Origin of the sequence: Roseococcus sp. SYP-B2431, from assembly GCF_004336745.1 — a bacterium.
Classification (GTDB): Bacteria; Pseudomonadota; Alphaproteobacteria; order Acetobacterales; family Acetobacteraceae; genus Roseococcus.
The window spans coordinates 1-113,201 of record NZ_SJXD01000027.1; the positions used below are offsets into that span (position 1 = coordinate 1).

Sequence of the window (113,201 nt, forward strand, 5' to 3'; positions counted from 1 at the left end):
CAGCACCAACAATGCCCAAATCCACCCAAGCCAAACACACAGCCAACACCAACCCCAGTCGCCCAAGGCAGCGCCAACCACGCATCCATGCCCAAGAAATCCGGCCATCATCAATCACCAAACATGGCAATCAATCAAACGCGCACATCTTCTGCATCAACAGATTTAACTGTGAAACAACGAACCCCGTCCTGCCGGAAGCCGGCCGGATTGGGCATACCCTCTCTTTCGAGTGGGACGCGGAGTCGGCCGCGAAGGACGTGGACCCTATCCGTTTCCGCCAGGGCCGTCAAGTTCTTCGTGGGTCGAAACCCGCTCCGCAAGGTCAGTGCCCTGCGGTGAGGCGGTATTTATGGCCCCGACGCCGAACTGTAAAGGCCCTGTCAGCAAAATGACTGCATGATCGGCATGCGTCGGGCACGGCTTGCGCGAATCGCGCTCCGCCGCGGGTGCCTCAGCTGTCCACGCGGATGTTGTTGTCGGTGATCACCCGCGCCCACTTGGCGATCTCGGCCTCGATGAAGCGCCCGCATTCCTGCGGCGTGCTGGCGACGATGTCGCAGCCCTGCTCCTCGATCTTCGACTTCACCGCCGGCTCGTTCAGCACCTGCACCATGGCCTCGTTCATCTGGCGCACGAGCGGCGCCGGCGTTCCCGCACGGCCCAGCAGCGCCCACCAGGTCGGCGCCGCGAAGCTGCCGAAGCCCTGCGAGGCGAAGGTCGGGCAGCCCGGCACGTGCCGGCTCTCGGTGGCCGTGGTCACGCCGAGCGCCCGCAGGGTGCCGGCCCGGATGTGCTGGCTCACGATCACGACATTGGTCATGAACAGCGGCACATGCCCGGCCACCACGTCCTGCACGGCCGGCCCGCCGCCGCGATAGGGCACGTGCACCAGGCGGAAGCCCCCCTGCTGCTGCAGCAGCGTCGTCGCGACATGCGCGAGCCCGCCCACCCCCGAGGTCGCGTAGTTCAGCGTGTCAGGCGCCTGCTTCGCCGCATCCACAACCTGCTGGAAGCTGTGGTACGGTGATGTATGGTGCGCGACCATCGCCAGCGGCCCCGAAGCCGCGTGGCAGACGGGCACGAAGGCCTCCATGGTCCTGAACGGCAGGCGCATCACGGTCTCGTTGGTCGCCTGCGTGTCGTAGACGAAGGTCCAGGTGCTCCCATCGGCCGGCGCCCGCGCCGCCTCCATCGCACCGGTGGCGCCCGAGGCGCCGCCGCGATTGTCGATCACTACGGCACGACCCAGCACCTCGGCCAGGCGTGGCTGGAACAGGCGGGCGATTGTGTCGGTGGAGCCGCCGGGGGCCCAGGGCACGATCAGCCGGAGCGGTCGATCCGGAAAGCCGGCCCCCAGCCCCTGGGCGCGGAGGACGGACGGCGCCGCCAGCAGACTGCCCGCGAAGCCGAGGAATACGCGACGATCCATGCCTTGGACCTCCTTCTTTGTTGTCTGGACGTGGTGATTCACTTGCCGGGCGTCGCCGGGGCTGGCAAGCCCGTTCTCAGCTTTCCGCGCGGATGTTGTTGGCCCGGATCACCTCGCCCCATTTGGCGATTTCGTTGCGGATGAAGGTCTCGGTCTCCGCCGGCGAGCTCGCCACGATGTCGGCCCCCTGATCCGCCATCCGCGCCTGGACGGGCGCCTCGGAGAGCACCTGCTTCAACGCCTGCTGGAAGCGCTCGTTGATCGCCGCCGGAATGCCGGCGGGACCGACCATCACCCAGTAGGTCAGCGCCTCGAAGCCCGGGAAGCCCTGCGAGGCGAAGGTCGGCACGTTCGGCAGGAAGCGGCTCGGCGCGGCGCTGGAGACGCCCAGCGGCATCAGCCGCCCCTCGCGGATATGCTGCAGGATGATCACGATGTTCGACATGAACAGCGGCACGTGCCCCGCCAGCGCGTCCTGCAGGGCGGGGCCGCCGCCGCGATAGGGCACGTGGCTCAGCTTGAAGCCGCCGCGCTGCTGCAGCAGCACCGTCGCGATATGCGCGAGCGAGCCCACGCCGGTGGTGGCGTAGCTCAGGGTGTCCGGCGCGGCCTTCGCGGCCTCGATCATCTGGGCCAGGGTGCGGAAGGGCGTCGAGGGATGCGCGGTGAGCGCATAGGGGCAGGTGCCCAGCAGCGAGCAGAAGGTGAAGGCCTCCATCACCCGGTAGGGCAGGCTCATCAGCGTGTCGTTGCTGGCGAGCGTGTCGTTCGCCAGCAGCCAGGTGTGGCCGTCGGGCAGCGCGCGGGCGGTCTCGCCGGAGCCGACCGATCCCGAGGCGCCGGCACGGTTGTCCACGACCACCGGCTTGCCCAGGATCTCCTGCAGCCGCGGCTGGACGATGCGCGCGACCGTGTCGTTCGAGCCGCCCGGCGGATAGGGCACGATGATGCGCACCGGCCGCTCGGGCCAGGACGATTGCGCATAGGCCGGCGCGGAAAGCGCGGATACGGCGAGCATGGAACCCAGGGCGGTGCGGCGGTCCATTCCGGTGTTTCTCCCTCGTTGTGGGCGGCACCAGAACACGCGGCGGGCCCCAGGCTCAAGGGGCCTCTAAAGGGGCCTGCTCAAGACGCCTGCGCGAAGCCTTGCCGGATCGCCTCGGCCAGCGCCGCGCCGCCGGCCGACAGCGGCAACGCGCCGGTCGACAGCATGATGCCCATCTCGGTGAGCGGCGGCAGTCCCTCGGCCTCGCCGAGCCAGGTCAGGCCCGATGGAAGGCGCGTCGGCGTCGAGATGGTCAGCGCCAGCCCGGCGAGGGCGACGGCGAAGCATCCGGATTGCGTGGAGCTGTTGTAGGTGACGCGAACCCGCCGGCCCTCGCGTCCCAGCGCCTCCAGCGCGGCGCGGCGCCAGGTGCAGCCGGGATGGGCGGTCGCCAGGGGCAGCGGATCGCGCTTGTGAAGCGCGCTGCCCTGCGGCCCGACCCAGCGCAGCGGCCCGCGCCAGACCTCCTCGCCGCCGGTGCCGTTCCCCTCGGTCAGCAGCGCCATGTCGAGATGGCCGTGGGCCAGGCGCCGGGCGAGTTCCTCCGAGCTCATGCAGAGCACGTCCACCTCGATCCCCGGATAAGCCTCGCCGAAGCGGGCCAGGATGCCGGGCAGCCATTGCAGCGCGTAGTCATCCGGGCTGCCGAGGCGTACCTGGCCGGTGATGGGCGGAGCACGGAAGGTGGTGATGATCTCCTCGTTGAGCGCGAGCAGGGTGCGGGCCCGCTCCAGCAGCCAGGCGCCCTTGTAGGTGGGCTCGAGCCCGCGCGGGCCGCGGCGCAGCAAGGGTTCGCCGAGCACCTCCTCCAACCGGCGCATCTGCATGGAGACGGCGGACTGGGTGCGGCCCACGCGCTCGGCCGCGCGCGTGACGCTCTGGCCCTCGGCGATGAGGACGAAGCTGCGCAGCAGTTCTGGATCGAGGCCGGCGGGGAGCATCGGGCAGAGCATCACAAAAACTGATGAAGGACGTCAAGATTAGTCGTTTGAGTGATGATTCCGGCAGTGCGACTATTTCCTCGCGCATCGGAGCTGATGCGCGGAAATCCAGAAGGAATGCGTCATGTCTGCCGCCCGTCTCCTCTCCCCCTCAGCGTTCAGGCCCCATGCCGCGCTCGATGGCCAGAAGGATGGCTTCTTGTGGCTGGAGCACCTCACGCGATTCTGGCGCGCCTACGAATCGCGCCAGCATCTCGTGGAACTGGACGGGCACATGCTGCGAGACATCGGCGTCACCCCGGCCGAGGCGCGCCACGAGGCGATGCGCAAACCCTGGGACGTCCAGGGCTGCTGACCGCGCTTAATCCACGCTGGCGAGGCGGAAGGCGGGCAAAGCCCCCATCCGTCTTGCCTCGTCCATCGCCTCGCGGATGTCGAGGATGAAGACCTGGCGGCGATCGCCCTCGGCGAAGCCGGCCAGGTCGACCCCGGTCATCATGGCGAGGACGGTGGCATGTCCAGGGTGGGGCAGCGCCGTGGTCAGGCCCATCACCTGCCCGTCGCGGTCCACGACCGGGCCGCCGGAAAATCCCATCAGGGCGCCGAGGCGGGCCGTGAAGCCCGGCCCGAAGCCGCGCAGCTGAATCCAAGGCCGTGCCACGCGCCCCGTGGCGAGCGAGCGGCCGAGCCCCTCCGGGCCCAGGGCCCAGATCGCCTGGCCCTGGACGGGGAGGTCGGGCGCGAGGCTGGCGGGGCGCAGGAAGCCCTCGGGCATGCGGAGCACCGCGAGATCCATGCGCGGCGAGGTGCCGACGAGGGTCGCCTGGGCTTCCGCGCCGCCATCGGCGCGGCGGACGCTCACATGGCCCCCGGCCTGGCGCACCACATGGGCATTGGTGAGGAGATGTCGGCCATCCACGGCGATCCCGGCACCGACGGAGACCCCGCCCGCCTGCAGGCTGGCCAGGCTCTCGCGCGCGACGCGCTCGGCAGGCGTGCCTTCGGCCTGGATGACCGGCAAAGGGGCGCAGGCGGCGAGGAAGGCCAGGACAAGCACCATCATGGGCGCCAGCCGCGAGGAAGAACTCATCGAACTGTGCCTCCTTTGGGGGATCAGGGGCAGAGTGATGGGGAGAGGTTAAGAAAGCCCTTCTCCGGGCTGATTCGCCTGGGATTTCGCGGAAGGTTTTTACGAGCCTCGCCGCGCGCGCCCAAAGGCTTGACCAGGCAGGGCCAGAATACTAGAACATTTAGAGAACATTCATCGCAACCCACATGCCCCCCCAAGCCACCCTCACCCAACCGACCGAGCCCGATCCGACCGACCGGGCGGCCCTCCTGGCTGGGCTGCGGGCCCGGATCGCGCGGCTCGATCCCGGGTTGGCGAGCTTCGGCGCCCCCCGCGCTGCTCTGCCGCTCTCACCCGAGCTCGACGCGCATCTGCCCTGGAACGGCCTCCCCCTGGCGGGGTTGCACGAGGTGCTCTCGGCCGAGCCGGGGGCCGCCATGGGCTTCTCCGCGCTGCTGCTGGCGCGTGCCCAGGCCGCCCTGCCCGGCCGCTCCGTTCTCTGGATCGCGCCCGAGCCCGATGCCTATCCAGCCGGCCTCGCGCGCCTCGGCCTCTCGGCGGCCAGCCTGATCCTGGTCCGTACCCCGCGCCCGGCCGACGCGCTCTGGGCTGCCGAGGAGGGGCTGCGCTGCCCGGCCATCGGCGCCGTGCTGACCTTCGGCGAGACGCCCGACCTCACCGCCGCCCGACGCCTCCAGCTCGCCGCCGAGACGGGGGGCGGCATCGGCCTGCTGCTGCGACCTGACGACGAAAGCCCGGGCCCGACCGCGGCGCTGACCCGCTGGCGGCTCTCCGCCCGGCCCTCGCCCGAGGCCGGCCCGCACCATCTGGGCGAGCCCGGCTGGGAGATCGCCCTGCTGCGCGCCCGTGGCGGACGGCCGGGCGCCTGGGTCGGGGAATGGGACGCGGCGCGCGGAGAGCTGCGGATGCTGGCGCCCGCACAGGCCGGGGCGGCGAAGCGGAGACGGGCGTGATCCAACGAGGGGCTGCGCTCCCCGTCAGGGCTCTTGGCGCTGGGCCTGGAGGCTCCTGATGGGTAGCCGCCGCTTCGCCCGCACGCCGAACCTGCCGCTCTTCGAGGGCGGGCTGCCCTGCACGGCGCCCCCCCTGCTCCCGGCGCAGGCTGGTACGCCCCTCGGCGAGCGGCGCTTTCTCATGCTCCACGGCGAAAAGCTCGCCGCAGAGCGTCCGGCCGTCTGGGCGTTGCGCTTCTCGCCGCTGGTGGGGATCTGGCGGGATGAGGGCCTCCTCATCGAGACCACCGGCCTGCCGGATCGCGAGCCCGAGCTGCTGCGCCGCGTGCGGGGCGCCTTCGCCGCGGCCGGGGCGCCGGCGCGAGGGCTCCTGGGATGCGCCCCCGCCGCGCTCGCCGCGCTGCTGCGTGCCGGCGCGCGGCCGCAAGTGCTGACGCCGGACCAGGAGGCAGCCGCGCTGCCCCGCCTGCCCGTCACCGCCCTCGCTTTGCCGGAGGAGATGATCCCCGCCCTGCACCGGCTGGGCCTGCGCGACGTCGCAGCCCTGGAGGCGCAGCCGCGCGGGCCCCTCGCCCGCCGCTTCGGCCCCGCCATCGCCGAGGGGCTGGCGGCGCTGCGCGGCCGGATCGCGCCCTTCACCCCCGTCCGACCGCCGCCGCGTCATGTCCAGGCGCAGGAATACCTCTCGCCGCTCTGCACCGCGCCGGCCCTGGAGCGGGCGATCGGCACGCTGGCCGACCAGCTCTGCACGGGACTGCTGGAATCCGGCGAGGGCGCGCGGGCGCTGCGGCTGCTCGCCTTCCGCGGCGACGGCTCCTGGCAGGAGCTGCGCCAGGGGCTCGGCCAGGCGAGCCGCGACCCCGGCCATCTGCGCCGCCTGCTGGACCGCCGCATCGAGGAGCTGCGGCCGGAGCTCGGCTTCGAGAAGCTGATCCTCGCCGCCGAGGTGACCGAGGCGCTACACGCCCGACAGGCCGGCCTGCCAGGCGAGGAGACGCCGCAGGAAGCTTTGTCCGAATTGCTCGATCGCCTCGCCCAGCGCGTGAGGATCTGGCGGCTGGAGCCGCGGGAATCGCACTGGCCCGAGCGCGCGGTCCGGCGGGCCAGCGCCTTCGAACCGGTGGTGGAAGCGGCGCCCGCGCCCAGGCCTTTGCGGCTGCTGCGGCGGCCCATCCCGATCACCGTGAGCGCCCTCGTGCCGGATCATCCGCCCTTCCAGATCATGATCGGCAAGCGCGTGGAACGCGTGGTCTCCGCGGAGGGACCGGAGCGCATCGAGCCCGAATGGTGGCGCCCCCCCGAGGACCGCCCGGCGCGCGACTATTATTGCGTGCAACTCGCCTCGGGAGCGCGCTGGTGGGTCTGCCGGCGCGGCGCCATGGGCGATGAGGAAAAGTGGTTCGTCCACGGATTCCTGCCGTGACGGTGCTGCCGCTGCCCCCGCGGAAGCGCGCCGGCCGCGCGGAGCCGGCCCAGGCCATGTTCGGCGAGCTTGGAGCGCTGTCCAACTTCACCTTCCTGGAGGGCGCCTCGCACCCGCACGAGCTCGCCATGACGGCTGCGCTGCACGGCCATCGCGTGCTCGGCTTCGCCGACCGCAATTCCATGGCGGGGGTGGTGCGCGGCTGGGTGGATTGCCAGCGGGCCGTCAAGGAATTGAAGGAGGAAAAGGGCATCGAGACGGAGCTGCGCTTCCTGGCGGGGGTGCGGCTCTGCCTGACCGACGGCAGCGAATACCTGGCCTGGCCGACGGACCGTGCCGCCTGGGGCCGGCTGTGCCGCCTGCTTTCGACGGCGCGCATGGAGGCGCCCAAGGGCGAATGCCCGATCACGCCCGAGCAGATGTACGCGGCGATGGAGGGGCAGGTCCTGGCGCGGATGGCGTCGGACGCGCCAGACCGGGCCTTCGCCTCCCGCCACGCGCGCGAGGCGCGGATGCTGCGCGAGCGACTGGCGATGCCGCTGCTGCTCGCCGCGCAGACCCGGGCCCGCGGCGCCGACCGGCACCGGCTGGACATGTTGGCGCAGATTCCCGAAGCGCGGCTGATCGCGGCCGGCGGCGTGCGCTACCATGTCCCGGACCGCCGGCGGCTGGCGGACGTGCTGAGCGCCATCCGCCTCGGCCGCACCGTGGACGCGCTGGGCTTCGCGGCCGAGCCGAATGGCGAGGCCTGCCTCAAGCCGGAGGCGGAGATGCGCCGGCTCTTCGAGGGGCATGAGGAGGCCGTGGACCGCGTGGCCGAGGTGGAGGCGGCCTGCCGCTTCCGGATGGACGATCTCCTCTACGAATATCCGGAGGAAATCCTCGACCCCGGACGCACACCGCAGGAGACGCTGGAGGCGCGCGTCGCGGAGGCCGCGCCAAGGATGTGGCCCAATGGGGTGCCCAAGGATGTGCAGGCGCAGCTCGACAAGGAACTCGGGATCATCGGGAAGCTGAAATACGCATCCTACTTCCTCACGGTGAGCGAGATCGTCCGATACGCGAGGAACAATGACATCCTCTGCCAGGGACGCGGCTCCGCGGCCAACTCTGCCGTCTGCTACGCACTGGGCGTCACCTCGCTCAATCCGAAGACGTACAGTCTCCTCTTCGAACGCTTCATCAGCGAGGAGCGTGGCGAGCCGCCCGATATCGACGTCGATTTCGAGCATGAGAAGCGCGAGCAGGTCATCCAGCACATCTACGAGCATTACGGCCGCCATCGCGCCGCCATCGCCGCCACCGTGATCCGTTATCGCAGCCGCAGCGCCATCCGCGAGGTGGGCAAGGCGCTCGGGATCGAGGAGGAGGCGACGGCCTTCATGGCCAAGGCCGCAGGGTCTCCGGGCAATGATTCGAGCTGGGAGGAGATCGCCGAGGCGCGTGGGCTGGACCTGGCCAACCCCTGCGTGCGGCTGGCCTGCGAGCTGGCGGAGGAGATCCGGAATTTTCCCCGGCATCTCGCCACGCATGTCGGCGGCTTCGTCCTCACGCGCGGGCCGCTCACCGAATTCTGCGTCGTCACCCGCGCGGCCATGAAGGACCGCCACACCATCGAATGGGACAAGGACGACATCGATGCGATGAAGATGCTGAAGGTCGATGTGCTCGGCCTAGGCATGCTGAGCTGCATCCGCCGCGCGCTGGACCTGACGGGCATGACGGCGATGACGGACATCCCGCAGGAGAACAAGGCGACCTACGAAATGCTGTGCCGCGGCCAGAGCCTCGGCGTCTTCCAGGTGGAGAGCCGCGCGCAGATGAACATGCTGCCGCGCCTCAAGCCGCGCGAGCTGTACGATCTCGTGGTGGAGGTCGCGATCGTGCGGCCCGGCCCCATCCAGGGCGATATGGTGCATCCCTACCTGCGCCGTCGGAACGGCGAGGAAGAGATCGATATTCCGGAGGGCCTCGAGCACGTCCTGGAGAAGACCAAGGGCGTGCCCCTCTTCCAGGAGCAGGCTATGCGGATCGCCATCGACGGCGCCGGGTTTTCGCCTGCGCGCGCGGATCAGCTGCGCCGCGCCATGGCCACCTTCAAGCACACAGGTGACATGCCGAAGTTCAGGGCCGACTTCATCGCGGGGATGCTCAAGAAGGGCCATAATGAGGAATTTGCCGAACGCTGCTTCAAGCAGTTGGAGGGTTTCAGCTCCTATGGCTTCCCGGAATCCCATGCGGCCAGTTTCGCGCTGTTGGTCTATCTTTCCGCCTGGCTGAAATGCCATCGTCTTACGGCCTTCACCTGCGCGCTGCTGAACAGCCAGCCCATGGGCTTCTATGCCCCAGCGCAGATTGTCCGCGAGGCACGCGATCACGGCGTTCAGGTGCGGCCCATCGATGTGACGATCAGCGACTGGGATTCCACGCAGGAGGACATTCCCGGGTCGAGCCGCCTCCCTGGGCACAAGCTGCGCCACGCTCTCCGACTCGGCCTCCGCCTCGTCAGCGGACTTTCCAAGGAAGCAGCCGAACGCATCATCGCCGCCCGCCCCTTCACCAGCCTCCGCGACATGATCCTCCGCGCTCGCCTCGACCGCCGCAGCGTGGAGCGTCTCGCCGAGGCGGACGCGCTGCGCGGTCTCGGCCTCGATCGCCGCGCCGCCATGTGGGAGGCCGCCGCCGTCGAGCGCGAAGTCCCGCTCGAAGCGCCCGTCGCCGAGCCCGCCGCGCGGCTGCCCCGCGCCACGGCCGGCGAGCAGGTGGTGCTGGACTACACCGGCACCGGACTCAGCCTCCGCGAGCATCCGCTGACCCTGCTGCGCCCGGAGCTGCAACGCCTGAAAGCCGTCAGCACGGCCGAGTTCGCCGCGGCCCCCGCCGGGGCCTGGCTGCGCGTGGCGGGCCTCGTCCTGGTGCGCCAGCACCCCGGCAGCGCCAAGGGCGTGATCTTCTTCACCATCGAGGACGAGAAGGGCGTGGCCAATCTCGTGCTCTTCAAGCACGTCTCGCAGCGCTACCGCGCCGAGGTGGTGGGCGCGCGCCTCGTCATCGCCGAGGGGCGAATGGAGCGGGGGCCGGGCCATGTGCCCATCCTGCACCTCGTCGTCCGCAAGCTGGAGGACCATTCCCACCTCCTCCACTCCCTGCACGAGCTGGACCTCGATCCCTGGAACAAGGTCGTCTCGCCGCGGGACGAGATCCTGCACGGCGGCCCTCCTCCGAAGCCCGGCAGACAGGTCCTTCGCCAGCGCAGCCGGGATTTTCATTGAGGCCTTCGATATAGATTTGCGAGTCATTCGCAATTGCACTAGCGTCTCCGGACATCGGAGGTATTCCCATGGCGACTCGCGGCCTGCCCGCCTGGCCCCATCTCGGCCAGGATTCAGAAGCTCTGCCCGAGGCGGAGCGCCTGCTGCTCGACGCCGCGCGGGCCTGGGCGGCCGAGGGACCGGCCGGCCCCATGGCCGAGGCGGCGATCGTCCTGGCCGCCAGCGGCATCGAGGGCGCGGCGCTGATGCTCGATCCGCTGCTGCGCGTCCTGCCGACGCTGCATCTGGCCGGCCCGCTCTGCCCCCAGATCACCGAGAGCGAATCCGCGCTGCTGCTCGCCATCAGCGCGGCGCAGCAGGGCTCGCGCAGCCTGGCGCTCGGGCTGCTGCACCGGCTGGCGCCGCCGCTCACCGCCTATCGCGCCATGCCGCTGCTGATGGGCCTCGCCTGCGCGCTCAAGCGCGGCGGGCACGTGCTCGCCGCAGCCTTCGAGCCCTCGCGCCTGCCGCGCGGGCTATGACGCAAGCTATGCCCCCTTGGGCCCCCAGACGCCGGGCCGCACCGCCACCGCCGCCAGCACCCCATAGGCCGTGACGCCGAGCGCCACCGCCACGAACTGCCCGTCCATGCCGAAGCCGAGCACGTCGCCCAGCAGCCAGCCGCCGCCCACCGCGATGCCGAGGCGCGAGAGGCCGGCCGCCACCGGATAGCCCATCCGCCCCGCGCCCATCGCCGCGAAATACATGGCCATGCCCAGGCCGAAGCCGCCGAAGGCCGGGCCGATGAAGGCCAGCGCCCGCGCGGCGATTGCCGCCACCTCGGCATCCGAGGCGAAGAGATTCGCGAAGGTCAGCGGAAACAGCGCCACCGTGATACCCACCGAGGAGCAGACGCCGAGCGCCATCAGCCCGCCGACCCAGGCGGTGCGCCGCGCCGTCTCCCAGTCGCCCTGCCCGACCGCGCGCCCGACCAGCGCCGTCAGCGCCGAGCCGACGCCGAAGGCCAGCGGGATCATCATGAATTCCAGCCGCGCCGAGACGCCGTAGGCGGCGACCGCGACGGGCCCATAGGAGGCGAGCCGCGCCGTCACCAGGATCGTCGCCAGATTCGCCACCAAAGCGAGGCAGCAGGCGACCGCGCCGACAGCCAGGATGCGCCGGAAGAGCGGCCAGCGCAGCGTCACCCGCAGGTCCAGCCGGAAGCCCGCGGCACCGGAGAAGACCACCCTCGACATCACGAAGGCCGCCACCCAGAAGACCACCGCGAAGCCCATGCCGATCCCCACCAGGCCGAAGCCCAGGACCTCGGCGAAGACAAAGGCGAGGACGGGATAGAAGATCCAGGCGAAGTTCAGCACCCTCGCCGCCAGCGCATGCTTGCCCGCGCCGCGCAGGACGGAGGCGAGAGTATTGGCCAGCCAGGCCGGCACCGCGCCCAGCCCGAAGAGCACCATCGCATAAGGTGTGGCCGCCGCCGCCGCCTCGGGCCCGCCGATCAGCGGCAGCACCACGCCCGGGAGGACGGCCAGCACGAGGACGAACATCGCCGCGAAGCCGAGCGCGATCAGCAGCGCATGCACCGCGAGCTGCGAGGCCTCCTCCTCCTTCTTCGCGCCCAATGCGCGGGCGATCGCGGAGACCACGCCGCCCCCCATGGCGCCCGCGGACATCTGGCCGAGCAGCAGCGAGAAGGGCAGCACCACCGCCCAGCCGGCCAGCGCGGCACGGCCGAGGCGGGCCGCGATCACGGTCTCGATGAGCAGCGCCGCGACCTGGAGCACGGAGACCAGCGTCGTTGGCGCGGCCAGCGCCAGGATGCGCCGCGCGAGCTCACCGCCGCTGGGCCGCAGGGCGGCACTCACCGCCTCGGACGTGCTCATGCGAAACGCTCCACGCCGAAGGGCGTCAGGTCGGTGTTGGGCGCCGGCCCCAGCATGGCGGCGGCGAGGAGCGCGCCGGTCGGCGCCGAGCCGGTCAGGCCGAGGTGCCCATGCCCGAAGGCGCACCACAGTCCCGGCCAGGCGCGCACCGGGCCGATGACCGGCAGGCTGTCGGGCAGGCAGGGGCGATGCCCCATCCAGTGCGGGCGCTGCTCGCGCGTGTCGGCCTGGGGATAGACCTTGGCGAGGTCCTCCAGCAGCAGCGCCGAGCGCGCGGGGCTCGGCGGCGCCTCGGTGCCGCCGAACTCCACGGAGCCGGCGACGCGCAGCCCCTCCTCCATCGGCGTGAGGAAGACCTTGCGGTCGGCCGGGATGATCGGGCGGCGGGGCATGACGCCGGGGGACGGCAGCATCACGTGATAGCCGCGCTGGCTCTCCATCGGCACCCTGATGCCGAGCGGCGCGAGCAGCTTCGCCGACCAGGCGCCGGCCGCGAGCACGACGTGGTCCGCCTTGAAGGGCGCGCGATCGATCATGGCGCCCGTCACGCGATGCTCCTCCGTAACGAGCGCGGTGACGGTGCCGCGCCGCAGCGTGCCGCCCATCCGCTCCACGCCGCCAGCCACGACGCGCGACTGGCGCAACGGATTCACCGAATGACTTTGCCCCGGCAGGAAGACGCCGGTGCCGTAGGCCTCCGAAATCTCGGGCTCCAGCTCCAACAGCTCGCTGCGGCTGAGGACGCGCATGTCGAGCCCATGCCGCCGACGCAGCTCCCAGGCCGCGTCGTCCTTCGCGAGATGCGCGCGGTCCCGGTAGAGGTAGAGCTGGCCCTGGTGGGAGATGACGTCGGCCGCCTCCTCGGCCTCGAGGATCTCCAGGTGCCGGTCCTCGGCGCCGCGCAGCAGCGAGGCCAGCGCCTGGGCGATCGCCTGCACGCGCTCCGGCCGCGCCGAGAGCACGAATTTCCACAGCCAGGGAAAGGCCGCCGGCCAGTACCGCGTGGGGATGGTCAGCGCGCCCTTCCGGTCCAGCAGCATCTTCGGCACGTCGCGCAGCACGCCCGGCATCGCGAGGGGCGCGACCGAGCCTGCGGAGATGGCGCCGGCATTGCCCGAGGAGGTGCCCTCGCCCGGCCCCGCACGATCCACGACCGTGACCTCGGCACCCGCGCGCGCAAGGTACCAGGCCGTGCAGAGGCCGACGATTCCGGCCCCGATGACCAGCACCCTGGGTCTGTGATCCATGGCTCAGCAACTTCCGTAAGTTGACTATACAACACGCCGACGCGATCATCTCGTCAACCGAGGGACACGGACCATGCGGATCGCACCGAACGACAGCGGGCTGGGCGCGCGCGTGCTCGATATCGATCTTTCCCGGCCGCTGTCGGCCGAGGATTTCCGCGGCGTGCTGCGCGCGCTCGGCGATTACGGGGTGCTGTGCTTCCCCGGCCAGGATCTCGATGCGCCGCAGCTGGCGGCTTATGGGAACCGCTTCGGCGACCTCGAGGTGAACGTGGCGAACCTGTTCCACGCGCCGGGCCTGCCCGAGGTGATGATCCTCTCCAACAAGCGCGACGCGGCGGGGAAGCCGATCGGCCTCAACGATGCCGGCCAGGGCTGGCACACGGATATGAGCTATTCGCACGACATCGCGCTCGCCAATGTGCTGCATGCGAAGGAGGTGCCGCTGCGCGAAGGCCGCCCGCTCGGCGACACGCAGTTCCGCAACCAGCGCGCCGCCTATGACGATCTGCCCGTTGAGGTGAAGGAGCGGCTGGAAGGCAGGGTCGCCATCCACGATTTCCAGAAGTTCTGGGACATGATGCGCATCCGCCCCGGCTCGATCCGCGGCCCGCTGACGTCGGAGCAGCGCGCGAAGAAGCCGCCCGTGCGCCAGCCGGTCTTCCGCGAGCATCCGATCACCGGGAAGCGCGTCCTCTACTGCAATCCCGGCTACGCCATGTTCATCGAGGGCTTGGAGAAAGACGAGAGCGACGCGATGCTCGACTATCTCTTCCGCCACCAGTCGCAGGCGAAGTATCTGCACAGCCACGCCTGGACGCCGGGCGACGTGCTGATGTGGGACAATATCGGCACCACCCACAATGCCATGGCCGATTACGGGCCCGACGAGCATCGCTTCATCCTGCGCGTGCAGGTGATGGCGAGCCTGGACTACGCGGCGCTCGCGGCATGAGGCTCGCGACGCTGAAGGACGGCCGCCTCGCCGGCGTGCTGGAGAATGCGCTCGTGCCGCTGGCGGCCGCGCTGGATGCGGCCGGCGGGAATGGCGCGGCCCTCCCCCGAGGCATGATCGCGCTGCTGGCGAACGAAGCCGCCATGACCGAGGCCGCGCGGGCCGTGGCCTTCGCCACGCGTCCGGAGCACGCGAAGCTGCGCCTGCCGCTGGACGAGGCGCTTCTCGACGCGCCGCTGCGTCCCGGCAAGATCATCGGCGTCGGCCGCAACTACGGCGCCCATGCGAGCGAGGTGGGCGGGCCGAAGCTGGAGGCACCCAAGCTCTTCCTGAAGCCGACCTCCACCATCTGCGGCCCCGGCGCCGAGGTCGCGATCCCGCGCGCGGTGACGAAGCCCGACTGGGAGGTGGAGCTCGCCGTCGTCATCGGCGCCCCCGCCTTCGAGGTGGAGGAGCGGCGCGCGCTGGAGCATGTCGCCGGCTACACCATCCTCAACGACGTCTCGGCGCGCGAGTTCCAGTTCGACGTGCCGCTGGCCATGACGAGCTTCGCCAAGGGACTGCAGGATTTCTGCCCCATCGGCCCCTGGATCGTCACGGCCGACGCGCTGGGCGAGCCCTGGGCGCTGGACATCGCCTGCACCCTCAACGGCGAGGAGGTGCAGCACGGCAACACGCGCGAGCTCATCTTCTCCGTGCCCGCGCTGATCGCCTACATCTCGCGCTTCATGCGGCTCGACACGGGCGACGTCATCGCGACCGGCACGCCTTCCGGCTCCGGCCATTTCCGCAGCCCGCCGCGCTACCTGAAGAGCGGGGACCAGCTGGCGCTGACGGTGGAGCGCATCGGCACGCTGCGGCACGGGATCGCCTGATCGAAACTTCGCAAACCAAAAACACGGGGAGGCCAATATGCTTCGATGGATCGCGCTGCTCCTGCTCATCGCGGGCCCGGCGGCGGCGCAGCCGCGCGCACCCGGCACGGATTATCCCAGCCGCCCCGTGCGCGTGGTGGTCGCCCTGGCGCCGGGCGGCAATGCCGATATCAACGCGCGGCTCGTCTCCGGCGCGCTCTCGCAGCAGATCGGGCAGCAGTTCGTGGTCGAGAACCGGCCGTCGGGCGGCGGCACGGTGGCGATGGAGACGGTCGGCCGCGCCGCGCCCGACGGCTACACGCTGCTGGTCGGCGCACTCGGCTCGCATGCGCTGAATGTGGGCCTCTACCGCAGCCTGCCTGTCCATCCGCTGACCGGGCTGGATCACATCACCATCAGCTCGGAGAGCGCGATCGTGGTCACGGTGCATCCCTCCACGGGCTGGCGGAACGTCGCAGAGATGCGCGCGGCGCTGCTGGAGCGGCCGGGCCACTATGTCTTCGGCAGTTCCGGGAACGGCACGACGGGCCATATCGCCGCGGCGCTGCTGCTGCAGCAGATGGGCGCCGCCGCGCAGCACGTGCCCTATCGCGGCTCCGCCGCCTCCTTCGCCGATCTCTCGGCCGGGCGCATCCAGATCCAGGCGGACACCATCTCCTTCCTGGAGCAGCATATCCGCGCCGGCACCGTGACGGGCCTCGTCATCGGCACGAACCAGCGGTCCCCCATGACGCCGGGCGTGCCGACGGCCGCCGAGGCCGGCGTCCCCGGCTTCCAGGCGACAACCTGGACGCCCTGGTCCAGCGCCATCGGCACGCCCGCGCCGATCCTGGAATTCCTCCAGCGGCAGGTGGCGCAGTCGCTGGCGGCGGGGCCGGTGCGCGAGCGCATCCTCGCCCTCGGAAACACCATTCCGGAGGGGATGACGCCGGTGCGCACCCGTGCCTTCATCGCGGCCGAGATCGACAAATGGGTGCCGATCGTCCGCGCCACCGGCGCGACGGTGGATTGAGACTTCGAGGAAACGATGAACGCGACGCATGAATCCGTGAGGGCCCAGATCCTCGCCATCCTGACGGCCTGGGGCAGCCCGGAGCGCAATGCCGCGACCACCGCCGATGTCATGGTCGAGACCGACCTGATGGGCGTCGACAGCCACGGCATCTCGATGCTCATGAGCTACGAGGAGATGCTGAAGCTCGGCCAGCTCCGCATCGCGGGCGAGCCCCGCGTCATCCGCGACTTCGCCGCGACCGGGCTGGTGGACGGCGCGGACGGGCTCGGCCATCCGGCGGCGGTCATGGCCATGAAGCTCGCCGTCGAGAAGGCCAGGATTTTCGGCGTGGGCGCGGTGGGCGTGGTGAACAGCCATCATTTCGGCGCGGCCGGCGTCTATTCCCGCATCGCATCCGAAGCCGGGCTGATCGGCCTCGTGACCTCCTCCGCACGGGGCATCCTGATGGTGCCGACGCGCGCCTCCGTCCCGGTGCTGGGCACCAATCCCATCTCCTTCGCCGCCCCGGCCGGGCCGGAGCACGAGGATGTCGTGCTGGACATGGCGACCACGACGGTCGCGGGCAACAAGGTCAAGGTCTACCACCTCAACGACAAGCCGATCCCGGAGGGCTGGGTGCAGGACGAGGCGGGCCAGCCCGTGACGGACTCGCACGTCGCCATGGACTACGTGTTCAAGCGCAAGGAGGGCGGCATCACGCCCGTGGGCGGCCCGGAGACGCTGGGCGGCCACAAGGGCTACGGGCTGGCGCTGATGGCGCATATCCTGGGCGGGACGCTGGTGGGGGCGAGCTTCTCGCCGATCCGCAACCTCAGCCAGAAGAAGGACGAGCCGAACAACATCGGCCATTTCATGCTGGCGGTGGACCCCCGCGCCTTCCGCGACATGGAGGAGTACACCACCGACCTCGACGCGGTGATCGACGTGCTGCACGGCACGGAGCCGGCGGATCCCGCGAAGCCCGTGCTGCTCCCGGGCGAGCCGGAGAAGTTCGCCCGCGAGAAGCGGCTGAAGGATGGCATCCCGATCCCGGCGAGCCTGGAGGCGCTGATCCGGGGGATCGCGGAGCGGGCGGGTGTGCCCTATGTGCTGACGGAATCCGCGGCCTAGGCAGCCCTTGTTTGGCGCGCGACTCAGATTTCGGCGCCTTCGCGCCCTCGATCACCGCGCTTCAATAGCCCGCCGCCCGGTCCACCACGGCCAGCAGCGGCTTCCCCTCGAGGAAGCGCCGCAGGTTCTCGACGAAGAGTCGCGCCACGGCCTTGTCGCGCTCGGCATGCATGCCGCCGACATGCGGGATCACCTTGATGTTCCTCGTCGTCCAGAAGGGGTGGCTGGCCGGCAGCGGCTCCTGGCGGAACACGTCGAGCAGCGCGCCCGCGATCCTTCCGCCCTCGACGGCGGCGACGAGGTCCGCATCCACGATGGCCGAGCCCCGGCCGAAATTCAGCAGCCAGGCGCCGGGCTTCATCCTCGCCAGGCGGCCGGCATCGATGAAGTTCTCCGTCTCCGCCGTGGACGGCAGCAGCAGGACCACGAAGTCGGAGCGCGCCAGCACCTCGTCCGTGCGCTCCGGCGGCAGCACCTCGGACACGCCCTCGGCCGGCGCCGGGTTCCGCCGCGTGCCGATGACCTGCATGCGCAGGGCGGTCGCGATCTTCGCCAGCTCCTGCCCGATGGCGCCGAGGCCGAGGATGCCCAGGGTCTTCCCGTTCAGCGACACGGGAACGCGCCGTTCCCAGCGGCTCTCCTTCTGCGCCTCGGCGGCCGCGGCATAGGGCTTGGTCAGGTGGAACAGCGCGCCGAGGATGTTCTCCGGCATGGAATCGCCATGCGTGCCGCGCGCGCTGGTGAGGAGGAGGTCCGCCGGCAGGTCGGGCAGCGCCAGCCATCCCTCGACGCCGGCCATCAGCGCCTGCGCCCAGCGCAGTTTTCCCATGCGCGGCAGCACGCCCGCCGGCACGACCCAGCCGAGCAGGATCTCCGTCTCGGCGAGCTGCGCCTCGCTCGGCGCCTGTGCGCGCGGCAGCGTCTCGACCTGGACGCGGGGCGCGAGGCCCGCGGCCTCGATCGCGGCGACATAATCCTTCGGCGTGTCCGTCCAGAGGAGCACGCGGGCGCGGTTGGTCATGGAGGCTCTCCCGTTTGCGGCGAGACTATCGCCGCGAGGGGAGGCCTCCAAGCCGGGGTCACTTCACGTCGGTGTGAAAGCTCTTGCTGACAATCTTCCAGCCCTCGCCGGTCTTCAGCAGCAGCAGGTAGTCGGTGAAGTAGCGCGGCGGGATGCAGCAGTTCACCTTCACGCAGGCCGCGTCCTCGCCGGCCATGTCGATGGCCAGCACGCGGTCCTCGCGCTGGAAGCCCATCTCGCTCGGCTTCTGGCGCGCGGCCATCCACTCCAGCCATTGCGCGCGCGGCAGGTCGGCCACCGTGCCGTCCTTCGCCACGCTGTAGAGATGCGCAACGGGGTGGAAGGCGGCGGAAATCTTCGCGCCGTCGCCCTCGTAGAGGCCGTCGAGATAGGTGCGCACCACCGCCTCGATGGCAGCGAGCGCGGGCAGGCTCATGGAACCCTCGGGCATCAGGCGTTCTCCTCTCGATGGGGGACGATCGGGCGGCGGAAGATTCCGCGGGTGTCGATGATGCGGCGGCCCGCCAGGGCGGCGGGCGGAAGGCGCGCGAAGACGCGGTGATCCGTCAATACCAGCAACGTCCCCGGCAATTCCAGCGCGGCGTCGAGTGACAGGAGCGGCGCCTCCAGCCCGGCCGGCGGCGCGTCCAGATGCGGCTCCACCGCCACCACGAGGCCCGGATGGCGTTGGGCCAGCGCGGCGGCGATCGCGAGCGCGGGGCTCTCGCGCAGGTCGTCCACGTCGCCCTTGAAGGCGAGGCCGAGGCAGATCACGCGCTCGCCGGCCGCGCAGAGCGCCGAGGCCTGCTCCAGCACGGCGGCGCGCTTGGCCGCGTCCACCGCGCGGGCCGCCGGGATGAGCCGCGCGGCCTCCGGCGCGCCATGGGCGAGGAACCAGGGGTCCACCGCGATGCAATGGCCGCCGACGCCAGGGCCCGGCTTCAGGATGTTCACCCGCGGATGCCGGTTGGCGAGCTCGATCACCCGCCAGACATCGAGTTCGTGCCGTCCGGCGATGAGGGACAGCTCGTTGGCGAAGGCGATGTTCACGTCCCGGAAGGCGTTTTCGGAGAGCTTCACCATTTCCGCCGTCGCCGCATCCGTGGCGTGGACCTCGCCGCGCACGAAGAGCCGGTAGAAGGCCACGGCGCGCCGGGTCGCCTCGGGGGTGAGGCCGCCCGCCACCCGGTCGTTCTCCACCAGCTCCGCGAGGATGCGGCCAGGCAGCACGCGCTCCGGCCCATAGGCGACATGCACCTCCCCCAGCTCCGGCCGCAGCCCGCGCAGCAGCTCCGCAATCCGCGCCGTGGTGCCGATCGGGCTCGTGCTCTCCAGCAGCACGAGGTCGCCGGACCTCAGTGCCGGCGCCAGCGCCCGCGCCGCGTCCAGCACATGGCCCAGCATCGGCGCATGGCCGGGGCCAAGCGGCGTCGGAACCGCGATGACGAAGACATCGGCCGGCGGCGGCTCCGCGTGCAGGGTGAAGAGCCCGGCCCGCAGCGCCCGTTCCAGCAGCGCCTCGACATCGGCCTCGGCGATGTGGCTGCGCCCGGCCGCCAGCGTGGCCCGCACCGCGGCGCTGGTGTCCACCCCGTGCACGCGAAGGCCGCGGCTGGCCAGCAGCGCCGCGGTGGGCAGGCCCACATAGCCCAGGCCGAGGACGGTGACGCTCGTTGTCATGCCGGGAAGCTTGCCATGGAAGCGGGGCTTCCGCATCGGCCCAAGCCGCGCGAAGCTGCCGCCAAACGAGGAAACCGACATGATCCGCAGACGCGCCATCCTGGCCGCCCCAGCCCTGCTGCCGGGGCTCGCTTCCGCCCAGCCCGCCTGGCCGCAGCGTCCCGTGCGCGTGATCGTCCCCTACGCCTCCGGCGGCGGGACCGACATCCTGGCCCGCGCGATCGGCGATGCCATGCGTCCGCACATGTCCCAGCCCATCGTCATCGAGAACCGCGCCGGCGCCTCCGGCGTTATCGGCAGCGAGGTCGTCGTCCGCTCGGAGCCGGACGGGCATACGCTCATGGCCGTGGTCTCCGCCCATGTGATGAACAAGCATGTGCTGCCGAGCCTGCCCTTCGACCCCGTCCGCGACGTGTCCCCCGTCGCCATGCTGACGCGCAGCACCATGGTGCTCGCGGCCTCGCACAGCCTGCCCTTCAACGACATCCGGGGCCTGGCGGCCTTCGCCCGCGCCAACCCCACGCGGCTCTCCACCGGCAGCACGGAGTCGCTTTCGCAATTCATCGGCCAGGAGATGGCGCGGCGCATCGGCGCCGAGATCCCCGACGTGCAGTATCGCGCCGGCAGCCAGCTGATGACCGACATCGTGGCCGGCCACCTGCCGCTGGGCTGGACCAGCAGCGCCAGCGCGATGCCCTTTATGGCGGGCGGCCGCGCCAAGATCATCGCCGTCAGCACCGCCACGCGCACGCCCTTCTTCCCGGACGTGCCCACCATGCAGGAGCAGGGCATCCCCGATTTCGACCTGCCCGGCTGGGTCGCGCTGCTCGGGCCCGCCGGCATCCCCGCCCCGATCATGGCCCGCATCGGCGGCCTGCTGCGGACGGCCTATGACGACCCGGCGCTGCGTGCCCGCTTCACCTCCATGGGTATCGAGCCCGACCTGCGCGCTCCGCCGGCCACGCTGGCGGCGATGCAGCGCGAGGACGCCCTCTGGGCCGCGGCCGCCGCCGCCGGCCGCCTGACCAAAGCCTAGGAAACCGAAATGGCGAATCCCACCCTCAAGGCCTGTTTCGACGCGAAGAAGTTCGTCGTCGCGCCCGGCATCTTCGACATGATCAGCGCCAAGGTCGCGGACGGGATGGGCTTCGACTGCCTCTACGTCACCGGCTTCGGCACGGTCGCCTCCTCGCTCGGCGTCGCCGATGCCGGCATCGCGACCTATACCGACATGATCTCGCGCATCGGCCGCTTCGCGCAGATGTCGAAGACGCCGGTCATCGCCGATGCCGATACGGGCTATGGCGGGCTGCTGAACGTCCGCCACACGGTGATGGGCTACGAGGCCGCCGGCGTCACGGGCATCCAGCTCGAGGACCAGGAGGTCCCGAAGAAGTGCGGCCACACGCCGGGCCGGCGCGTCATTCCCGCCGAGGAGATGGTGCTCAAGATCAAGGTCGCCGCCGAGGCCCGGCGGGATCCCAACTTCCTCATCGTCGCGCGCACCGATGCGCGCACGGGCCTCGGCCTCGAGGAGGCGATCCGTCGCGGCCGGATGTATGGCGATGCCGGCGCCGACATCGTCTTCATCGAGAGCCCCGAGAGCGAGGAGGAGATGGTCGCCATCGGCAAGGCCATCACCGACAGGCCGCTGCTCGCCAACAACGTGGAGGGCGGCCGCACGCCGATTCTCTCCAAGGCGCGGCTGAGCGAGATCGGCTATGGCATCGCCATCTATCCGGCCGTGGGCTTCCTCGCGGTCGCGGCGGCGCTGGAGCGTGTCTATGCCGAGCTGAAGCAGACCGGCGACAGCAACGGCCTGCCCGCCCAGGAGAGCTACGGCTTCGGCCGCATCTGCGAGCTGATGGGCTTCCCCGAGGTCTGGGAATTCGACAGGCGCTGGGCGGAAGCCGCCGCCAGGGAGGCCGCGAAGTGAGCCAGGTCAAAGCCCTCGTCTTCGACGTCTTCGGGACCGTCGTGGACTGGCGCACGGGCGTCGCGCGCGAATTCGCCGCCTTCCTGCCGGCCTTCGGCCGCGCCGACCTCGATCCCTTCGCGCTCGCCGATTCCTGGCGCGCCCTCTACCAGCCCGGCATGGAGGAATGCCGCTCCGGGCGTCGCGAATGGACGCGGCTGGACGTGCTGCACCGGGAGAGCCTGGAGAAGGTGCTCGCCGCCAACGGCATCACCGGCGCGAGCGAGGGCGACCTCGATCACCTGAACCGCGCCTGGCACCGGCTGGATCCCTGGCCGGACGTGGTGCTCGGCCTCACGCGGATGAGCCGGAAGTATTTTCTCGGCACGCTGTCCAACGGCAACATCGCGCTCATGGCCAACATGGCCAAGCGCGCCGGCCTGCCCTGGGACGCCATCCTCGGCGCGGAGCCCACGCGGGCCTATAAGCCGCAGCCCGAGGCCTATCTGCGCACGGCGGAGATCCTGGCGATGAGGCCGGAGGAGGTCTGCCTCGTCGCGGCCCATAACGGCGACCTGCGCGCCGCCCGCAAGGCCGGGCTCAGGACGGCCTTCGTGCCGCGCCCGAGCGAACATGGCGAGGGCCAGACCAAGGATCTTGGCGCCGAGGATCCCTGGGACTGGGTGGGCGCGGATTTCGTGGATCTCGCCGCGAAGATGGGCTGCGCGTAGAGGCTTTCAGGCGTCGTCGAACACCGCGCGCCATTCGTGGTCGCGGCGTTCCAGGCGGCTCGCCTCGCGCGTGGCGAGCCAGAGCATGAAGGCCTCCTGCTCGGCCCGCTCGCCTTCCAGCGCGAGGACATGTGGCGCCGCCGTGGGCGGGGGCAGCGGCGGCCCCGCGAAGCGCAGGGTGACCGCGACCTCGCCCTCCGCGTGGCGCGCCTGGACCTGGGCGGCGGAGAGGCCCCGCGCCGCCAGCACCTCGCCCATCTCGATCCAGAAATGCTCCACCTTCTCCATCGTGCCGCGCCTGGCGCCCCAGGCGCCGCCGAGCCGCAGCGCCTCGTCCTCGGCGACGCGCGGGAGCGAGGCGTCGAGAGGCAGGACGAAGCTCGCCTGCCGGACCATGAAGGGGGCCGTGGCGAAGTGCAGCAGGAAGCCGGTCAGCGCGCCGAAGGTCAGCGGCGAGGCCAGCGCGGGCAGGTGCTCGGCGAAGAGCCGCGGCGCCACCACCACCGCCAGCCCCATCACGAGCCCGAGCCCCACGACCAGGCTGCGCCGGACGTCGAGCATGCGTGACGTGATGAGCTGGCAGCCGGTGGCGATGATGAAGCAGACCGCATAGAGCACCATCGCCGCCTTCACCGCCCCCGGCATGGCCACGAAGAGCGCCACCAGCTTGGGCGAGAAGGCCAGCGCGGCCATCATCGCGGCGCCCACCAGGGCGATGCCGGTCGCCAGCGTGCGGTTCGCGATGGAGAGCCCCACGCAGGCCGCCGAGGCCGAGGGCGCCATGCCGCCGAACAGGCCCGAGGCCGCCAGGGTCGCGGCATTCGCCAGCAGCCCGCGCCGCAGCGGTCCGCCGTCCGGCTTGCGCCACCCCGCATCGGCGGCGCGCTGCAGGGCCAGTAGATTCCCCAGCAGCACCGCCTTGGCCGGCACGAGCGCGAAGGCGAAGCCCAGCACGAGCGCGATCGGCAAGCCGTCGAAGCGCGGCAGGATGGGCGCGGGCCAGGCCAGCCAGGGATTGGCCGCGAGGATCGCCGCCAGGCCTGAATCGCCCGGCAGCAGCGCCGCCACGCCCCAGCCGGACACGGCGCCGACCAGCACGCCATAGGGCGCCAGCCGCGTGCGCGAGAGCGCGATGCCCACCATCACGAGGAAGGCGGCGAGGCAGACGGCCACGTCGCCGACATGCCCCATCCCGACCGGGGGGGCGCGCAGCCGCAGCTCGTCCAGCATCACCGGCACCAACGAGACGCCGAGCAGCACGACCACGAGGCCCGCCAGCTCCGCCGGCACCAGCGCCTGCGGCCGCCGGATCAGCAGGCTCGCGGCGATCGCCACGGCGCCGGCGATGACGAGGAGAGCCCCCGTCCGGTCCGGCGTCAGCCCCGCCCCCGCGCAGAGCAGGTAGACGCCGACGAAGACCGGCGAGGGAATGGCCGGAACCTGGTAGCCGGCGCCCAGCGGCCCCTTCCGCAGCCCCTGTAGCGCCGCGAAGAGCGCCATGGCCAGCATCGAGAGGCAAAGGAAGTTCGTCGCGCCGCGCGGGTCCATCCCGAAGTCGGCCGCGATCGCCGCCGGCAGGACGAGGAAGATCGCCTGGACGGCGAGGTGCTGGAAGGCCAGTCCGGCGGCGGTGGGAAGGGGCACCCGGTCGTCCAGGCCGAAGACGGCCTCGGCCGGGCGCTGCAGCTTGCGGTCGGCGGCTCGCGGAGCGAAGCCCGGCGCCATCAGTCCTCGCCGAACAAGGCCCGCATGGCCTCCGCATGGCTGGCGGCATCCGGCGCGCAGACCAGGCCGCCCGCGTGCTTGCGGGGCGAATAGGGCGTGCCGTCGAACTGCGCGGAATGGCCGCCCGCCTCCGCATGGATGAGCACGCCGGCGGCGTGATCCCAGGGCATCAGCCTGTTGTAGACGAGCAGCTGCGTCCCGCCCGTCGCCGCCAGCCGGTACTCGTGCGCGGCGCAGCGGAAATTCAGCGTCCCGGCGAGCCGGGCGAGACGCGGCAGGATGCGCGCCTTCCGCTCCGGCGGCATATAGCCCCAGGAGACGGCGCCCACCATCGACGAGACCGGGCCGGGCGCCGCGACGCGGCAGTCGTGCCGCCCGCCACCGGGCGACTGCACCCAGGCGCCCTCGCCGCGCAGGCCGATCACCGTGTCGTCGCCCATCGGGTCGTGGATCCAGCCGGCGATGGTCTCGCCATTGCGCACCGCGGCGACCATGACGCCGAACAGCGGCACGCCGGCCGCGAAATTCGCCGTTCCATCCACCGGATCGATGACGAAGCAAAGCTCCGCCCCGGCCATCGCGGCGAGAAGCGAGGGATCGACCGCGGCTGCCTCCTCGCCCAGGATCATGGCCTCGGGGAAGCGCGCCGAGAGCTCGGCCGTGATGCGCCGCTCCGCCGCCTCGTCCGCCTCGGTCACCAGGTCGAGCGGGCCGGATTTCGCGCGAATGTCGCCGGCGGCGAGGCGCCGGAAGCGCGGCAGGATCTCCGCCCGGGCCGCATCCCGCAGCATCGCCGCGACGTCACTGGCCTGGCCGGGCGTGATCCTCATGAGAGCTGGGCGTAGCGCGCCCTGTCGGCCGGCGACAGCCGCACGGTGACCTGGACCAGCCCATCGGCCTCGCTCCGCTCGATCACCTCGCCGTGGCGGTACAGCCAGGCGAGGCGCGCGCCGTCCTCAGGTGGCAGCTCGAAGCGCTCCGTCAGCATGCTGGCGGAGAGGCGCTCGTCCAGCACCTCGCGCAGTTCGTCGAGACCCTCCCCCGTGAGCGCGGAGACGGCGAGGCCGCCCTGCGCCAGCGGCGCGAGGGCCTGGGTGCCGCCGAGCAGGTCGGCCTTGTTCAGCACCTCGATGCTGCGCGCCCGCCAGCCCTCGTCCAGCGGGGCGTCGGGGCCCTCGGTCATCTCGTCCAGCACGCCGGCCACGTCGTTGCGCTGGGCCACGCTGTCGGGATGCGCCACGTCGCGCACGTGCAGGATGATGTCGGCGGCCGCGACCTCCTCCAGCGTGGCCCGGAAGGCCTCGATGAGCTGGGTCGGCAGCTCGCTGATGAAGCCCACGGTGTCGGACAGGATGGCGTGCCGACCGGAGGGCAGCGTGATCTGCCGCATGGTCGGGTCCAGCGTCGCGAAGAGCTGGTCCTGCGCGTAGACGGCGGCACCCGTCAGGGCGTTGAACAGCGTCGACTTGCCGGCATTGGTGTAGCCGACCAGCGCGATGACGGGATAGGGCACGCGCTCGCGCGCCTTGCGGTGCAGGCCGCGCGTGCGGCGCACCTGCTCCAGCTCGCGCTTGAGCTTCACGATCCGCTCGCCGATCAGCCGGCGGTCGATCTCGATCTGCGATTCGCCGGGGCCGCCCAGGAAGCCGAAGCCGCCGCGCTGCCGCTCGAGATGGGTCCAGGACCGCACGAGTCGCGTGCGCTGGTATTCCAGATGCGCGAGCTCGACCTGCAGCGTGCCCTCGCGGGTCCGCGCCCGGTCGCCGAAGATCTCCAGGATGAGGCCCGTGCGGTCGATGACCTTGGCGCCCCACTCCCGCTCCAGGTTGCGCTGCTGGACGGGCGTCAGGGCCGCGTCGACGACGACCAGCGTCGCCTCCTGCTCCTCCAGCGCCTGCTTCACCATGGCCACCTGCCCCTCGCCCATCAGGGTCGAGGGGCGGCGCTGGCGCAGCGGGTGGATGGCCGAATGGACGATGGTCACGCCGATCGACGCGGCGAGGCCTACCGCCTCGGCGAGGCGCGCCTCGGCCGCGCGCGGCAAGGCGCCGGCGGGCGCGAATTCCAGGACGTTGGAACGTTGCGCCCGCTCATAGGGCAGGATGACCGCGGCGCGGGTCGGGGCGGACGCGGCCTCTTCACTCTTCTCGGGCAGTGGCTGGCTCCCGTGATCCGATGGTCAGGGTTGTCTCCCGTGCAGGAGCGGCCGGGCTGGCTGCCGCCTGGGCCGCACCTTGGGCCGGCGCCGCGGCGCCCGCGGCCTGCGGGTCGAACAGCATAATGGGCGCGCCCGGCATGACGGTGCTGATCGCATGCTTATAGACGAGCTGAGTGTGCCCGTCGCGGCGCAGCAGCACCGAAAAATTGTCGAACCAGGTGATGATGCCCTGGAGCTTGACGCCGTTCACGAGGAACACCGTCACCGGAGTTTTGCTTTTCCGAACGTGATTCAGGAACACATCCTGCACGTTCTGGGATTTCTCGGCCATGAAGGCCTCCTTCTTGTTCTTGCGGTCGGATTTTGAGCGGCGGTCGGGCCCCCGCTCATGAAGGGCGGAATGTCGGGCCTCTAGCCCCCCTTGTCCAGGGCCCGGAGCCAGCGCGCCAGCGCCTCCCCATCGGCGAAATGCAGGTCTGGATCGAGGGCCGCGACGCCGCCGTCATGCGCTGCATCGCCCAGCAGCACTGGCTTACAGCCGGCCGCCCGCGCCGCCTGCATGTCGACCCCGGTGTCGCCGACGTACCAGATGTCAGGCCCGGCGCGCAGGCCCATGCGCGTGAGACAGAGCTCCAGCGGCAGGCCGGAAGGCTTGTCGGCCTGGGCGTCGCCTGCCCCGATCAGGGCGCGGAATCGGGCGCCCCAGCCCAGATGGGCCGCCTCCTCGCGAAGCAGCGGGCCCTGCTTGTTGGAGACGACGCCGAGCGGCAGCCGGGCCGCCGCGTCCAGCATCAGGAGAGTGCCGGGCAGCGGGGCGATGACCTGCAGATGCGTGGCGCGAACGGCCTCGTAGAAGATGTCGCGGGCGCGCTCCCATTGGTCGCCGAAGTGCTCCGGAAAGCTGTCGCGCAAGGACTTCCGGACATTGGCCAACACCTGCTCGCGCGACCAGGGCGGCTTGCCGAAGGCCGCGAAAGCCGCGTTGAGCCCGGACTGGATCGCGGCCCAGCCGTCGATCAGCGTGTTGTCCCAGTCGAAGAGGATCGCAGCCGGGGGGTTGCTGCGCGGCATGTTCACCCCTTCGGGCTCCGCCCTCCGGTCATCGGAGGCGGGGCTGCACGGCCGATTCAGACCTCCGGGCTGCGCCCTCCGGTTATCGGACACGGGGCTGCGCGGCCGATTCAAACCTTCGGGCTCCGCCCTCCGGTCATCGGACACGGTCACGCCACGTTGCCCGCGCTGGCCTTCACGTGACGCGTAAAGATCTCGAAGAGCCGGCGGGTCACGGGGCCGACCTTGCCGTCCGCGACGTTCGTCCCGTCGATCCGCGTGATCGGCTTCACGAAGCCCGTCGCCGAGGTGAGGAAGGTCTCGCGCGCGGCCCGCATCTCGTCGAGGCTGAATTCCTCCAGGCTATAGGCGATACCGGCCGCCTCCAGCTCGGCGATCAGCGCCCCGCGCGTGCAGCCGGGCAGGATGGCGTGGTCCAGGTGGCGCGTGCGCAGCGTGCCGCCGGCGTCGACGATCCAGAAGGAGGTGGCGGCGCATTCCGTCACCATGCCGGTCGCCTCGTCGTAAAGGATTGCCTCGGCGGCGCCCGCCTCGCGCGCGGCCTGGCGGGCGAGCACGTTGGGCAGCAGGTTGATGGTCTTGATGTCGCAGCGGGCCCAGCGCAGGTCGGGATGGGTCACGGCGGCGATGGCCGTGGCGTCGAGGTTCGTCGGATAGGCCGGGATGCGCTTGGCCGTCACCACCAGTGAGACCGGCACCGGCACCTTGGGAAAGGCGTGGTCGCGCGGCGCCACGCCGCGCGAGACCTGCATATAGACCAGTCCGTCCGCCGCGATCCGGTTCCGCCGCAGCACCTCCAGCAGCACCAGGCGCAAGGCGGCGCGGGGCATCGGCATGGGGAGCCGGATCTCCTTCAGCGAGCGCTCCAGCCGGCCGAGATGCCGGTCCTCGTCGATGAAGCGGCCGCGATGGACGTGGACCACCTCATAGATGCCGTCGCCGAACTGGTAGCCGCGATCCTCTATGTTCACGGCGGCTTCGCGCTGGGGGAGATAGGCCCCGTTCACATAGGCGATCTTCGACATGCCGGCCTTACCTGCTGGAAACAGGCGCGAAGGTTACGCCGTCCCCGAGGCCCTGTCTTCCGCCTGCACGCCCAGGAACTTCAGCTTGCGGTGCAGCGCGCTGCGCTCCATGCCGACGAAGTTCGCCGTGCGGCTGATATTGCCGCCGAAGCGCAGCAGCTGCGCCTCCAGATACTGCCGCTCGAACATCTCGCGCGCCTCGCGCAGGGGCAGGGTCATGATCTCGCTGGAACGGTCCAGCCGCAGCATCGAGGGCGCGGCCGAGACGATCTCGGGCGGCAGGGCCTCGGCACGGATGGGCTGGCCGGCCTCGCCCGGCGCCATGATGAGCAGCCAGTCGATGAGATTCCGCAGCTGGCGGACATTGCCCGGCCATTCATAGGTCTGCAGCGCCGCGATCGTGTCCTCGGCGAGTCCGCGCGGCGAGAGTCCCGAGGTCTCGATGGAGCGGGCCATGAAGTGCCGCGCCAGCGCCGGCACGTCCTCGCGCCGCTCGCGCAGGGCGGGCATGCGCAGCGGCACGACGGAGAGGCGGTAGAAGAGATCCTCGCGGAAGCGCCCGGCGGTGATCTCCGCCTGGAGGTCCCGGTTGGTGGTGGCGATGACGCGGACGTCCACCTTCACCCGCGTCGCGCCGCCAATGCGCTCGAAGCCCTGCTCCTGCAGCGCGCGGACGATCTTGCCCTGGGTCTCCATGGGCATGTCGGCGACTTCGTCGAGCAGCAGGGTGCCGCCATGGGCGCGCTCCAGCGTGCCGGCGCGGCGCGGCTGGTCGCCATGCGGCTCCACGCCGAAGAGCTCCTCCTCGATCCGGGCTGGGTTCAGCGTGGCGCAGTTCAGCGCGATGAAGGGGCCGTCGGCGCGGCGCGAGCGGGCGTGCAGCATGCGCGCGGCCACTTCCTTGCCCGTGCCCGCCGGCCCGCTGATGAGCACGCGCGAATTGGTGGGTGCCACGCGCTCGATGGCCGCGCGCATCTGGGCCATGGCCTGCGAGACGCCGACCAGTTCCATCTCGGAGCCGGCGCGCAGCCGCAGGTCGCTGATCTCGCGCCGCAGCTTCGCCGCCTCCAGCGCGCGCGCCACGATGAGCAGCAGCCGGTCGCTTTTGAAGGGCTTCTCGATGAAGTCGTAGGCGCCCTGCTGGATGGCCTGCACCGCCGTCTCGATATTGCCGTGGCCCGAGATCATGACGCAGGGGACATGCGGCTCCTCGCGATGCAGTGCATCGAGAATGCCGAGCCCGTCGAGCCGCGAATTGGCCAGCCAGATGTCGAGAATCACCAGCGAGGGCCGTCGGGCGCGGAAATGGGCGATCGCGGTATCGGAATTATGCGCCTGACGGGTCTCGTAGCCCTCGTCCGAAAGGATGCCGTCGATGAGCGAGCGGATATCCGGCTCGTCGTCGACAATCAGGATGTCATGCGCCATGGCCGCGCTCCATCAGGTCACCTTCCAGAACCTCGGCCTCCCGTGCTGGGAGGAACAGCTCGGCGCGGACGCCGCGTCCCAGGCCCTGTCCCCCAACTTGAACCTCGCTCGCGTCGCTCAGTACGATGCGCCCGCGATGGTCCTCCATGATCTTCTTCACGATGGCAAGACCAAGGCCTGTCCCCTTTGCCTTGTGCGTCACATAGGGCTCGGTGAGACGATCGACCTCGACGCCTTCCGGCAACCCGATTCCATCATCCTCCACCGCAATGACGAGCATGTCGCCATCGGGTTGCAGACTGACGCGAATATGACCGAGCGGACGCGGCCGCTCCTTGCCCTCATCCTCGTCCCGCTGCACGCGCATGGCAATGGCGTCGGCGGCGTTGTTCAGCAGGTTGATGAGCGCCTGGTTGATCAGCCGCCGGTCGCAGGCGCCATAGACGGAATGCTCCGGCAGGTCGGTGATCCACTCGATCTCCGGCCGGGAATTCTGTTGCAGGATCAACGCCTCGCGCACGATCTTGCCCATCTCCTCGGTGCGGATGACCGGCTGCGGCATGCGGGCGAAGGCGCTGAACTCGTCCACCATCCGGCCGATGTCGCCGACCTGGCGGACGATGGTGTCGGTGCAGGCGGTGAAGGTCTCGGGATCGTCGTGGATCTGCTTCAGGTATCGCCGCTTCAGGCGCTCGGCGCTGAGCTGGATGGGGGTCAGCGGATTCTTGATCTCATGGGCGATTCGCCGGGCCACATCGGCCCAGGCCGCCTGCCGCTGCGCGGTCAGCAGCGCCGAGATGTCGTCGAAGGTGAGCACATGGCCCTGCTGCTCCATCTCCGGTGAGAGGCGGGCCAGCAGCGTGCGCCGGGCATTGTGAGGGCCGATGCGGATCTCCGCCGTGCGCGTCGTGCCCGGATTCGCGAGCAGCGCCGCGAATTCCGGCGCGATCTCGGCCATGGGGCGGCCGATCTCGCGCTCCAGGTCGATGCCGAGCAGCTGGCTCGCGCTGCGATTCGGCAGGTTCACCCGCAGCTCGGCGTCGAGGCCCACGATGCCGGCGGAGACGCCGCCCAGCACGGCCTCGGTGAAGTTCTGCCGCTCGGCGATCTGGCGATAGGCCTCCATCAGCTCGCTGCGCTGGGCGGCGAGCTGGTTGGTCATGCGGTTGAAGGCGCGGCTGAGGCTGCCGACCTCGTCATCCGCGTCGCCCTCCTCCACCCGGACGGAAAGATCGCCGCCGCGCACCCGCTCCGCCGCCGTGATGAGCCGCGAGATGGGCCCGGCGAGCTGATTCGCGAGCACGAGGCCGATCAGCACCGCGGCCAGCAGCACCAGCAGCGAGCCGATGGCGAAGATCATCACGAAGGTGATCTGCAGCCCCTCGCGGTTCCGGTCGATCTGCTGATAGGCGGTGACCGCCGCCTCGGTGCGCTGCATGTGCTCCAGCACCGAGGCATCGACCGGACGCCCGATCATGAGCTGGAGGCCCGAGGTCGGCGTCAGGGCGATGACGGCGCGGACGCGGTTCTCCTCCTCGACGGCGATGACCGCGACCTCCCCGTTGGTGGCAAGCTCCATTGCCCAGTCCGGCGGCGGCGAGAGCTGGAAGGCCGAGCTGATGCCGGCATGCGCCACGATGCGGCCCAGCAGCGGCTCGAAGACCACCGCCTCGGTGAGGCCGCGCGCGCTGGCCTGGGTGGCGAGCACGCGGGCGAAGGCCAGGCTCTGGTCGGGCAGCAGCACCACCGCGCGGTTCAGGTCGTTGGCCATGGCCAGCGCATCGGCGCGGATGTTGTTCTGGTGCTCCTCGAAATAGGCGCGGCTCGCGACCAGCGACGCTTCCAGCGCCGTCCGCACCCGGTCGCTGAACCAGGCCTGGATGCCGAGGTTGAAGAAGCCCACCGAGAAGGCCGCCAGCGTGATCGAGGGCACGATGGCTACGACCGAGAAGAGCAGCACGAGGCGCGTGTGCAGCCGCGACCCCGCCGAGCCCCGCCGCCGCTCCGCCCAGACGCGCACCAGCTGGCCCAGCAGCGAGGCCAGCAGCAGCAGCACGATCGCGGTATTGACCAGGAAGATGACCACGACCTGCCCCGGCCGGGTCGGGCCGAAGGGGCTGCCGTCGGAGAGCAGCACGAAGGTCGCGATGCCCATGAGCAGCGCGCCGACCGCCAGCCCCAGCGTGACGCCGCGGCCGAGCAGCATGTCCGCCATCCGCCGCAGCAGGGGCACGCGCACGCGCGTTGCGGCCGGGCGCTCGCTCATGCGGTCATGAGAGCCCGCGCACGACAGGCAGCTCGAGGTCGCGGAGCTTCTTGCGCAGGGTGTTGCGGTTGAGGCCGAGCAGCGCCGCCGCCTTGATCTGGTTGCCGCGCGTGGCGCTGAGGGCGAGGCGCAGCAGCGGCCGCTCGACCTCCGAGATCACGCGGTCGTGCAGGTCGCGGATGGGCATGCCGTCCTTGTGGGCGGCCATGAAGAGCTTGAGATGGCGCTCGACCGCCTGCTCCAGCGTCTCGCTGCTGCGCGGCGCGCCGTCGGACGGCGCCTCGGCCTCGGCCAGCTCGGCCGCCACCGCCTCCTCGCCGATGATCTCCTGCGGGTAGAGGGCCGCGAGGCGGCGCATCAGGTTTTCCAGCTCGCGCGCATTGCCCGGCCAGGCATGGCGCTTCAGCCGCTCCAGCGCCTCGGGGCTGAGCGACTTCTGCGGAAGCCCGGACGAGCGGGCGCGGTCCAGGAAGTGGCGGGCCAGCAAGGGGATGTCCTCGGTCCGCTCGCGCAGCGGCGGCAGGCGGATCGGCACCACGTTCAACCGGTAGAAGAGGTCCTCGCGGAACAGCCCCGCGCGGATCGAGGCGCGCAGGTCGCGATGGGTCGCCGCCACGATGCGGACATTGGCCTTGACCGGCGCACGGCCGCCGACCGTCGTGAACTCGCCCTCCTGCAGCACGCGCAGCAGGCGGGTCTGGGCCTCGGCCGGCATGTCGCCGATCTCGTCGAGGAAGAGCGTGCCGCCGGCGGCCTGCTCGAAGCGGCCGACGCCGCGCGTCAGGGCGCCCGTGAAGGCGCCGCGCTCATGGCCGAAGAGCTCGCTCTCGATCAGCTCGCGCGGGATGGCGGCCATGTTGATGGCGACGAAGGGGCCGGTGCGGCGCTTGCCGTAGTCGTGCAGCGCGCGGGCGATCAGCTCCTTGCCCGTGCCGCTCTCGCCCGTGACCATCACCGTGAGATCGGCCGTCGTGAGGCGGGCGACGGTGCGGTAGATCTCCTGCATGGCGGCGCTGCGGCCGATCAGCGGCAGGCGCTCGCCCTCGGTTTCCTCCTCCGGCGCCTGGGCATTGGCGGGCCGGGCCAGGGCGCGCTCCACCACGCTCAGCAGCTCCTTCAGGTCGAAGGGCTTGGGCAGGTATTCGAAGGCGCCGCGCTGGGCGGCCTTCACCGCCGTCGTGAAGGTGGACTGCGCGCTCATGACCACCACGCGAAGGTCGGGGCGGACGCGCTTGATGCGGGGCAGCAGGTCGAGCCCGTTCTCGTCGGGCATGACGACGTCCGTCACCACGAGGTCGCCCTCGCCGTCCTCCACCCAGCGCCAGAGCGTGGAGGCCGAGGAGGTCGCGCGCACATTGTATCCCGCGCGCGTCAGGGCCTGGGAGAGGACGGTGCGGATCGCCCGGTCGTCGTCGGCGATCAGGATGGTGCGGGATTCGGTCATTCGTCGCTCTCATGGCCCGGCTCGCCGGGGGGCGGCGCCGGGAGGGACAGGCGGAAAGTGGTGCGGCCGGGGCGGCTGTCGCATTCGATCAGCCCGCCGTGATTGGCCACGAGCTTGGCGACGAGCGCGAGGCCCAGCCCCTGCCCCCCCCGCTTCGTGGTCACGAAGGGCTCGAAGAGCGTGCTGCGCAGCGCCTCGGGGATCCCCGCGCCGTTGTCCCGCACCATGACCTGCAGCGGCAGGTGGACCCGCTCGCTGCTGCCGGGCACCGCGATGCGGACGCCGTGGTGATAGGCGGTGACGAGCTGGACCTCGCCGGGCCCGCCGGTAGCTCCGCCGGCCGAGACCGCCTCCGCGGCGTTCTTCACCAGGTTCAGCAGGATCTGCACGAGCTGGTCGCGATCGCCCCAGACGGCGGGGAGCGACGGGTCGTATTCCTCGCCGATCTTCAGGTGGGCCGCGAAGCCGCTCTGGGCCACGCGCCGCACATGGTCCAGCACCGAATGGATGTTGACGGCCCGCGGCTCGATCGGCCGGTCGGAGAACATCTCCATCCGGTCCACGAGCTTGCGGATGCGGTCGCTCTCCTCCTGGATGAGGGTGCAGAGCTCCCGGTCGCCCTCCGAGGCGCCCTGCTCCAGCAGCTGCGCGGCGCCGCGGATGCCGGAGAGCGGGTTCTTCACCTCATGGGCCAGCATCGCGGCCATGGCGGTGGCGCCGCGCGCCGCCCCCAGGAAGTGGAGCTGGCGGTCGAGCATCGCCGCCGTGGAGCCGTCCTGCAGGGTCAGCACCACGCCGCCGGGTACGTCCGGCATGGGCGCGCCATGGGCCGAGACGCCGTGCCGACGCAGGCGCGGGCTTTCCAGGGTGAGGTCGTGGTCGGCGACGGGGCTTTCCTGCACGCGGACCTGGTGCAGCAGGGCGAAGAGCCGGTTGTCGGGGGGCAGCAGCTCGGCCAGCGGCATGTTCAGCAGCGTCTGCGCGGAGTGCTGGAAGAAGATCTCGGCGGCGGGATTGGCGAAGCGGAAGCGATCCTCGGCATCGAGCAGGATGGCGGGCATCGGCAGCGCCGAAAGGATGGAGGTCGAATCCGGCGAAGGCAGGACGCGCGGCCGCCGCGCGAGGGCGGCCACCTTGCTGATGACGCCCGTGGCCATCAGGCCGCCGCCCGCAGCGGCTCGCGGGCCGGTTCCACGCCCTCCTCGATCAGCGAGCCGTAGTAGCGCAGCATCAGCGCCTCGGCCTCCTCGGGCGTCTCGACGCGGTTCACGACGGCGCGGTATTCGGCGCTGCCGGGCAGGCCGCGCGAGTACCAGGCGATGTGCTTGCGGGCCATGCGCACGCCGTAGCCCGGGCTGTGGTGCTCCAGCATGGCGCGGTAGTGGCGCAGGAGAATGGCCAGCTGCTCCTCGATGGTCGGATCCGGCAGCCGGGTTCCGTCGCGCAGGAAGGCCGCGACCTGCCGCGGGAACCAGGGCCGGCCGTAGCAGCCGCGGCCGATCATCACGCCGTCCGCGCCGGAGCGGGTCAGCGCCGCCAGTGCGTCGTCCACCGTCAGGATGTCACCATTGGCGATGACCGGGATGTCCACCGCCGCCTTGACCGAGGCGATGAAGTCCCAGTCCGCCACGCCGGTGTAGAGCTGCTGGCGGGTGCGGCCATGGATGGTGACCATCCGGATTCCGCATTCCTGGGCGATCCGCGCCAGCTTCGGCGCGTTCAGGTTGCCGTGGTCCCAGCCCATCCGCATCTTGAGCGTGACCGGGACGCTTACCGCCTTGACCGTCGCCTCGAGGATGGCCGCCGCGCGGACCTCGTCGCGCATCAGCGCGGAGCCGGCGCTCTGGCCGAGGGCCACCTTCTTCACCGGGCAGCCGAAGTTGATGTCCACGATGGCGGCGCCCCGGTCCACCACCAGCCGGGCCGCATCGGCCATGACCGCGGGCTCGCAGCCGGCCAGCTGCACCGAGGAGGGCGCGCCGAACCCGTCGGTCTCGGCCATCTTCAGGCTCAGCCAGTTCTCGCGGACCATGGCGGCCGAGGCGATCATCTCGCTGACCACGAGGCCGGTCCCCTCGGCCCGCGCCAGCCGCCGGAAGGGCAGGTCCGTGACGCCGGACATGGGAGCGAGGATCACCGGCGTTTCGATCGTCACGTCGCGCGAGAGTTCGATGGGACGAAGACGGTTGCTCATCATTTGTGCAGCCATACGCAAAACGGCGCTCCGCGTCCACGCCGGCCATGGGATGGCATGTATTTCACCACACCGCTTCCTCAAGCGGGCCGAACTGGCCTATGGGGCAGGCAATGATCGCCGCTCTCCTGATGGCGGCCGGGCGCGGCGAGCGCTTCGGCGCCCCCGAACCCAAGCAATATGCCTCCCTCCTGGGTCGCCCCGTGCTGCGCGTGGCGGCCGAGGCGCTGCTGGCGGGGGGGCATGTGCGCTGGCTGCAGCCGGTCTGCGCCGCAGGCGAGGAGGCCCGCGTCGCCGGGATGCTGGAGGGGCTGCCCCACCTCCCGCCGGTGACCGGCGGGGCAACGCGCCAGGCCAGTGTCAGGGCCGGGCTCGCCGCCCTCGAAGGGCACGCGCCCGAGGTGGTGCTGGTGCATGATGCGGCCCGCCCGGTAATTCCGGCCGGCACCATCGAGGCGCTGCTGGCCGCCCTGGAAACGAGCCCCGGCGCCATCCCCGCCCAACCCGTCTCGGATACGCTGAAGCGCGGCGCCGAGGCGCGCATTGGCGAGACGGTGCCCCGCGCCGGGCTTTACCGGGCCCAGACGCCGCAGGCCTTCCGCTTCGCCCCGCTCCGCGCCGCCCATGCGGCCGCGACCGCCGAGGCCACCGACGACGCCCAGCTCCTCGAATGGCAGGGGGCGGCGGTGGCGCTGGTCGGCGGCCATGAGAGCAATGTGAAGATCACCTTCCCAGAGGACCTCGCCCGCGTGGAAGCCCACCTCCTCCCCCGCCTGATGCCGCGCGTCGGCACCGGCTTCGACGTGCACCGGCTGGTCCCGGACCGGCCCCTCATCCTCTGCGGCGTGACGGTGCCCCATAGGCTGGGCCTGGACGGCCATTCGGACGCCGATGTGGGCATCCACGCGCTCTGCGACGCCATCTACGGCGCCTTGGCCGAGGGCGATATCGGCCGCCACTTCCCGCCCTCGCAGATGAAGTGGAAGGACGCCGACAGCGCCCAGTTCCTGGTCCATGCCGCCGGCCGTATCGCCGCGCGCGGGGGCATGCTGGTGAATGCCGACGTCACGCTCATCTGCGAGCAGCCGAAGATCGGTCCGCATGCGCCGGCGATGATCACCCGCCTCGCGGAGCTCATGAGCGTCGATGAGAAGCGGATCGGCGTGAAGGCCACCACCTCCGAGCGGCTGGGCTTCACCGGCCGCGGCGAGGGCATCGCGGCCCAGGCCGCCGTGAGCCTCCTCATTCCGGACTGAATTGCCACGAAGATCCAGGAGGGATGCCATGCTGACGGGAGGCTGCCACTGCGGGGCGATCCGCTACGAGATGCCGGAACAGATCCTGCACCACGCGCTCTGCCATTGCAGCGACTGCCGCCGTCATGCGGGAGCCCCCATGGTGGGCTGGGCCATGCTTCCGGCCGAGGCCCTGAAGGTCTCCGGCACGCCGGTCACCTACCGCTCCTCGGAGCATGGCCGCCGCCTCTTCTGCGGCGCCTGCGGCACGGGGCTCTTCTATGTGAACGAGCAGATGCTGCCCGGCCTGATCGACGTGCAGAGCGCCACGCTGGACATGCCCGAGAAGCTCCCGCCCGGCGCCCAGATCCAGACCGCCGAGCGCCTGTCCTGGATGACGACGCTGGACCAGCTCCCCGGCTTCGAGCGCTACCCCCCACCCGGCTGACCCCGCAGTCAGGCCGGAGATCCTCCATTCCGCCTAAATACTTAAACAAGCTCGTAAATTGCCGGCTCAGCCGCGGTCAGGGAGAAGGCGGCGCCGCGCGCCTTCGCATCCCCTCCCGTCCTGCTCTAGGCTCACCGGACAAAGAGGGAGCGTGACCATGTCCGCACAGCATGACGCCGCCATCATCGGCTGGGCCCATAGCCGCTTCGGCAAGCTGGAGGAGGTGCCGGACGCCGAGGCGCTGATCGGCCTCGTCGCGCGCGAGGCCATCGCCGATGCCGGGCTGGAGCCCCACGAGGTCGATGCCGTCTTCCTCGGCACCTTCAATGCCGGCTTCCAGCAGCAGGATTTTCCGTCCTCCCTGGTCTTCCAGGCGGTGCCGGAGCTGCGCTTCAAGCCGGCCACGCGCTTCGAGAACGCCTGCGCCACCGGCAGCGCCGCGATCCACGGCGCGCTCGACTTCCTGGGCGCGAGGCGCGGCAAGGTCACGCTGGTGGTGGGCGTCGAGAAGATGACCTCCACGCCGGGGCCGCGCGTGGGCGAGATCCTGCTCTCGGCCTCGCACCTCAAGACGGAATCAGGCATCGAGGCGGGCTTCGCCGGCGTCTTCGGCCGCATCGCCGAGGCCTATTTCCAGCGCCATGGCGACGCCTCCGACGCGCTGGCCGCCATCGCAGCGAAGAACCACAGGAACGGCGTGGACAACCCCTATGCCCAGATGCGCAAGGACCTCGGCTACGACTTCTGCCGCAACGAGAGCGAGAAGAACCCCTATGTCGCGCGTCCCTTGAAGCGCACGGATTGCAGCCTGGTCTCGGACGGCGCGGCCGCCATCGTGATCGCCGAGGGCGACGTGGCCGGGAATGCCCGCCGCGCCGTGAAGTTCCGCGCCACGGCCCAGGTGAACGACTTTCTGCCGATCGCCCGGCGCGACATCATCCGTTTCGAGGGCGCCAGGGAGGCCTGGGCGCGGGCGCTGGACAGGGCGGGACTCTCCCTCTCCGACCTCTCCTTCGCCGAGGTTCATGACTGCTTCACCATCGCCGAACTCATCGAATACGAGGCGATGGGCCTCACCCCCGAGGGCCAGGGCAGCCGCGCCGCCCTGGAGGGCTGGACCGCCCGCGACGGGCGTCTGCCGGTCAACCGCTCCGGCGGATTAAAGTCCAAGGGGCATCCGATCGGGGCGACCGGCGTTTCCATGCACGCCCTCGCCGCCATGCAGCTCACCGGCGAGGCGGGCGACATGCAGCTCCCGAAGGCCGACCGGGCCGGGGTGTTCAACATGGGCGGGGCCGCCGTCGCCAATTATGTGAGCATTCTCGAGCGCGCCTGACGCGCGGAGGGCCTTGGCGTGCGGATGGACAACGAGCGCGAGAGCGCGAATCTCGAGGACCGCCGCGGCGGAGGTTTCGGAGGAGGCGGCCGGGGCGGCTTTCCCATCGGCCGGGCCGGGGGAATTGGCGGCTTCGGCCTGGTGGCGGTGGTCGTCATCTCGCTGCTCTTCGGCGTTGATCCGAGCGTCATCCTGGGCGGGCTGGAAGGCGGCGGAGCGCCCTCGCCCGGCTACCAGCAGCAGCAGCCCCAGCAGCAGGCGCGCGGGCCGGCTGCGCCTCAGTCGGACGAGGCCGCCCGCTTCGTCAGCCGCGTGCTGGCCAGCACCGAGGACGTCTGGACCGCGGAGTTCGCCCGCTCGGGCCGACGGTACCAGGCGCCGCGGCTCGTGCTCTTCTCGGGCGCGGTGCAGTCGGGCTGCGGCGCGGCCCAATCCGCGATGGGGCCCTTCTATTGCCCTGCCGACCAGCGCGTGTACCTCGACCTCTCCTTCTTCCGCGAGATGCAGCAGCGGCTCGGCGCCCCTGGCGACTTCGCGCAGGCCTATGTCATCGCGCACGAGGTGGGGCACCACGTGCAGAACCTGCTCGGCATCCTCGCGCGCAGCCAGCAGGCGCAGCAGCAGTCCAGCCAACGGGACGCCAATGCGGTCTCCGTGCGCACCGAGCTGATGGCGGACTGCCTGGCCGGCTTCTGGGCGCGGCGCGCGCAGGAGATGCGCAACATCCTGGAGCAGGGCGACATCGAGGAGGGCATGGGCGCCGCGGCGGCGGTGGGCGACGACCGGCTGCAGTCGCGCGGCGGGCGCGGCCAGGTGGTGCCGGAGAGCTTCACGCATGGGAGCAGTGCCCAGCGCGTGCAGTCGTTCAAGACGGGGATGGCGGCGCAGGACGCCGGCGCCTGCATCAACCGGCGCTGAGGCCCGTGCCGCCCGGCCTTGCGGCGCCTTCGCGCCGCAAGGATCTGGGCGCGCGTCAGTCGGCGGTCGCGCCGGTCAGGCGGACCAGTTCCTCCATCTGCGCGAAGTCGAGGCGCTGGCGCTCCGCAAGCGCCTGGGCGGTGCCGCCGACGGGGATATAGCCCAGCTGTTCCAGCCGCGCCCGCGTCTCGGGCCGGGCGACGGCCTCGGCGATCGCCGTCGAGACGCGCTGGACGATCGGCTGCGGCAGGTTCGGCGGGCCGAAGATGCCGATCCAGCCGCTGAAGTCGTAGCCGGGCACGGTCTCCGCGATGGGCGGCATGTCGGGCACGCTCGGCATCCGCTCCGGCCGCGTGACGCCCAGCGCCCGCACCTGCCCGGTCCGCACGAAGGGCAGGATCTCCGGCATGGGCGCGAAGATGACGTCGAGGCGCCCGGCGATGAGATCCGCCATCGCCGGCGCGCCGCCGCGATAGGGCACATGGGTGAACTGGACGCCCGCCTTCTGCTCGAAGAGCGCGCCCGCGAAGTGCTGCGTGCTCCCCGGGCCGCTGGTGCCCATATTCAGCTTGCCCGGATTGGCCTTCGCATGGGCGATGAGCTCCTGCACCGTCCGCGCGGGAACGGAGGGATGCACGCCCATCAGGGCGCCGCTCGTCAGCACCAGGGAGACGGGCGTGAAGTCACGGACGACGTGGAAGCCCATGTTCCGGAACAGGAACTGGTTCGTCGCATGCGTGCCGACCGAGGCGACCACGAAGGTGTGGCCGTCGGGCGCGCTGCGGGCGACGAATTCCGAGCCGATATTGCCCGAGGCGCCGACGCGGTTCTCCACCACGACGGGCTGCCCCAAAGCGCCGCTGATCGCCTCGGCAATCACGCGCCCGGAGGTGTCGGTGCTGCCCCCGGCGGCGAAGCCCACGACGAATCGCACGGGGCGGTCGGGGTTCCAGGCGCTCTGCGCGGTGGCAATCGTGGACAGGAACGGCGCGGCGACGAGGCCTCGCGCCAGATCACGGCGTTTCATTGGTCATCCTCCGTTGCGGGGTGTCGCCCGCTTGAGCGGAGGGATAGGCCAGGGTGCCATGCCGTGTCGACCCGCCGTGGCGTCAGAGCGCGGCCATCGCCTCAGCCCCGCCCTTCCTCCACGGCGTGGCATGCCACCATGGCGTCCAGCGCGGGCTTCATCACCGGCACCTCGACGCGGCAGCGCGCGTTGGCGAGCGGGCAGCGAGGGTGGAAGGTGCAGCCGGGCGGCGGCGAGATCGGGCTCGGCACCTCGCCGCCCACGGGAATGCGTTGGCGCCCGGTCATCTCCAGATCCGGAATCGCCTCCATCAGGGCGCGCGTATAAGGATGGCGCGGCCGCTCGAAGAGAGATTCGGCCGGCGCGAGCTCCACCAGCTTGCCCAGGTACATCACGCCGATGCGGTCGCTGACCTGGCGCACCACGGCGAGGTTGTGGCTGATGAAGAGGTAGGTGAGTCCCAGGCGCTGCTGCAGCTCCTTCATCAGGTTCAGGATCTGCGCCTGGACCGAGACGTCCAGCGCCGAGGTCGGCTCGTCGCAGACCAGGAACTCCGGGTTGGAGCTGAGCGCCCGCGCGATGGAGATGCGCTGCCGCTGCCCACCGGAGAATTCATGCGGGTATTTCTGCCCATCCAGCGGCGAGAGGCCCACCTGGGTCAGCAGTTCGCCCACGCGGGCCAGGATGGCCTTGCGGTCCTTCAGCAGGCCGAAGGCGCGGATCGGCTCGGCCACGATGTCCACCACCCGCCAGCGCGGGTTCAGCGAGGCATAGGGATCCTGGAAGATCATCTGCATGCGGCTGCGCTGGGTGGAATCCGCGCGCGCCTGCGAGAGGTCCTGCCCGTCGAAGAGCACGGTGCCGCGGGTGGTGCCGTAGAGGCCGACGACGAGCCGCGCGACGGTGGACTTCCCGCAGCCGGACTCACCCACGAGGCTGAGCGTGGTGCCCTTCGGGATGTCGAAGGAGAGACCGTCCACGGCGCGGAGCGTCCGGCGCCCCTCGCGCGCGATCAGCCTTTGCAGCACGGGCTTCGAGACGTCGAAGTGCCGGGCGATGTCCTGGGCTTCCAGCATCGGGGTGGCGCCGGATCCTGCAGCGGCTCTCATGCCGCGCCTCCCTCGGCATAGAGCCAGCAGGAGGCGCGCGTGGTGCCCGCATCCAGCAGCTCCGGCCGCTCGACCAGGCAGCGGTCGAAGACCTTCGGGCAGCGCGGGTTGAAGGCGCAGCCGCGCGGAATGGCCGAGAGCCGCGGCATGGCGCCGTCGATCTGCGTCAGCCGCTCCACGCGCCGGTCCAGCGGCGGTATGGAGCCCATCAGGCCCTGCGAATAGGGATGCCGCGCATGGCGCACCAGCTCGCGCACCGGGCCAATCTCGCTGATCCGGCCGGCATACATGACGGCGACGCGATCGGCGGTCTCGGCGATCACGCCCATGTCGTGGGTCACCAGCATCATGGCCGTGCCCTTCTCGCGGGCCAGCGTCTTCAGCATGGCGATGACCTGCGCCTGGATGGAGACGTCGAGCGCCGTCGTCGGCTCGTCGGCGACGATGAGCTTGGGCTCGGCGCAGAGCGCGAGCGCGATCACCACGCGCTGCCGCATCCCGCCGGAGAATTCATGCGGGTAGCTGTCGATGCGCTCGCGCGCGGCGGGGATGCCGACGAGTTCCAACCAGCCGATCGCCTTCTCGCGCGCCTCGCCGGGGCCGACGGGCAGGTGCGTGGTGATCGTCTCCACCAGCTGCCGGCCGATGGTGTAGAGCGGGTTGAGCGTGGTCAGCGGATCCTGGAAGATGGCGCCGATCTCACGGCCGCGGATGCGGCGCATCTTCTCATAGGGCAGGTTGTCGATGCGCCGGCCTTCCAGCAGGACCTGGCCGGAGGCGATGCGGCCGGGCGGCTCCAGCAGGCCGATGATGGCCGCGCCCGTCATCGATTTTCCCGCGCCGCTTTCTCCGACCACCCCGAGCACCTCGCCCGGGGCGATCTCGAAGGAGACGTCGTCCAGCGCCACCAGCGTGCCGCGGCGCGTGGGAAACTCCACGCGCAGGTTCTTCACTTGCAGCAGGCTCATGTCAGCGCAGCTTCGGATTGAGGGCGTCGCGCAACCAGTCGCCCAGCAGGTTGACGGAGAGCACCATCACGATCAGCGCGATGCCCGGGAAGATCGCGATCCACCACTCGCCGCTGAACAGGAAGTCGTTGCCGATGCGGATGAGCGTGCCGAGCGAGGGCTGGGTCGGCGGCACGCCGACGCCGAGGAAGGAGAGCGTCGCCTCCGAGAGGATCGCGAAGCTGAGGTTCAGCGTCGCGATCACCAGCACCGGCGACATCACGTTGGGCAGCACGTGGCTGCGCATGATCCGCAGCGGCGAGAGCCCGATCACCCGGGCCGCCTGCACATATTCCTTGTTGCGCTCCACCAGCGTCGAGCCGCGCACCGTTCGGGCGAATTGCGGCCAGTTGGAAACACCGATCGCGAAGATCACGACGAAGAGCGCGATCTGGTCATGCACTTCGCGCGGGACCGCGGCGCGGACCACGCCGTCCACCAGCAGCGCCACCAGGATGGAGGGGAAGGTGAGCTGGATGTCGGCGATGCGCATCAGCAGCGAATCCACCTTGCCGCCCATATAGCCCGCCACCAGCCCCACGGTGACGCCGACCACCGTCGAGAAGACGACGGCGCAGAAGCCCACCATCAGCGAGACGCGCGCGCCGTACATGATGGCCGAGAGCATGTCCCGGCCCTGGTCGTCCGTGCCGAGGACGTAGACGGGGTCGCCTTCCGCCTCCCAGGAGGGCGGCTTGAAGGCGTCCATCAGCTGGAGGGAGGCGAGGTCGAAGGGATTATGCGGTGCGATCACGGAGGCCAGCATCGCGCCGAAGACGCAGACGGCCGCGACGATCGCGGAGATCACCGTGACGGGCGAGCTCCGGAAGCTCCACCAGATGTCGGAATCGAAGAAGGCCTTCATCGGAAGCGGCCCCCGCGGAAGCGCGAAGCGGTTTCGTGGGGTGTCATCAGTGGCCCCTCCCCCGGCCCACGCGCAATCGGGGGTCCACCGCGTAGTAGAGCAGGTCCACGACCAGGTTGATGGTGACGAAGACGGCCGCGATCATCATGAGATAGGCCGCCATGACCGGGATGTCGGCTGCGCCCACGCTCTGGATGAAGAGCAGCCCCATCCCCGGCCACTGGAACACCGTCTCGGTGACGATGGCGAAGGCGATGATGGAGCCGAGCTGGAGACCAGCGATGGTGATCACCGGCACCAGCGTGTTCTTCAGCGCATGGCCGAAATAGATGGCCCGGTTGGGCAGGCCGCGGGCGCGGGCGAACTTGATGTAGTCGGTCCGCAGCACCTCCATCATCTCGCTGCGCACCAGGCGCATGATGAGGGTCAGCTGGAGCAGCCCCAGCGTGATCGCCGGCAGGATCAAGGCCTTGAGGCCGGAGACCGTCAGGAAGCCCGAGCTCCACCAGCCGATCCGCACCACGTCGCCGCGCCCGAAGCTCGGCAGCCATCCGAGCCAGACGCTGAAGACGAGGATGAGCAGGATGCCGATGAGGAAGGTCGGCAGCGAGACGCCGATCAGGCTGAAGGTCAGCAGGAAGCGGCTCAGCCAGGAATGGCGGAAAAGGCCGGTGTAGATGCCCATCGGCACGCCGACGCAGAGCGAGATGAAGGCGGCGCAGAGCGCCAGCTCCAGCGTGGCCGGCGCGCGCTCGGCGATCAGCTCCGCCACCGGGCGCGAGAGGCGGTAGGAGAGGCCGAACTCGCCCTGCACCGCATTGCCGATGAACTTCGCGAACTGCACGAAGAAGGGCTCGTCCAGGCCGAGGTCGCGGACCAGCGCGGCCCGCTGCGCCTCGGTGAAGTCCTGCCCCAGCATGATGGCCACCGGATCGCCCACATAGGCGAACATGGCGAAGGAGATGAGCGAGACCACGAACATCACCGGCAGCGCCTGGAGGATTCGGGAGACGATGAAGGAGAACATCAGTCGGGCGTCCGGCTATGCGTTTTCAATGCGTCGCCGCCTGACGGAAGCCGGCCAGAAGGCCGCGCCGGGGCCGGCGATGCGGTCCATGACGTCGGGCACGGCCCTGGATGCCCACCGCAAGGTCGGCGCCACGGCCATTTCTGCACACAATCCCGAGAGCGCCACGGCCCTGGCCGCGCCCCGCAATGGTCGCATTTTATACTGTCTCCCGACCCGGAAGGACGCCCGGCCGACTTTCGCTATACGGTCTGCGGGGGCTCGGTGGAAGCCTCCTCGCGAGGGCCCGCGGCCCATTCCTTGAGGAGCGAGTAGCCGATGGCCAGCAGGACCGGGCCCAGGAACAGACCCAGGATCCCGAAGGCGAAGACGCCGCCTAGTGCCCCCAGGATGGTCAGCAGCAGCGGCAGGTCGGCGCCGCGCGCGATCAGCCAGGGCCGGATGAAATTGTCGACCGAGGAGATGCCGGCCGCGCCGTAGATCAGCATGAAGATGCCCCAGCCGATGCTGCCCGAGGCCATCAGCCAGATCGCGGCCGGCAGCCAGACCAGCGGCGCGCCCACCGGCAGGATGGAGATCACGCCCGCGATCAGGCCCAGCAGCACGGGCTGCGGCACGCCCGCGATCCAGAGGCCGAGGAAGGTCATGAAGCCCTGCACCACGGCGGTGCCCAGCAGCCCGAAGACCACGCCGCGCGTCACATTGCCCGTCAGTTCCCAGAGCCGCGCGGCGCGCTTGCCCGCGACCTGCTGGAGCAGCGCATAGGCGCTCCTCGCGATCGCGGCGCCGTCCCGGTAGATGAAGAAGGCCAGCAGGATGGCGATCAGCATCTCGGCGATGCCCGAGAGAAGCGCCAGCAGCACCGCCAGCGCCGCCTGGGCGATCGTCCCCGCATAGGGGCGGAACACCGACACCAGCCGCGAGGTGTCGCCCGCCAGCGCCTGCCACCAGTCGTTCAGATACGCGCCGACGAAGGGGATCGCGAGGAAGACGCCCGAAAGGTCCGGCAGGCCCTCGGTGAAGACGCGCTCGATCCAGTTGCGGATGCCATCGATGTCCTCCCGGTTCACGGGCGTCGCGAAGACCAGGGGCAGACCGATCACCAGGAACTCGACCACCACCATGATCAGAGCGGCCGTGTTGGGGCCCAGCTTCAGCCGGTCCGTCAGCGCGCGGTAGGCGGGCCAGGTGCAGAAGACCAGGATCACCGCCCAGAGCAGGGAGGAGAGGAAGGGCTTCAGGACGAAGAAGCAGCCCGCCGCGAGGGCCGCCGCGGCGAGGAGGGCGGCCACCCGCGCCAGCTGTTCCTTGGATTCCATCTTCTGACCTTTGCCCGGAAGCGGTTCTCGCTACAATGCGGATGTGAACGTCCTCGTACCACCCCGGCCGCGACTCTCCATCGAGGTCGTCTTCGACCTCGTCTGCCCCTGGTGCTATCTCGGCATCCGGCGGCTCATGCGCGTCCTGGCCGGCCGGCACGACATCCAGCCCGACCTTCAATGGCGGCCCTTCCTGCTGAACCCCGAGATCGCGCCGGGCGGCATCCCCCGGCAGGACTGGCTCACCCGGAAATTCGGCGGCGAGGACCGGGCGCGGCGCCTCCACGGCACCATCGCCGATCTCGGCCGGGCCGAGGGCATCCACTTCCGCTTCGACATGGTGCGCCGGATTCCCGCCAGCCTCGACGCGCACCGGCTGCTGCGCTGGGCCGCCCGGCAGGACAATGTGGACCTGCTCGTGGAACGGATCTTCTCCGCCTATTTCTGCGAGGGGCTGGACATCGGCAGCCACGCCACGCTGGCCGCCCTGGCCGGCGAGCAGGGCTTCGACGCCGCGGCCGCGCTGCGCTTCCTCGCCGGGCCCGGCGAGATGGAATGGGTGCATCTGGAGAACCTCCGCGCCCACCGGCTCGGCATCAACGGCGTGCCCTGCTTCCTGGTCGAGGGCGAGCACGCCATCGCCGGCGCGCAGGAGCCGGAGGTGCTGGAACGGCTGATCGAGGTCGCCCTCGCCTTCTGAGCGCGGCAGCCCCGCTGACTTAATTCACGCCGATCCGACAGAAGTTTCTTGCCAGCACAGCGAAAGACCTCATTGTGACCGCTCGGTCTCAAACGCAGATTCGCGAGGTCTCCGCAGTGGGTCGTCCGCATCATGCTTTTCGCCCGGGCCGTCGGCGCCGGGTGCTCATCGCCCCTGTCCTTTCAGCCCTGGCCCTCACCCCCCTCCCCGCCCGGTCCCAGGAGGCCCTTCCCCGGATGCATGCCGGCGGGACGGCCGCGACCTGGCTCAGTGAGGCGCGCGGCGGCCTGACCTGGCACGATCCCGCCTGGCTCGCGCACGGGCGCGAGAGCGGCGTCAACGTCAATGGCGAGTTGCTCTTCGTCACGCCGCTGCCCCGCGCCTGGGCGGAGAGCCTCCCGCCGGCCTGGCGCTGGCTGGCCACGCCGCGCCCGCATCTCGGCTTCACCGCCAATACCGCAGGCAACACCAGCTCCGGCTATTTCGGCGCGACCTGGAGCATGGCCCTCGCCCGGGACGTCTTCCGCCCGGGCGACGCGATCCGTTTCGACATCTTCGGCGGCGGCGCCGTGCACGACGGGCTGCGGAACACGATGCTGGCGGATCGCAAGGCCCTGGGGAGCAGCCTGCTGTTCCGCGGGGGCGGCGAGATCGGCTACCAGTTCGACGCGCGCCACTCGGCGGCGCTGTTCATCGACCACCTGTCCAATGGCGGGCTGTCGCGGTCCAACGAGGGGCTGAACACGGTGGGGCTGCGGTTCGGCATCGGGTTCTGAGGAGCCGGGCGGGGCGCGCCGGCCCCGGGCCCTGGCCCCGGACGATCAGGCCGCCTGGGCCTGCATCGCCACTTCCAGAAGCTTCGCCACCAGCCCGCGCGCGGCCTTCACGCGCGCCTCGAAGGGCAGCTCGCGCAGCAGCGCCAGCTTGTGGTCGGGGCGCAGCGAGACGAGGCCCTTTTGGCTCGCGACCCAGGCCACCAGCCCCGCCGGATTGGCGAAGCGGTTCTTGTGGAAGGCGATCACCACGCCCTTGGGCCCGGCATCCACCTTCTCCACCCCCGCCGCGCGGCATTGCAGCTTGAGCGCGACCACCTGGAGCAGGTTCTCGGTCTCGACCGGGATGGGGCCGAAGCGATCGGCCAGCTCGGCCGCGATCGCCTCCACCTCGGCATCCGTCACCAGCGCGCCGATGCGCCGGTAAAGGCCGAGCCGCACCGGCAGCTCCGCCACGTAGCTCTCGGGGATCAGCACCGGTAGGCCGAGATTGATCTGCGGGGTGAAGCTGCCCTCCGCCTCGCGATGCTTGCGCGAGCCGGCGCGGAGATCGGCCACGGCCTCCTCCAGCATCTCCTGGTAGAGCTCGATGCCCACCTCGCGGATCTGGCCCGACTGCTCCTCGCCCAGCAGGTTGCCCGCACCGCGGATGTCGAGGTCGTGGCTCGCCAGGGTGAAGCCGGCGCCGAGGTTGTCCAGCGTCTGCATCACCTCCAGCCGCTTCTGCGCCGTGGGCGAGAGGCGATGATGCGGCGGCCAGGTCAGATAGGCATAGCCGCGCTGCTTGCCGCGCCCCACGCGCCCGCGCAGCTGGTAGAGCTGTCCCAGGCCGAACATGTCGGCCCGGTGAATGAACAGCGTGTTCACGGCCGGCATGTCGAGCCCGCTCTCGACGATATTGGTCGCCAGCAGGATGTCGTACTTGCCGTCGCCGAACTCGGTCATGACCTGCTCGAGTTCGGTGGGCGCGAGGCGGCCATGGGCCTGGACCACGCGCGCCTCGGGCGCGATCTCGACCAGCCGCTCGGCCATGCGCTGCATGTCCTCGATGCGCGGCACCACGCAGAAGATCTGGCCGCCGCGGAAGCGCTCGCGCTGGACGGCCTCGCGCAGGACGAGGCTGTCCCAGGGCATGATGAAGGTGCGGACGGCCAGGCGGTCCACCGGCGGGGTCGCGATCACGCTCATCTCGCGCACGCCGGAGAGCGCCATCTGCAAGGTGCGCGGGATGGGCGTGGCGGTGAGCGTCAGCACATGGACGCCGGCCTGGAGATCCTTCAGGCGTTCCTTGTGCTTCACGCCGAAATGCTGCTCCTCGTCCACGATGACCAGGCCGAGATCGGCGAACTGGATCGTCTTGCCCAGCAGCGCATGGGTGCCGACCACGATGTCGATCGAGCCATCGGCGAGGCCGGCCTTCACGGCGGCCGCCTCCTTGCCGGTCACCATGCGCGAGAGCTGCGCCACCTTCACCGGCATTCCGGCGAAGCGCGCGGTGAAGGTGCGGTGATGCTGGCGCGCGAGCAGCGTCGTGGGCACGACCACGGCCACCTGCACCCCGGCCATGGCGACGGTGAAGGCGGCGCGCAGCGCGACCTCGGTCTTGCCGAAGCCCACGTCGCCGCAGATGAGCCGGTCCATCGGCTTGCCGGCCGCGAGATCCTCCAGCACGTCGGCGATGGCGCGCGACTGGTCGTCGGTCTCGACATAGGGGAAGCGCGAGCAGAACTCGTCCCAGGTTCCCTCGGGCGGCGCCATGATCGGCGCCTCCCGCGTCTGACGCTCGGCCGCGATGCGGATGAGGGCCGAGGCCATGTCGGCGATGCGCTGCTTGGCCTTGGACTTGCGCGCCTGCCAGGAGGCGCCGCCGAGCTTGTCCAGCGCGACGCCCGCCGTCTCGCTGCCGAAGCGCGAGAGGATCTCGATGTTCTCGACGGGGACGAAAAGCTTGTCGCCGCCGTCATAGATCATCCGCAGGCAGTCGTGCGGCGCGCCGCTCACCTCGAGGGTGGCGAGGCCGTCATAGCGCCCGATGCCGTGATCCTGATGGACCAGCAGGTCGCCCACCTCGATCTGGGTGGCGTCAGCGATGAACTGGTCGGCGCGCTTCTTGCGGCGCGGCGGGCGGGCGATGCGCTCGCCCAGCAGGTCCTGCTCGGCGGTGATGGAAAGGTGCTCGGCGGTGAAGCCGCGCTCCAGCCCGAGGATGCCGACGCCGACCGTGCCGGGCGTCAGCTTCTGGAAGGCGTAGAAATCCTCCACCGGCTCGGCGGCGACGCGGTTCTCGCGCAGCAGCGTGACCAGCCGCTCGCGCGAGCCGCGCGTCCAGGCGGCGAGCATGGGCTGCCGGCCCCGCCCGCGCTCGGTCTCGGCATGGGCGCCGAAGGCGGAGAAGAGGTTCTCGCCCGCTTGGCGGATCTCGGTGAAGAGGCGCCCGGCACGGCCGCCGGCATCGTACCCCGCCGCGCCCTCGGGCTTGTGGAAGGGCGAGAAATTCAGGCGCTTGCCGCCGGCCAGCATGCCGTCCCATCCGGCCTGGTCCAGGTAGAGCAGCCTGGGCGGCGCCGGGCGGTAAGGCACCTCGCCCTCGCTGATCCGGGCCGGGATGCGGCGGGCCTCGTAATGGTCCTCGATCATCTCGAGACGCGCGGCCAGCGCGTCCTGCGCCTGCGCGTCCAGGCTCACCGAGGCGCCCGGCAGGTAGTCGAGCAGGGTTTCCATATGGTCGTGGAAGAGCCCGGCCCAGTGCTCCATGCCCGGATGCCGCCGCCCCGCGCTGATCGAGACGTAGAGCGGGTCCTCGGCGGCCGCATTGCCGAAGAGCTCGCGGTACTGCGCCCGGAAGCCCTCGATCGAGGGCGGGTCGAGGAAGACCTCCCCCACGGGGCGCAGGGTCAGCCGCTCCAGCGCGGCGCCGCTGCGCTGCGTGCCGGTGTCGAGCCGCCGGATGCTCTCGATCTCGTCTCCGAAGAGGTCGAGCCGCATGGGCTCGCTCTCGCCGGAGGGGAAGAGGTCCAGGATGCCGCCGCGCACGGCGTATTCCCCCGGCTCCATGACGGTGCCGGTGCGGTTGTAGCCGTTGGAGTCGAGGAAACGCGCGATGTCGTCGATCTCGGCGCGCCCGCCCTTGCGCAGCAGCAGCGCCGAGCCCTGGAAGGCCGTGCGGGGCGGCACCTTCTGCACCAGGGCGTTCACCGTGGTCAGCACGATGCGCGGCCTGGTCGGCTTGTCGGTCAGCTCGGCGAGGGTGGCGACGCGCTCGGCCACGAGTTCCGGGTTGGGCGAAACGCGGTCATAGGGCAGGCAGTCCCAGGCCGGCAGGCGCAGGATCTCGGCCTCGGGCATGAAGAAGCCGAGCGCGTCGGCGAGGCGCGCCATGCGGGCATCGTCGCGGCAGACATGGAGAACCGGCTCCTGGCTCTCGGCCCGGCGCTGACGGATGAGAAGGGCGTCATAGCCCTCAGGAGCGCCGTAGACGTCGAGGCCTGGGCTCATCGGATCTCGTCCGGCATGCCGGAGCCGGGCTCGCCCGCGGCACTTATGATGCGGTCCAGCAACGGTCCCCTCGCCTCCTCCGGCACCGGGCGGCGGCCGGAGAGCCAGTCAGTCAGGTCCACGTCCGGCATCTCCAGGATGCGTTCGAGCTCGGCCAGTTCCGGCCCGGAGAAGTCCGCGATGTTCCGGCGCACGAAGCCGCCGAGCATCAGGTCGCACTCCTTGGTGCCGCGATGCAGCGCGCGGAACAGCATGCGCCGCTGGCGGGGCGGGAGGGTCTCGGCGTCCCCAGGGGCTTCGTCAGGAATCGTCACGGGTGGCATATAGGCCCGCGTGAGCCAGACTGTCAGCCTCTCGGGACTGTTCGAACCCCTTGATTCCCTTCCCGGCGTCGGTCCCAAGCGGGCCCTGCTGCTGGAAAGGGCCTGCGGCGGCGCGCGCGTGCTGGACCTGCTCTTCCACCTGCCCGACCGCGTGGCCGAGCGCCGGCGGATCGCGCATCCCTCCGAGGCGGCGCCGGAGGTCGATTCGGTCCTGCGCGTGACGCCGATCTCCTTCCGCTCCGCGATGAGCCGGGCGGCGCGCCGCTACATCGAGGTGCGAACGCAGGAGGAGGTCACGCTGCGCTTCATGCAGTCGAACCTCGGCTGGATCGAGCGCCTGCTGCCCCGCGGCGAGGCCCGCTACATCTCCGGCCGCATCCGGCCCGAGGGGGAGGCCTGGTCCTGCATCAGCCCGGACGTGGCGGCGGAGGAGGAAGCCCTGCCGCTGCTGGAGGCAGTCTGGACCCTCACCGAAGGCCTGGCGCGCGGCCATATGGCGCCGGCCATGAAGGCCGCGCTGGCCCGCCTGCCCGATCTCCCGGAATGGCACGACGGCCCCCTGATGGCGCGCGAGCAATGGCCGGCCTTCGCCGAGGCCCTGCGCGCGCTGCACGCGCCCGCGGCCCGCGCGACGGAAAAGCCCTGGGAGCGGCTGGCCTATGACGAGATCCTGGCGGGCCAGATCGCCCTCGGCCTGCTGCGACGCCGCCGCCGCGACGCGCCCGGCCGCTCGCTGACCGGCGATGGCAGCCTGCGGCGGCAGGCCCTGGCCGCCTTCGGCTTCCCGCCCACCGCCGACCAGGCCCGGACCCTGGTCGAGATCGAGGCCGACCTCGCCGCGCCCCATCGCATGCTGCGCCTGCTCCAGGGCGATGTCGGCTCGGGCAAGACGCTGGTGGCGGTGCTCGCCATGCTCCAGGCCGTGGAGGCCGGGGCCCAGGCGGCGCTCATGGCGCCCACCGAAATCCTCGCCCGCCAGCACGCCCGCACGCTGGAGAAGTTGTGCCCGGTGCCGGTGGCGCTGCTGGCCGGCAGCGTGAAGGGCGCCGAGCGCCGTCGCGTCCTGGCCGGCTTCGCGGACGGCTCCATCCCCATCGCCATCGGCACCCACGCCCTCTTCCAGGAGGCGGTCGAGTTCCGCGACCTCGGCCTCGCCGTGGTGGACGAGCAGCACCGCTTCGGCGTGGCCCAGCGGCTGGAGCTCTCCCGCAAGGGCGAGCAGGTGGACATGCTGGTCATGACCGCCACCCCCATCCCGCGCACGCTCCAGCTCACCCAATGGGGCGAGATGCAGGTGAGCCGCATCTCGCAGAAGCCGGCGGGCCGGCAGCCCATCGCCACCCGCATCGCCAGCGGCGCCCGGCTGGAGGAGATCACCGCCCGGATGGCGGCGGCCATCGACCGCGGCGAGCGCGCCTATTGGGTGGTCCGCGCCATCACGGGCGGCGATCACGACGACAGCATCGCGGCCGAGACCCGTTTCGCCGAGCTGTCGGAGCGCTTCCCGGGCAAGGTCGGCCTCGCCCATGGGGAGCTGGACGTGGAGCTGCGCGAGGCCGCGCTGTCCGACTTCGCCGCGGGCCGGACGCAGATCCTGGTGGCGACCACCGTCATCGAGGTCGGCGTGGACGTGCCGGAGGCCACCATCATCCTGATCGAGCAGGCCGAGCGCTTCGGCCTTTCGGCGCTCCACCAGCTCCGGGGCCGGGTCGGGCGCGGCAAGAAGCCCTCCTCCTGCCTGCTGGTGCATTCGGAGCAGCTCTCGGAGAAGGAAAAGGAGCGCCTTCTCATCCTGCGCGACACGGAGGACGGCTTCGTCATCGCCGAGGAGGATTTGCGCCTGCGCGGCGGCGGCGAGGCGCTGGGCACCCGCCAGGCCGGCCAGGTCCAGTTCCGCCTGGGCCTGCGCGGCGAGGAGGACTCGGCGGCCGAACGCCGCCAGCACGACCTGATCGAGATGGGCGCGCAGGATGCGGAAGTCCTCCTCCAGCGCGACCCGGACCTCACCTCCCCGCGCGGAATGGCGGCCCGCAGCCTGCTCCACCTCTTCGACAAGGCCGACGCCGTGGCCATCCTGGCCGCCGGATGAGCCCGACGATGACTTGAAACCCGCGCCCCCTGGGTTAAACCGGCGGACGGATTGGGAGATCTGGATTGACCGCACTCATCGAGATCGAGGGGCTGACGAAGCGATTCGGCAGCTTCACCGCCGTGGACCATGTCAGCTTCTCGGTGGCCCGAGGCGAGGTGGTGGGCTTCCTCGGCCCCAACGGCGCCGGAAAGTCGACCACCATGCGCATGCTGGCCGGCTTCATGCCGCCGACCGACGGCACCGCCCGCATCTGCGGCCACGACATCGTGGACAGCCCGGTCCCGGCCAAGCGGGAGCTCGGCTTCCTGCCGGAAGGCGCGCCCACCTATCCCGAGATGTCGGTGATCGACTTTCTCGCCTTCTGCGCCCGCATCCGCGGCTTCCGCGGCGCCGAGAAGGACGACCGGGTCGCCACTGCCATGACCCGGACGCAGCTGGAGGGCGTGCGGCTCCAGCCGATCGAGACCTTGTCCAAGGGCTTCAAGCGCCGCGTCGGCCTCGCCCAGGCGCTGCTGCACTCGCCCCCCGTGCTGGTGCTGGACGAGCCGACCGACGGCCTCGACCCCAACCAGAAGCACGAGGTGCGCGAGCTGATCCGCGAGATGGCGCCGGACAAGGCCATCATCATCTCGACCCATATCCTCGAGGAGGTGGCCGCCGTCTGCACCCGGGCCATCGTCATCGCCCGCGGCAGGGTCCTGGCCGATTCCACCCCCGCCGCGCTGGTGGCGGACGGCCGGAGCATGGACGACGTCTTCCGGTCCCTGACGCTGGGAGAAGCGGCATGAAGGCTGCCATGATCGTCGCGCGGCGCGAATTCGCCGCCTATTTCGCGACGCCCGTCGCCACCGTCTTCATCGTGATCTTCCTGGTCCTGACCGGTGCGCTGACCTTCACCCTCGGCGGCTTCTTCACGCGCGGCCAGGCGGACCTGATCCCCTTCTTCAGCTTCGTCCCCTGGCTCTTCCTCTTCCTGGTGCCCGCGCTGACCATGCGGCTCTGGGCCGAGGAGCGGCGGCTGGGCACCATCGAGCTGCTGCTGACCCTGCCCATCACCCCCGGCCAGGCCGTGGTCGGAAAGTTCCTGGCCGCCTGGGCCTTCTGCGCCGTGGCCCTGGCCCTGACCTTCCCGCTCTGGATCACCATCAACGTCCTGGGCCAGCCGGACAATGGCGTGGTGCTGACCGGCTATCTGGGCTGCCTGCTGGTGGCCGGCGCCTATCTCGCGATCGGCACCGCCATCTCGGCCCTGACGCGCAACCAGGTGATCGCCTTCGTCCTCGCCGTCGCCGCCTGCTTCCTCTTCGCGGCCGCGGGCTCGCCCGTGGTGACCGAGTTCCTCTCGGCCAACCTGCCCGTGATGGCGGATGTGGCGCGCGGCCTCTCGGTCAACGAGCGCTTCGCCGGCTTCACCCGCGGCGTGATCTCGGCGCGCGACTTCATCTTCTTCGCCAGCTTCATCGCCTTCTGGCTCTTCCTGAATGCGGTGATCCTCGAACACAAGAAGGCGGATTGATCCCATGCGGAACCGTCGCCTCGCCTATTCGACCCTCGGCGTATTGCTGGCCCTGGCGCTCGCCGTCGGCGTGAACCTGCTGGCCGACCGGACGCTCTTCGCCGCCCGCGTCGACCTCACGCAGCAGCGCCTCTACACGCTCTCGCCCGGCACGCGGCAGGTGCTGTCCGGCCTGCAGGACCCCATCACCTTCCGGCTCTTCTACTCGCGCAAGCTGGGCAGCGAGGTCCCGCAATACGGCACCTATGCCGAGCGCGTGCGCGAGATGCTGCGCGAATACGTCGCGGCCTCGGGCGGCAGGATCCGGCTGGAGTTCTTCGACCCCGAGCCCTTCTCCGACGTCGAGGACCGCGCCATGGCCCTCGGCCTGCAGGGCGTGCCCGTCGATCAGGGCGGCGAGAAGGTCTATTTCGGCCTCGCGGCCTCGAACCTGACGGATGAGGAGCGCAACATCCCCTTCTTCCAGTCGGACCGCGAGCGCTTCCTGGAGGCCGACCTCACCCGCCTGGTCTTCGAGCTCTCGAACCCGACGCGCCCGGTCATCGGCGTCATGTCGCCGCTGCCGCTGAACGGCGATCCGCGCGCCATGATGATGCGCCAGCCGCAGCTCGCCCAGCCCCAGGTGATCCTCCGCCAGCTGCGGGAAAGCTTCACCGTCCAGGACGTCGCGATGGACGTCCAGGTGATCCCGGCCGAGGTGCAGATCCTGCTGCTCGCCCATCCGCAGGGCCTGTCCGACGCGGCGCAATACGCCGTCGATCAGTTCGTCATGCGCGGCGGCAAGCTGTTCCTGATGGTGGACCCGCACAGCGAGATGCAGGCCACGCGCCCCGCCCCCGGCGGCCGCCCGCCGACGGACACCGCCTCCTCGCTGCCGCGGCTGCTGAACGCCTGGGGCGTCGAGGCGCCCTCCGACCAGGTGGTGCTCGACCTGCGTGGCGCCTGGCGCGTCCGGGCTGGTCCGCAGGACCGCGTCCAGGCCGTGGACTACATCGCCTGGTTCAACCTCCAGGGCGACAGCGTCAACCGCACCGAGATCGCGACCGCGCAGATCGAGCAGGTGACGGTGGCCTCCGCGGGCTTCCTCAGCGCCCGCGAGGGGTCGGGAATCGAGTTCATCCCGCTGCTGACCAGCTCGGCGCAATCCATGCTGGTGGATGCGGCCAAGGTGCGGACCGAGCCCTCGCCCACCCGCATCCTCGCCGACTTCCGCGCCGACGGGCACCGCCGGGTCATCGCCGCCCGCATCCGCGGCAACCTGCGCAGCGCCTTCCCCGAGGGGCCGCCGCCCGTCGCCGAGGGCCAGGAGCGCCCGGCCGACTTCCCCGCGCATCGCGCGGCGACCGAAGGCCCGGCCAATCTCGTCGTCGCCAACGACGCGGACATCCTGGAGGACCGCTTCTGGGTCCGCGTGCAGGATTTCTTCGGCCAGCAGGTGGCCTCGCCCTTCTCGGGCAATGGCAGCTTCGTCTCCAACCTGGCCGACACGCTGGCCGGCTCCGACGCCATGATCAGCCTGCGCTCGCGCGGCGAGGGCCAGCGGCCCTTCGAGCTGGTGGACAATATCCGCCGCCAGGCCGACGCGCAGTTCCGCCAGTCCGAGCAGCAGCTGACCGAGCGCCTGACCGCCACCGAGCGGCGCCTGCGCGAGCTGCGGCAGGGCACCGGGGGCGAGGGCGCCCGCAACACCAACCAGACGGTCATCACCCCCGAGCAGCGCGCCGAGATCGACCGCGCCCGTGAGGAGATCGCGGCCACACGCCGCCAGCTGCGCGGCGTGCAGCTGGAGCTCCGGCGCGACATCGAGACGCTGGAATTCTGGCTTCGCGTCTTCAACATCGCCTTCGTCCCGATCCTGCTCACCCTCTTCGCGGTCACCCTCGCCGTGGTGAGGAGCCGCCGCCGCGCGGCGGCCCGCGCATGATCGGGCGCCGTGGACTGCTGCTGCTGGGCGGGGCGGCCATCGCCACCCTCGGCGCCGCCTATCTCATCGAGCCGCAGAACGAGGCCGAGGGCGTCTTCGTCCCCGGCACCCTCGCCTTCCCGGGCCTCGCGCCCCGGCTGGCGGAGGCCCGCAGGATCGAGCTCACCCGCCATGGCCAGGCCACCACGCTCGCCCGCGACGGCGACCGCTGGCGCATCGAGCAGGCCGGCGGCTACCCGGCCCGCGGCGAGCGCGTCCGCGAGCTGCTGACCGGCCTCACCGAGCTGCGCCTCGTCGAGGAGCGCACCTCCGACCCCGCGCGCCAGGCGGAGATCGGCGTGGACGACCCGCAGCGCGAGGGCAGCACCGCCGCAAAGCTTCGCGTGCTGGACGGCCAGGGCGGCGTGATCGCCGAGCTGATCCTCGGCCGCCGCCGCGTCCGCACCCAGGGCGACGTGCCGGAATCCATCTATGTGCGCCGCCCGTCCGAGCCGAAGTCTTGGCTCGCCGAGGGGCGGATGATCACCGATGCCGACCCGCAGCTCTGGATCAACCGCGACATCGCGGCGCTGGCGCCCGACCGCCTGCGCCGCGCCGAGATCGCCCGCTCCGGCGAGAGCCCGCTGGTGCTGGCCCGTGCCGGCGAGGTGGACGCGCCGCTGGAGATCGTGACGCCGGAGGATCACCCGGTCGCGGACCGCACCTCGCTCGACGAGGTCGCCCGCAGCTTCGACATGCTCACCTTCCTCGAGGTGCGCCGCGCCGCCGAGGCGCCCGGCGAGGCGCTCGGCGAGACGCGCTTCGCCTATACCGACGGCCTCACCATCACCGCCTGGCCGCAGCGCGACGGGCAGGTGCTCTGGGTGAAGCTGCGCGCCGAAGGCGACAGCGACGAGGCCCGCGCGCTCCAGGCGCGGTGGGACGGCTGGGCCTATCAGCTCGGCATCTGGAAGGAGAAGGCGATGATCCCCAGTCTCGCGGACCTCCTGCCCCCGGCGCCGCCCCAGACCGACCCGGACGTCGATCCGGCGGCGCCCGCCGCGCCCAGGTGAACGGCCGAGCGACCTGATGCGCGGCCGATTCACGCTGCGGCGCCACGCGCCTTCGCGATCGGACGAAGCGGCGTGATGCGCGGCCGATTCACGCTGCGGCGCCACGCGCCTTCGCGATCGGACGAAGCGGCGTGATGCGCGGCCGATTCACGCTCCGGCGCTGCGCGCCTTCGCGATCGGACGCGGGATGAGCGACGACCGCGAATATCCCAACCGCCCCTGGGTGGGCATCGGCGTGGTGCTCTTCCGGGGCGACGAGGTGCTGCTGGTCCAGCGCGGCAAGCCGCCGCGCGTCGGCTCCTGGTCGCTGCCCGGCGGCGCGCAGCATCTCGGCGAGACCACCCAGGCGGCCGCGCGCCGCGAGTTGCTGGAGGAGACGGGGCTGCAGGCGGGCCCTCTCCACCTCGCCGACGTGATCGATGCCGTGACCTTCGATGCCCGCGGCAAGCCCCGCTATCACTACACCATCATCGACTATTGCGCGCATTGGCATGCGGGCCAGGCCACCCCGGGCGACGACGTGGCAGCCGTTGCCTGGGCGGGACCGCAGCAGCTGGCTGCCTATCGATTGACCAAAGCGGCGCTGGACGTCATCGCGCTCTCGCGCGTGAGGCTTGCGGAGGCCGCCCGCCAGGTTGCAACATGACTGTATCATAAGGGAGATACGGCGATGGTGTTGCGACGCAGCATGCTTCTTGGGGCATCCGCACTTCCCCTGGCCTTCGCCGCGCCTTCCCTCCGCGCCCAGGGCCGCCCCGTCCGGCTCGTGGTGCCCTTCCCGCCCGGCGGCGCGGTGGACCTGCTGGGGCGCATCATGGCCGAGAAGCTGGCCGGCCCGCTCGGCGCGCCCGTCGTCATCGAGAACCGCGGCGGCGCGGGCGGGATGATCGGCGCCGACTTCCTTGCCAAGGGCGACCGGGACGGCACGATGATCGGGCTTCTGGGCGTCACCATCCTCTGCGCCTTCCCCTTCATGACGAGCCGGCTGCCCTTCAACCCGCGTACCGACTTCGCCCCCGTCTCGCAGATCACCGACGGCGCGCTGATGTGCGTGGTGAACGCCGAGAATGCGCGGCGCAACGGCTGGACCGATTTCCGCAAGCTGGTGGAGTGGAGCCGCGCCCATCCCGACCAGGTGAAGATGGGGAGCAGCGGCACCGGGACCTCGAGCCACATCAATATCGAGGCGATAAACGCGGCGGCCAATGCGAAGATCCTGCACGTGCCCTATCGCGGCGGCGGGCCGGCCATCACGGATACGCTGGCGGGCACGATCGACATGATGTTCGACGTGATGCCGGCGCTGATGCCGCATGTGCGGAGCGGGAAGTTTCTGGCGCTGGCCGTGAGCTCGCGCGAGCGGCTGTCGATCCTGCCGGACGTGCCGGGGATGGGCGACTTCGCCGATCTCGGGCTGGGCCAGCACAATGTCGTGACCTGGAACGCGGTGATGGCGCCGGGCGGGACGCCGGCCGAGCATCTGAACCGGCTGAACGCGGCGATCCGGACGATCGCGGGGCAGGCGGATTTTGTCGAGAAGCTGAAGCCGCTGGGCTACGGGACGGTGGTGAGCGAGACGCCGGCGGCGATGAATGCGCTGGTCGAGGCGGAGACGCCGGCTTGGCAGAGGTTGGTGCAGGTTTCGGGGGCTAGGTTGGAGTGATTACCTGCCCAACCGGTATTTCTTCGTCCTCATTAGCCACACGTTGTAGATAGTATAATTTTGGCTTTAAATCACCATAATCGTCTGCAATGTAGGTGACGATCACATCGCTGATAATTTCGCGCCTATCGAATAATTTCGTCGCGTCAATGTACGGCACCACGTGCAGAGGTCGACGAGATGAAGAAACATCTTCAATCGTGGCCGCCCACTTTTCGTTTTTATCGAGATTGTACTGGATCGAGATCAGGAGTCAATCAACAGCCACTTTCAATAAGTCAGCAAACTTTTTCTGCCCGTTTTATATTACCAGATTATCGATTAGTCTGACCTGCCCCAACCAAGCTGCCCCCAAAGCTCGAGCTGGTCCGATCCTTTTCTCCATCTGGGAAAAATCAAGCTCGCTCCGCAGCGCCACATAGTCCACCTGCCGGAACCCAGCCTCCCGCAGCCGTGTCTCCGCCTCCCCACAAGCCTCCGTCGCGGTCGCCCCCGCCTTCAGCCGCTCGGCCGCATGCGTCAGCACGCGGTACAACTCCACCGCCTTCTGCCGCGCTTCCGCATCCAGGTACGCATTCCGCGAGGACAGCGCCAAGCCGTCCGCCGCCCGCACCGTCGGCACCGTCTCGATCGCGATCGGGATCGCCAGGTCCTCCACCACGCGGCGGATCACCATCACCTGCTGCCAGTCCTTCTCGCCGAAGACCGCCACATCCGCCCGGCTCAGCCCGAAGAGCCGCGAGCAGACCAGCGCCACCCCCGAGAACATCTGCGGCCGGTGCGTCCCCTCCAGCCCCTCGGCCGGGCCGGACATGACGATGCGCGTCGCGAAGCCCGGCGGGTACATCACCTCCACCGGGGGCGCGAAGAGCAGGTCGCACCCCGCCCCCTCCAGCTTCGCGATGTCGCCTTCCTCGTCGCGCGGATAGCGGCCGAGATCCTCATGCGGCGCGAATTGCGTGGGGTTCACGAAGATGGTCGCGACCACCCGCTGCGCCAGCTCCCGCCCGCGCGCGACGAGGGCCAGGTGGCCCTCGTGCAGGTAGCCCATGGTCGGCACGAGCGCGACGCGCTCGCCGGCCGCGCGCCAGGCGGAAACGGCGGCCGCGAGTGCGGCCGCGTCACGAACGATCCGCATGGCTCAGATGGCGAGCGACATGCCGATCGGCGGCGTGGCGTCTTCCGGCAGCGGGCACTGGTAGGGCCCGCCCGCGCGCGCCGCGTGGTCGGCCTTGGCCGCCTCGATGATCGCGGGGTTGGCCAGCGCATCCACCGCCGTGCCGGCCATCACCTTGGCGACATGCACCATGCCCTTATGGGCGTGCGGCAGCTTGCCCTGCGCCGTCGCCTGCCAGGAATGCAGCGGCGTGCCGATGGCATGCGTGGCGCCGCGCGCCTGCACCGTAGGCACCTTCCAGGAAACGTCGCCCACATCGGTGCTGCCCACCATCGGCGCGCGCTTGGAATCCAGCGGCACGATGGCGTCGGTCAGCGCGGACTCGATGACCGGCATGCCCATCTTGCGGAAGGCCGACGAAACGTCCTCGGCCGAGAGCGTCGCCTGGAATTTTTTCGCGGCCTCGCGGTCGGCGGCATCGAAGGGCGGCGGGCCCAGCCGGTCGAGATTGTCCTGCATCAGCTTCTCGAGCGGGTCGTTGCCGAGCAGGTTGGAGACGGCGGAGATCACCTGCGTCGTCACCGTCGTGCCGGTCATCAGCGCCGCACCGTCGGCGATCTTGCGCACCCGCTCGACCAGCGGCTTCAGCGTGGCGACGTCCGAGGCGCGGATCAGGTAGCGCACCTTGGCCTTGGCCTGCACCACATTGGGCGCCACGCCGCCGGCATCGAGATAGGCGTAGTGGATGCGGCTCTCGGACGGAACGTGCTCGCGCAGGTAGTTCACGCCGACCGACATCAGTTCGACCGCATCCAGCGCGCTACGCCCGAGATGGGGAGACGCGGCTGCGTGGCTGGCGCGGCCGTGGAAGGTGAAGTCGATGCGCGTATTGGCGAGGCTGACGGGCTCGTTCACGCCGGCGAAGGAGGCCGGATGCCAGGAGATGGCGATGTCGACGTCATCGAAATAGCCGGCGCGCGCGAGAAAACCTTTCGCGGCGCCGCCTTCCTCGGCCGGGCAGCCGTAGTAGCGCACACGGCCCTTGATCCCGTTGGCGGCGAGATAATCCTTCACCGCCGTGGCGGCGAGCAGCGAGGCCGCGCCCAGCAGGTTGTGGCCGCAGGCATGGCCGTTCCCGTCGCCGGGGACGGGCGTGTGCTCGGCGACGCCCGCCTCGTTGGAGAGGCCGGGCAGCGCGTCGAACTCGCCCAGGATGGCGATGATCGGGCCGTCCTCGCCCGCCTCGCCCATCATGGCGGTGGGGATGCCCGCGAGGTTTTCCGTCACGCGGAAGCCCTCGGCATTCAGGTAGGCCGTGTGCTCGGCGGCGGAGCGGGTCTCGGCATAGGCCAGCTCGGGCATGCCCCAGACGCGGTCGGAGAGCTCGATGGCCGCATCCTGCTTGGCCTCGACGTGGCGCCAGACGGGTTCGCTGTTCTGCATTTTTCTCAAATCCCGGAAAGGGGAGGAATGGTGTCTTGGAAGGCGGGCCGTGCGATGGCGGCGTCGTACCAGGCGGCGAGTGTGCCCCTGCCCTCGCGCCAGCGGAAGACCGTGTGCCGGCGCTGGCAATAGCCCAGCGCGCAGGCCAGGGCCACGCCTTCGGGGGCGAAGGGGTCGTGATCGTCGGGATTCATGCCATCCAGGATGCGGGTGGCGCGGCTCCGCTCCAGCGCCTGGAATGCCGGAGACTGCTCCTCCGGCGGGCGGCGGAGGTCGCGGTTCCACACGGCGATGCCCTCCAGCAGCGAGAGCGCCTGGCCGAGGCGGCCGCGCGAGGGGGCATCGGCCGGCAGCCAGCCGAGATGGGCGAGGATGAGCGGCACCTCCACCAGCACATCCGCGCCGTCGCGCAGCATGGGGACGCGGCCGGCCGGGCTGAATTCCAGCAGCGGCGAGGCCGGGTCGCGCAGCGGGACGACGACCTCCTCGACCGGCAGCGCGCGGTCGCGCAGGAGCACGCGGATGATCCGGGCGAAGGGACTGCCCGGCGAGATGTACAGGATCATGCGTCCTCCGGGCGCGATCGTCGCCCGGGGCGGCGTGTCAGTCCAGCCGCAGCGCCGCGCGGCGCTCGGTCAGGCCGGTGGGGTCCACCAGCCCGGCCAGCCGCGTGGCGGCCAGCGTGGCGAAGCGGTGCATCAGCGCCTTGCGCCGGGCGGGGGCCAGAGGGTGGCGGGGCGCCTCGCGGATATGCGCGGCCTCCCAGCCGTCGCTGACGATCAGGCCGACATCCTCGGGCAGCAGGGCCTGAGGGAAGTCGAGGTCGACGGCGAAGTGCAGCTCGTCGGAGAAGCCGCGGTAGTCCTGCCACTTGGCGTCACAGAGATAGTCCCGCGCGCAGGACTTCACCTCGATGATGACGAAGCCGCCATCGGGACGCAGGGCCAGGATGTCGGCGCGGCGTCCATCCGGCAGCGGAACCTCGCAGAGCGGCGACCAGGCGCGCGAGAGGCAGTACCGCATGGCGGCGCGCGTGGTGGCCAGCGTGCGGGCGGGGGCGTCCATCCGCCCGATTTTCGCGCAGCCGCCGCCAGAGAACAAGAGGGGAACCAACCTCTCGGCCCGCCTGGCCTCCGAGGGCGTCAGGCAAGCCGGTCGATGGCGGCCGCCAGCTTCAGGTCGCGCGCGGAAAGCCCGCCCGCGTCATGGGTGGACAGCGTGATCTCCACCTTGTTGTAGACGTTGGACCATTCCGGATGGTGGTCCTGCGCCTCGGCCAGCAGCGCCACGCGGGCCATGAAGCCCCAGGCGCCGGAGAAGTCCGCAAAGCGGAAGTCCCGGCGGATCGCATCGCGCCCGTCCACCATCTTCCATTGCGGCAGTTCCGTCAGCTTCGCGCGCCCCGCCGCATCCAGCTTCTCGACCATCCACGCCTCCCGTGCCATGCAGGCGCATGCGCCCCACCACGCCTCCGAGCCTCGAGGACATCCTGGAAATGGCGGAGGATGCCTTCGCCGCAATCCCCGCCGAGCTGCGCGAACTGGTGCGCGGCGCCGCCATCCTCGTGGAGGAGGTGGCCGATGACGAGCTCGCGGCCGAGATGGGCCTCGACAGCGCCTGGGAGCTGACCGGCCTCTACCGCGGCACACCGCTCACCCAGAAATCCGTGCTGGACGCGCCGGCCTCGCCGGACACCATCCTGCTCTTCCGCGAGCCCATCCTGCTGGAGTGGATCGAGACGGGCGAGGACCTGTTCCGCCTGATCCGCAACGTGGTGATCCACGAGATCGGCCATCATTTCGGCCTTTCGGACGCGGATATCGACCGGCTCGAGAACGACGAGTAGCCGGCAAGGGCATCCCCGGCGCCGACGGGCGTCGGGCCGGAGGAAGGTCAGCCGGCGGCGATTCCTCCGGACAACGTCAAGCGCCCCGCAGCGCGCCCAGGACGATGACCGTCGCGCCGAGCAGGCACAAGGCCGCGCCCGCCACATCCCAGGCAGAGGGCCGGAACCCCTCCACCGCCACCAGCCAGGCCAGCGAGGCGGCGACATAGACCCCGCCATAGGCAGCGAAGGCCCGCCCCGCCGCGTCGCCGGGCGCGAGGGTCAGCAGCCAAGCGAAGAGGATGAGCGAGGCGACGCCCGCCGCCAGCCACGGCGCGCTCGCCCCCTGCCGCAGCACGGCCCAGAAGGCGAAGCACCCCGCGATCTCCGCGAGGGCCGCCAGCGGGAAGACGAGGACGGGAGTCAGAGCTGCCGCAGCGCCAGGCAGACCCGGGCGACCTGCTCGTCCGTCATCTCGGGGAACATGGGGAGCGAAAACACCTCCTGCGCGGCCCTTGCGGTCTCGACGCAATGGGCCGGGCCGAGCGGCACGCGGCCCTCATAGGCCGGCTGGGTGTGCACCGGCATCGGATAGTGGATGCCGGTGCCGATGCCCTGGGCCTTCAGCTTCGACATGAAGTCGTCGCGCGCCGGATGCCGCAGCACGTAGAGATGGAAGACGTGATGCCCGCCCGCGCGCCGCGCCGGCGGGATCAGCGCGGTGCCGGAGAGCGCCGCGTCATAGGCGTCGGCGATCTCGCGCCGGCGGGCGTTCTGGCGGTCGAGATGCTGCAGCTTCACGCGCAGGATCGCCGCCTGGACCTCGTCCAGCCGCGAGTTCACGCCCTGCAGGTCGCTGATGTAGCGCCGCTTCCAGCCATATTGCCGGATCGCGGCGATCCGCGCCGCCAGTTCGGCATCGGGCGTCGCGAGGATGCCGCCGTCGCCCAACGCGCCGAGATTCTTGGTGGGATAGAGGCTGAAGGCCGCAGCCTGGCCGATGGTGCCCAGCTTCCAGCCGTCCAGCTCCGCGCCATGCGCCTGCGCGCAATCCTCGATCAGCGCCACGCCGGCCGCGTCGCAGGCGTTCTTGATGGGCACCAGGTCGACCGGCTGGCCATAGATATGCACGGGGATCACCGCGCGGATCGGCGGCAGGCCAGGCGGCGGATCGGCCAGCACGGAGGCCAGCTCGTCGGGATCCATCGTGTAAGTGTCGGGGTCGATGTCCACCAGCAGCGGCGTCGCGCCCACCATCTCGATCGCGGCGACGGTGGCGACGGCCGTGTGGCTCACGGTCACGACCGTGCTGCCCTCGCCGATGCCCATGCCGCGAAGGATGAGCATGATGGCGTCCGTGCCGTTGGCGCAGCCCACGGCATGCATCGCGGGCGCGCCGGGCTTGTTGCCGAGCCAGGCCGCGAACTCGGTCTCGAAGGCCTCGCCCTCCTTGCCGAGGATGTACCAGCCCGAGGCCAGCGCGCGCGCCACGGCCTCGTCGATCTCCGGCTTCAGCGCGCGGTAACCCGCGCCCGGATCGGCGAAGGGCAGCATGGGGAGGGATGCGTTCATCTCGGTTGTCCTTCCCTGCGTCAGGCCTTCGCGGCCTGATCGAGGTCAACGTAGTCGCTCATGCGGTCGCGATACCAGTCGAGGCTGGCCTTCAGACCGTCCCCCAGCGAGACTTGCGGCGCCCAGCCGGTCGCCGTGCGGAAGGCACCGTCGTCGGCATGGTAGCTGCCGATGTCGATCGGCGCCCGGTCGGCGGGGAATTCGCGGGTGACGAAGCTGCCCTTCCCGTCATTGGCCGCGATCACGGCGGCGGCGAGGTCGCGCAGCGAGATCGGCGGCGAGCCGCCGAGGTTGAACACCTCGCCCGCCACGCCCGGCTTGCCCGCCTGCTCGGCCGCCATGAGGAAGGCGCGCGTCACGTCGTCCACATAGGCGAGGTCGCGCAGCTGGTCGCCGCCCCAGACCTCGAAGGGCTCGTTCTCCAGCAGCCGCCGCATCCAGATGCCGAGGAAGGTCTGCCGCGCATCGGCGATGCGCAGACGTGGGCCGTAGCAGTTGGTCAGCCGCAGCGAGACGACGGGGCGGTGCAGCACCCGGTTCTCCAGCATCCAGTACTGCTCGCCCGCCCATTTGGAGACGCCGTTCGCATCGGGCGGGTTCACCGGGTGCAGCTCGTTCACGGGGAGGCTGATGGGCCGGCCGTAGAACTGGCGCGTCGAGGCATGCACCACCACCGCCCGCGGCGCCGCGGCGCGCATCACCTGGATGAGGCGAACCTGCGCCACGGCGTTGATCGCGATGTCGAAGACCGGATCCTTCTGGCCACCCATGTGGCTGGTCTGCGCCGCCATGTTGAACAGCACGTCCGCCTTGTCGCAGAGGCTGTGCAGCTCGGTGTCGCGCAGGTCGCCGCGCACCAGCATGACGCCGGCACCTTCGAGGTTCGCCGGGTTCGCGCCGCCATCCGGCAGCATGGCATCCAGCGCTGTCACGCGCGCGCCGAGCGCGGCCAGCGCATGGCACAGGTTGCTGCCGAGGAAGCCCGCGCCGCCCGTCACCAGCACCCGCTTGCGCCGCCAGAAGCCTGGATCACCCAACATCGCCGTCACCGGATTCCCGCCTTTTTCGTCATGCCCTTGTCGCCGCGCAATGCGGCGGAATCACGCCAGCCGCATGGCCTGCCTGCCTTGGGCGCCGGGGCCGGCCGTCACGGCAACGCCGCGATCCCCGTGATCTCCACCCGCCAGGCCGGGTTCACCAGCGGCGCCTGGATCGTCATGCGCGCGGGCTTGTTCGCGACGTCGAGCCAGCGGTCCCAGGCGCGGTTCATCGCCGGGGCGTCGCGGATATCGGCCAGGATGATCTGCACGCTCAGCAGATGCGCCTTGCTGGTGCCGGCGACCGCCAGCAGGGCGTCGATCTGCCGCAGCACGTCCGCAGTCTGGCCTTCGGCGTCGAGGCCCGTATCGTCCGCGACCTGGCCGGCCAGGTAGACGAGATTGCCGTGCACCACCGCGCCGGAGAGACGCTCCTCCTCCGCCAGCCTCAGGATCATCGCCTCGCCTCCCCTTCCGCCGGCGCGGGCTGCGCCGGAGCTCCAAAGCGGCGGAGGCTAACCGACCGCGCGGCGGAGGTCAGCCCGTCCCGCGCCTCCGCGGCCTGGAACCGTCGCTTGACAGCCGATCGGCCCGAAAACGACCATGCAGCATGGACGTCCCCGGCGATCTCCCCCTGACCGACCCTGCCGTCGTCCAGGTCCTCAGGGCGGCCGAGTACAGCGAGATCTGCGAGCGCGTGGACGCGGAGGAGCTGCTGGAACCGGGCGACCTCTACTACGTGGCCTGCGCCCCCTATGCCCTGCCGCTGCGGGCGCCGGCCATCTACACCCGCGGACGGCCGCCGAAGCCGCTGAGGCAGGCGCGGATGCCGGAGATGCACATCGCGAAGCTGCACCGTCCCCTCGTCTGCCGGGGCCAGGTCCTCGTCCATTCGGACGGCGCGAGCCTGCTGGTGGATTCCTTCCGGCGCGGGGCCCGGCGGAACAACAGCCTCGTCGACCTCGGCCCGAACCTCTACGGATCGCCAAAGGCGCTCCGGCCCGAGCAGGTCCTCGCGGGCCGGCACTTTTACCTGGACGGCCGGCATGGCCAGCATTTCGGCCATTTCCTCACCGAGGTCCTGCCCCGCCTCTGGGCAGCGGAATTCCTCGACCTCGCCGGAATGCGCCTGCTGATGAACGCGCAGCATTTCGCCCCCTGGATGATGGACTACCTCCAGCCCCTCGGCTTCGGAATCGAGCGGCTGACGCTCTTCCGGCGGCCCGTCGAATGCGAGGAGCTGGTGATCGCGCGGCAGGGCTGCGTGCTGGGCCGGTACTTTCACCCGCTCGCGCAGGGGATGGCGCGCCGGATCGCGGAGTTCCATGGCGACCCCGCCGAGGACAGCCCGCGGCGCTTCTATATCTCCCGACGCGGCGTGGAGCAGCGCGGCCTCGTCAACGAGGAGCGGATCGAGGAGATCGCGGGGCGGGCGGGGTTCACGCCGATCCGGCCGGAGACACTTCCCGTCCCCGAGCAGATCCGCCTCTTCGCCGCCGCCACGCATGTCGTCGGCCCGATCGGCAGCGGCGGCTACAACGCGCTTTTCGCCTTGCGGAACCCGCGCAAGCTGGTGCTACGCCCCGCGAGCCTCACGCAACCCGTGGACATGACGCTGAACGCCGCGATCGGCGGCGAGGTCGCCTATGTGGACGGCATGTCGCTGGACGAATCCGTCAGTGCGATGACCGGCGCCTGGCACCTCGATCCGGAGCTCTTCGCAGAGGCGCTCGCGGACTGGCTGTCGCGGGACTGATTCCGCGGCCGGCAGCGATCGCGCCTAGACCTCCTCCACGCTCGCCACGCCCGAGAGCAGCTTCATCGCCTGCATCATTCGTGGCGAGACGTTCCACCCGCCTGGCAGGGTGATCTCCACCTCCTGCCCCGCCGCCAGCTTCGGCACCAGGCTCACGCGCCCCTTGCCCCGCCCGTCGCGCTCCAGGAGCTTGCGGATGTCGGGCACGGCGGTCCCGGCCTCGAGGAAGATGCGCATCCCCTGCCCCACGCCGGCGGCGGCCTTCTCCAGGCTCTCGATGTCGGTGGCGGTGAGGCGCAGGGAATCGCCCTCCAGGCGGGCATCGGCCGTCACGATCACGGCCGTGCCCTCCTCCATCAGCTCGCGCGAGCGGTTCAGCACCTCGCTGAAGAAGGTCACCTCGAAGCTGCCGGTCTGGTCGGAGAGGCTGAGCCAGGCCATGCGGCTGCCGGTGCGGGTGTTGCGCTCCTTGCGCGCCGTCACCGTGCCGGCGAGCTTGAGGCGCGTGCCGCCGGCCCTGGCGCGCTCGGCGATGAGGGCGGAGGGCGTGGCATCCAGCCGGCGCAGCGCGCCCTTGTACTCGTCGAGCGGATGGGCGGAGAGGTGGAAGCCGACCGCCTCGGCCTCGAAGGCCAGCTTGTCGAGCGTCGGCCAGTCGGGGATGTCGGGCAGCCGCAGCATGGGCGGGCCCTGCTCCACCTCGCCGAAGAGGCCGATCTGGTTGCTGGCGCGATCCTCGGCGGTGGCCTGGGCGCGGCGCAGCACGGTCTCGGCGCCGGCGACGAGGCGGGCGCGGTTGCCCTCCAGGCTGTCGAAGGCGCCGGCCTTGGCGAGGTTCTCCAGCTGCATCTTGTTGAGCAGCCGCGGATCCACCCGGGCGGCGAAATCGGCGAGGCTCTTGAAAGCGCCGGTCTCGCGCCGCGCCGCCACGAGCTCGCGCATCGCCTGCATGCCGACGCGCTTCACCGCGGCCAGCGCGAAGCGGATCGATGGGTCACCGCTCTCCGACTGCTCGATGGCGAACTCAGCGCCGCTCCTGTTGATGTCGGGCGGCAGCACTTTGATCTTCAGCCGCCCGGCCTCCTGCATGTGCGAGGCGAGCTTCTCCGTCTTGTCCAGATCGAGCGTCATGGAGGCCGCGAGGAAGGCCACCGGATGGTTCGCCTTCAGCCAGGCCGTGTGATAGGCGACCAGCGCATAGGCCGCCGCGTGCGACTTGTTGAAGCCGTAATTGGCGAATTTCTCCATGAGGTCGAAGACCTCGCCCGCCTTCTCCTCCGGCACGCCGTTCTTCGCCGCGCCCTCGGCGAAGATGGCGCGCTGCTGCGCCATCTCGGCCATGTTCTTCTTGCCCATGGCGCGGCGCAGCAGGTCGGCGCCGCCGAGCGAATATCCCGCCATCACCTGCGAGATCTGCATCACCTGCTCCTGGTAGACCATGATGCCATAGGTCTCGGCCAGGATCTCGTGGATGCAGGGGTGCGGCGATTCCCACTTCTCGCCGTGCTTGCGCGCGCAATAGGCCGGGATGTTCTCCATCGGGCCCGGGCGGTAGAGCGAGACGGCGGCGATCAGGTCCTCGAAGCGGTCGGGGCGCATGGAGCGCAGGCAGTCCCGCATGCCCTGGCCTTCGAACTGGAACACGCCGGCCGCATCGCCGCGCGCGAGCATCTCGTAGGTTCGCGTGTCGTCCAGCGGCAGGGCGGCGAGATCGACCTCGATCCCCTGGGCGCGCAGCAGCTCCACCGCGCGCTGGAGGACGGTGAGCGTCTTGAGGCCGAGGAAGTCGAACTTCACCAGGCTCGCCTGCTCGACATACTTCATCGAGTACTGGGTGATGAGCGAGGGCGAGCGCGGATCGCGGTAGATCGAGGTGATGTCGATCAGCGGCCGCCGCCCGATCACCACGCCGGCGGCATGCGTCGAGGCGTTGCGGTAGAGCCCCTCCACCTGAAGCGCCGTCTCCAGCAGCTTGGCGATGTTCTCGTCGGTCTCCTGCATCTCCTGCAGGCGCGGCTCGCCCTTGATGGCGTCGCCGAGCGAGACGGGGTTGGCGGGGTTGTTGGGGATCAGGCTCGCGATCTTGTCCACCTGGCCATAGGGCATGCCCAGCACGCGGCCCACGTCGCGCACCGCCGCCTTGGCCTGGAGCTTGCCGAAGGTGATGATCTGCGCGACGCGCTCGGCGCCGTATTCGCGGCGGACGTAGTCGATCACCTCGTCGCGGCGGTCCTGGCAGAAGTCGATGTCGAAGTCCGGCATCGAGACGCGCTCGGGATTGAGGAAGCGCTCGAAGAGCAGGCCGAAGCGCAGCGGGTCGAGATCGGTGATGGCCAGCGCCCAGGCGGCCACGGAGCCCGCGCCCGAGCCGCGGCCGGGGCCCACGGGAATGCCCTGCTCCTTGGCCCATTGGATGAAGTCGGCGACGATGAGGAAGTAGCCGGAGAAGCCCATCTGATCGATGACGCCGAGCTCGTATTCCAGCCGCTCGGCATGGACCTGCGGCACGCCCTCCGGGAAGCGCTTGGCCAGCCCCTCGCGCGCCATGGCGGCGACGGTCTCGGTCTCGGTGCTGCCGGGGCGGACCTTGGGGCAGATGGGCAGCTCGGGCTTCTTGCTCTCCGCCATGACGGCGCACATGCGCGCGATGGCCAGCGTGTTGTCGCAGGCCTCCGGCAGGTCGGCGAAGAGAGCGCGCATCTCGGCGGCCGGCTTGAACCAGTGATGCGCGGTGACGCGGCGGCGATCGGCCTCGGCGACGAGGCGGCCCTCGGCGATGCAGAGCAGCGCGTCGTGCGCGAGGTGCATCTCCGCCTTGGCGAAATAGACGTCGTTGGTGGCGACGATGGGCAGCGCGGCCTCGTCGGCCAGGCGCAGCAGGCCGGGCTCGATGGCCTGCTGGCGCTCGGTCTGGTGGCGCATGAGCTCGACGGCGAGGCGGTCGGGGAAGGCCTCGCGCAGGGCGTGGAGGAAGTTTTTGCCGGCGTCGCGGCGGCCCTCGGCGATGAGGCGGGAGAGCGGGCCGTGGTCGCCGCCGGTCATGAGGAAGATGCCGGGGGCGTTGTCCAGGAGCTGGCGCAGGGTCAGCGCGGGCTTGCCGGAGATGTCGTCGTTCAGCCAGCCGAGCGAGGAGAGGCGCTGGAGGTTGATCCAGCCCTCGGCGTCCATGGCCAGGGCTGTGACGCAATCCACGCCGTTGCGCAGGGCCTCGGGGCGCTCCTCGCCCGTCGCGGCGCGGGAGAGCCAAAGTTGGCAGCCCATGATGGGCTGGATGCCCTTGCCGGAGCAGTACTGCGCGAATTCGAGGGCGCCGAAGAGGTTGGCGGTGTCGGTGAGGGCGACGGCGGGCATGCCGGCCTCGAGGGCCAGGGCCGGGAGCTTGTCGGCCTTGATGGCGCCTTCGGAGAGGGAATAGCTGGAATGGGTGTGGAGGTGGATGAAGGACTCGGGCATGGGCGGGAGGGTAGCACGGGTGGGCGAGATTGAGGGGCGCTGCCCCTCAATCCTGCCCGACATGCTCCCGAAAACCCAGCCTCAGATGCGGACGCGAAGCCGCTTGGCTCGCTCCTTGAACGCATGCTCACCACCTTCAAGAATGTCACAGACCCTTGCCCTGATGTTCGGATCTTCAAGCCCGCCAGAGACGTATGAAATCTCGGGTAGTTCGCCGGGCCGATGTGGTCCGCACGTCGCGACGATGACTTGGTCGGCATCTGCATTGACGATGAGATTGGCATTGTGCGTGACGATAATGATTTGCCGCCGCTGCTTGGCGTTACGGAAGCGGGCCACCAACTCGTCGAAGATCGATTTCGGGTCCAGATTCTCTTCGGGCTGGTCAATCAAGAGCGGTCGGCTGTCATCCAAATCTATCGCGAGGTAAAGCAACAACAGAACGATGCCCCGCGTACCTGGAGACAGGCGTTCAACATCGGTGCTCTCGTATTGCACGCCGTAGGCAATCTCAATGTGTGACGTCCCATAGAGCCATGCCGAAATCTGCCCCGCCCATTGCCGAACCTTCGCCGCGTCTGCCGGATCGCGTAGATTGTAAGGGCAACATTCAGTCAGCGCGGCGTCGTACTTTTCGCGAAACTGCGCGAGGGCCTGAGTGACCGTTTCTGGATTGCCCCCCGACCATGAGGGCAAGAGTAAGCGCGTAGCCAGTTCGGCGAGAGTGCCTCGACGAAGAGTCGATCCCTTTCGCAGGTCTAGGAACTGCTCACCCCATTCACCCCACTGCTCAACGTCGACCCGGCGGCGAACAATGAAGGCGAGCTTCCGCGCCGAACCACTTTCCGCCTCGATCCGCGCGGTAAGAGGCGCGTAAAGCGCTCGTAGCTGATCCTGTTCGGCGACAAGCGCCTCGAAGACCTTCTGATAGGCGTTGATGCGGTCGCGACGGATTTCTTCGACGCGTGCTGGGGCCTTGTTCGCCGCTTCAATCTGACGTGCCAGATTGGCCGCACGGCCTTCGTCAGCTGCGATCTTACTGTTCAATTGGGTAAGCGCTTGTGAAGCCTGCTTGTCGACGCCAATCAGCCCCTCAAGGCGCTTCGTCTCGGAGGCAAGCACGCTGATCGTCTGCTCAGTCAATACTGCGCCTGCGAGCAGCACCGATGTCGCCGGAGTGGCAGGTGGCTGCGGTGGCACGCCGGAGAGCGACGCAAGGGCGGTCAGATTGGCCCGCTGCTCGGTCAGGACAGCAGCATCCACGTCGCCCTCGAACTTCAACATAAAGCGCGGCCAGACATCCATAGGAATTTGCGCAGTCTGATGGCGCTGCTGAAGTTGGCGATACTGATCGGGAAACCAGCGCGTTTTGTAGAGTGCAACCTCAGCGGCAAGACTTTCGAGTGCCGTCTTGCGGCGCTCCAGCTGTTCGAATTGCGAACGGCGGATTTGCAACGCGTTAGCGACGGTGGTGTAGGCATCGAGACGGTCCTGGTTCCCTCCGCTCTTGGCGACCAGTGCCAGGCGATCGGCATGGCTCTTGCGGATGGTCTCTTGAAGCGCGGCTAGCTGCGCTCGGAGCCCCGGAGCACCGGCAACCTTTTCTTGCTCGACGACGAATTCGTTGGACAGCTCACGCAGTTCCTCCTCGTAATGGGACCTGGCGGTACGGGCCGCATCAGCACGCAGGTTCAGAAGCTCGGTGAAGTTGCTCGCTCCTTGCCGCTCCTCCGTCGGATGCGCCATGAAGATTACCCGCTGGATCTCCTCAAGCAGCTCGTCCGTCATGCCTTCGGCGGAGCAAAGCCGATCCACGAACTGCTGACTGAGATAGCGAACATGGGGTTCGGCTGCCTCGCCGAAGTCGCCGAGATCGTCGATCGCGGCGCCTGAGACTGTTTCATCACCCCAGTCGAGTTCGACTCTAGTGCCACCAAGGTGCTCCCGGGCACGATCTATGAATGACAGCCGATTCGAATTGAGGGCAAAGGCCTCGGCGCCGACCGCAATGAAATCGGCCAGCGCGGTCTTCCCGGAGCCGCGCGCCCCGATGATGCCAACCAGACCGGGGTTAAGCGGGACCACTGGGTCCGACAGAAAGGTCGCGCCACCGACCGTCATCTTGTCGATCGTCTGCGACGGTGGCGCGGCCGGCGGTGCTGCGACACCGACGAAGACGCGGATATCCGGCTCAAGGCAGGCTTGGCGCAAGGTCTCGAAGCGGAGATCGCCCTTCAACCAGCATCGGCGGTCGTGATCGGGGGCAGCGACGCGACCGGGGCGGTGCGCATCGCTGCCGTGGATACAGGGCTTCAGCCCTCCATATTGCGCGATGACATCTTGAGCCGACATGGCCGGATTTTGGCCGAGCCAGAAGCTCCGATCTCCTGGTCGTCCCGAGAAGATGACGTGGGCCGCGCCCTCGATCTCGCGTCGTAGCCGGGCGAGCGACGCATCCGCTTGCAAGCCTGCTGTCCCGTCGGTGCTGCTAGCTGCAACGCCAATTAGGACGTTTTCCTGTGCCCATGCGCTGTGGCGGAAGGCATCGCGAAGATTGGCGAGGTCGATTTTGAACTGGTTAGTGCCGACCTCGAGCGCCTGTTCAGCACTTGCGACAGTGCGGTCGTGGGCGCGGCCGAGCGCCCGAATTTGTTCGGGCGTACAGCGATAGCGCTCGCCAAGGGCCTCGAATTCGAGATTCGCGAGGAAGCCGTGGAGGCGAGCAACGTGATCGGTGTCATCGGGCGAGACAAGAAGATGGACGTTGACCGGATTGCCGTTACTCGTGCCGATCCCCAGCCGAAGTTCGACATTGGGGAAGACCAACTCGACATTCGGCATACGTCCGGCGGCCTTATAGGCTCGCGCCATCTCGTAAGTGGCCGTGCTATAGTAATCGGTGATTCCGAGCACACGAACGGGCGGGTCGGAGGCTTCGATGCGGGCCAGGAATTGCTCCCAACCATCATTGGCGGGGTATTGATCGGAAAGAATAGTCCCCGGTGTATGAATGTGAGGATCCCATCTGTGCCACAGAGAGCCCCGCTGAAGTGCTTCAGACATCCATCACTCCGATCGAATCCGAATGCCTCCCGATGTGCACGAATTACAAGTGTTGAGCTTCGGGATGGCACGCGAGCTTCAGCGGTGCCGACTTCTAATATTCCTGGTTTTGACCTTGCCGGCGATCGATTGGAAAGTTCCTACGCGTCAGAAGAGCGGCCAGGATGGGTGCGCGGCAGACAGCACCAGAATCGTAGTCTCAGGGTCCAGGGCCAAAAGCCCTGGCGGGGAGAGTTTGAGAGGGGCAGAGCCCCTCTCAACCCAACATCAAAGCCCGAACTGGCTCACGAACTTCGTGTTCAGGTAAGCGTCGATCGCCTCCGACCCGCCCTCGGTCCCGTACCCGCTGTCGCGCACGCCGCCGAAGGGCACTTCGGGCAGCGCCAGGCCGAGGTGGTTGATCGTCATCATGCCGACCTCCACGCCCGCCGCCAGGGTCTGCGCCGTCTTGCCGCTCGTCGTGAAGGCGTAGCTCGCGAGGCCGAAGGGCAGCCGGTTCGCCTCGCCGATCACCTCGTCGGTCGTCTTGAACGACCGCATCAGCGCCACCGGGCCGAAGGGCTCCTCGTTCATCGCGCGCATGTCGGTGGTGGCGCCGGCCACGACCGTCGGCTCAAAGAAGTAGCCCTTGTTGCCGATGCGGTTGCCGCCGGTGGTGATCTCCGCACCCTTGCTGCGGGCGTCGGCGATCAGCGTCTCCATCACGGGCACGCGGCGCTCATTGGCCATCGGGCCCATGCCGACACCCTCGCTCAGCCCGTCGCCGACCTTGATGGCCTTGGCATGCGAGGTGAAGCTGGAGACGAACTGGTCATAGACCTTCTCCTGCACCAGGAAGCGCGTGGGGCTCACGCAGACCTGGCCGGCATTGCGGAACTTCGCCATGGCGAGCGTCTTGGCCGCGAGCTCCACGTCGGCGTCGTCGAAGACCATCGCCGGCGCATGGCCGCCGAGTTCCATGGTGACGCGCTTCATGTGCTGGCCCGCCATCGCCGCCAGCATCTTGCCCACCGGGGTGGAGCCCGTGAAGGTCACCTTGCGGATGGTCGGATGGGCGATGAGGTAGGAGCTGATCTCGCTCGGCACGCCGTAGACGAGGCCGATGACGTCACCCGGGACGCCGGCATCGAGGAAGCACTTGATGAGCTCGGCCGGGGAGGCCGGCGTCTCCTCGGGCGCCTTCACGATGATGGCGCAGCCCGCCGCGAGCGCCGCGGAGAGCTTGCGCACGACCTGGTTGATCGGGAAGTTCCAGGGCGTGAAGGCCGCGACGACGCCGATCGGCTCCTTGATGGCGAGCTGGTAGATGCCCTCGCCGCGGGCCGGGATCACCTGGCCGTAGGTGCGGCGCGATTCCTCGGCGAACCAGTCGATGACGTCGGCGCCCGCGAGCACCTCGCCCTTGGACTGGTCGAGCGGCTTGCCCTGCTCCAGCGTCATCAGGCGGGCAATGGCGTCGGCCCGGCTGCGCAGCAGGTCGGCCGCCTTGCGCATCAGCTTGGAGCGCTCGTAGGGCGCCACCTTGCGCCACTTGGCGAAGCCGCGCTCCGAGGCCTCCAGCGCCTCGTCGAGATCCTTGATCGAGGCATGGGCGACCGTGCCGACCACCTCCTCGCTGGCGGGGTTGAGCACGTCGATGCGCTTGCCGCCCTCGGCATCGCGCCACTTGCCGGCGATGTGGAGCTGGACGTTGGGGTATTCGGCCATGTGGGAATTCTCCGGATTATCTTCGGAAGGTGGCGCAGCCTGGGCCCGGAGGCAATGCATTCGCGGCTGGCCAGGCGCGGATCGGGACGGAGCCGCGTCAGGCCCGGGCTCCACGGACCTGCCCGCGTCCCGGTGAAATCCCGGTGTCCAGCCTCGTGGCCGGCTTCAGGCGGTGGCGACCTTCCCATCCATCAGCGTCACCACGCGATCCATCCGCGCCGCCAGCGCCGGGTTGTGCGTGGCGATCAGCGCCGCCAGCCCGCGATCCCGCGCCTCGCGCAGCAATTCCTCGAAGACCATGTCCGCCGTCGCCACGTCCAGGTTCCCTGTCGGCTCGTCCGCCAGCAGCACCTTCGGCGCATTGGCCAGTGCCCGGGCGATCGCCACGCGCTGCTGCTCGCCGCCCGAGAGCTTCCCTGGGCGGTGATCCAGCCGAGCCCCCAGCCCGAATTGGTTCAGCAGTTCCTCGCCGCGCGCCTTCGCCTCCGACCGCGACACGCCGGCCGCCATCTGCGGCAGCACCACGTTCTCCAGCGCGGAAAACTCCGGCAGCAGGTGATGGAACTGGTACACGAAGCCGATCGTGTTCCGCCGGATCGCCGTCCGCGCGTCGTCCGAGAGCGTCCCCGCGGCCCTGCCCTCGACGAAGACTTCGCCGCCATCCGGCCGCTCCAGCAGGCCCGCCAGATGCAGCAGCGTGGACTTGCCCGTCCCCGAGGGCGCCACCAGGGCGACGATCTCGCCCGGCTCCAGGATCAGGTCGGCGCCCTTCAGCACTTCCAGCGCCCCGGCCTCGGTCTTGTAGCGACGCTCGACGGCGCGGAGCTCCAGCGGTGGGCTACTCATTGCGCAGCATCTCCACCGGGTCGGTCTTGGCCGCCCGCCAGCTCGGATAGATCGTCGCCAGCAGCGCCAAGGTGAGCGCCAGCGTCACCACCTGCCCCACCTCGTTCCAGTTCAGGACGGCCGGCAACTGGGTGAGGAAATAGATCTCCGCGCTGAACAGCTCGGCGCCAATCACCCATTGCACGAATTGCCGGATGTTCTCGATGTTCTTGCAGAAGAGCACCCCCAGCACGAAGCCCGCAAAGGTGCCGGATACGCCGATCCAGGCGCCGCACATCAGGAAGATGCGCATGATGGAGCCGCTGGTGGCGCCCATCGTCCGCAGCACGGCGATGTCCTTGCCCTTGTCCTTCACCAGCATGATCAGCGTGGAGATGATGTTGAAGGCTGCCACGATGATGATCAGCGTCAGGATCAGGAACATCACGTTCCGCTCCACCTGCACCGCGGCGAAGAAGCTGCTGTTGGAATCCTGCCAGTCGACGATCCGCACCGGCTGATTCAGCGCCGAGCGGATCTCGCGGTTCACCTGGCGCACCCGCGTCGGATCCTCGACGAAGACCTCAATCTGCGTGACCGCGTCCTGGCCCGTCTGGAAATAGACCTGCGCGGCCGGCAGCGGCATGAAGACGTAGCTGCTGTCGTACTCGTTCATCCCCACTTCGAAGATCGCCGCCACCGTATAGGCGCGCAGCCGCGGGATCGTGCCGATCACCGTCGTGCGCCCCTGCGGGCTGATCAGCGTGATCTTGTCGCCGATGTTCAGCCCGAGCCGGTAGGCCAGCCGCGTGCCGATGGCCACCGCGTCGTCGCCATGGAACTGCTCCAGCGAGCCCGCGCGGATGTTGTTCGCGACGATCGCCTTGGTGCGCAGATCCTCCGGCCGGATACCGCGCGCGAGGCCGCCCGTCGCCGAATTGCCCGCGCCGGAGAGCAGCACCTGGCCCTCGACGACCGGCGTCGCCGTGACCACGCCCTGCTGGCGGCGGATGGTGGTGGCGATGGCGTCGAAGTCGCGCAGGTTGCCGCGATCCGCGGCATAGATGCCCATGTGGCCGTTGAGGCCAAGGATGCGTCCGAGCAGCTCCTGGCGGAACCCGCCCATCACCGAGAGCACGATGATGAGCGTGGCCACGCCCAGCATGATGCCCACCAGCGAGAAGGTGCCGATGATGGAGGTGAACCGGTCACTCTTGCGCGACATCAGGTAGCGCGTCGCGACCGTGCGCTCGAAGGCCCCGAACATCAGGCGAGCAGCTTGCCCAGGGCGTCTTCGACGGAGAGCTCTTCCCGTTCGCCGGTCATCCGCCGCTTGAGCTCCACCTTGCCAGCGGCCGCACCCCGCGGGCCGATGATGGCCTGCCAGGGGAAGCCCATCAGGTCGGCATCCGCGAACTTCACGCCCGCGCGTTCCGGACGGTCGTCGTAGATGGCGTCGTCCGGCATCGCCGCGTGCAGCTTCTCGCAAAGGGCGTCGCAGGCGGCGTCGCCCACCTTGAGGTTGAGGATGGACAGCTTCCAGGGCGCCACCGCATCGGGCCACCTGATGCCGTTCTCGTCGTGGTTCGCCTCGATCAGCGCCGCGACGAGGCGCGAGACGCCGATGCCGTAGCTGCCCATCTGCGGCGTCACCGGGCTGCCATCCGGCCCGGCGACGGAAAGGCCCATCGGCTCGGAATACTTCGTGCCGAAATGGAAGATGTGACCGACCTCGATGCCCTTGCCCTCGCGCCGGCTGCCGGCGTCCACGCCGGCCCAGGCGGCCTCGTCATGCATCTCCTCGGTCGCGGCGTAGAGGGAGGTGACCTCCTCGAAGAAGCCCCTGAGCCCGTCCACGTCGTCATTGCCGACCTCGGTGCCGCCCCAGTCCAACCCCTCGAACTTCGAGTCGTAGAAGACGGTGCTCTCGCCGGTCTCGGCCAGGATGATGAACTCGTGGCTGAGCTTGCCGCCGATCGGGCCGGTGTCGGCGCGCATCGGCACGGCCTTCAGCCCCATCCGCTGGAAGGTGCGCAGATAGGCCAGGAACATCTGGCGGTAGGAGTGCTCCGATCCCTCCTTGGTCAGGTCGAAGGAATAGGCGTCCTTCATGAGGAATTCGCGCCCGCGCATCACGCCGAAGCGGGGGCGGACCTCGTCCCGGAACTTCCATTGGATGTGGTAGAGGTTGCGCGGCAGATCCCGGTAGCTGGTCGCGTAGGACCGGAAGATGTCCGTGATCATCTCCTCATTGGTCGGTCCGAAGAGCATGGCGCGCTCGTGCCGGTCGGTGATGCGCAGCATCTCCTTGCCGTAGTCGTCGTAACGTCCGGACTTCTGCCAGAGATCGGCGGGCTGGATGGTCGGCATCAGGACCTCCTGCGCGCCGGCGCGGTCCTGCTCCTCGCGGACGATCTGCTCGACCTTGCGCAGCACCCTGAGCCCGGCCGGCAGCCAGGCGTAGATGCCGGCAGAGGTCTGCCGGATCAGCCCGGCCCGCAGCATCAGGCGGTGCGAAACGATCTGCGCCTCGGCGGGCGTTTCCTTCAGAGTGGGCAGGAAGGCACGGGTCAGACGCACGGTGTTCCTCGTCGATTCAGTCGGGTGCGGACCCTAGCCGAGAAACCGTCCCGCTGATACCGGCACCTCGCGCAATAATGCTGCGCCGCACAATGACGATTGCTACAAATATGTCTTGAGTTGTCCGTGCGAAAGCCCTAACAAAAAGAAAGGGCCACCCCCGTCAGGGAGCGGCCCAAGTTTAGGGAGGAAACGCCAGTCACACGGCAGAAAGAGGAAAGCCCTCTCTCTGAAACCAAGATTGCCGCAAAGCCCCTTCAAGGCTCAACGCCAAAGGGAGCTACAGACGGCGAAAAAAGGGGCGTCCAGCCAATGGGTGCCCAAAATCAAGGCGGCAGTCCGGGGAATCCCAGACAGCCGCCTTTTCTTTGTGCACGCGACTCAATCCGGGATGGCCAGCCAGGGGTCCCGGAAGCTGATCAGGTCGCTGTCGATAAGCAGATATACGCCCAGCCATAGGATCGTCGCGACCACGGTGGTGATGACGACCTTCTGGAAGATGCGCGGCTGCGCGGGCGCGCCGCGCCAACCGCCGGCTAACCGATCGCCCTCCGCGTCGGGACGGACACCGATGGGGAGTACGGCGAACAGCGCCGTCCACCAGATGATGGCGTAGACGACCAGGCTCAGGAACCAACCCATGCGAACTCCTTGAGGGGGCTTCGTCCCTCAACCTCCCGCCCAGGGAACTGGACCTTCGTTCCTAGGGAGGGCCCCGCCTTAGACCCTCAGCAGATGCACTTCCACATTCGGCCGCTTCTTCAGCCGGCGTCCGACCGCCTTGCGCAGCACGGCGCGCGCCGCCTCGGTCAGCGCCTCGTCCTCCTTGCGCAGGCCCTTGGGCAGCTCGCCCACGCCGCGGGCCAGCTCGTCGGCGAGCTGCGCGGGCTCCGGCCCCTCGGCCTCGAACAGCCCCGGCGCCGAGACTCGCGGCCGGCCGACCAGCCGCCCCGCCTCGTCCACCGCGAGGCTCGCCACCACCACGCCGTTGAAGAGCATGCGCTTGCGCGCGCCCATCACGCCGCCCTCGAGCGGCAGCAGGCGGTTGCCGTCCACCACGAGCCGGCCGACCGGCGCGCTGTCCACCACCTTCGGATCGCCGCCCGAGAGGCGCAGGATGTCGCCATCCTCGATCACGATCGCCTCCGCGCCGCAATCCTCGGCAAGGTCGGCATGGTGCGACATGTGCCGCCACTCGCCATGCACCGGCACGGCGAATTTGGGCTTCACCAGCGCATAGAGCCGCTTGAGCTCGTCGCGCGCGGGATGCCCGGAGACATGCACCGCATGATCTTCCGCCGTCATGACGTTGCAGCCCGCGCGGGTCAGCTCGTCCTGCACCAGCAGGATGCCGCGCTCATTGCCCGGGATCATGCGGCTGGAGAAGATGACCGTGTCGCCATCGCCCAGCGAGATGTTCGGATGGGTGTCGGCCGCGATCTTGGCCAGCGCCGAGCGCGGCTCGCCCTGGCTGCCGGTGCAGATGATCAGCAGCCCGTCATCCGGCAGGGAGCCCGCCTCCTCCTCGGAGACGAAGTCGCGCACCGATTCGAGGTAGCCGCACTCCCGCGCCGAGGCCACGGCGTTGCGCAGCGACCGCCCGAAGAGCGCCACCTCGCGCCCCGCCGCCTGCCCAGCCAGCGCGATGGATTCCACGCGCGCCAGGTTGGTGGAGAAGCACGTCACCGCGACCCGGCCCTTGAGGCCCTTGATGAGGGCATTGAGGTTGCGCCGCACCTCGGCCTCGGAGCCGGAATGCCCCTCGACCATGGCATTGGTGCTGTCGCAGACCATGGCCAGCACGCCCTCCTCGCCGAGGCGGGCGAAGGCCGCCTCGTCGGTGGGCGGGCCGATGAGCGGGTGCGGGTCCAGCTTCCAGTCGCCGGTGTGCAGCACATTGCCGTGCCGCGTGCGGATCACCAGGGCGCTGGCCTCGGGCACCGAATGGGTGACGCGGAGGAATTCGAGGTCGAAGGGCCCGATCTTCCGCCGGCCCGGCAGCGGCACGGTGTCGATCTCGACGTCGTGGCCGAGGCCGGCCTCGCCGAGCTTGCGCCGCAGCACCGAGCTCACGAAGGGCCCGCCGATCACCGGGCAGCGCAGGCTGGGCCACAGATGCGCAACGGCGCCGATGTGGTCCTCATGCGCATGGGTGATGACCAGGGCCAGCAGGTCGTCCCGCCGCGCGGCGAGCCATGCGGGATCGGGCACCATGACCTCGACGGCCGGGTTGTCCGGGCCGCCGAAGCCGATGCCGCAATCCACCGCCAGCAACTTCCCGTCGCAGCGATAGACATTGAGGTTCATGCCGATCTCACCCGTGCCACCGAGCGGGATGAAGGCCAAATCGTCCATAGGTTCTTTGAGGTTCACAAAAGGTCTTTTGCTGAGATGGGGGCGGGGTTGCGCGATGCCAACAGGCGCAGCCCCTCCAGCGTGATATCGGGGTCGATTCGTTCGATCATGGTGGTGCCCTCCGCCAGGAGCGGCGCCAGCCCGCCGGTGGCGATCACCTTCATCCGGGGGAACTCCGCCTCGTTGCGGATGCGCGAGACGATGCCCTCGATCATCCCCACATAACCCCAGAAGATGCCGGATTGCATGGCCGAGACGGTGTTCCGGCCGATCGCCGCCTGCGGCCGGCCGATGCCGATGCGCGGCAGGCGCGCGGCAGCGCGGTGCAGCGCCTCGATGGAGAGGTTGATGCCCGGCGCGATGACGCCGCCGAGGTAGGAGCCCGCCTCGTCCACCACGTCGAAGGTGGTGGCCGTGCCGAAGTCGATGACGATCAGCGGACCCTTGTAGTGCTGGTGGGCGGCCAGCGCGTTCAGCAGGCGGTCAGCGCCCACCTCCTGCGGCTGGTCCACCTTGATCTCGAAGCCCCAGTCCAGGATCGAGCGCGCCACCAGCGGCTCGGCGGAGAACCAGTCCCGGCAGAGCCGGCGCAGGTTGTAGAGCGCGGCCGGGACCACGGTGCCGATCACGCAGCGCGTGACGTCGGCCGGCTTCAACCCGGAATGCTGCATCAGCGTGAGCAGCCAGACGGCGTATTCGTCGCTGGTCCGGTCGGCCCGGGTCGCGATGCGCCAGCGGCCGCGCCACTCCACGCCGTCATGCACGGCGAAGACGACATTGGTGTTGCCGGCATCAACCGCGAGAAGCATGCCCGTCCCCGATCACCTCGCCCGCATGGAAGACCAGCGGGCCATCCGCCGTGGCGAGCCGTAGCCCGCCATCCCCGGCGAGGCCTTCGTAGCGGCCCGTCGTGGGATTGTCGCCCTGCCGAAGGGTCAGGACTGTCCCGCGCGGGGGGCCGCGCTCCTCCCAGGCAGCGCGGATGGGCGCGAAGCCCTGCCCGGCGCGGATCTCCTGCCAATGGGCGAGGCGATCGACCAGGGTCCGGGCGAAGTCCTCCGGCGGGATCGGACCCAGGCAGGCGGTGGCGCGGCCCTCGACCGCGGGCGCATGGGCGAGGTTCACGCCGAAGCCCAGCACCAGATGCACGATGTTCCCGGCCGGATCCAGCGAGGCCTCGGCCAGGATGCCGGCGAGCTTGGCGCCCTCCTCCATCAGGTCGTTCGGCCATTTCAGCCGGAGCGGGCGGCCGGGGGCGTGATGAAGGGCCGCCTCGTGCAGGGCCACTGCGGCCAGCAGGGCCTGGCCTGCGATCTCGCGCGCCGGGCCCGAGGGGCGCAGCAGCACGGAGAGATGCAGATTGCCCGCCTGCGACTGCCAGGACCGCCCTTCCCGTCCCCGGCCCTGCGTCTGCCGGCGCGCGAGGATGGCGAGCCCGCCCGCCTCGCCCTGCTCCGCGAGTTCGATCGCCAGTGTCTGCGTGCTGGGCAGGCTGTCGTGGATGCGGAGCCGCCAGCCCGCGGCCCCCATCACCCCGGCGTCCTCAACCGATGAGGGCCGCGACCGCGTGCCGTGCCGCATCCAGCAGCATCGCCGGGAAGAGGAAGAAGAACAGGGTGAACAGCCCCGTCCCCGCCAGCACGACGGAGACGCCCGCCGGCCGCAGGTCGAAGCCGGTTGCCGCCGCGTCGAAGTACATCACCTTCACGATGCGCAGGTAGTAATAGGCCGAGACGACCGAGGAGAGCACGCCGATGACGGCCATGCCCCAAAAGCCCTGCTCGATGGCCGGCAGCAGCACGTAGATCTTGGCGAAGAAGCCCGCCATCGGCGGCACGCCGGCCATGGAGAACATGAAGATCGCCATGGCCAGCGCCATCGCCGGATCGGTGCGGCCCAGCCCCGCCAGGTCGTCCACGCCCTCCACCGCGCGCCCGTTGCGGCGCATGGCGACGAGCACGGCGAAGGCGCCGATGTTCATGGCGATGTAGATGGCGGTGTAGACCAGCACCCCGCGCAGGCCCGTCTCGCCGCCCACGGCGAGGCCCATCAGGATGAAGCCCACATGGCCGATGGAGGAATAGGCCATCAGCCGCTTCACGTTCCTCTGTCCGATCGCCGCGAAGGCGCCCAGCACCATCGAGAGGATGGCGGACAGCACCACGACCTGCTGCCACTGGCCGATCACCTCGCCGAAGGGGCCGGACAGCACGCGGACCAGCAGCGCCAGCGCCGCGACCTTGGGCGCCGAGGCGAAGAAGGCCGTGACCGGGGTCGGCGCGCCCTCGTAGACGTCGGGCGTCCACATGTGGAAGGGCACGGCCGCGAGCTTGAAGGCCAGCGCGGCGATCACGAAGACGATGCCCACCACCACGCCGGCGGAGATGCCCGCCTCGGCGGAGAGCGCGTCCGCCAGTCGGTCGAAATTGGTCGTGCCGGCGAAGCCGTAGATCAGCGAGGCGCCGTAGAGCAGCATGCCCGAGGCGAGCGAGCCCAGGATGAAGTACTTCAGCCCCGCCTCGGCCGAGCGCGGGTTGTCGCGGTCGAAGGCGGCCAGCACGTAGAGCGGCAGGGACAGCAGCTCGAGCCCGAGATACAGGCTCATCAGGTCATTGGCCGAGATCATCACCATCATGCCGACGGTGGCGAAGAGGACGAGGACCGGGAACTCGAAGCGCGACAGCCCCTCCTTCGCGTTCCAGTCCAGCGCGAGCAGCAGGCCCAGGGCGGCCGCGGCCAGCGACAGCAGCTTCATGAAGGCGGAGAAGTCGTCGGCGACATATTGCCCGCCGAAGGCGGTCCCCTCGGCCTGGCCGATGACCAGCACGCCCGTCAGCACGAAGGCACCGATGACGGCCATGGTGCAGGGGAAGGTCATGTCCCGCTTCGGGATCACCCCGAAGACAAGGATGGCGAGCCCGCAGACGGACAGCACCAGTTCCGGGAGGGCGAGGGTCCAGTTCATCAGAGGCCTGCCAGACGCGACGCGGTGCCGATCGCCGCTTGGTGCTGCTGCACCATCTGCGCGACCGTCGCCGAGAAGAAGGAGAGGAAGGACTGCGGATAGACGCCCATCCACAGGGCCAGGACGATCAGCGGCGCGAAGACCGCGTATTCCCGCGGCTCCAGGTCCAGCATGCGGCGGACGTCGTCCCTGGTGAGCTTGCCGAACGCCACGCCGCGATAGAGCGTCAGCATATAGGCCGCGCCCAGCACCATGCCGGTGGCCGCGCCCACCGCCACCCACGGGTTGATCGCCCAGGCGGCGAGGATCACCAGGAGCTCGCCCGGGAAGCCGGCCAGGCCAGGGAGTGCCACGCTCGCCATGGTGAAGAGCATGAAGACCATCGCATAGGCCGGCATCACCTTCGCCACGCCGCCGTAGCGCGCGATCTCGCGCGTGTGCAGCCGGTCATAGACCACGCCCACGCAGAGGAAGAGCGCGCCGGAGACCACGCCATGCGAGAGCATGGTGAAGAGCGCGCCTTCGATGCCCTGCTGGCTGAAGGTGAAGATGCCCAGCGTCACGATGCCCATATGCGCGACGGACGAGTAGGCGATCAGCTTCTTCATGTCCTGCTGCGCCAGCGCGACGAGGCTGGTGTAGACCACCGCCACGATGCTCAGCACATACATCGCGGGCGCGAAATAGGCGCTCGCCTCCGGCAGCAGCGGGATGGAAAAGCGCAGGAAGCCGTAGGCGCCCATCTTCAGCAGCACGCCGGCCAGGATCACCGAGCCCGCCGTCGGCGCCTCGACATGCGCATCGGGCAGCCAGGTGTGGACGGGCCACATCGGCACCTTCACCGCGAAGCTCGCGAAGAAGGCGAGGAAGAGCCAGACCTGCATGTTGAAGGGAATGTCGAACTCGGCGAGCTCGGGGATGCTCGTCGTGCCGGCCTGGTACCACAGCGCGATGATCGCGAGCAGCATGAAGACCGAGCCGAAGAAGGTGTAGAGGAAGAACTTGTACGAGGCGTAGACCCGCCGCGGCCCGCCCCAGATCCCGATGATGAGGAACATCGGGATCAGCACACCCTCGAAGAAGATGTAGAAGAGCATGAAGTCCAGCGCGCAGAACATGCCGACCATCATCGTCTCGAGGACGAGGAAGGCGATCATGTACTCGCGCACGCGGGTCTGCACCGAGTTCCAGGAGGCGAGGATGCAGAGCGGCGTCAGCAGGGTCGAGAGCAGGACGAAGAGGACCGATATTCCGTCCACGCCCATCGCATAGCCGATGCCGAAATCCGGCAGCCAGCTCACCTGTTCGAGGAACTGGTAGTCGGCCGAGGACTTGTCGAACCGCACCCAGAGAACGAGCGAGAGGACGAAGACGATCAGGCTGGTCCAGAGGGCGGTCCAGCGCGCATTGCTCGCGACCACCGCCTCCTCGCCGCGCACCATCATGAGGATGAGCACGCCGAGCATGGGCAGGAAGGTGAGCAGGGAAAGGATCGGGAAACCCGCGGCGTTCATGGCTCAGCGCCCCGTCAGGAAGAGAGTCACGAAGACCACGAGGCCGATGATCATGGCGAAGGCGTAGTTCGCCACCCGCCCCGTCTGCAGCTTCACCACGCCGCGCGCGGTGCCGGCCGCGAGGCTGGCGGCGCCGTTGGGCATGCCGTCGATGATGCGGACGTCGCCCACCTGCCAGAGCTGGCGCGCGAGGCGCCTGGCGGGCTGCACGAAGATCGCGTCGTAGAGCTCGTCGAAGTACCACTTGTTCAGCAGGAAGCGGTACAGGCCGGGCACCGCGGCGGCGATCCTGCCCGGCACCTTCGGGAAGAAGCCGTAGAGAATGATGGCGAGCACGATGCCGCTCACGGCCACCGTCAGGACGAGGTTCGGCACCCAGTGCGGGACGTGGTGCATGGCCTCCATCATGTGCTTGGAGGGCAGGTTGAAGATCGCGCCGTTCCAGAACTGCTCATGGCCGTCGCCGATGAAGTAGGGCGCGAAGACCATGCCGGTCAGCACCGCGCCGGCCGCGAGCAGGATCAGCGGGATCAGCATCACCGCCGGGCTCTCATGGACATGGTCCATGGTGTGCTGGTCGGCGCGCGGCTTGCCGTGGAAGGTCAGGATCAGCAGGCGCCAGGAGTAGAAGGCCGTCAGGAAGGCCGCGACGATGCCGCAGACGAAGGCGTACATGCCCACGCCGCTATGCGCGCCGAAGGCGCCCTCGAGGATCGCGTCCTTCGAGTAGAAGCCCGCGAAGATCGGGATTCCGGCCAGCGCCAGCGAGCCGATCCACATCACCACATAGGTGACGGGGATCTTCTTCCAGATGCCGCCCATCCTGCGGATGTCCTGCTCGTCGGACATGGCGTGGATGACCGAGCCCGCGCTCAGGAAGAGCAGCGCCTTGAAGAAGGCGTGGGTGAAGAGGTGGAACATCGCCGCCTGATAGAGGCCGACGCCCGCGGCGAAGAACATGTAGCCGAGCTGCGAGCAGGTCGAATAGGCGATGATGCGCTTGATGTCGTTCTGCACGCAGCCGATCGTGGCCGCGAAGAGGGCCGTCGAGGCGCCCACCACCGTGACCACGGCCAGCGCGAAGGGCGCGTATTCCATGATCGGCGACATGCGGCAGATGAGGAACACGCCGGCCGTCACCATCGTCGCCGCATGGATCAGCGCGGAGACGGGCGTCGGGCCCTCCATGGCGTCGGGCAGCCAGGTGTGCAGGCCCAGCTGCGCCGACTTGCCGCAGGCGCCGCCGAAGAGCAGCAGGCCGATCAGCTCCAGCGAGGGGATGCCCATGAAGGTGGCGTCCACCTTGGAGGCGGCGGCCGCGAAGATCGTGTCGAAGTCCAGCGAGCCGAAGGTGAGAAAGGTCAGCGCCATGCCGAGCATGAAGAAGACGTCGCCCACGCGGTTCACGATGAAGGCCTTCATCGCCGCGGCGTTCGCGCTTTCCTTCTCGTACCAGTAGCCGATGAGCAGGTAGCTCGCGAGGCCGACGCCCTCCCAGCCGAAGAAGAGCTGCACGAGGTTGTCCGCCGTCACCAGCATCAGCATCATGAAGGTGAAGAGCGAGAGATAGGCAAAGAAGCGCGGCGGCGTCGCGTCATGCGACATATAGCCGATGGAATAGATGTGGATCAGCGTGGAGATGAAGGTCACCATGCCGACCATGATCGCGCTCAGCGTGTCGTAGCGGAGCGCCCAGGCGAATTCGAGCTCGCCCACATCCAGCCAGGTGAAGAGGGTGACGGTCGTGGGCTGGCCGCCCAGGGCCACCTGCCAGAAGGCGAGCGAGCCGCAGATGGCCGCCAGCACCATGCAGGCCACGCTCGACCAGATGGAGGCCTTCACGCCGATCCAGCGGTTGAGGAAGCCGCTGATGCAGGCACCGAGCAGGGGGAAGAAGACTGCGCCGACGAACATCGGTCTAACCCTTCAGGGCCGAGATATCCTCGACCTCGATGCTGCCGTGGTTCCGGTAGTAGATGACGACGATGGCCAGGCCGATGGCGGCCTCCGCGGCCGCGACCGTCAGGATGAACATCGCGAAGACCTGGCCGGCCAGGTCGTCCAGGCTGGACGAGAAGGCCACGAGGTTCAGGTTCACGCTGAGCAGGATCAGCTCGATCGACATCAGGATGACGATGACGTTCTTCCGGTTCAGGAAGATGCCGAAGATGCCGAGGACGAAGAGGATGGCGCCCACCGTCAGGTAGTGCGCGAGGCCGATGGTCAGCATCAGTGGTGCCCCCCGCCGCCGTGAGATCCGTGCCCGTGGTCGTCATGCGCGATGGGCGCGGCCTTCGCGGGCGGCGGCAGCGGGCGGAGGATGTCCTCGCGCCGGATGCCCTGGCCGAGGACCGGCTGGGCCATCGTCAGCTCCGGCGAGCGCGCGACCTGCGCGGCGATGTCCTGTCGCCGGCTGTCGGCCTGGCGCTCGCGCAGCGTCAGCACGATGGCGCCGATCATCGCGACCAGCAGGATCAGCCCCGAAGCCTGGAAGAGGTAGATGTAGTCCGTATAGATCAGCCGCCCCAGCGCCTGGGTGTTGGACACCCCCTCCGGCGTCGGCGACAGCCGCAGCTCGGCGGCGTTGGCCGAGAACTGCCAGGCGCCGAGCACGAAGAGCAGCTCCAGGAAAAGGATGCCGCCGATGATGGCCCCGATCGGCGCATAGCGCTGGAAGCCCTCGCGCAGCTGCACGAAGTCCACGTCGAGCATCATCACGACGAAGAGGAAGAGCACCGCGACCGCGCCGACATAGACGATGACCAGGATCATCGCGAGGAACTCCGCCCCCGCGATCAGGAACAGCGCCGCCGCGTTGAAGAAGGCCAGGATGAGGTAGAGCACCGAATGCACCGGATTGCGCGAGGTGACGACCATCACCGCGGAGGCGATCAGGATGAAGGCGAAGAGGTAGAAGGCGAGCGCTGCGATCACGGCGTCGGCCTTTCCTGTGAGAAGGTCATGTCCGGCATCCGTTCAGCGATAGGGCGCGTCGAGCTCGAGGCGCTTGGCGAGCACGCTTTCCCAGCGGTCGCCATTCGCGAGCAGGCGCTCCTTGTCGTACATCAGCTCCTCGCGCGTCTCCGTCGCGAATTCCAGGTTCGGCCCTTCGACGATGGCGTCCACCGGGCAGGCCTCCTCGCACATGCCGCAATAGATGCACTTGGTCATGTCGATATCGTAGCGCGTGGTCCGGCGGGAGCCGTCCTCGCGCGGCTCGGCCTCGATGACGATGCACTGCGCGGGGCAGACGGCCTCGCAGAGCTTGCAGGCGATGCAGCGCTCTTCCCCGTTGGGGTAGCGGCGGAGGGCATGCTCCCCCCGGAAGCGCGCCGAGAGCGGCGCCTTGTCGTAGGGGTAGTTGAGCGTGACCTTGCGGCGGAAGAAGTATTTCAGCGTCAGCCACATGCCTCCGGCCAGCTCGGCCAGCAGGAAGGATCGCGCGAAGCGGTCGAGGGTCGTCATGCGGGAAGCATCCCGGTCAGCTTGAGGAACGCCGCGGTCAGCACGAGCCAGACGAGACTGAAGGGCAGGAAGACCTTCCAGCCCAGCCGCATCAGCTGGTCGTAGCGGTAGCGCGGGAAGGTCGCGCGCACCCAGATGAAGGTGAAGAGGCAGAAGCAGACCTTCAGGATGAACCACACCGGGCCGGGGATCCAGGTGAAGGGCTCGAAGGCGAAGGGCGCGTACCAGCCGCCCAGGAACAGGATCGTCGTCAGCGACGACATGAGGATCATGTTCGCGTACTCGCCGAGGAAGAAGAGCGCGAAGCTCATCGAGCTGTATTCGACGAAGAAGCCCGCCACCAGCTCGGACTCGCCTTCGGGAAGGTCGAAGGGCGCGCGGTTGGTCTCGGCCAGCGTGCTGATGAAGAAGATGATGAACATCGGGAAGAGCGGGATGACGAACCAGAGGTTCTCCTGCGCCCGCACGATCTCCGTCAGGTTCAGCGAGCCCACGCACATCAGCACGGTCACGATCACGAAGCCCATCGAGACCTCGTAGCTGACCATCTGCGCCGCCGAGCGCAGCGCGCCCAGGAAGGCGTATTTCGAGTTGGACGCCCAGCCCGCGATGATGACGCCGTAGACGCCGAGCGAGCTGATCGCGAAGAGGTAGAGGATGCCGACGTTGATGTCGGCGATCGCCCAGCCGTCATTCACCGGGATCACCGCCCAGCCCAGCATGGCCAGCGTGAAGGTCAGCATCGGCGCGCCGAGGAAGAGGAGGCGCGACGATCCCGAGGGGATGATCGTCTCCTTCATCAGCATCTTCAGCGCGTCGGCGAAGGGCTGCAGCAGGCCGAAGGGGCCGACCACGTTCGGGCCCCGGCGCATCTGCATGGCCGCGAGCACCTTGCGCTCGGCCCAGGTGAGGTAGGCGACGAAGATCAGCACCGGCACCAGCAGGGCCAGGGTCTTGGCGACGGTGAGGGCCAGGATGCCCAGCGGCGAGGCGAGGAATTCGGCCATCGGCTTACTCCGCCGCCAGCAGGGGCTGCGGCTTCAGATAGACCGAGGCGCATTCCGCCATGGTCGCGCTGGCCCGCGTGATGGGGTCGACCTGCCAGTAGTTGGCGATCGGCAGGGCGAAGGGCGCGGCGCCCAGCGCGCCCCCCTTTGGCCCCGCATCGTCCGTGCAGCCGGCGAGCGGCCCCCGGCCCATCCGGCCGAAGACCGGATGGGCGGCCCTCATCTCGGCGCGCAGCGCGTCGAGCGTGTCGAATGGCAGCGTGACGCCGAGGAATTGCGAGGCCGCGCGGATGATGCGCCAGTCCTCGCGGGCCTCGCCCGGCGGCATTACCGCGAGGCGGCCCAGCTGCACGCGGCCCTCGGTGTTCACCCAGGTGCCGTCCTTCTCGGTATAGGCCGCGCCCGGCAGGATCACGTCGGCCCGCGCCGCCGCGGCCTCGCCGTGATGGCCCTGGTAGACCACGAAGGTCCCGGCCGGGATTCGCGCGGCGTCGAAGCCGTCGGCGCCCAGCAGCCAGAGCGCCTCGACGCCGCCCGAGAGCATGGCCGCCATGTCGAGCCCGCCCGGACCCGGCACGAAGCCGAGATCCAGCGCGCCGACCTGGCCGCCGAAGAGGTGCAGCAGGTTGAAGCCGTGCCAGTCCTCGCGCAGGGCGCCGGAGGCCCTGGCGAGATCCCAGGCCGCCGCGAGCACCGCCGCGCCATCGTCGCGCGCCAGCGCGCCGCGGCCGAGGAGGATCATCGGGTGCTTCGCGCCGGACAGGAATTCCGCCGCACGCGCGATGTCGCCCGGGCCGCTGCCCAACTGCGTGGCCGGATAGGTCAGGTCCAGCGCCGGGCCGATCACGCCCACGCGCATCCCGCCATGCGACCAGCGCCGGCGGATGCGCGCATTGATCACCGGTGCCTCGACTCGCGGATTGCTGCCGATGACAACGATCGCGTCCGCCTGGTCGATGCCCGCGATGCCGCTGTTGAAGAGATAGTAGTCCGGCCGCGAGACGTCGATCTTCGCGCCGTCCTGGCGGCAGTCGAGGTTGGCGCTGCCCATGGCGGCCAGCATCGCCTTCAGCGCGAAGAGGCTCTCCGTCTCCACGGTATCGCCCGCGATGGCGCCGATCGTCTTGCCGCGCACGCCCTGCACCACGGCGCCGAAGGCCTCGGCCCAGCTCGCCGGCACCAGCTTGCCGTCGCGCCGCAGCCACGGGCGGTCGAGGCGCTTGCGCTTCAGCCCGTCGAAGGCGAAGCGCGAGCGGTCGCCGATCCACTCCTCGTTCACGTCGTCATTCGTGCGTGGCAGGATGCGCAGCACCTCGCCGCTGCGCACGTCCACGCGGATGGCCGCGCCCGTCGCGTCCAGCACGTCCACGCTGTCGGTCTTCCGCAGCTCCCAGGGGCGCGAGACATAGGCATAGGGGCGCGAGGTCAGCGCGCCCACCGGGCAGATGTCGATCAGATTGCCGGATAGCTCACTCGTCAGCGCCTTCTCCACATAGGTGCCGATCTCCATGCTCTCGCCGCGGCCGGTCGCGCCCAGTTCCGGCACGCCAGCCACCTCGGCGGCGAAGCGGACGCAGCGCGTGCACTGGATGCAGCGGTTCATGATCGTCTTGATCAGGGGGCCGACATATTTGTCCTTCACCGACCGCTTCTCCTCGCGGTAGCGGCTATGGTCCTTGCCATAGGAGACGGCCTGGTCCTGCAGGTCGCACTCGCCGCCCTGGTCGCAGATCGGGCAATCCAGCGGGTGGTTGAGCAGCAGGAATTCCATCACCCCCCGGCGGCCGTTGCGCACCATGGGGGTGTCGGTGAAGACCTTCATGCCGTCGGCGACCGGATAGGCGCAGGAGGCGATGGGCTTCGGCGCCTTCTCGACCTCGACCAGGCACATGCGGCAATTGCCGGCGACGCTCAGCCGCTCATGGTAGCAGAAGCGCGGAATCTCCTTGCCCGCGGCCTCGCAGGCCTGGAGCACGGAGGCGCCGTTGGGGACCTCGACCTCGATGCCGTCGACGGTGACCTTGGCCATGACCTACTCCGCCGCCATCGGGAAATGCTTTGCCTTATATTCGGCGATGCGCTCTTCCATCATCGGCCGGAAGTGGCGGATGAGGCCCTGCACCGGCCAGACGCCGCCATCGGCCAGCGCGCAGATGGTGTGCCCCTCGATCTGCCGCGTGACCTGCTCCAGCACGTCGATCTCCTCGATCTCCGCCCTGCCCTCGACCATGCGCAACATGACGCGGTTCACCCAGCCCATGCCCTCGCGGCAGGGCGTGCACTGGCCGCAGCTCTCATGCTTGTAGAAGGCGGACAGACGCTGGATCGCCTTGATGAGGTCGGTCGACTTGTCCATCACGATCACGCCGGCGGTGCCGAGGCCCGTCTTGTGCTCGCGCAGCGCATCGAAATCCATCAGCACGTCGTCGCAGACCGACTTGGGAATCATGGGCGTGGAAGACCCGCCGGGGATGACCGCCAGCAGATTGTCCCAGCCACCGCGCACGCCGCCGGCATAGCGGTCGATGAGCTCCCGCAGCGGGATGCTCATCTCGGCCTCGACGTTGCACGGCTTGTTCACATGGCCCTGGAGGCAGAAGATCTTGGTGCCGGAATTCTTCGGCCGGCCGAAGCCGGCGAACCAGCCGGCCCCGCGCCGCAGGATGGTCGGCACGACGGCGATCGTCTCGACGTTGTTCACCGTACTCGGGCAGCCATAGAGGCCGACGGCCGCGGGGAAAGGCGGCTTCAGCCGCGGCATGCCCTTCTTGCCCTCGAGACTCTCGATGAGCGCCGTCTCCTCGCCGCAGATATACGCGCCGGCGCCGCGATGCGAGTAGAGCTCGAAATCGTAGCCGCTGCCGCAGGCGTTTTTGCCGAGCAGCCCGGCCTCATAGGCCTCGTCGATCGCGGCCTGGAGGATGTTGCCTTCGTTGAAGTACTCGCCGCGATAGTAGATGTAGCCCGCGGTCGCGCCCATCGCCATGCCGGCGATCAGGCAGCCTTCGATGAGCTTGTGCGGATCGTGCCGCAGGATGTCGCGGTCCTTGCAGGTGCCCGGCTCGGACTCGTCGCTGTTCACGACGAGATAGACCGGCCGCCCATCCGCCGGCCGCTCCTTCGGCATGAAGGACCATTTGAGCCCCGTCGGGAAGCCGGCGCCGCCGCGGCCGCGCAGGCCGGACTGCTTCATCTCCTCGACGATCCAGTCGCGCCCCTTGGCCAGGATGCCGGCCGTGCCGTCCCAGTCGCCGCGCATGCGCGCCGCTTCCAGGTTCCACGGCTGGGTGCCGTAGAGGTTGGTGAAGATGCGATCCTTGTCGGCGAGCGCCATGCCTATTCCTCCGACCCGGTCAGCACCATCGGTCCGCCCTCGGGCGCGCTGGTCTGCCGGCCGATCACGGAGCCGGGCTTCGGCCGCTCGCCGCGCTTGAGCGCTTCCAGCAGCTTCACCGTGCTCTCGTAGTCCATGTCCTCGTAGTAGTCGTCGTCCACCTGCAGGACCGGCGCGTTCACGCAGCCGCCCAGGCATTCCACCTCGGTCATGGTGAAGAGGCCGTCGGCGCTGGTGTCGCCATAGCCCTTGAGGTGGCCCGCATCCTTGCAGGCGCGCAACACCTCGTCCGAGCCGCGGAGCCAGCAGGGCGTCGTGCCGCAGACCTGCAGGTGGAACTTGCCGATCGGCTTGGTGTTGAACATGAAGTAGAAGGTCGCGACCTCGTAGACGCGCACCGGCGCCATGCCGAGGCGCGCGGCCACCGCGTCCATCGCCACGCGCGGCACCCAGGCGCTGCCCGTCTGCCGGCCCATCTGCTTCTGCGCGATGTAGAGCGTGGCGATCACCGCGCTCGCCTGCCGCCCTTCCGGATAGCGCGCGACGATCTTGGCGATCTGCGCCTCGCTCTCCGCGTCGAAGGCGAAATGCGTGGGCTCCTCCGCCTCGGCCTTGCCGATGGCGTGCGTGCCTTCGAAGCCGCCGCCCACGCCCGTCCCGCCGCCACTCATCGGTCGATCTCCCCGAAGACGATGTCGAGGCTGCCGATGATGGAAACGGCGTCCGCCAGCATGTGGCCCTTGCTCAGCGTCTCCATCGCCTGGAGATGCGCGAAGCCGGGCGCGCGGATCTTGCAGCGATACGGCTTGTTGGTGCCGTCGGACACCAGATAGACGCCGAACTCGCCCTTCGGCGCCTCGGTCACGGTGTAGGTGCTGCCCGCCGGCACGTGATAGCCCTCGGTGTAAAGCTTGAAGTGATGGATCAGCGCTTCCATCGAGCGCTTCATCTCGCCGCGCTTCGGCGGCACGATCTTGTTGTCCAGGATTCTCACCGGCCCCGGCTTCATCTGGTCCAGGCACTGGCGAATGATGCGCAGCGACTGCCGCATCTCCTGGATGCGGACCAGGTAGCGGTCGTAGCAGTCGCCGTTGCGGCCGACGGGGATGTCGAACTCCATCCGGTCGTAGACGTCGTAGGGCTGCGCCTTCCGCAGATCCCACGCCACGCCGGAGGCCCGCAGGCAGGGGCCGGAGAAGCCCCACTCCATCGCCTGCTCGGCCGTCATCACGCCGATGTCCACGGTGCGCTGCTTGAAGATGCGGTTGTTCGTCAGCAGTCCTTCGAGCTCGTCGAGGAACTGCGGGAACTGTGCCATCCACCGCTCGATCTTGTCCGGCAGGGCGGCCGGGATGTCGCGGGAGACGCCGCCGGTGCGGAAGTAGTTCGCATGGTAGTGGCTGCCCGAGGTCATCTCGTACATCTCGAGCAGGTGCTCGCGCTGCTCGAAGCCCCAGAGCGCCGGCGTGATGGCGCCGCAATCCAGCGCGTAGGTCGTGACGTTCAGCAGGTGGTTCAGGATGCGCGTGATCTCGGCGAACATCACGCGGATATACTGGGCGCGCTCCGGGATATCCTGCGTGATGCCGAGCAGGCGCTCGGTCGCCAGCGAGAAGCTGTGCTCCATGCACATCGGCGATACGTAGTCGAGGCGGTCGAAATACGGATTGGCCTGCAGATAGGTCTTGTACTCGATCAGCTTCTCGGTGCCGCGATGCAGCAGGCCGATATGCGGATCGGCGCGCTCCACCACCTCGCCCTTCATCTCCAGGATGAGGCGCAGCACGCCATGCGCGGCGGGGTGCTGCGGGCCGAAATTGATGGTGTGGCTGTCCATCTCCACGATGCGGCGCGGCGGCTCGGCCTCCGCGCCGATGGGGCTCAGATCCTCGGTCGGGCTGAGATCGCTCACGGCTTGTCCCCTTCCGTCTTGGCCGGCTCGGGCGGGGGCAGCCGGTTGAGGTGCACCTTCTCGTCGCCCGGGAGCGAGGTCATCGCCTCCCAGGGACTCAGGAAGTCGAAGGAGCGGAAGTCCTGCGTCAGCTTCACGGGCTCCTGCACGACGCGCCCCAGTTCCTCGTCGTAGCGAACCTCGACGAAGCCGGTCAGCGGGAAGTCCTTGCGGAGCGGATGCCCCTCGAAGCCGTAATCGGTCAGCAGCCGCCGCAGGTCGGCGAGGCCGGCGAAGACGACACCGTACATGTCCCAGGTCTCGCGCTCGAACCAGGTCGCGGTCGGCCAGATCGGCGACACGCTCGGCACCGGCTGCGAATCGTCGGTCGGCACGATCACGGTGACGCGCTGGTTCCGCGTCAGCGAGAGCAGGTTGTAGACCACGTCGAAACGCTCGGGCCGCTCGGGCCAGTCCACGCCGCAGATGTCCATGAGCTGGGCGAAGTCGAGCGCGGGCGTGTCGCGCAGCAGCAGCATCAGCGGCAGCAGCGATTCGCGCGTCGCGTGGACCACCAGCTCGGCGCCGTAGCGGGCGCGGCTGAACTCGACCGGCAGGCGATCGCCCAGCGCGGCGCGGATGTCGCTGTCGAGCCGATCAACCACGGAGGATGGTCCCGGTCCGGCGGATCTTCCGCTGCAGCTGGAGGATGCCATAGACCAGCGCCTCCGCCGTCGGCGGGCAGCCGGGCACGTAGACGTCCACCGGCACGACGCGGTCGCAGCCGCGCACCACGCTGTAGCTGTAATGGTAGTAGCCGCCGCCATTGGCGCAGCTGCCCATGGAGATGACCCAGCGCGGCTCGCTCATCTGGTCGTAGACCTTGCGCAGTGCGGGCGCCATCTTGTTGGTCAGCGTGCCGGCCACGATCATCACGTCCGACTGCCGCGGCGAGCCGCGCGGGATGATGCCGAAGCGATCGAGGTCGTAGCGGGCCATATAGGCGTGGATCATCGGCACGGCGCAACAGGCGAGGCCGAAGGTCATCGGCCAGAGGCTGCCGGTGCGGGCCCAGTTCACCACCTTGTCCAGGTTGGCGACGACGAAGCCCTTCTCCTCCATCTCGCCGGTAACGGCGCGGAGCACCGCGTCCTGCTGCGGCCCGGGCGGAGCCGCTTCACGGTTCCATGCAAGGTCGGTCATGGGCTTACTCCCAGTCCAGGGCGCCCTTGCGCCACTCGTAGATGAAACCCACCGTCAGCACGCCCAGGAAGCCCATCATCGAGCCAAAGCCGAGCCAGCCGATCTCCCCGAGTGTGACGGCCCAGGGGAAGAGGAAGGCGACCTCAAGGTCGAAGATGATGAAGAGGATGGCGACGAGGTAGAAACGCACGTCGAAGCGCCGGCGGGTGTCGTCGAAGGGGGCGAAGCCGCACTCATACGCCGAGAGCTTCTCCGCATTCGGCTTCTGCCGCGCCACGAGCATGCTGCCGCCGACCATGGCGATGGCGATGGCGCCGGCGATACCCAGGAAGACGAGAATGGGAAAATACTCGGCGAGCAGGGGCTGCGTCATGGTCGTGCCTTGCGTTCACAAATCCGCGCCCGGAACGAGCGCCAGCCAGGTGGAAAATACGGCCCCCTCTGACGCGGCGCACCATACAGCAAGGCCGCGTCATGTTGCCATAGGGGGAGCGGGTTAAAGCCGCCCCAGGCCAAGGAATTCATTGAGCATTCTTGCGAATGATTCGCAACCGGAGCTCCTCTCACGGCTGGCCGTGAACGGGCCATGCGCCCGGAAGGGGCTCGGCCGCAGGGCCGGTCAAGCGATGGATCAGGAGAGGAAATCTGGCGCGAGTGACGGGGCTCGAACCCGCGACCTCCGGCGTGACAGGCCGGCGCTCTAACCAACTGAGCTACACCCGCGTAAGGTGTGGGGGGCGTTTACGGCCCCCTCCCCCACCTGTCAACCGACCGAGCGGGAGGAAATCTGGTGGGCGCTGACGGGGTCGAACCGCCGACATCCTGCGTGTAAAGCAGGCGCTCTACCTCTGAGCTAAGCGCCCATCGCGCCGAACGGCGCGAAAGTGTTTCGATGCGCCCCTGCGCCACGCGCCTTGCCGCCGCTCCGGTGTCATGCGGTGGCCCTGGTCGCCAGCCGGGCTGACGCGTCGCGGCCCGGCCGGTGCGGCGCTCCAGGCTCTGCGGCCGCCCCCGACGGCCTGGGCCGCGACCCCGCAGTCAACCCATCGCGCAGCGATCCTGTGGGATCAGTTCACGCTGTCCTTGAGGCCCTTGCCGGCCTTGAAGCGGACGGTCGTGGAGGCGGGAATCTTGATCTCCTCGCCCGTGCGCGGGTTCCGGCCCTTGCCGGCCTTGCGCTTGCTGGTGCTGAACGTGCCGAAGCCCACGAGGCGAACCTCCTGCTTCTTCTTCAGCGCCTTGGTGATCGCCTCGAAGACCGAGTTCAGCACGTCGCCAGCCTTGGCCTTCGACAGCTCGCCCGACTCCGCGACGACCGCAACGAGATCCTGCTTGTTCATGGGATGCCCCCCTTCCGAACTGACCCAATGGCGCGTGGACCGATTCCACCGCCGTGATCGCTAGGCGGACACTAAGGGCCGGTTTTCCGGGGCGTCAATCGGCGCATGGCCCGATTCGTGGCGGAAAGCCGCGGGTTTCTGGGGATGACCTGCACAAACTCCTGATAAGGAAAGGGGGCGCCGCGACCGCGACGCCCCCTCCGAATCACAGGCTCGATCCGCCGAGGTCCGAGCGACCGCGGCCGTGAATCGCTCCGAAGTTAGTGCGGGCGGACCGCCGTTTCCGATTCGGCAGGCGGCACCGGAGTCTCCTCCGGCTCCACCCAGGTGATCGGCTCCGGCGGACGCACCAGCGCCTGGCTGATCACCTGGTCGGCATGGCTGACCGGGATGATCTTCAGCGCCTTCTTCACGCTCTCCGGGATGTCGGCGAGGTCCTTCTCGTTGTCCTTCGGGATGAAGACCGTGGTGATCCCCGCCCGGAGGGCTGCGAGCAGCTTCTCCTTAAGTCCGCCGATCGGCAGCGCACGGCCGCGCAGCGTGATCTCGCCCGTCATCGCCACGTCGCGCCGCACCGGGATTCCGGTCAGCACGCTGACGATGGACACGGCCATGGCGATGCCCGCGGAGGGTCCATCCTTGGGCGTCGCGCCTTCCGGCACGTGCACGTGGATGTCCCGCTTCTCGAAGAGCGTCGGCTTGATGCCGAAGCTCACCGAACGCGACCGCACATAGGACAGCGCCGCGCTCACGCTCTCCTTCATGACGTCGCCCAGCTGGCCCGTGGGCTTGATGTTGCCCTTGCCGGGCACCACCACGCTCTCGATGGTCAGAATCTCGCCGCCCACCTCGGTCCAGGCCAGGCCGGTCACGACGCCGACCATGTCCTCGCTCTCGGTCTCGCCGTAGCGGAACTTCTTGATGCCCGCGTACTTCTCGAGGTTCTTGACGGTGATGGCGACCTTCTTCGCCTTCTTCGAGACGATTTCCTTCACCGCCTTGCGCGCCAGCCCGCCGAGCTCGCGCTCGAGGTTCCGGACGCCGGCCTCGCGCGTGTAGTAGCGCACCAGCGCCAGCAGCCCGTCATCGGAGAGCGACCACTCGCCGGACTTCAGCCCATTGGCCTCGGAGACCTTCTGGATCAGGTGCCGCCTGGCGATCTGCACCTTCTCGTCCTCGGTGTAGCCGGGGATGCGGATGATCTCCATGCGGTCCAGCAGCGGCTGGGGCATGCGCAGGGAGTTCGCGGTCGTCACGAACATCACGTCCGAGAGGTCGTAATCCACCTCCAGGTAGTGGTCCGCGAAGGTCGCGTTCTGCTCGGGATCCAGCACCTCCAGCAGCGCGCTCGACGGATCCCCGCGCCAGTCGGCGCCGAGCTTGTCGATCTCGTCCAGCAGGAAGAGCGGATTGGAGGTCTTCGCCTTCTTCATGCCCTGGATCACCTTGCCGGGCATCGAGCCGATATAGGTCCGCCGGTGGCCGCGCACCTCCGCCTCGTCGCGCACGCCGCCCAGCGACATGCGCACGAAGTTGCGGCCGGTGGCCTTGGCGATCGACTTGCCGAGCGAGGTCTTGCCGACGCCGGGCGGCCCGACGAGGCACAGGATCGGCCCGCGGATCTTCTGGCTGCGCGACTGCACGGCCAGATACTCGGTGATCCGCTCCTTCACCTTCTCCAGGCCGTAATGGTCCAGGTCGAGCACGTCCTGGGCCGCGACGATGTCGTTGCGGACCTTGCTGCGCTTCTTCCAGGGGATGGACAGGATCCAGTCCAGGTAGTTGCGCACCACCGTGGCCTCGGCGGACATGGGCGACATGGTGCGGAGCTTCTTCAGCTCGCCCAGCGCCTTCTCGCGCGCTTCCTTGGAGAGCTTGGTCGCCTTGATCTTGGCCTCGAGCTCGGCGGTCTCGTCCTTGCCGTCCTCGCCCTCGCCCAGCTCCTTCTGGATCGCCTTCATCTGCTCGTTGAGGTAGTACTCGCGCTGGGTCTTCTCCATCTGCCGCTTCACGCGGCTGCGGATGCGCTTCTCCACCTGGAGCACGCTCATCTCGCCTTCCATATGGGCGAAGATGCGCTCCAGACGTCCACCGACGGAGGCGATCTCCAGCAGCTCCTGCTTCTCCGGGATCTTAATGGAGAGGTGGCTGGCGATGGTGTCGGCGAGCTTGCTCGCGTCGTCGATCTGGTTGATCGAGACGAGCACCTCGGGCGAGATCTTCTTGTTGAGCTTGATGTAGCCCTCGAACTGCGAGACGACGCTGCGCATCAGCGCCTCGACCTCGCGCTTCTCCGAGGGGCCTTCCTCGACCGTCTCGGCATAGGCCTCGAAGTAGCTGTCGGTCTCCTTGAACTTCACGATCTTCGCGCGACGGCCGCCCTCCACCAGCACCTTCACGGTGCCGTCGGGCAGCTTCAGCAGCTGCAGCACCGTGGAGACGGTGCCGGTCTCGTAGAGCTCGTCGGCGCCGGGGTCGTTCTGCTCGGCGTTCTTCTGGGCGACCAGCAGGATCTGCTTGTCATCACGCATCACCGCCTCGAGGGCGCGCACGGACTTCTCACGGCCGACGAAGAGCGGCACGATCAGGTGCGGGAAGACCACGATATCCCGCAGCGGCAATACGGGTAACAACTCGCCGCGAATCACTTCCGTCATAAGGACCTCACTGGGACAGTCGGCCTGATGGATGCCCGGATTCGGCACATCCATCCGTGGCCACGGGGCATGTCAGACATCTGGGCACGCGACGGGCCCGGAACAAGCGGGCCCGTCACGCCCGCCTCATGCCGAGCTCTGCTCGGCCGGCTTCTCGCCATAGATGAAGAGCGGCTGGGCCCGGACCTCGGCCACCTCGCGGTTCACCACCACCTCCTCGACATCGGTGAGGCCAGGCAGCTCGAACATGGTCGAGAGCAGGATCTGCTCCATGATCGAGCGCAGGCCACGCGCGCCGGTCTTGCGCTGGATGGCGCGGCCGGCCACCGACTTCAGCGCATCCTCCGTGAAGGTGAGCTTGGCGCCCTCCATCTCGAAGAGGCGCTGATACTGCTTCAGCAGCGCGTTCTTCGGCCGGGTCAGGATCTCGATCAGCGCCTTCTCGTCCAGATCCTCGAGCGTGGCGACCACCGGAAGGCGGCCGATGAACTCGGGGATCAGGCCGAACTTCAGCAGATCCTCAGGCTCCACCTCGCGGAGCACGGCGCCCATCCGCCGGTCCTCGGGGCTGCGGACCTCGGCGCCGAAGCCGATCCCGGAGCCCTTGCCGCGCGAGCCGATGATCTTCTCCAGGCCGGAGAAGGCACCGCCGCAGATGAACAGGATATTGGTCGTGTCCACCTGCAGGAATTCCTGCTGGGGATGCTTCCGGCCGCCCTGCGGCGGAACGCTCGCGACCGTCCCCTCCATGATCTTCAGCAGCGCCTGCTGGACGCCCTCGCCCGACACGTCGCGCGTGATGGAGGGGTTGTCCGACTTGCGGCTGATCTTGTCGACCTCGTCGATGTAGACGATGCCGCGCTGCGCCCGCTCCACGTTGTAGTCGGCCGATTGCAGCAGCTTGAGGATGATGTTCTCCACATCCTCGCCGACATAGCCGGCCTCGGTCAGCGTGGTCGCATCGGCCATGGTGAAGGGCACGTCGAGGATGCGCGCCAGGGTCTGCGCGAGCAGCGTCTTGCCCGAGCCGGTGGGCCCGATGAGCATGATGTTGCTCTTCGCGATCTCGACGTCGTTGTTCTTGGCGCCCGCGGCCAGCCGCTTGTAGTGGTTGTGGACCGCGACCGAGAGCACCTTCTTCGCATGGTCCTGCCCGATGACGTAGTCATCCAGGACCTTGCAGATCTCCTTGGGCGTCGGCACGCCGTCGCGGGTCTTCACGAGGTGCGTCTTGTGCTCCTCGCGGATGATATCCATGCACAGCTCGACGCATTCGTCGCAGATGAACACCGTCGGACCCGCGATGAGCTTGCGCACCTCGTGCTGCGACTTCCCACAGAAGGAGCAGTATAGGGTGTTCTTGCTGTCGCCAGACTTGCTCATGCCAACTCCTCGCGCCCTGGAAGGCGGGCCGGTCGCCCATTCCTACAGGTGCGTTGCAAACCATAGACCCCACGGGGGTCCTGGGGAAGCATGGCCTCCTTGCGGGTTGACCATGCCCCGGAAAACACTAAAGACTCGTCAATTCCGGCCGAGGCCCTCAGACCTTCGGGGCGTCGGGCGAGGCCGGGCGCTTGTCCACCACCTGGTCGATCAGCCCCCAGTCCCGGGCCTCCTCGGCGGACATGTAGCTGTCGCGCTCCAGCTTGGCCTCGATCGCCGCCACGTCCTGGCCCGTATGGGTCACGTAGATCTGGTTGAGCCGCTTGCGCAGCTCCAGGATCTCCTTGGCCTGGATCTCGATGTCCGTCGCCTGGCCCTGGGCGCCGCCGGACGGCTGGTGGACCATGACGCGGGCATTCGGCAGCGCGAAGCGCTTGCCCTTGGCGCCGGCGGTCAGCAGCAGTGAGCCCATGGAGGCGGCCATGCCGACGCAGACGGTGCTCACCGGGCTGCGGATGTACTGCATCGTGTCGTAGATCGCGAGGCCGGCGCTCACCACTCCGCCGGGGCTGTTGATGTAGAAGGAGATATCCTTATTGGGGTTCTCGCTCTCCAGAAACAAGAGCTGGGCGCAGATGAGCGCCGAGACCTGGTCATAGACCTGGCCCGTCAGGAAGATGATCCGCTCCTTGAGCAGGCGGGAATAGATGTCATAGGCGCGCTCGCCCCGGCTGGATTGCTCCACGACCATGGGCACGAGGCTGTTATTGTAGATTTCGACTGGATCGCGGTCCCGCACGTCTTGGTATCCCATCATCTGAGGTCCGCCCCAGGATGGGCACGGCCTGATTAAGGCCCGGCGAATCGCGCCCGGACCTCTGTGTCAGAATGCAGCATGTGGGCAGAGACGCGCCCAGGGGAAGGGGCTGCGAAAGGAGGGTCCGAAAGACCCGTCCTCACGCCTGCTGGGCGGCCTCCGCCAGCTTCTCGGCCGAAACCGTCTCGTCCTCGACCTTGGCCAGTTCCAGCATGAAGTCCACGACCTTCTCCTCGAAGATCGGGCTGCGAAGGTTCTCGATCGCCTGCGGGTTCTTCTGGAAGAAGTCGTAGACCTGCTTCTCCTGGCCCGGGTAGCGCTGGACCTCGGCGCGCATGGCCTGCCCCAGCTCCTCGCGGGAAACCTGGATGTTGTTGGTCCGGCCGATCTCGGAGAGCAGCAGGCCCAGCCGGATCCGGCGCTCGGCGATGGCGCGGTACTCGGCCTTCAGCGTCGCCTCGTCCTTGCCGGCGTCGTCGCCGTCGAGCTTGCCGGCCTTGAGATCGGCCTCCACGCGCTGCCAGATCTGGGCGAACTCGTTGTCCACCATGCCCTCGGGCACGGTGAAGCTGGCGCGCTCGGCCAGGGCGTCGAGCAGCTTCCGCTTGATCGCCATGCGGCCGAGGCTGTCATACTCGCGCTGCAGCGAATCCGTGATCGCCTCGCGCAGCTTCTCCATGCTCTCGAGGCCGAGCTTCTTGGCGAACTCGTCGTCCAGCGCGGGCTTGGCGTAGATCTTCAATGCCTTGGCCGTCACCGTGAACTCGGCGTCCTTGCCGGCGAGCTCCGCCGAGCCGTACTCGGCCGGGAAGGCCACCTTCACGAGGCGCTCCTCGCCCGGGGCCATGCCCTCCAGCTGCTCGGTGAAGCCCGGGATGAAGCCGGGGCCGGCGACCTCGATCGGCATGTCGCTCGCCGTGCCGCCCTGGAACTCCTCGCCGCCGATGCGGCCGACGAAGTCGCAGACCAGCACCTCACCCTTGGCCGCGGCGCGGGCCTCGGTCTCCTCGAGGGAGGCCTGCCGGCGCGTGATGTTCTCCAGCGCCTTGGTGATGTCCTCCTCGCCGGGGGCGGCCTTGAGGCGGGTCAGGCTGATGCCGGAGAAGTCGGGCATCGGGATCTCGGGCAGGACCTCGACATCCATGCGGAATTCGAGATCGCCCTCGCCCTCCGGGAACTTCGTCACCTCGATCTTGGGCTGCAGCGCGGGGCGGAGGTTGTTGTCGGCGACGATCTTGCCGCTGGCCTCCTGGACCGAGGCCTCCAGGACCTCGCCCATCACGGCCGTGCCGTAGCGGGCCTGGACCAGCTTCTGCGGAACCTTGCCGGGGCGGAAGCCGGGCAGCTTGATGTCCTTGGCGATCTCCGCCAGGCGCTTGTCCTTCTGGAGCGCGATGCTCGAAGCGGGGACGACCACGGTATAAGCCCGCTTCAGACCCTCGTTCGCGACTTCAGTGACCTGCATTGCCCTTGAATCCATTTCCAAATTCGCTGGTTTTGCCAAGTGGTGCGGACGGAGGGACTTGAACCCCCACGGCTTGCGCCACTGGAACCTAAATCCAGCGTGTCTGCCAATTCCACCACGCCCGCGTGCTTGCTGCCGGGTAGGAAGCGGCGCGTGTAGCCGAAAGGGACGGCCGCGCCAATACTGCCCTGATGCCCGACTCCCACGACCCCGGCGGAAAGGTCCGCCTCAAGCTCGCTTCCGACGTCGTCTCGGCGGCGTCCTTCTCCCCCGACCGGCGCTGGCGCTGGTGGCTGGAGCGCCGCTGGGACGGCAAGCCCCTGGGCACCCCGGGTTTCGGCGTCGTGATCGGGATGAATCCCTCGACGGCCGATATCGACGTGGACGATCCGACGGTGGCGGGCTGCATGTGGCGGGCACGGTATCGCTGGGGACTGCCCGGGCTCGTGATGCTGAACGCCTTCAGCTACCGCGCCACGGACAAGAAGCGGCTGCTGGAGGTGGAGGACCCGGTCGGGGAGGAAACCGACGCCACCGTCCTGCACTATGCCCGCTCGGCGGCGCTGGTCGTGGCGGCCTGGGGGCAGCCGCCCAAGCCCTTGATGGCGAGGGGCGCGGCGATCGGGCGGATGCTGGCCGGGGCCGGGGTGCAGGCGCTCTGCTTCGGAGTGAACGGGGATGGCAGCCCGAAGCATCCGCTTTACCAGCGGCGGGACGTCGAGCTCCTGCCCTATCCCTTGCCGCCGACTGGTTGATCAACTAGTTTACCGCCCATGGACGGTAGCGTAGGGGCCTTCGAGGCCAAGACCCATCTCTCCGCCCTTCTTGACCGCGTGGAGCGCGGCGAGGAGGTCACGATCACGCGCCGGGGGCAGCCGGTGGCGCGGCTCGTCCCGGTGAAGAAGGTGGCCGGGGATGGCGGGATTCCGCTCGGCGAGAAGCTGAGGCAGCTTCGCCAGTCCCTCAAGGACCGCGGAATGAAGCCCCTCACCATCGACGAGATCATCGAAATGAAGAACGAGGGCCGCCGGTAACAAGGTGGCTCAACTCGTTCTGGATGCCTCCGTCGCCATCGCGCTCCTCCTCGAGGAAGACGCGGTGGCGGACTTCTCCCGCATTGTGGACGTTCCGGCAGCGGCACCTTCGCACTGGCCTCTGGAAGTCGCCAATGGCCTCCTGATGGCGGCCCGCCGCCAACGCGTTCTAGAAGACGCCCTCGAGGAAATCCTCGCGGCTGCCGCCATGCTGGATGTCACCCCCGAAGCCACCGGTATCGAAATCGCTGTAACGCGCAGCTTCGAACTGGCGCAGCGGCACAACCTCACTCTTTACGACGCCGCCTATCTGGAATTGGCGATCCGAGAGGACCTGCCCCTGGCGTCCTTCGACAAGCGCCTCCGCGACGCCGCCACGGTCGAGGGCGTCCTCCTTCTGCCCTAACCGATCAGCAGCTGCGCGCAGGCATCCAGGATCGCCGCCTCGTCCAACCCATATTCGGCGTAGAGCGACGGGATGTCGCCGGCCTGCCCGAAGCGGTCTACGCCCAGCGCCGAGATCCGCTGCCCGCGCACGCCGCCCATCCAGTCCAGCGCCGCCGGATGCCCGTCCAGCACCGTCACGATCCCCGCACCCGGCGCCAGCGGGGCCAGCAGCGTCTCGATGTGGGACGGCGCCGCGCCCGGCCCGGACCGCGCGCGCTTGCGGCTCTCCAGCCAGCCCTGGTGCAGCCGGTCCGGCGAGGTGATCGCCAGCAGGCCCGCCCCTGGCTCCTCCTCGCGCAACGCCTCGAAGGCAGCGATGGCCTCGGGCGCCACCGGCCCCTGATAGGCGATGGCGATCCGCCCGCCCTCGGCCGGCGGCACCATCCAGTAGCCGCCCGCGATGACCTGCGCCGCATCCAGCTCGCGCTCCGGCTGCTCCAGCCCCCGCGTCGAGAGCCGCAGCCAGACGCTCGATCCGTCCGGCTCCTGCATATGCGCGAAGGCGTGGCGCATCAGGATCGCAAGCTCGTCCGCGAAGGCGGGCTCGAAGGCGGCCAGCCGGTCCTGCGCCATGCCGATCAGCGGCGTGTTCACCGACTGGTGCTGCCCGCCCTCCGGCGCCAGGGTCAGGCCCGAGGGCGTGGAGACCAGCAGGAAGCGCGCATCCATGTAGCAGCCGTAGATCAGCGCATCGAGGCCGCGATTCACGAAGGGATCGTAGACCGTGCCGATCGGCAGCAACCGCGCGCCGTAGAGCTTGTCGGCCAGCCCCAGCCCCGCGAGCATCAGGAACAGGTTCTGCTCCGCGATGCCCAACTCCACATGCTGGCCCTGCGGCGACATGCCCCAGCGCTGCGCCGAGGCCAGCTTGGCGTCGCGGAAGACGTCGTTCTTGAGGTGCCGGTCGAAGATGCCGCGCCGGTTCACCCAGGGGCCGAGGTTGGTGCTGACCGTCACGTCCGGGCTGGTGGTTACGATGCGCTCCGCGATGGGCCCATACTCGCCCTCCCCGCGCCCGATGCCGGAGAGGATCTCGCCGAAGGCCATCTGCGTCGCGAGCTTCCGGCCGGCCGGCACCGTCGGAACCGGAAAGGCCGCCGGAATGGGGATCTTCGGCGCGACCAGGCTGCGCCCCTCCGGCGTCAGCTTCCGCGCGAAGGGGACCGAATCGATGAAGGCCCGCAGTTCGGCCTCCGGAAGGCCGAGCCCCTCGAAGGCCTCCCATTCATGGCCCGGGCGGATCGCCATGAGCTCCCGGAACGTCTCCATCTGCTCCTTGGTCATGAGGCCGGAGTGGTTGTCCTTGTGGCCCGCGAAGGGCAGCCCCATGCCCTTGATCGTATAGGCGATGAAGCAGGTCGGCTGGTCGCCGGCGGCATCCTGCGCCCGGAAGGCCTCCATCAGCGTCTCGACGTCATGGCCGCCGAGGTTGTTCATCAGATCCGCCAGTTCGCCGTCGGACAGCTGGTCGATGATGGCGCGCACCCCGTCCTCGCGCCCGAGCTCGGCCAGCAGCGCCGAGCGCCAGGCCGCGCCGCCCTGGAAGGTGAGCGCGGAATAGAGGCTGTTCGGGCAGTCGTCGATGAAGCGGCGCAGCGCCTCGCCGCCCGGCCGCGCGAAGGCCGCCTGCAGCTTGCGGCCGTATTTGATGGTGACCACGTTCCAGCCCATGTCGCGGAACAGGCCCTCGATCCGGCCGAAGAGGCGGTCCTGCACCACGGAATCCAGGCTCTGGCGGTTGTAGTCCACCACCCACCAGACGTTGCGGATGTCGTGCTTCCAGCCCTCCAGCAGGGCCTCGTAGATATTGCCCTCGTCCAGCTCGGCATCGCCCACGATGGCGACGTGGCGGCCCGCCGGGATCCCGTCCGGCGTCAGCTTCTTCAGGCGCACATAGTCCTGCACGAGGCTGCCGAAGCTCGCCAGCGCCACGCCGAGGCCCACCGAGCCGGTGGAGAAATCCACCTCCGCGCCGTCCTTGATGCGCGAGGGATAGGGCTGGATGCCGCCGAACTGCCGCAGCGTGGCCATCCGCTCCGCCGTCTGCCGGCCGAGCAGCAGGTTCATCGCATGGAAGACGGGCCCGGCATGAGGCTTCACCGCCACGCGGTCGGCCGGCTTCAGGATGTCGAAATACAGCGCCGTCATGATGGAGATGACCGAGGCGCAGGAGGCCTGATGCCCGCCCACCTTCAGCCCATCGCGGTTGGGGCGGATGTGGTTGGCGTTGTGGATCATCCAGGCCGAGAGCCAGAGCAGCTTGCGCTCGACCGCGTTCAGCAGCGCCAGGCGGCGGGCCTCCTCGGGAGCACGGATCAGGGGCGTCTGCTGGTTCATGATGGTTCGTTCCTCGACTTGGCGCCAGCTTAGCCGTCAAAGGCGCTGCCGCGCGAGGGCAGGTTCCGGCACCGCCGCGCGGGCGGCCATTCCGATCCCGCGCGGCTTGCAAGGCCGTGCTTTCAGGACTACCGGCTCAAGCTCCGCCGCCCGGGAATGCGCCCTTGCCGCTCGTCGCCCTCACCAGCCCCATTGCGCCCGCGGCCGTCGCCCTGCTGGAAGGCGCGGGCCTGCGGGTGGCGCTGCCGCCGATGCGCGGCCCCGAAGGCTTCTACGCCGTCTGCGCCGAGGCCGACGCGCTGATCGTCCGCCTGCCCCTGCCGCGCGACCTGCTGGACCGCAGCCCGAAGCTGCGCCTCGTGGCCCGCGCGGGGGTAGGCTACGACTTCATCCCGGTGGACCGCGCGACGGCGCTCGGCATTCCGGTCACCAACGTGCCGGGCGGGAATGCGGTCTCCGTCGCCGAGCACGTCATCGCCCAGATGATGGTCGCGAGCCGCCGGCTGGAGACGGCCGACCGGACCTTCCGGACCGAGGGCTGGAAGAAGGCCATCGCGGCCTGGGACCAGGCGGTCGAGCTCTCGGACCGCACGCTCGGCATCGTGGGGCTGGGCGCCATCGGCCGGCACCTGGCGCGGATCGCCGGCCTCGGCTTCGGCATGCGGGTGCTGGGGATGCGGCGCAGCGCCGGCGCGCTGCCGGAGGGCGTCGAGGCCGCCGATCTCGGGCGCGTCTTTTCCGAGTCCGATTTCGTCGTGCTCGCCTGCCCCCTGACCGAGGAGACCCGCGGCCTCGCCTCGGCCGAGATGATGGGGCGGATGAAGCCCGACGCCTGGCTGATCAACGTCGCCCGCGGCGGCGTGCTGGACGAGGCGGCCTTGCTGCGGCTGCTGCACGAAGGACGCATCGGCGGAGCCGCGCTCGACGTCATGAACGAGGAGCCGCCACCGCGGGACAGCCCCCTCTTCGACGCCCCCAACCTGCTGCTGACGCCGCACTGGGCCGGCATGACGCCGGCCTCCGTGGAGCGCACCAACCTCGCGGCGGCCGAGGAGGTGCTGCGCGTGATGCGCGGCGAGCGGCCGGTGAACGTCGTCAATCCCGAGGTCTGGGAGCACGCCCGCGACATGACGGGCGCCTAAGGTTCAGCTCCTGGCGAGCTTGCGCACGCTGGTCGCCATCGAGCGCTTGCCCTCGCCTGCATAGGCCTCGTGGTTGTCCTCGATGAATTCGAGGTCGTAGAGGTAGTTCACCATCATCCCCGCGCTCTCGCGCATGCCCTTGGGCGAGGTGTCCGCGCGCCAGTTGATCCGTTCGATCCGCGCGCCGTTGGAGAGGTGGAAATGCGCCACCGGATCGGCCGCGCGCTTCTTGTTGCGGCCCGATTCCACCGCAAGGTAGCGCGCGCAGAGCCGGATCAGCACGGGCTCCATCACCTTGCGCAGCTCCGGCGGCCATTCCTTGCGCGAGACCAGCAGCTGCAGGGCGGCGAGCGGCGAGGCCTCGGCCGGCACGCCGGCGGCGGCGCGGATGGCCGTGGCCTCGTCATTCGTGAGCAGCGTCGTGTCGCCGGCCTCCTCGCGCGCGGTCAGCCAGCGGCAGAAGCCGGGGATGGGCGAGAGCGTCGCGAAGTGCTTGAGGCCACGGAACTCCAGCCCCAGCACCTCCACCACGCGCTTGATGAGGAAGTTGCCGAAGGCGATGCCGTCCAACCCGCGCTGGCAGTTGTTGATGGAGTAGAAGACGGCCGTGTCGGCGCCGCTCGGATCCATCACCTCGGTGCGCGGGTCGAGCAGGATCTGCACCGAATCGGCGAGCCCCTTCACCAGCGCGATCTCGACGAAGATCAGCGGCTCGGCCGGCATGCGCGGGTGAAAGAAGGCGTAGCAGCGGCGGTCGGAATCCAGGCGGTTCTTGAGATCCTCCCAGGATTCGATGCGATGCACCGCCTCGTAGCGGATGAGCTTCTCCAGCAGGGCGGCCGGGCTGTTCCAGTCGATGCGGCGCAGCTCGAGGAAGCCCACGTCGAACCAGGACATCAGCAGCGTCTTGAGGTCGGCCTCCAGCGCCTGGAGCAGCGGGTCGGTGTCGGCGACGCGCAGCAGGTCCTCGCGCAGATCGACCAGCAGCTTCATCCCGTCGGGGATGCCGGTGAACTGCGACAGCAGGCGGATTCGCGGGCTCTCCAGCGCGCGGCGCAGCTTCACCTTGGCGGCGGCCTTGCCGGCGCCCTCCGGCGCGTCGTTCCAGGCCTTGATGGCACTCTCGACCGCCTTGGGGTCGGCATCGAAGCCGGCGAGCGTGCGCAGGAAATGCACCCGCTCGGCCTCGGTGAAGCCGCGATAGGCGGCGGCCAGCTTCGCCGCGCGGGCCCGGGCCGAAACCTCGCCGCCGCGACCGGTGAGGCAGGCCTGCATCTGGGCCGCCACGTCCTCCGGCTCGCCCCGGCTGACCACCCGCTCCGCCATGTCGCGCCACAGGCCGGTGACACGACGCAGCGCGCGGTCGACCAGGGTTTCGGGCGCTTCGGCAGCTAGCGTATCGGCCATTTCGGTCTCCAGACTGCAGTCACGTTAGCTGGGAAATATATGGAAACAAAGCGCGATCCCTACATGAGGTTGCGAAACTCGCCCGCAAGGTCTTCGGCGAGCAGGCCGGGGCCGATTTTCCGCGCGGCCTCGCCCTGAATCCAGGCGGCGGCACAGGCCGCCTCGAAGGCGGGCATGCCCTGGGCGAGCAGCGCGGCGGCGAGGCCGGCCAGCACGTCGCCGGTGCCGCCGGTGGCGAGCCAGGGCGGCGCGTTGTGATTGATGGCGGCGCGGCCGTCGGGCGCTGAAATCACCGTGTCGGAGCCCTTGAGCAGAACCACGCCGCCGATATCAGCCGCCGCCGCCCGCACGGCGGCGAGACGGTCGTCGCCGGCGGGACCGAAGAGGCGGGCGAACTCCGCGGCATGCGGCGTCAGGATCGCCGCGCCGCGCAACCCGTCGGGATCGCCAGCGAAGGCGGTGAGCGCGCCGGCATCGGCCACCAGCTTCCGGTCGGCGGCGAGGCAGCGGGACACGGCCTCGCGCGTGGCCTCGTCGGGCGGCAGGCCGGGGCCGGCGAGGATCGTGTCGCGGCGGGCATCGGCGAGGATCGCGTCCAGCAGCGCGGAGCTCCCCTCCGCCTCGATCACCAGCGCGCCGGGCTCAGCCAGCCGATGCAGGGCCGCGCTCGCGGCATCCCCGCAGGCCAGCGTGACGAGGCCAGCCCCGGCCCGGCGCGCGGCGCGTGCGGCCAGCAGCGCGGCGCCCGCCATCTCCCGGCCGGAGATCACCGTGACATGGCCGCGGCTGTGCTTGTGGCTGCCGGCGCCCGGGCGCGGCAGCGCCCACAGGGAAGGGCCGTTGGCGAAGGTCCGCGGCCGGATCGCCTCCAGCACCGATGCGGGCAGGCCGATATCCGCCACCACGAGCTCGCCGCAGAGATCGCGGCCCGGCAGCAGGAGATGCCCCGGCTTGGCGCGGAAGAAAGTGACGGTCAGCACGGCCTGGGGCGCGAAGCCGCGCACCGCGCCGGTCGCGCCGTCCAGGCCGGAGGGGACGTCCACCGCCACGACCGGCGCGCCGCAGGTTCGCAGCGCCTCGGCGGCGGGCCCCTCGAAATCGCGGGCGAGGCCGGCGCCGAACAGCGCGTCCACCACCAGCCCCGCCCGCCCGATCGCCTCCAGCCCGCGTCGCGGCCCGCGCCATCGCGCCGCGGCCTGCGCCGCATCGCTGCCGTCGCGGGGCGGCGCGACGGCAGCCACCGCCACGTCCCAGCCGGCCTGCTCCAGCAGCCGCGCAACCACGTAGCCGTCCCCGCCGTTATTCCCCGGTCCGGCCAGGACCAGGGTCCGCCGG

General features: G+C 69.4%; 100 protein-coding genes and 3 tRNA genes (1 of these 103 running past the window's edge). 31 read left to right on the top strand and 72 right to left on the bottom strand.

Annotation, left to right across the window (positions count from 1 at the left end; genetic code table 11):
* Window positions 1-454: 454 nt before the first annotated feature.
* From EJV46_RS16500 to EJV46_RS16510, 3 genes are all read right to left on the bottom strand, one after another.
* On the bottom strand, window positions 455-1,432 hold the full coding sequence (locus EJV46_RS16500) for a tripartite tricarboxylate transporter substrate binding protein (protein WP_131549806.1): 978 nt from the start codon (window positions 1,430-1,432) through the stop codon (window positions 455-457).
* Window positions 1,433-1,508: 76 nt separating this feature from the next.
* The gene (locus EJV46_RS16505) at window positions 1,509-2,477 is read right to left on the bottom strand and encodes a tripartite tricarboxylate transporter substrate binding protein (protein WP_131549807.1); all 969 of its coding nucleotides are present in this window, start codon (window positions 2,475-2,477) and stop codon (window positions 1,509-1,511) included.
* 80 nt (window positions 2,478-2,557) lie between these two features.
* On the bottom strand, window positions 2,558-3,418 hold the full coding sequence (locus tag EJV46_RS16510) for a LysR substrate-binding domain-containing protein (RefSeq protein WP_131549808.1): 861 nt from the start codon (window positions 3,416-3,418) through the stop codon (window positions 2,558-2,560).
* Between the two features lie 124 nt (window positions 3,419-3,542).
* Here EJV46_RS16510 and EJV46_RS16515 point away from each other — a divergent pair, with 124 nt between their 5' ends.
* Window positions 3,543-3,773: a DUF1127 domain-containing protein gene (locus tag EJV46_RS16515; RefSeq protein WP_131549809.1), complete on the top strand. Its 231-nt coding sequence runs from the start codon at window positions 3,543-3,545 to the stop codon at window positions 3,771-3,773.
* A 6-nt stretch (window positions 3,774-3,779) separates the two neighbouring features.
* Here the strand turns inward: EJV46_RS16515 and EJV46_RS16520 are convergent, their stop codons facing one another.
* Window positions 3,780-4,508, bottom strand: a complete 729-nt coding sequence (locus tag EJV46_RS16520) for a S1C family serine protease (RefSeq protein ID WP_131549810.1) — start codon at window positions 4,506-4,508, stop codon at window positions 3,780-3,782.
* Between the two features lie 185 nt (window positions 4,509-4,693).
* On the opposite strand from EJV46_RS16520, the gene EJV46_RS16525 reads away from it, so the two are divergent.
* The 4 genes from EJV46_RS16525 to EJV46_RS16540 all read left to right on the top strand — a co-directional run bounded on the left by EJV46_RS16525 (window position 4,694) and on the right by EJV46_RS16540 (window position 10,677).
* Window positions 4,694-5,461, top strand: a complete 768-nt coding sequence (locus EJV46_RS16525; protein ID WP_131549811.1) for an ImuA family protein — start codon at window positions 4,694-4,696, stop codon at window positions 5,459-5,461.
* A gap of 58 nt (window positions 5,462-5,519) precedes the next feature.
* A complete protein-coding gene (locus tag EJV46_RS16530) occupies window positions 5,520-6,884 on the top strand; it encodes a DNA polymerase Y family protein (protein ID WP_131549812.1) in 1,365 nt (454 codons plus the stop codon).
* Window positions 6,857-10,156, top strand: coding sequence for an error-prone DNA polymerase (locus EJV46_RS16535; protein WP_240782605.1), 3,300 nt, complete (start codon window positions 6,857-6,859; stop codon window positions 10,154-10,156). Before EJV46_RS16530 ends, EJV46_RS16535 begins: the two co-directional genes overlap by 28 nt.
* 68 nt (window positions 10,157-10,224) lie before the next feature.
* Complete coding sequence (locus EJV46_RS16540; RefSeq protein WP_131549813.1) at window positions 10,225-10,677, top strand: hypothetical protein; 453 nt, start codon at window positions 10,225-10,227, stop codon at window positions 10,675-10,677.
* A gap of 6 nt (window positions 10,678-10,683) precedes the next feature.
* On the opposite strand, the gene EJV46_RS16545 is transcribed toward EJV46_RS16540, so the two are convergent.
* Both EJV46_RS16545 and EJV46_RS16550 read right to left on the bottom strand, forming a co-directional pair.
* Window positions 10,684-12,036: an MATE family efflux transporter gene (locus EJV46_RS16545; RefSeq protein ID WP_131549814.1), complete on the bottom strand. Its 1,353-nt coding sequence runs from the start codon at window positions 12,034-12,036 to the stop codon at window positions 10,684-10,686.
* Complete coding sequence (locus EJV46_RS16550) at window positions 12,033-13,283, bottom strand: FAD-binding oxidoreductase (protein ID WP_131549815.1); 1,251 nt, start codon at window positions 13,281-13,283, stop codon at window positions 12,033-12,035. Before EJV46_RS16550 ends, EJV46_RS16545 begins: the two co-directional genes overlap by 4 nt.
* A 73-nt stretch (window positions 13,284-13,356) precedes the next feature.
* On the opposite strand from EJV46_RS16550, the gene EJV46_RS16555 reads away from it, so the two are divergent.
* The 4 genes from EJV46_RS16555 to EJV46_RS16570 are packed head-to-tail and all read left to right on the top strand — an operon-like array spanning window position 13,357 to window position 17,238.
* Window positions 13,357-14,238 (top strand): TauD/TfdA family dioxygenase, encoded by an 882-nt coding sequence (locus tag EJV46_RS16555; protein ID WP_131549816.1) that lies wholly within the window; start codon window positions 13,357-13,359, stop codon window positions 14,236-14,238.
* Window positions 14,235-15,113: a fumarylacetoacetate hydrolase family protein gene (locus EJV46_RS16560; RefSeq protein WP_131549817.1), complete on the top strand. Its 879-nt coding sequence runs from the start codon at window positions 14,235-14,237 to the stop codon at window positions 15,111-15,113. The genes EJV46_RS16555 and EJV46_RS16560 overlap by 4 nt, the downstream gene beginning before the upstream one ends.
* A 37-nt stretch (window positions 15,114-15,150) precedes the next feature.
* A complete protein-coding gene (locus tag EJV46_RS16565) occupies window positions 15,151-16,125 on the top strand; it encodes a tripartite tricarboxylate transporter substrate binding protein (protein WP_131549818.1) in 975 nt (324 codons plus the stop codon).
* A gap of 15 nt (window positions 16,126-16,140) precedes the next feature.
* Window positions 16,141-17,238 (top strand): Ldh family oxidoreductase, encoded by a 1,098-nt coding sequence (locus EJV46_RS16570; protein WP_131549819.1) that lies wholly within the window; start codon window positions 16,141-16,143, stop codon window positions 17,236-17,238.
* A 61-nt stretch (window positions 17,239-17,299) separates the two neighbouring features.
* Here EJV46_RS16570 and EJV46_RS16575 read toward each other — a convergent pair whose 3' ends face one another.
* The 3 genes from EJV46_RS16575 to EJV46_RS16585 are packed head-to-tail and all read right to left on the bottom strand — an operon-like array spanning window position 17,300 to window position 19,975.
* Entirely contained in the window at window positions 17,300-18,259 is a 960-nt protein-coding gene (locus EJV46_RS16575; protein WP_131549820.1) for a D-2-hydroxyacid dehydrogenase, read from the bottom strand.
* Window positions 18,260-18,317: 58 nt separating this feature from the next.
* Window positions 18,318-18,710 carry a nuclear transport factor 2 family protein gene (locus tag EJV46_RS16580; protein ID WP_131549821.1) on the bottom strand — a complete coding sequence of 131 codons (393 nt, stop codon included), beginning with the start codon at window positions 18,708-18,710 and terminating at the stop codon, window positions 18,318-18,320.
* The gene (locus EJV46_RS16585) at window positions 18,710-19,975 is read right to left on the bottom strand and encodes a nucleotide sugar dehydrogenase (RefSeq protein ID WP_206020850.1); all 1,266 of its coding nucleotides are present in this window, start codon (window positions 19,973-19,975) and stop codon (window positions 18,710-18,712) included. The genes EJV46_RS16580 and EJV46_RS16585 overlap by 1 nt, the downstream gene beginning before the upstream one ends.
* 43 nt (window positions 19,976-20,018) lie before the next feature.
* Here EJV46_RS16585 and EJV46_RS16590 point away from each other — a divergent pair, with 43 nt between their 5' ends.
* The 3 genes from EJV46_RS16590 to EJV46_RS16600 are packed head-to-tail and all read left to right on the top strand — an operon-like array spanning window position 20,019 to window position 22,585.
* Window positions 20,019-20,975 (top strand): tripartite tricarboxylate transporter substrate binding protein, encoded by a 957-nt coding sequence (locus EJV46_RS16590; protein WP_165585587.1) that lies wholly within the window; start codon window positions 20,019-20,021, stop codon window positions 20,973-20,975.
* 9 nt (window positions 20,976-20,984) lie between these two features.
* On the top strand, window positions 20,985-21,875 hold the full coding sequence (locus tag EJV46_RS16595) for an oxaloacetate decarboxylase (protein ID WP_131549824.1): 891 nt from the start codon (window positions 20,985-20,987) through the stop codon (window positions 21,873-21,875).
* Window positions 21,872-22,585: a haloacid dehalogenase type II gene (locus tag EJV46_RS16600; RefSeq protein WP_131549825.1), complete on the top strand. Its 714-nt coding sequence runs from the start codon at window positions 21,872-21,874 to the stop codon at window positions 22,583-22,585. The genes EJV46_RS16595 and EJV46_RS16600 overlap by 4 nt, the downstream gene beginning before the upstream one ends.
* Before the next feature lie 6 nt (window positions 22,586-22,591).
* On the opposite strand, the gene EJV46_RS16605 is transcribed toward EJV46_RS16600, so the two are convergent.
* The 11 genes from EJV46_RS16605 to dusB form a co-directional block, all read right to left on the bottom strand.
* A complete protein-coding gene (locus EJV46_RS16605; RefSeq protein WP_131549826.1) occupies window positions 22,592-24,310 on the bottom strand; it encodes a solute carrier family 23 protein in 1,719 nt (572 codons plus the stop codon).
* A complete protein-coding gene (locus EJV46_RS16610; RefSeq protein WP_131549827.1) occupies window positions 24,310-25,140 on the bottom strand; it encodes an inositol monophosphatase in 831 nt (276 codons plus the stop codon). The genes EJV46_RS16605 and EJV46_RS16610 overlap by 1 nt, the downstream gene beginning before the upstream one ends.
* Complete coding sequence (gene hflX, locus EJV46_RS16615; RefSeq protein WP_131549828.1) at window positions 25,137-26,465, bottom strand: GTPase HflX; 1,329 nt, start codon at window positions 26,463-26,465, stop codon at window positions 25,137-25,139. The genes EJV46_RS16610 and hflX overlap by 4 nt, the downstream gene beginning before the upstream one ends.
* Complete coding sequence (gene hfq, locus EJV46_RS16620; RefSeq protein WP_131549829.1) at window positions 26,449-26,799, bottom strand: RNA chaperone Hfq; 351 nt, start codon at window positions 26,797-26,799, stop codon at window positions 26,449-26,451. Before hfq ends, hflX begins: the two co-directional genes overlap by 17 nt.
* Window positions 26,800-26,879: 80 nt before the next feature.
* The gene (locus EJV46_RS16625) at window positions 26,880-27,539 is read right to left on the bottom strand and encodes an HAD family hydrolase (protein ID WP_131549830.1); all 660 of its coding nucleotides are present in this window, start codon (window positions 27,537-27,539) and stop codon (window positions 26,880-26,882) included.
* 149 nt (window positions 27,540-27,688) lie between these two features.
* The gene (locus tag EJV46_RS16630; protein ID WP_131549831.1) at window positions 27,689-28,564 is read right to left on the bottom strand and encodes a D-amino-acid transaminase; all 876 of its coding nucleotides are present in this window, start codon (window positions 28,562-28,564) and stop codon (window positions 27,689-27,691) included.
* Window positions 28,565-28,597: 33 nt separating this feature from the next.
* Window positions 28,598-29,992 (bottom strand): sigma-54 dependent transcriptional regulator, encoded by a 1,395-nt coding sequence (locus tag EJV46_RS16635; protein ID WP_131549832.1) that lies wholly within the window; start codon window positions 29,990-29,992, stop codon window positions 28,598-28,600.
* Entirely contained in the window at window positions 29,982-32,258 is a 2,277-nt protein-coding gene (locus EJV46_RS16640; RefSeq protein ID WP_131549833.1) for a PAS domain-containing sensor histidine kinase, read from the bottom strand. Before EJV46_RS16640 ends, EJV46_RS16635 begins: the two co-directional genes overlap by 11 nt.
* Window positions 32,259-32,262: 4 nt before the next feature.
* Window positions 32,263-33,702: a nitrogen regulation protein NR(I) gene (gene ntrC / locus EJV46_RS16645; protein ID WP_131549834.1), complete on the bottom strand. Its 1,440-nt coding sequence runs from the start codon at window positions 33,700-33,702 to the stop codon at window positions 32,263-32,265.
* The gene (locus EJV46_RS16650; protein ID WP_131549835.1) at window positions 33,699-34,859 is read right to left on the bottom strand and encodes a nitrogen regulation protein NR(II); all 1,161 of its coding nucleotides are present in this window, start codon (window positions 34,857-34,859) and stop codon (window positions 33,699-33,701) included. The genes ntrC and EJV46_RS16650 overlap by 4 nt, the downstream gene beginning before the upstream one ends.
* Complete coding sequence (gene dusB, locus EJV46_RS16655) at window positions 34,859-35,899, bottom strand: tRNA dihydrouridine synthase DusB (RefSeq protein ID WP_131549836.1); 1,041 nt, start codon at window positions 35,897-35,899, stop codon at window positions 34,859-34,861. Before dusB ends, EJV46_RS16650 begins: the two co-directional genes overlap by 1 nt.
* Window positions 35,900-36,009: 110 nt before the next feature.
* Between dusB and EJV46_RS16660 the strand changes: the two genes are divergently transcribed.
* The 4 genes from EJV46_RS16660 to EJV46_RS16675 all read left to right on the top strand — a co-directional run bounded on the left by EJV46_RS16660 (window position 36,010) and on the right by EJV46_RS16675 (window position 39,833).
* Window positions 36,010-37,152 carry a bifunctional 2-C-methyl-D-erythritol 4-phosphate cytidylyltransferase/2-C-methyl-D-erythritol 2,4-cyclodiphosphate synthase gene (locus tag EJV46_RS16660; protein ID WP_131549837.1) on the top strand — a complete coding sequence of 381 codons (1,143 nt, stop codon included), beginning with the start codon at window positions 36,010-36,012 and terminating at the stop codon, window positions 37,150-37,152.
* A 28-nt stretch (window positions 37,153-37,180) separates the two neighbouring features.
* Complete coding sequence (locus EJV46_RS16665; protein ID WP_131549838.1) at window positions 37,181-37,579, top strand: GFA family protein; 399 nt, start codon at window positions 37,181-37,183, stop codon at window positions 37,577-37,579.
* A gap of 157 nt (window positions 37,580-37,736) precedes the next feature.
* Window positions 37,737-38,915, top strand: coding sequence for an acetyl-CoA acetyltransferase (locus tag EJV46_RS16670; RefSeq protein WP_131549839.1), 1,179 nt, complete (start codon window positions 37,737-37,739; stop codon window positions 38,913-38,915).
* 24 nt (window positions 38,916-38,939) lie between these two features.
* Window positions 38,940-39,833: a neutral zinc metallopeptidase gene (locus EJV46_RS16675; protein ID WP_240782635.1), complete on the top strand. Its 894-nt coding sequence runs from the start codon at window positions 38,940-38,942 to the stop codon at window positions 39,831-39,833.
* Between the two features lie 55 nt (window positions 39,834-39,888).
* Here the strand turns inward: EJV46_RS16675 and EJV46_RS16680 are convergent, their stop codons facing one another.
* From EJV46_RS16680 to EJV46_RS16705, 6 genes are all read right to left on the bottom strand, one after another.
* A complete protein-coding gene (locus EJV46_RS16680; protein ID WP_131549841.1) occupies window positions 39,889-40,860 on the bottom strand; it encodes a tripartite tricarboxylate transporter substrate binding protein in 972 nt (323 codons plus the stop codon).
* Between the two features lie 101 nt (window positions 40,861-40,961).
* Window positions 40,962-41,969, bottom strand: a complete 1,008-nt coding sequence (locus EJV46_RS16685) for an ABC transporter ATP-binding protein (protein WP_131549842.1) — start codon at window positions 41,967-41,969, stop codon at window positions 40,962-40,964.
* On the bottom strand, window positions 41,966-42,937 hold the full coding sequence (locus EJV46_RS16690; RefSeq protein WP_131549843.1) for an ABC transporter ATP-binding protein: 972 nt from the start codon (window positions 42,935-42,937) through the stop codon (window positions 41,966-41,968). The genes EJV46_RS16685 and EJV46_RS16690 overlap by 4 nt, the downstream gene beginning before the upstream one ends.
* A gap of 1 nt (window position 42,938) precedes the next feature.
* The gene (locus tag EJV46_RS16695; protein WP_131549844.1) at window positions 42,939-43,841 is read right to left on the bottom strand and encodes an ABC transporter permease; all 903 of its coding nucleotides are present in this window, start codon (window positions 43,839-43,841) and stop codon (window positions 42,939-42,941) included.
* 46 nt (window positions 43,842-43,887) lie between these two features.
* Entirely contained in the window at window positions 43,888-44,868 is a 981-nt protein-coding gene (locus EJV46_RS16700; RefSeq protein WP_131549845.1) for an ABC transporter permease, read from the bottom strand.
* 242 nt (window positions 44,869-45,110) lie between these two features.
* Entirely contained in the window at window positions 45,111-46,187 is a 1,077-nt protein-coding gene (locus EJV46_RS16705; RefSeq protein WP_131549846.1) for an AI-2E family transporter, read from the bottom strand.
* Between the two features lie 43 nt (window positions 46,188-46,230).
* Here EJV46_RS16705 and EJV46_RS16710 point away from each other — a divergent pair, with 43 nt between their 5' ends.
* Entirely contained in the window at window positions 46,231-46,887 is a 657-nt protein-coding gene (locus EJV46_RS16710; RefSeq protein WP_131549847.1) for a DsbA family oxidoreductase, read from the top strand.
* Window positions 46,888-47,123: 236 nt separating this feature from the next.
* Complete coding sequence (locus tag EJV46_RS16715) at window positions 47,124-47,663, top strand: acyloxyacyl hydrolase (RefSeq protein ID WP_131549848.1); 540 nt, start codon at window positions 47,124-47,126, stop codon at window positions 47,661-47,663.
* 45 nt (window positions 47,664-47,708) lie between these two features.
* On the opposite strand, the gene mfd is transcribed toward EJV46_RS16715, so the two are convergent.
* Together mfd and EJV46_RS16725 are read right to left on the bottom strand one after the other, a co-directional pair.
* Window positions 47,709-51,155, bottom strand: a complete 3,447-nt coding sequence (gene mfd / locus EJV46_RS16720) for a transcription-repair coupling factor (RefSeq protein WP_131549849.1) — start codon at window positions 51,153-51,155, stop codon at window positions 47,709-47,711.
* A complete protein-coding gene (locus EJV46_RS16725; protein ID WP_240782606.1) occupies window positions 51,152-51,469 on the bottom strand; it encodes a succinate dehydrogenase assembly factor 2 in 318 nt (105 codons plus the stop codon). Before EJV46_RS16725 ends, mfd begins: the two co-directional genes overlap by 4 nt.
* Window positions 51,470-51,488: 19 nt before the next feature.
* Here EJV46_RS16725 and recG point away from each other — a divergent pair, with 19 nt between their 5' ends.
* The 7 genes from recG to EJV46_RS16760 all read left to right on the top strand — a co-directional run bounded on the left by recG (window position 51,489) and on the right by EJV46_RS16760 (window position 59,725).
* Complete coding sequence (recG, locus tag EJV46_RS16730; protein WP_131549851.1) at window positions 51,489-53,567, top strand: ATP-dependent DNA helicase RecG; 2,079 nt, start codon at window positions 51,489-51,491, stop codon at window positions 53,565-53,567.
* 65 nt (window positions 53,568-53,632) lie between these two features.
* Window positions 53,633-54,358, top strand: coding sequence for an ABC transporter ATP-binding protein (locus tag EJV46_RS16735; protein ID WP_131549852.1), 726 nt, complete (start codon window positions 53,633-53,635; stop codon window positions 54,356-54,358).
* Window positions 54,355-55,086, top strand: coding sequence for an ABC transporter permease subunit (locus EJV46_RS16740; RefSeq protein ID WP_131549853.1), 732 nt, complete (start codon window positions 54,355-54,357; stop codon window positions 55,084-55,086). Before EJV46_RS16735 ends, EJV46_RS16740 begins: the two co-directional genes overlap by 4 nt.
* A 4-nt stretch (window positions 55,087-55,090) precedes the next feature.
* Complete coding sequence (locus EJV46_RS16745) at window positions 55,091-57,010, top strand: Gldg family protein (protein ID WP_131549854.1); 1,920 nt, start codon at window positions 55,091-55,093, stop codon at window positions 57,008-57,010.
* Window positions 57,007-58,062, top strand: a complete 1,056-nt coding sequence (locus tag EJV46_RS16750; protein WP_240782607.1) for a DUF4340 domain-containing protein — start codon at window positions 57,007-57,009, stop codon at window positions 58,060-58,062. The genes EJV46_RS16745 and EJV46_RS16750 overlap by 4 nt, the downstream gene beginning before the upstream one ends.
* Window positions 58,063-58,249: 187 nt before the next feature.
* Entirely contained in the window at window positions 58,250-58,708 is a 459-nt protein-coding gene (locus EJV46_RS16755; protein ID WP_240782608.1) for an NUDIX hydrolase, read from the top strand.
* Window positions 58,709-58,732: 24 nt separating this feature from the next.
* Window positions 58,733-59,725, top strand: a complete 993-nt coding sequence (locus EJV46_RS16760; protein WP_131549855.1) for a tripartite tricarboxylate transporter substrate binding protein — start codon at window positions 58,733-58,735, stop codon at window positions 59,723-59,725.
* 301 nt (window positions 59,726-60,026) lie between these two features.
* Here the strand turns inward: EJV46_RS16760 and panC are convergent, their stop codons facing one another.
* The 5 genes from panC to EJV46_RS16785 form a co-directional block, all read right to left on the bottom strand.
* Window positions 60,027-60,863: a pantoate--beta-alanine ligase gene (panC, locus tag EJV46_RS16765; protein WP_131549856.1), complete on the bottom strand. Its 837-nt coding sequence runs from the start codon at window positions 60,861-60,863 to the stop codon at window positions 60,027-60,029.
* Between the two features lie 3 nt (window positions 60,864-60,866).
* Window positions 60,867-62,285 (bottom strand): M20 family metallopeptidase, encoded by a 1,419-nt coding sequence (locus tag EJV46_RS16770; protein ID WP_131549857.1) that lies wholly within the window; start codon window positions 62,283-62,285, stop codon window positions 60,867-60,869.
* A gap of 5 nt (window positions 62,286-62,290) precedes the next feature.
* Entirely contained in the window at window positions 62,291-62,851 is a 561-nt protein-coding gene (locus tag EJV46_RS16775) for a glutathione S-transferase family protein (RefSeq protein WP_131549858.1), read from the bottom strand.
* 37 nt (window positions 62,852-62,888) lie between these two features.
* A complete protein-coding gene (locus EJV46_RS16780) occupies window positions 62,889-63,350 on the bottom strand; it encodes an MmcB family DNA repair protein (protein ID WP_131549859.1) in 462 nt (153 codons plus the stop codon).
* A gap of 77 nt (window positions 63,351-63,427) precedes the next feature.
* Window positions 63,428-63,712: a 4a-hydroxytetrahydrobiopterin dehydratase gene (locus tag EJV46_RS16785; protein ID WP_131550135.1), complete on the bottom strand. Its 285-nt coding sequence runs from the start codon at window positions 63,710-63,712 to the stop codon at window positions 63,428-63,430.
* A 26-nt stretch (window positions 63,713-63,738) separates the two neighbouring features.
* Here EJV46_RS16785 and EJV46_RS16790 point away from each other — a divergent pair, with 26 nt between their 5' ends.
* Window positions 63,739-64,131 (top strand): metallopeptidase family protein, encoded by a 393-nt coding sequence (locus EJV46_RS16790; RefSeq protein ID WP_131549860.1) that lies wholly within the window; start codon window positions 63,739-63,741, stop codon window positions 64,129-64,131.
* Between the two features lie 76 nt (window positions 64,132-64,207).
* On the opposite strand, the gene EJV46_RS16795 is transcribed toward EJV46_RS16790, so the two are convergent.
* The 4 genes from EJV46_RS16795 to EJV46_RS16810 all read right to left on the bottom strand — a co-directional run bounded on the left by EJV46_RS16795 (window position 64,208) and on the right by EJV46_RS16810 (window position 67,177).
* The gene (locus EJV46_RS16795) at window positions 64,208-64,642 is read right to left on the bottom strand and encodes a YnfA family protein (protein WP_370323095.1); all 435 of its coding nucleotides are present in this window, start codon (window positions 64,640-64,642) and stop codon (window positions 64,208-64,210) included.
* Window positions 64,534-65,682: a DegT/DnrJ/EryC1/StrS aminotransferase family protein gene (locus EJV46_RS16800; RefSeq protein WP_240782609.1), complete on the bottom strand. Its 1,149-nt coding sequence runs from the start codon at window positions 65,680-65,682 to the stop codon at window positions 64,534-64,536. Before EJV46_RS16800 ends, EJV46_RS16795 begins: the two co-directional genes overlap by 109 nt.
* 20 nt (window positions 65,683-65,702) lie before the next feature.
* On the bottom strand, window positions 65,703-66,722 hold the full coding sequence (locus tag EJV46_RS16805) for an NAD(P)-dependent oxidoreductase (protein ID WP_131549861.1): 1,020 nt from the start codon (window positions 66,720-66,722) through the stop codon (window positions 65,703-65,705).
* 107 nt (window positions 66,723-66,829) lie between these two features.
* On the bottom strand, window positions 66,830-67,177 hold the full coding sequence (locus EJV46_RS16810) for a RidA family protein (protein WP_131549862.1): 348 nt from the start codon (window positions 67,175-67,177) through the stop codon (window positions 66,830-66,832).
* A gap of 152 nt (window positions 67,178-67,329) precedes the next feature.
* On the opposite strand from EJV46_RS16810, the gene EJV46_RS16815 reads away from it, so the two are divergent.
* Window positions 67,330-68,475 carry a DUF563 domain-containing protein gene (locus EJV46_RS16815; protein ID WP_131549863.1) on the top strand — a complete coding sequence of 382 codons (1,146 nt, stop codon included), beginning with the start codon at window positions 67,330-67,332 and terminating at the stop codon, window positions 68,473-68,475.
* A 24-nt stretch (window positions 68,476-68,499) separates the two neighbouring features.
* Here EJV46_RS16815 and dnaE read toward each other — a convergent pair whose 3' ends face one another.
* The 32 genes from dnaE to EJV46_RS16975 form a co-directional block, all read right to left on the bottom strand.
* Window positions 68,500-71,928 carry a DNA polymerase III subunit alpha gene (gene dnaE, locus EJV46_RS16820; protein ID WP_131549864.1) on the bottom strand — a complete coding sequence of 1,143 codons (3,429 nt, stop codon included), beginning with the start codon at window positions 71,926-71,928 and terminating at the stop codon, window positions 68,500-68,502.
* 81 nt (window positions 71,929-72,009) lie between these two features.
* On the bottom strand, window positions 72,010-74,991 hold the full coding sequence (locus EJV46_RS16825; protein ID WP_131549865.1) for a TrlF family AAA-like ATPase: 2,982 nt from the start codon (window positions 74,989-74,991) through the stop codon (window positions 72,010-72,012).
* A 267-nt stretch (window positions 74,992-75,258) separates the two neighbouring features.
* The gene (locus EJV46_RS16830; protein WP_131549866.1) at window positions 75,259-76,698 is read right to left on the bottom strand and encodes an NAD-dependent succinate-semialdehyde dehydrogenase; all 1,440 of its coding nucleotides are present in this window, start codon (window positions 76,696-76,698) and stop codon (window positions 75,259-75,261) included.
* A gap of 165 nt (window positions 76,699-76,863) precedes the next feature.
* Entirely contained in the window at window positions 76,864-77,544 is a 681-nt protein-coding gene (locus tag EJV46_RS16835) for an ABC transporter ATP-binding protein (RefSeq protein WP_131549867.1), read from the bottom strand.
* Window positions 77,537-78,790 carry a lipoprotein-releasing ABC transporter permease subunit gene (locus EJV46_RS16840; RefSeq protein ID WP_131549868.1) on the bottom strand — a complete coding sequence of 418 codons (1,254 nt, stop codon included), beginning with the start codon at window positions 78,788-78,790 and terminating at the stop codon, window positions 77,537-77,539. Before EJV46_RS16840 ends, EJV46_RS16835 begins: the two co-directional genes overlap by 8 nt.
* Complete coding sequence (gene proS, locus EJV46_RS16845; protein ID WP_131549869.1) at window positions 78,790-80,103, bottom strand: proline--tRNA ligase; 1,314 nt, start codon at window positions 80,101-80,103, stop codon at window positions 78,790-78,792. The genes EJV46_RS16840 and proS overlap by 1 nt, the downstream gene beginning before the upstream one ends.
* Window positions 80,104-80,484: 381 nt before the next feature.
* Window positions 80,485-80,745, bottom strand: coding sequence for a DUF1467 family protein (locus EJV46_RS16850; RefSeq protein WP_131549870.1), 261 nt, complete (start codon window positions 80,743-80,745; stop codon window positions 80,485-80,487).
* Between the two features lie 78 nt (window positions 80,746-80,823).
* Window positions 80,824-82,410: a ribonuclease J gene (locus EJV46_RS16855; protein ID WP_370323096.1), complete on the bottom strand. Its 1,587-nt coding sequence runs from the start codon at window positions 82,408-82,410 to the stop codon at window positions 80,824-80,826.
* A gap of 62 nt (window positions 82,411-82,472) precedes the next feature.
* Complete coding sequence (locus EJV46_RS16860) at window positions 82,473-83,267, bottom strand: type III pantothenate kinase (RefSeq protein WP_131549872.1); 795 nt, start codon at window positions 83,265-83,267, stop codon at window positions 82,473-82,475.
* Entirely contained in the window at window positions 83,251-83,988 is a 738-nt protein-coding gene (locus tag EJV46_RS16865; RefSeq protein WP_131549873.1) for a biotin--[acetyl-CoA-carboxylase] ligase, read from the bottom strand. Before EJV46_RS16865 ends, EJV46_RS16860 begins: the two co-directional genes overlap by 17 nt.
* Before the next feature lie 13 nt (window positions 83,989-84,001).
* The gene (gene nuoN / locus EJV46_RS16870) at window positions 84,002-85,423 is read right to left on the bottom strand and encodes an NADH-quinone oxidoreductase subunit NuoN (RefSeq protein WP_131549874.1); all 1,422 of its coding nucleotides are present in this window, start codon (window positions 85,421-85,423) and stop codon (window positions 84,002-84,004) included.
* Window positions 85,423-86,937, bottom strand: coding sequence for an NADH-quinone oxidoreductase subunit M (locus EJV46_RS16875; protein WP_131549875.1), 1,515 nt, complete (start codon window positions 86,935-86,937; stop codon window positions 85,423-85,425). The genes nuoN and EJV46_RS16875 overlap by 1 nt, the downstream gene beginning before the upstream one ends.
* Window positions 86,938-86,940: 3 nt before the next feature.
* On the bottom strand, window positions 86,941-88,851 hold the full coding sequence (gene nuoL / locus EJV46_RS16880) for an NADH-quinone oxidoreductase subunit L (protein ID WP_131549876.1): 1,911 nt from the start codon (window positions 88,849-88,851) through the stop codon (window positions 86,941-86,943).
* Between the two features lie 4 nt (window positions 88,852-88,855).
* Complete coding sequence (gene nuoK, locus EJV46_RS16885; RefSeq protein ID WP_206020851.1) at window positions 88,856-89,167, bottom strand: NADH-quinone oxidoreductase subunit NuoK; 312 nt, start codon at window positions 89,165-89,167, stop codon at window positions 88,856-88,858.
* The gene (locus EJV46_RS16890; protein WP_131549877.1) at window positions 89,167-89,871 is read right to left on the bottom strand and encodes an NADH-quinone oxidoreductase subunit J; all 705 of its coding nucleotides are present in this window, start codon (window positions 89,869-89,871) and stop codon (window positions 89,167-89,169) included. Before EJV46_RS16890 ends, nuoK begins: the two co-directional genes overlap by 1 nt.
* A gap of 42 nt (window positions 89,872-89,913) precedes the next feature.
* Window positions 89,914-90,402, bottom strand: a complete 489-nt coding sequence (nuoI, locus tag EJV46_RS16895; protein ID WP_131549878.1) for an NADH-quinone oxidoreductase subunit NuoI — start codon at window positions 90,400-90,402, stop codon at window positions 89,914-89,916.
* A complete protein-coding gene (gene nuoH, locus EJV46_RS16900) occupies window positions 90,399-91,409 on the bottom strand; it encodes an NADH-quinone oxidoreductase subunit NuoH (protein WP_131549879.1) in 1,011 nt (336 codons plus the stop codon). Before nuoH ends, nuoI begins: the two co-directional genes overlap by 4 nt.
* A gap of 4 nt (window positions 91,410-91,413) precedes the next feature.
* Complete coding sequence (nuoG, locus tag EJV46_RS16905; RefSeq protein ID WP_131549880.1) at window positions 91,414-93,438, bottom strand: NADH-quinone oxidoreductase subunit NuoG; 2,025 nt, start codon at window positions 93,436-93,438, stop codon at window positions 91,414-91,416.
* A 3-nt stretch (window positions 93,439-93,441) separates the two neighbouring features.
* Window positions 93,442-94,743: an NADH-quinone oxidoreductase subunit NuoF gene (gene nuoF, locus EJV46_RS16910; protein ID WP_131549881.1), complete on the bottom strand. Its 1,302-nt coding sequence runs from the start codon at window positions 94,741-94,743 to the stop codon at window positions 93,442-93,444.
* A 2-nt stretch (window positions 94,744-94,745) separates the two neighbouring features.
* Window positions 94,746-95,414, bottom strand: coding sequence for an NAD(P)H-dependent oxidoreductase subunit E (locus tag EJV46_RS16915; RefSeq protein ID WP_131549882.1), 669 nt, complete (start codon window positions 95,412-95,414; stop codon window positions 94,746-94,748).
* A complete protein-coding gene (locus EJV46_RS16920; RefSeq protein WP_131550139.1) occupies window positions 95,411-96,580 on the bottom strand; it encodes an NADH-quinone oxidoreductase subunit D in 1,170 nt (389 codons plus the stop codon). The genes EJV46_RS16915 and EJV46_RS16920 overlap by 4 nt, the downstream gene beginning before the upstream one ends.
* A 71-nt stretch (window positions 96,581-96,651) precedes the next feature.
* Window positions 96,652-97,299 (bottom strand): NADH-quinone oxidoreductase subunit C, encoded by a 648-nt coding sequence (locus EJV46_RS16925; protein ID WP_240782610.1) that lies wholly within the window; start codon window positions 97,297-97,299, stop codon window positions 96,652-96,654.
* Entirely contained in the window at window positions 97,292-97,837 is a 546-nt protein-coding gene (locus EJV46_RS16930) for an NADH-quinone oxidoreductase subunit B family protein (RefSeq protein WP_131549884.1), read from the bottom strand. Before EJV46_RS16930 ends, EJV46_RS16925 begins: the two co-directional genes overlap by 8 nt.
* A gap of 4 nt (window positions 97,838-97,841) precedes the next feature.
* Window positions 97,842-98,210 carry an NADH-quinone oxidoreductase subunit A gene (locus tag EJV46_RS16935; protein WP_131549885.1) on the bottom strand — a complete coding sequence of 123 codons (369 nt, stop codon included), beginning with the start codon at window positions 98,208-98,210 and terminating at the stop codon, window positions 97,842-97,844.
* 273 nt (window positions 98,211-98,483) lie between these two features.
* Window positions 98,484-98,560, bottom strand: a tRNA-Asp gene (locus tag EJV46_RS16940).
* A 65-nt stretch (window positions 98,561-98,625) separates the two neighbouring features.
* Window positions 98,626-98,700: transfer RNA gene (locus tag EJV46_RS16945), tRNA-Val, on the bottom strand.
* A gap of 204 nt (window positions 98,701-98,904) precedes the next feature.
* Window positions 98,905-99,177, bottom strand: a complete 273-nt coding sequence (locus EJV46_RS16950; RefSeq protein WP_131549886.1) for an HU family DNA-binding protein — start codon at window positions 99,175-99,177, stop codon at window positions 98,905-98,907.
* A 260-nt stretch (window positions 99,178-99,437) separates the two neighbouring features.
* On the bottom strand, window positions 99,438-101,834 hold the full coding sequence (gene lon, locus EJV46_RS16955) for an endopeptidase La (protein ID WP_240782611.1): 2,397 nt from the start codon (window positions 101,832-101,834) through the stop codon (window positions 99,438-99,440).
* A 126-nt stretch (window positions 101,835-101,960) separates the two neighbouring features.
* The gene (gene clpX, locus EJV46_RS16960) at window positions 101,961-103,217 is read right to left on the bottom strand and encodes an ATP-dependent Clp protease ATP-binding subunit ClpX (RefSeq protein ID WP_131549888.1); all 1,257 of its coding nucleotides are present in this window, start codon (window positions 103,215-103,217) and stop codon (window positions 101,961-101,963) included.
* A gap of 157 nt (window positions 103,218-103,374) precedes the next feature.
* Window positions 103,375-104,016 carry an ATP-dependent Clp endopeptidase proteolytic subunit ClpP gene (clpP, locus tag EJV46_RS16965; protein WP_255466071.1) on the bottom strand — a complete coding sequence of 214 codons (642 nt, stop codon included), beginning with the start codon at window positions 104,014-104,016 and terminating at the stop codon, window positions 103,375-103,377.
* Between the two features lie 157 nt (window positions 104,017-104,173).
* Window positions 104,174-105,499, bottom strand: coding sequence for a trigger factor (gene tig / locus EJV46_RS16970; protein WP_131549889.1), 1,326 nt, complete (start codon window positions 105,497-105,499; stop codon window positions 104,174-104,176).
* Between the two features lie 40 nt (window positions 105,500-105,539).
* Window positions 105,540-105,624 (bottom strand) — tRNA-Leu (locus EJV46_RS16975).
* A gap of 66 nt (window positions 105,625-105,690) precedes the next feature.
* On the opposite strand from EJV46_RS16975, the gene EJV46_RS16980 reads away from it, so the two are divergent.
* Genes EJV46_RS16980 through EJV46_RS16990 form a run of 3 tightly spaced genes read left to right on the top strand, consistent with a single transcriptional unit; the run spans window position 105,691 to window position 106,939 of the window.
* Window positions 105,691-106,254, top strand: coding sequence for a DUF1643 domain-containing protein (locus tag EJV46_RS16980; protein WP_131549890.1), 564 nt, complete (start codon window positions 105,691-105,693; stop codon window positions 106,252-106,254).
* Window positions 106,255-106,272: 18 nt separating this feature from the next.
* Window positions 106,273-106,533, top strand: a complete 261-nt coding sequence (locus EJV46_RS16985) for a type II toxin-antitoxin system Phd/YefM family antitoxin (RefSeq protein WP_131549891.1) — start codon at window positions 106,273-106,275, stop codon at window positions 106,531-106,533.
* Between the two features lie 4 nt (window positions 106,534-106,537).
* Window positions 106,538-106,939, top strand: a complete 402-nt coding sequence (locus EJV46_RS16990) for a type II toxin-antitoxin system VapC family toxin (RefSeq protein WP_131549892.1) — start codon at window positions 106,538-106,540, stop codon at window positions 106,937-106,939.
* Here EJV46_RS16990 and EJV46_RS16995 read toward each other — a convergent pair.
* The gene (locus tag EJV46_RS16995; protein ID WP_131549893.1) at window positions 106,936-109,317 is read right to left on the bottom strand and encodes a 1-deoxy-D-xylulose-5-phosphate synthase N-terminal domain-containing protein; all 2,382 of its coding nucleotides are present in this window, start codon (window positions 109,315-109,317) and stop codon (window positions 106,936-106,938) included. The genes EJV46_RS16990 and EJV46_RS16995 overlap by 4 nt on opposite strands.
* A gap of 164 nt (window positions 109,318-109,481) precedes the next feature.
* Between EJV46_RS16995 and EJV46_RS17000 the strand changes: the two genes are divergently transcribed.
* On the top strand, window positions 109,482-110,459 hold the full coding sequence (locus EJV46_RS17000) for a hydroxyacid dehydrogenase (protein WP_131549894.1): 978 nt from the start codon (window positions 109,482-109,484) through the stop codon (window positions 110,457-110,459).
* Between the two features lie 3 nt (window positions 110,460-110,462).
* Here the strand turns inward: EJV46_RS17000 and EJV46_RS17005 are convergent, their stop codons facing one another.
* A complete protein-coding gene (locus EJV46_RS17005) occupies window positions 110,463-111,866 on the bottom strand; it encodes a malonyl-CoA decarboxylase (protein WP_131549895.1) in 1,404 nt (467 codons plus the stop codon).
* A gap of 59 nt (window positions 111,867-111,925) precedes the next feature.
* On the bottom strand, window positions 111,926-113,201 hold the 3' portion of the coding sequence (locus EJV46_RS17010) for an NAD(P)H-hydrate dehydratase (protein WP_240782612.1). 152 nt of this gene lie beyond the right edge of the window; the window shows 1,276 of its 1,428 coding nt (coding positions 153-1,428); its start codon lies off the right edge, out of view — the gene reads right to left on this strand; its stop codon occupies window positions 111,926-111,928.

Coding starts and splice junctions, on each gene's coding strand:
- EJV46_RS16500 (WP_131549806.1), bottom strand. CDS start 1,432: ATGGATCGTCGCGTATTCCTCGGCTTCGCGGGCAGTCTGCTGGCGGCG.
- EJV46_RS16505 (WP_131549807.1), bottom strand. CDS start 2,477: ATGGACCGCCGCACCGCCCTGGGTTCCATGCTCGCCGTATCCGCGCTT.
- EJV46_RS16510 (WP_131549808.1), bottom strand. CDS start 3,418: ATGCTCCCCGCCGGCCTCGATCCAGAACTGCTGCGCAGCTTCGTCCTC.
- EJV46_RS16515 (WP_131549809.1), top strand. CDS start 3,543: ATGTCTGCCGCCCGTCTCCTCTCCCCCTCAGCGTTCAGGCCCCATGCC.
- EJV46_RS16520 (WP_131549810.1), bottom strand. CDS start 4,508: ATGAGTTCTTCCTCGCGGCTGGCGCCCATGATGGTGCTTGTCCTGGCC.
- EJV46_RS16525 (WP_131549811.1), top strand. CDS start 4,694: ATGCCCCCCCAAGCCACCCTCACCCAACCGACCGAGCCCGATCCGACC.
- EJV46_RS16530 (WP_131549812.1), top strand. CDS start 5,520: ATGGGTAGCCGCCGCTTCGCCCGCACGCCGAACCTGCCGCTCTTCGAG.
- EJV46_RS16540 (WP_131549813.1), top strand. CDS start 10,225: ATGGCGACTCGCGGCCTGCCCGCCTGGCCCCATCTCGGCCAGGATTCA.
- EJV46_RS16545 (WP_131549814.1), bottom strand. CDS start 12,036: ATGAGCACGTCCGAGGCGGTGAGTGCCGCCCTGCGGCCCAGCGGCGGT.
- EJV46_RS16550 (WP_131549815.1), bottom strand. CDS start 13,283: ATGGATCACAGACCCAGGGTGCTGGTCATCGGGGCCGGAATCGTCGGC.
- EJV46_RS16555 (WP_131549816.1), top strand. CDS start 13,357: ATGCGGATCGCACCGAACGACAGCGGGCTGGGCGCGCGCGTGCTCGAT.
- EJV46_RS16560 (WP_131549817.1), top strand. CDS start 14,235: ATGAGGCTCGCGACGCTGAAGGACGGCCGCCTCGCCGGCGTGCTGGAG.
- EJV46_RS16565 (WP_131549818.1), top strand. CDS start 15,151: ATGCTTCGATGGATCGCGCTGCTCCTGCTCATCGCGGGCCCGGCGGCG.
- EJV46_RS16570 (WP_131549819.1), top strand. CDS start 16,141: ATGAACGCGACGCATGAATCCGTGAGGGCCCAGATCCTCGCCATCCTG.
- EJV46_RS16575 (WP_131549820.1), bottom strand. CDS start 18,259: ATGACCAACCGCGCCCGCGTGCTCCTCTGGACGGACACGCCGAAGGAT.
- EJV46_RS16580 (WP_131549821.1), bottom strand. CDS start 18,710: ATGCCCGAGGGTTCCATGAGCCTGCCCGCGCTCGCTGCCATCGAGGCG.
- EJV46_RS16585 (WP_206020850.1), bottom strand. CDS start 19,975: ATGCGGAAGCCCCGCTTCCATGGCAAGCTTCCCGGCATGACAACGAGC.
- EJV46_RS16590 (WP_165585587.1), top strand. CDS start 20,019: ATGATCCGCAGACGCGCCATCCTGGCCGCCCCAGCCCTGCTGCCGGGG.
- EJV46_RS16595 (WP_131549824.1), top strand. CDS start 20,985: ATGGCGAATCCCACCCTCAAGGCCTGTTTCGACGCGAAGAAGTTCGTC.
- EJV46_RS16605 (WP_131549826.1), bottom strand. CDS start 24,310: ATGGCGCCGGGCTTCGCTCCGCGAGCCGCCGACCGCAAGCTGCAGCGC.
- EJV46_RS16610 (WP_131549827.1), bottom strand. CDS start 25,140: ATGAGGATCACGCCCGGCCAGGCCAGTGACGTCGCGGCGATGCTGCGG.
- hfq (WP_131549829.1), bottom strand. CDS start 26,799: ATGGCCGAGAAATCCCAGAACGTGCAGGATGTGTTCCTGAATCACGTT.
- EJV46_RS16625 (WP_131549830.1), bottom strand. CDS start 27,539: ATGCCGCGCAGCAACCCCCCGGCTGCGATCCTCTTCGACTGGGACAAC.
- EJV46_RS16630 (WP_131549831.1), bottom strand. CDS start 28,564: ATGTCGAAGATCGCCTATGTGAACGGGGCCTATCTCCCCCAGCGCGAA.
- EJV46_RS16635 (WP_131549832.1), bottom strand. CDS start 29,992: ATGGCGCATGACATCCTGATTGTCGACGACGAGCCGGATATCCGCTCG.
- EJV46_RS16640 (WP_131549833.1), bottom strand. CDS start 32,258: ATGAGCGAGCGCCCGGCCGCAACGCGCGTGCGCGTGCCCCTGCTGCGG.
- ntrC (WP_131549834.1), bottom strand. CDS start 33,702: ATGACCGAATCCCGCACCATCCTGATCGCCGACGACGACCGGGCGATC.
- EJV46_RS16650 (WP_131549835.1), bottom strand. CDS start 34,859: ATGGCCACGGGCGTCATCAGCAAGGTGGCCGCCCTCGCGCGGCGGCCG.
- dusB (WP_131549836.1), bottom strand. CDS start 35,899: ATGATGAGCAACCGTCTTCGTCCCATCGAACTCTCGCGCGACGTGACG.
- EJV46_RS16660 (WP_131549837.1), top strand. CDS start 36,010: ATGATCGCCGCTCTCCTGATGGCGGCCGGGCGCGGCGAGCGCTTCGGC.
- EJV46_RS16665 (WP_131549838.1), top strand. CDS start 37,181: ATGCTGACGGGAGGCTGCCACTGCGGGGCGATCCGCTACGAGATGCCG.
- EJV46_RS16670 (WP_131549839.1), top strand. CDS start 37,737: ATGTCCGCACAGCATGACGCCGCCATCATCGGCTGGGCCCATAGCCGC.
- EJV46_RS16675 (WP_240782635.1), top strand. CDS start 38,940: ATGGACAACGAGCGCGAGAGCGCGAATCTCGAGGACCGCCGCGGCGGA.
- EJV46_RS16680 (WP_131549841.1), bottom strand. CDS start 40,860: ATGAAACGCCGTGATCTGGCGCGAGGCCTCGTCGCCGCGCCGTTCCTG.
- EJV46_RS16685 (WP_131549842.1), bottom strand. CDS start 41,969: ATGAGAGCCGCTGCAGGATCCGGCGCCACCCCGATGCTGGAAGCCCAG.
- EJV46_RS16690 (WP_131549843.1), bottom strand. CDS start 42,937: ATGAGCCTGCTGCAAGTGAAGAACCTGCGCGTGGAGTTTCCCACGCGC.
- EJV46_RS16695 (WP_131549844.1), bottom strand. CDS start 43,841: ATGAAGGCCTTCTTCGATTCCGACATCTGGTGGAGCTTCCGGAGCTCG.
- EJV46_RS16700 (WP_131549845.1), bottom strand. CDS start 44,868: ATGTTCTCCTTCATCGTCTCCCGAATCCTCCAGGCGCTGCCGGTGATG.
- EJV46_RS16705 (WP_131549846.1), bottom strand. CDS start 46,187: ATGGAATCCAAGGAACAGCTGGCGCGGGTGGCCGCCCTCCTCGCCGCG.
- EJV46_RS16715 (WP_131549848.1), top strand. CDS start 47,124: ATGCATGCCGGCGGGACGGCCGCGACCTGGCTCAGTGAGGCGCGCGGC.
- mfd (WP_131549849.1), bottom strand. CDS start 51,155: ATGAGCCCAGGCCTCGACGTCTACGGCGCTCCTGAGGGCTATGACGCC.
- EJV46_RS16740 (WP_131549853.1), top strand. CDS start 54,355: ATGAAGGCTGCCATGATCGTCGCGCGGCGCGAATTCGCCGCCTATTTC.
- EJV46_RS16745 (WP_131549854.1), top strand. CDS start 55,091: ATGCGGAACCGTCGCCTCGCCTATTCGACCCTCGGCGTATTGCTGGCC.
- EJV46_RS16750 (WP_240782607.1), top strand. CDS start 57,007: ATGATCGGGCGCCGTGGACTGCTGCTGCTGGGCGGGGCGGCCATCGCC.
- EJV46_RS16755 (WP_240782608.1), top strand. CDS start 58,250: ATGAGCGACGACCGCGAATATCCCAACCGCCCCTGGGTGGGCATCGGC.
- EJV46_RS16760 (WP_131549855.1), top strand. CDS start 58,733: ATGGTGTTGCGACGCAGCATGCTTCTTGGGGCATCCGCACTTCCCCTG.
- panC (WP_131549856.1), bottom strand. CDS start 60,863: ATGCGGATCGTTCGTGACGCGGCCGCACTCGCGGCCGCCGTTTCCGCC.
- EJV46_RS16770 (WP_131549857.1), bottom strand. CDS start 62,285: ATGCAGAACAGCGAACCCGTCTGGCGCCACGTCGAGGCCAAGCAGGAT.
- EJV46_RS16775 (WP_131549858.1), bottom strand. CDS start 62,851: ATGATCCTGTACATCTCGCCGGGCAGTCCCTTCGCCCGGATCATCCGC.
- EJV46_RS16780 (WP_131549859.1), bottom strand. CDS start 63,350: ATGGACGCCCCCGCCCGCACGCTGGCCACCACGCGCGCCGCCATGCGG.
- EJV46_RS16785 (WP_131550135.1), bottom strand. CDS start 63,712: ATGGTCGAGAAGCTGGATGCGGCGGGGCGCGCGAAGCTGACGGAACTG.
- EJV46_RS16790 (WP_131549860.1), top strand. CDS start 63,739: ATGCGCCCCACCACGCCTCCGAGCCTCGAGGACATCCTGGAAATGGCG.
- EJV46_RS16800 (WP_240782609.1), bottom strand. CDS start 65,682: ATGAACGCATCCCTCCCCATGCTGCCCTTCGCCGATCCGGGCGCGGGT.
- EJV46_RS16805 (WP_131549861.1), bottom strand. CDS start 66,722: ATGTTGGGTGATCCAGGCTTCTGGCGGCGCAAGCGGGTGCTGGTGACG.
- EJV46_RS16810 (WP_131549862.1), bottom strand. CDS start 67,177: ATGATCCTGAGGCTGGCGGAGGAGGAGCGTCTCTCCGGCGCGGTGGTG.
- EJV46_RS16815 (WP_131549863.1), top strand. CDS start 67,330: ATGGACGTCCCCGGCGATCTCCCCCTGACCGACCCTGCCGTCGTCCAG.
- dnaE (WP_131549864.1), bottom strand. CDS start 71,928: ATGCCCGAGTCCTTCATCCACCTCCACACCCATTCCAGCTATTCCCTC.
- EJV46_RS16825 (WP_131549865.1), bottom strand. CDS start 74,991: ATGTCTGAAGCACTTCAGCGGGGCTCTCTGTGGCACAGATGGGATCCT.
- EJV46_RS16830 (WP_131549866.1), bottom strand. CDS start 76,698: ATGGCCGAATACCCCAACGTCCAGCTCCACATCGCCGGCAAGTGGCGC.
- EJV46_RS16835 (WP_131549867.1), bottom strand. CDS start 77,544: ATGAGTAGCCCACCGCTGGAGCTCCGCGCCGTCGAGCGTCGCTACAAG.
- EJV46_RS16840 (WP_131549868.1), bottom strand. CDS start 78,790: ATGTTCGGGGCCTTCGAGCGCACGGTCGCGACGCGCTACCTGATGTCG.
- EJV46_RS16850 (WP_131549870.1), bottom strand. CDS start 80,745: ATGGGTTGGTTCCTGAGCCTGGTCGTCTACGCCATCATCTGGTGGACG.
- EJV46_RS16855 (WP_370323096.1), bottom strand. CDS start 82,410: ATGAACCTCAATGTCTATCGCTGCGACGGGAAGTTGCTGGCGGTGGAT.
- EJV46_RS16860 (WP_131549872.1), bottom strand. CDS start 83,267: ATGCTTCTCGCGGTTGATGCCGGCAACACCAATGTCGTCTTCGCCGTG.
- EJV46_RS16865 (WP_131549873.1), bottom strand. CDS start 83,988: ATGGGGGCCGCGGGCTGGCGGCTCCGCATCCACGACAGCCTGCCCAGC.
- nuoN (WP_131549874.1), bottom strand. CDS start 85,423: ATGAACTGGACCCTCGCCCTCCCGGAACTGGTGCTGTCCGTCTGCGGG.
- EJV46_RS16875 (WP_131549875.1), bottom strand. CDS start 86,937: ATGAACGCCGCGGGTTTCCCGATCCTTTCCCTGCTCACCTTCCTGCCC.
- nuoL (WP_131549876.1), bottom strand. CDS start 88,851: ATGTTCGTCGGCGCAGTCTTCTTCCCCCTGCTCGGTGCCTGCATCAGC.
- nuoK (WP_206020851.1), bottom strand. CDS start 89,167: ATGCTGACCATCGGCCTCGCGCACTACCTGACGGTGGGCGCCATCCTC.
- nuoI (WP_131549878.1), bottom strand. CDS start 90,402: ATGACGACCCTCGACCGCTTCGCGCGATCCTTCCTGCTGGCCGAGCTG.
- nuoH (WP_131549879.1), bottom strand. CDS start 91,409: ATGGCCGAATTCCTCGCCTCGCCGCTGGGCATCCTGGCCCTCACCGTC.
- nuoG (WP_131549880.1), bottom strand. CDS start 93,438: ATGGCCAAGGTCACCGTCGACGGCATCGAGGTCGAGGTCCCCAACGGC.
- nuoF (WP_131549881.1), bottom strand. CDS start 94,743: ATGGCGCTCGCCGACAAGGATCGCATCTTCACCAACCTCTACGGCACC.
- EJV46_RS16915 (WP_131549882.1), bottom strand. CDS start 95,414: ATGAGTGGCGGCGGGACGGGCGTGGGCGGCGGCTTCGAAGGCACGCAC.
- EJV46_RS16920 (WP_131550139.1), bottom strand. CDS start 96,580: ATGGACAGCCACACCATCAATTTCGGCCCGCAGCACCCCGCCGCGCAT.
- EJV46_RS16930 (WP_131549884.1), bottom strand. CDS start 97,837: ATGACCGACCTTGCATGGAACCGTGAAGCGGCTCCGCCCGGGCCGCAG.
- EJV46_RS16935 (WP_131549885.1), bottom strand. CDS start 98,210: ATGACGCAGCCCCTGCTCGCCGAGTATTTTCCCATTCTCGTCTTCCTG.
- EJV46_RS16950 (WP_131549886.1), bottom strand. CDS start 99,177: ATGAACAAGCAGGATCTCGTTGCGGTCGTCGCGGAGTCGGGCGAGCTG.
- lon (WP_240782611.1), bottom strand. CDS start 101,834: ATGACGGAAGTGATTCGCGGCGAGTTGTTACCCGTATTGCCGCTGCGG.
- clpX (WP_131549888.1), bottom strand. CDS start 103,217: ATGAGCAAGTCTGGCGACAGCAAGAACACCCTATACTGCTCCTTCTGT.
- tig (WP_131549889.1), bottom strand. CDS start 105,499: ATGCAGGTCACTGAAGTCGCGAACGAGGGTCTGAAGCGGGCTTATACC.
- EJV46_RS16980 (WP_131549890.1), top strand. CDS start 105,691: ATGCCCGACTCCCACGACCCCGGCGGAAAGGTCCGCCTCAAGCTCGCT.
- EJV46_RS16985 (WP_131549891.1), top strand. CDS start 106,273: ATGGACGGTAGCGTAGGGGCCTTCGAGGCCAAGACCCATCTCTCCGCC.
- EJV46_RS16995 (WP_131549893.1), bottom strand. CDS start 109,317: ATGAACCAGCAGACGCCCCTGATCCGTGCTCCCGAGGAGGCCCGCCGC.
- EJV46_RS17005 (WP_131549895.1), bottom strand. CDS start 111,866: ATGGCCGATACGCTAGCTGCCGAAGCGCCCGAAACCCTGGTCGACCGC.